The following is a 115,343-nucleotide window of genomic DNA, read 5'->3' as shown; positions in this document are numbered from 1 at the left end:
GACAAATCCACTCATTGCTTTTCTCCAATACGCTTAAGCAGCCGGTCTTCACATTTTTGCTTCTCGCCTTGCTCTATCCACTCCAAAATTTGAGGATCCAGAAGCTCTGCCAATAGCTGCTTTTTCTCATCCCCAGTAAACTTTTCTAAGATCCGCTGACGGGCTTCCTTTAAAAAAGATACATACTGCGCATAATGCTCTCCATATTCCTCTGCTAATTCTGACTTCACTTTGCGGGTCAGACCGGGGCTTGCGCCAGATGTTGATACGGTCAAAACGAATTCACCGCGTCGGACAACTGCGGGATTAATGAAATCAATACGGCCCTTTGCATCTGCACGGCTGAGCAGCTGCCAATGCTGTGCGGCTTCTTCCACTGCATTGTTTACTTCTTCGTCGTTTGTTACAGCAAAGATCAGGGCCGCGTCATCTAAATCAGCCGGTTCGAACGATTTTTCTTTCCATGTCACAAGTCCTTCATGGATATACTGCTCTAATTTTTCAGTAACCACCGGGCTGATCACAGTTACTTGGGCTTTTGTCGGCAGCAGGGCTTCAGCCTTCTGGCGTGCCACATGTCCGCCACCGACAATAACCACCTTTTTATAATCAAGATTCATTAATAACGGAAAATAATTCATGTTCTGCCTCCAAACAAGCTGCCAGCCAATTTTTCACAAGCTGCGGATTCGATGCAAAGTGAAAGTGTGTATAGCCGGCTACAAGATTATCAGTTAAATAGCCTTCCTTCTGAGAGCGGAAGCGGCCCTTGCTGAAATAGGCCGGTGAAGGATGATTCCCTTCATATGCCGAGTAATGGAATTCATGCCCTTTTGCCTGCTCTCCTTCATTCATCAGGAAGTTGCCCGGAACACCTGTAATTTCCCGATACCCGAGTGCAGCCAATTTATCCTGCATCCTGACCCGGCCCGGAATCACACCGATCATCGGGAATGCCTGTCCTTTTCGATCCACAATTTCTTCTGTTAAATACATAAAGCCGCCGCATTCTGCCAATGTCGGCACTCCCCGCTCCAGCGCGGCCTTTATAGATAGCTTAGCTGCCTCATTTTTAGCCAATGCTTCAGCAAACTCTTCCGGGAAGCCGCCGCCGATGTAAAGCCCCTGCGCTATTTCAGGAACTTCCTCGTTGTCCAGCGGAGAGAAGAAATGCAATGCGGCACCATGGGCCCGCAGCAATTCTAAGTTTTCTTCATAGTAAAAATTAAAGGCCGCATCTCTGGCAACCGCAATATGTACTTCCTGTCTTTCCGGCTGTGCATCAAAAATGGAAGAGGAGACCTCCCATACCTTGGCTTTCATTAGTTTCAGAAGCTGATCAATATCCACTGTTTCTTCAATCGCTTCTGCCAGACTTTCAAAATAGGAATCTAAATCACCGCGTTCTATGGCCGGCACCAGCCCTAAATGACGGCTTGGCATCTCGGCTACAGCTCCTTTTGGGAGATAGCCAATGACAGGAATTCCGCATTCTTGTTCAATCGCTGATTTGACAATATCAAAATGGCTTTTGCTTCCTAATTGATTGGCAAGGACTCCAACGATATGGGAACTTTCATCCAGCATTTGAAAACCTTTGACAATCGCCGCCGCACTTCTTGCCATACTTGCCGCATTGACAATTAAAATGACGGGACTTTTTGTAATCCCGCTAATATGGGCAGCAGAACCTTCATTGGATAATGGTGATTTTCCGTCATAAAAGCCCATCACTCCCTCAATCACCGATACGTCTGTATCGCGGCTCGCTCTTGCGACAATGGCACGCACGGTATCATGGGACATCATGAAACTATCAATATTTCGGGAAGGGCGTTTGGTGACAGCTGTATGATACGCAGGGTCAATGTAATCAGGGCCGCATTTAAAGCCCTGTACGGTTAACCCGCGCTTCATCAGCGCACGCATAATGCCGATAGTGAAGGTTGTTTTTCCGACACCGCTTCCTGTTCCGGCCAGAACAAATCGATTCATCCTCTTCCCTCCTCAAAATTGATGCGTGCAATACTGATGGTCACATTGCCGCTTTTCTTCTTCTCCAGCAGCAATTCCTTCGCATTCGCATACCTCATGGCCGCCGGCTCACTGACTCCATACGCGCCCGTATATTTAAAGACGGTGTCCGACGGATTTTGCATCAGAATCTCATTCAGCTCTTCAGGTGTGTATGTAACAAACGGCCAGTTATATTTAGCTGTTAATTCCAGCAATCCTGCCTCGTCTTTTTTCAGATTAATAGATGCAATCGCTTTGACGCTTTTTTTGCTCAAACCTAGCTCCGCCAATGTTTCATCAATTACTCCTTCAATCTCTGCCAATGATGTGCCTCGATTGCAGCCAATACCAAGAACTATTGATTTTGGACGGTACAGGACCCCGTTCTCAAGCATCGCCTCTTCATACGGTACTAGAATGCGATCTGTAATAAGCAGTGCTGCTTGCGGCTTTGCCTTGATGGCTTCCTCTATTGATGGATAAATTTTTAGATTGTCCGGCATTTCCCTGTCATACGTCCACCAATTCTTTTCCCCGGTTTCCTGCACGATCGCCACATGCTCTTCATTGACAACCGATGCACTGACAGGTGTTAATTTTTCTTCGCTATCCCACATCCACCCAAATTGGGCGCCAAATAAATCGACCGGAATTGTTTTTTGAACATCTGATGCGGTGGTCACAACAGGCGCCGCCCCAATCGCATGGGCAAATTCATGTGTTAATGCATTGGCACCGCCAATATGGCCGGATAATACGCTGACGACATACTGGCCTTTATCATCAACCACCAGCACGGCTGGGTCCTTCTTTTTATCGATCAAAAGCGGGGCAATCATGCGGACAACAGCACCGAGGGAAATGATGCAGATAATCCCTTTATACTGCTGGAACAATGCGGGCAATAATAGGCGGACCGTTCCATCAAATAATTGAATCTGCCGAGCTTCCTCATCGCCCTGTTCGAATTTTTTCATATAATATAGATCTGCATATGGAAATTTTTCCGCATAGCTTCTTGCATGCGCCACCCCATGCTTTGTAATGGCAACAAGGGCATAGGGTTTGCGCTTTTCGATTACCGGGATTTCACCTTCGCGCAAACTAATCATTCGCCGTCACACCTTTGCGGAAGCCATGTGTGAACGTTTTGTCATATAGCTTCGAGCGGTATTCTTTCTCATGGATATGCGGGTCCAATGCCCAGCCTGCCAGAATCATCGCATGCTTGCGGATGCCGTTGACACGCATCGCTTCGTCCAGCTCAGACAATGTGGTGCGGACAATTTTTTGATCCGGCCATGAAGCACGCTGCACTACCGCCACCGGTGTATTGTCTGCCCAACCGGCTGCCTGCAGTTCTTTTGTGATTTTCTTTGTTAAGGTCGCACTTAGAAACATCGCGATGGTACAGTGATGGCTGGCCAATGCCTGTAATTTTTCACGCTCCGGCACTGGTGTCCGCCCTTCAGCCCTTGTTAATATAAGGGTTTGCGTTAAATCCGGAATGGTCAGCTCTGCCCCGACTGCTGCTGCGGAGGCAAAAACAGAACTGACGCCAGGTACAACTTCACAGCTGATATCGTGCTGCTTCAATAGTGCCACCTGCTCCATCGTTGCCCCGTACATGGCCGGGTCGCCTGTATGTAAACGTACAACCGTTTTGCCTGCATGGACTCGTTCAACAATGCAATCCACCATTTCTTCAAGATGCATCCCGGCTGTGCGGATAATCTCTGCCGACTCCTTGGCTTCCGCCACTAATGTCTCGCTGACAAGAGAGTCGGTATACATGACAACATCAGCCTTATTTAATAGCTTTAAGCCTTTTACCGTAATTAAATCGGGATCTCCAGGACCTGCCCCGATAATCCAAATTTTCTTCATTTGCGCACCACCATACATGACAAGTAATTTAATTCTGCACCCCGGAGCTCATGGACATTCCATATGACCTCTTCGTCAGATGTAACTTTTGTTACAACATGTGTTTTGTCCAATAAATCCATTTCCTCCAGCAGATTCAGCATTTCATCCAATACCTTCGCTACTTTAATGAAGACAATCGCATCATGAGTTTCAATCACCCGCCGCATTTCCTCCATATTCTCGGTTGCCGGAATCATCGCGACATGGTCATCGCCATCAGCCAGGGCAATTCCTAACCGATTAACAGAACCATTAAAGGACGAGATGCCAGCTACCGTTTCAATCGGAACATCAGGATGCATTGCCTGCATCAGCTTCATTAAATGGATAAATGTGCTGAACAGCATCGGATCCCCTTCCGTCACGAATGCGACATCTTTTCCCTGAGACAAAAAGCCATATATGGCTTCAGCGGATTTTGTCCACTCAGCCCTTAGTGTATCTTCATCTTTTGTCATTGGAAAAACCAAACCGAGCATCTCTTTTTCTTCGGGATTTATATACATGTCTACAATGCGATGTGCGTAGGATTTACTGCCTCTTAATTTTTTGGGATAAGCAATGACCGGGCTTTCCTGCAATTTGCGGAATGCTTTTACCGTGATTAACTCCGGATCTCCCGGCCCGACTCCTAATCCATACAAAGTTCCAATTCTCATTTAGTTCTTTCCTTTCTTTGCAGTCACAATAAAAATGGGATTTAACGGTACGAAGCGCGTTAAATGCAGGATTGGCTTGCTTTTTGAAATCTGCGCCTGCAATACGGATACTTCGCAGCCCAGATTTTTCAAATGCTGCATCGCTTCAGCGAGATTTTCGATTGTGGCAATATTCATAACGAGCCGGCCGTTTGGCTTCAGCCGTGAATGGCATGTCTGTAATAAAAGCTCCATATTGCCGCCGTTGCCTCCAATGAAAATCGCATGCGGATCAGGAAATTCATCCAGCTTCTCAGGCGCCTTTCCAAGGACGGCCGTGAAATCTGTCCGGTGTTTTAATTGATTTTCCAGGCAGTTTTCCAGATCGCCCTCATTCTTTTCAATCGCATACACGGCACCTTCCCGGGCTATTTTAGCCGCTTCAATCGCAACGGAGCCTGTGCAGGTACCAATATCCCAGACGATGCTGTTTTCCTTTAACTCCAGCTCTTGGATACAAAGAGTCCTGATCTCCCTTTTCGTAATCAAGCCTTTATCCGGTTTTCTCTGCACGAACTTATCATCCGGAATTCCCAGTGAGGCGCGCTCCACTGCCTCACGCTGCTTTAAAATCACTACATTCAATGGAAAAAAAGACGATTGTTCCATTTCGTCCAAGGTGAGAAACTGGCAGCGCTCCTCGTCTCCCTGCAGATTCTCAGCAACAAAGGTATCATACTCCGTCATGCCGAACTTCTTTAAATACTTCGCAATGGCCTGCGGAGTATTTTTTTCGTCTGTTAAAATAGCAATCTTTTTCCGCCCGTCGATTCTTTGGGCAAAGCCTTTAATTGAACGGCCGTGCAGGCTGACAATATACGCATCCTGCCAGCTCTCCTGCATTTTTGAAAAAGCGAGCTGAACAGAGCTTGTGTAAGGATAAATCTCCAATGGAAGCTTTCTCGCCAATACACCGCCAAGCCCATAAAACAGCGGATCACCTGATACCAAAATAACCGTATTGCGTGTTTCCTGCTGCAGGTCAGCCGTTAATGCCGACAAGCCGCCTTTGATTACTTTTTTTTCTCCAGTAAATTCCGGGAAAAATTGCAAATGGCGTTCCCCGCCAACCAGGACTTCACATTCATGAATCCAGTCTATGTATGGGGGGAGCAATCCTTCCGCGCCATTATCCCCGATACCAATCATCTTCATCCAATTTGTCAATATTCTCAGCCTTTCCTAGACAGCTTCCGTTCATGGCATACAGAGTTGTCGACACTTTGACGTTTGCGTTCATATGATTCAGTGCATAATAGCAGCAGTTTCGGCAAAGGGCTTCAAAAAATTCTTCGTTTCCCTGAAGCATTTCACCAACCTGTGAAGCCGTATTTGCCTGTAAAATGTCCTGCTGAATTTCCTCATTGACTTCCACTTTATTGGCCATACCTGCTAAAAACTCGAAACTGACTGGGGCACTTTTCGAGTGCACCATCATAACTCCCTGTGCAACCTTTGAGAATTTCCCCATCATCCCTACAAGAGAGACTTTAGGAATCTTCTTCCTTGCAATATTCTTCAAAGTAAAACCGACAAAGTCGCCCATTTCGATAAAGGCTTCTTCCGGCAAATGCGGATACTGCTTCATGGCAAATTTTTCACTGCGGCCGCCTGTGGTAATGACTAAATGCTCACAACCTGCTTCTTTTGCGACATTGATCGCCTGAGCGATACTCGCCATATAGGCGGAACTGGAAAATGGCACCACCGTTCCCCGTGTTCCTAAAATCGAGATACCTCCAATAATCCCTAATCGGCCATTCAATGTTTTTTCTGCAATTTCTACACCGTCAGGAACCGAAATGACTACTTCAATGCCCCGATTTACTTTATATTTATCCATTGCTTCCTGGACGACACCATGGATCATTTTACGCGGCACAGGGTTGATCGCTGCCTGCCCTACCGCTACTGGCAGCCCTGCTTTTGTGACTCTTCCCACACCGATCCCGCCATCTAAATGGATGCCTTCTTTTTTTGCATATGTGACCGTACTTTGAATTCGTGCCTGATGTGTGGCGTCCGGGTCGTCCCCTGCATCCTTGATCGTTTCGCACATGACCCGTCCATCTGACCGATCAAAAGCCGTCACTTTAAAAGTGGCATACTGGCCAACCGGCAGATAAATCGTTACTTCATTGGGCACCTCTCCGGTCACAAGCGCCTGCAGTGCTGCCTTTGTCATGGCTGCGGCACAGGCACCTGTCGTATAGCCGTGCCGCATTTGGGAAGGATCTTTTTTATTTCGCTGCTTTTGCCCGTTCATCCGCCATAATCGAAATGGCATTCAGCGCAGCGACCGTCACTGTACTGCCACCCTTTCTCCCTGCATTCGTTATAAATGGGATTCCTTCAAGCACGGCCAGCTCGGCTTTGGACTCTGCCGCTGATACAAAGCCGACTGGCATGCCAATAATCAAGTCAGGTTTGGCGAGCCCTTCTTTCACTAAACGAATCAATTCCAGGAGCGCTGTTGGCGCATTGCCGATGGCATAGATTCCTCCTTCATGCAGACTCGTTGCTTTTTGCATGGAAATGATCGCACGTGTTGTTCCCTGGGCCTTTGCTTCTTTAGAAACATCTTCATCCGCAATATAACAATGCAGGTCCCCGCCATGCTTTTGGAATCGCTTGCGTCCTGACCCGCTTTCAATCATCTGTACATCTGCCACGACATGACGGCCAGCTAAAATCGATTGAATCCCTGCTTCAATGGCATCTGAAGTAAAAATCATGCTGCGCCCCAGCTCGAAATCAGCCGAGGCATGGATGACGCGCCTAACCACCAGCCACTGCTCATCTGTAAATGGATGCTCGCCCATCTCCTCTTTAATAATCGCGAAGCTGTGGTCATAAATTTTATCCGGATCTACCGTTAATGGTACAAATGTGGTATTAAAGTTCATGTTTGCCATGTGTAAAGTCCTCCCAATTTTTGAGTCACTTCTTCAAAAGAAGTGCAGAAGTTTTCATATACAAGCGGCGGCCGCTTAATCAAAATAACAGGAATCCCCAATTCCAGGGCAGCGGTCATTTTTTCATCCACCGATCCCACTTTGCCGCTTTCTTTTGTAATCATCAGGGTCACTTCATACTGCTCATAAAGAGCTTTGTTTAATGATTCGGAAAAAGGTCCCTGGATCGCAATAATGTCCTTTTGTTTAACGCCAAGCTTTTGGCATTTTTCCATGTTTCCCATGTTTGGAAGCATCCTGCAAACAAGCCGGATCTCATCCCGCATCAGATATTTTGTGAAGATTTCGAGCGTTTTGCTGCCGGTTGTCAGCATGATTGTCCCTTTATGCGATTGAGCCAATTTTGCTGCTTCCTCATAGCTTTCAGCTTCAGTGATGAGCGGTGAGGCAAACTGTTCATTTGGCCTTTCGTAACGTATGTAAGGAATGCTGCAAGCTTTAGCTGCTGACATGGCCGTTTTTGATGCTTCTTCCGCATAGGGATGACTGGCATCAATTACAGTGGTCATCTCCTGCATCTGAATTAATTCAATCATGTCATTTTCAGACAGCCGCCCCACTTTATAAGAAATGCCTTCAGCTTTCAAGCTGTCCGCTGCCGATTCTGTAACAACGGTTGCCAATAAAGGAAAACCTTGATTTTTCAATTGAATGGCTAATGCTCTCGCATCACTTGTGCCTGCTAAAAATAAAATCATGAGATCCTCCTAATCCCCGCATGGAGCCGGCTCTACTTCGATCCTGGAGCTCATATCCTGATAGGTAAAATACTGAATTTTTTTCACGCGCTTAAAATATTTAAAAAGCCGTTCATTTGGATGCGCATTTTCCTTGTATTCTTCGATAATCTCCTTTAATAACGGCACCAGCTGATCGGGCTCAATTCCCTCTGCCACCGGCTGGGCAGCATGGGCGGTCCGGCCAACCGGCTTTGCCCCGATAAATAAATCAAACTTCTTCTTTCGGTAAACAATGCCGATATCATCAAATACGGCCCGATAACAGGCCATACCGCAGCCATTAAAGCCAATATGCAGTTCCTTTGGAAGCTTTAAGCCTCCGAGTTCAGCTGCAATTTCCTCTGCATACGGAATGGATTCTGCCTTCTCCCCGTAGCAAAAATCGCACGCTTTTACATTTAGCACATCACCCACCGGCATGACTGTCAGATCGTGCTGTTTGAGTTTTTCCACAATCGACTGTGGCCGCCCGGTTGGAATCTTGATTAAGAATCGGTGATCCGGTGTATATTCCATGGTGCCTTTCTCGCCAACAGCCTCTGCCAGTACACGCATTTGGTCAGCTGTAATAAATTTATTGGCTACACCAGGCGAAACCGCAAATTCAAAAATATCTTCGATTGGCTGCTGCACCAAATGTGTTTGGTCAATCTCCGATTTCGTCACCATCGATAATGCCTTAAAAGCCATATCCAGTGAGCTGTCTGCTTGTTTTTTGCTTTCAATCTGCTCGTAGCCGGCTTGGGCTTCCCCGGTTTCCTGATTTAATGCCCATGGCTCCGCTTCCTTTTTTAAACGCTGATGCGGCTTTAAGGTTTGCTTCTCTTCCCCAAGCGTGTACTTGCGCTGATAGCCTCTCGGCGTAATGATCTTGTTGTCATAAAAGAAAGTGGAGGAATTCCCGATCACAACTGTTGTCAGCATGCCTATATCGTGATCAAGCATTTCCGCCAGTGTCGTCAGAATGACATTCTGATTTTCACGGTAAGCACTTTTCACCAGCCCCACTGGTGTATCAGGAGAACGATATTTTAATAGAATCCTTTGTGCCTCGACAATCTGGCGTGTCCTTCTGCCGCTTTTCGGGTTATATAAAGCAATGACAAAATCCGCCATCCCGGCTGCTTCAATGCGCTTTTCGATCACCGTCCAGGGTGTTAAATGATCGCTCAGACTGATGGTGCAGGAGTCATGCATGACAGGTGCACCCAGTAAGCTCGCACATGAATTAATTGCAGAGATGCCAGGAACAATTTCCACTTCGATTCCTTCTTCTTCCTTCCAGCCCATTTCGATCAGCACTTCATACACTAGGCCGGCCATGCCGTATACACCCGAATCACCGCTCGAAATCACGGAAACAATTTGGCCGGCTTCCGCCCGTTTCACTGCATCCTGCGCACGGGATACCTCTTCAGTCATCCCTGTGCTGACAATGGAACTTGCTGTTAAGAATGGCATGATCAGATCAACGTATGTTTTGTAGCCAATAATGCAATCACTCTGCTGCAGCGCATCCACAGCCCGTTTGGTTATATGCTCACGATCGCCCGGACCAAAGCCGACAACAAAGATTTTTCCCTTCTTCATAGACTAGCCTCCAATTAAGAAATGCACATGCGCCTTGCCTGCTGCCGTACTGCTCGAGCAGGAACTCTGCGCCAGACCATTCTCAAAGTTCAATGCTTCTTGCCAAATAAAAAATGCCTGCACTCCTTTTCAAAGGAATACAGGCATATGAAATGACAGTATAAAAATTAGCATACTGAAACTCAAAAACAATTGATCATAATTGTCCCGCCTATACTTCTCCCTCCGAAAAGCAAGTGTCGTTTAAATAAGCAGGTTTCCTGACTTAAGCTTCTTCTTACTCTTACACCTTCCCGATTTCTCAGTGGCATTGTAATTTCATCAGCTCTTACAGTAGCGGGGGCTGTACCAGACTTTCACTGGTTTCCCTTTTACCTCACCAATAGTGAGCACTTATTCAAATTGATATATTAATTTTTTACTAATATAACATATAATGACCAAATTTGACATATTATTTTTTTCTTAATTTTTTAAATGCTATGTTAATGCCTTTGACTTTTAGATATAGGAATTGGTAAAAAGAACTTATATCTGCTATTCAGGAGTTAATTTTTGCTGGGATATAATTCACAAAGTTAGACCAAATAGATGTTGTTTAATTTATTTAAAATGACCGATTGTCCCTTTGACATTATTAAAATCATGCCGTTTATACTGGACCATAGATACAATGCCAAGAATTGGTCCAACCGCTAAACAGGCAAAGACCCATTCCCAGCCAACTAACCTCTGAATAATAGGGATTAAATTTATAGAAAATATAGTAATCAGGAAACCAATGCACATTTGAAAAGTCAGGGCTGTTCCTACATACTCAACTTCTGCAACTTCTGAAACTGCGGCAGAAAACTGTGCAGAATCAGCGATGACAGACATTCCCCAAATGATAGAAAGGAGTAGAGTTAACCAAATATATTGACCAAAAGTAATGCCAATCAAGATACAGCAAATGGCACTGATACACATAGAAATAATCGTTAGATTTGCTCTTCCAATTTTATCTGAGACTAGCCCGCCTGCTACACAGCCAATCCCCCCTGCAATTCCGATAATAATAAAAGAGGACAATGCAATGAACCAGGGAGGAATCCCTGGAGAATAGCTTGTAAAACTAGCAGTCAAAAAGATAGGAATCCACGTCCACATCGCATACAATTCCCACATATGCCCAAAATAACCGTAGTTCGCAAGCATTACTGGTTTATTCGAAACTACCTTTTTTATTAATTTAAAAGAGAAAGGTAGTTTTTTCGTTGTTACTGGAGCATCTGTTAAAACCCAATTGACAATTACAGCTGCCAGGAGAGCCAATATTGAACTGCAAATAATCACTAATTGCCAATTTAAAGAAGAAGAGAATATAACAATAAAATGTGGCAAAGAGGACCCTAGAGTTAAGGCGGCTATTAAGATACCAACAGCAAGCCCGCGTTTTTTCGGAAACCATTGAGATAATATTTTAACAGCTGTCGGGTATACACCAGCGAGTGATACACCGGTTAATATCCTAAGCATAATACCGAAAAAAGCCTGATCTGCCAATAAAAGCAAGGCATTCAATAGCGCACCCAGAAACGCTGAAACGGCAAGAACCTTTCGGGGATTAAAACGATCTGCTAACCCAAAATATGAACTAACTAATGCACCCATTACAAAGCCAATTGGGACAGAAGCAGACAGCCATGCTTCTGAGCTGGAGCTAAGATTCCATACTTGAATCAGTTCAGGGGCTATAACAGAAGCACTAAACCACAAGCTTAATGCGCATAATTCAGCTAATCCAATCCATCCTAACGCTCTCCATGAACCTGGAATCATAATATCCCTCCCTTAAAATAACGCGTAATATTATAATTATTCAGAATATAACAGTCTGTTCTCCCATAAAATAGATTTATTTTCTAGAATATCAGATTAACTACCATTCTTTCCACATCATCTTCTTTTTCGTCTTTATTCATCCAGATTAACTACCATTCTTTGCACATCATCTCCTTTTTCGTCGATATTCATCCAGATTAACTACCATTCTTTCCACACTATCCTCTTTTTCGTCGATATTCATCCAGATTAACTACCATTCTTTCCACACTATCCTCTTTTTCGTCGGTATTCATCCAGACTAACTACCATTCTTTGCACATCATCTTCTTTTTCGTCGGTATTCATCCATTCAAGATAAAGAATATTAAGGTTTTTGGTTTTTTATAAGATTAAGATAAAGCAGTAAAAAAACCGGACTGCCAAATGGCCATCCGGTTAATCCAGGTTTATAGTCACACCGAAAAATACAAATGTCTGCGATTGCTCTCATGCACCTATTTCATTATTTGAACTAACTTTATCAGTTTTCCGATTTTTGAAGTAATAGAATAGATAGCTGACAAGCAGGAATCCTATTCCGATAAGCAGTCCTGCCAGCTGAGTTGGGTCAAAGGCCAGGAATACCAGGATAGAGACACAGAATATAATACAAATCAGCGGGATGATTGGGTAGAATGGAACTTTGTATTTTAGATCCTCTGCCTTTCCGCCTGCTTGTATATACTTACGCCGGAACATGAATTGAGAGAGAGCGATTCCCATCCATGAGATGGTGACAGAAATACCAGCAATGGACATTAATAACACAAACACGGTTTCAGCTGCAAATACGCTTGTGAGTAATGATAAAAGGGAAAAAATCATGGTGAATACTAGAGCTGTGAAAGGAACCTTTCGTTTTGAGAGTTTTCCAAAAACTCCAGGTGCCATTCCATCATGGGCCATCGCCCAAAGTAAGCGGGTCGAAGCATAAATACAAGAGTTTCCTACTGATAAAATAGCTGTTAAGATAACAAAATTCATGATATCAGGGGCAAATGGAATTCCAGCCAGGTCCATTAAGGTTACAAACGGGCTTTCTAATATCCCGAGCTCCTGTGTTGGAAAAATGGCGGATAATATAATAATAGAAGCAATATAAAAAATGATGATTCTAAAAAGGACATTTCGAATCGCACGAGGAATATTCTTTTGAGGCTCCTCGCTTTCACCGGCCGCAATTCCGATTAATTCTGATCCCTGATAGGAAAAGATGACATTCATCATCGTTACAAACACGATGGCAATTCCAGCAGGGAAAAGGCCTTTAGGAGCTAAATGTTCCATGTATGGCGCCGGCCTGTCCGCCAGTGGTATAATGCCCAGGATGGCACTGAAGCCAATAATAATAAAGAAGATCACAGCTACCACTTTAATACCGGAAAACCAATATTCCGCTTCAGCAAAGCCTCTTGTTGTTAAGGCATTCAGTGCGAACAAAAGAAGGATGAATATGGCACACCACACCCATACGGAGATATCCGGAAACCAGCGTTTCATCAAAATTCCGGCAGCCGTAAATTCTACTCCAGCTGTTGTGGCTGAACCAATGAAATACATCCAGCCTAACGAGAAACCAGCCGAAGGACTAATGAATTTACTGGCATAAGTCTGGAACGATCCCGTAACAGGCATGTACACAGCAAGCTCCCCCAGGCAAACCATGACAAGATACAAAATGACTCCACCGAATAAATACCCGATTAAAGCCCCTCCTGCCCCCGCTTGATTGATCGTGTAGCCGGCGTTTAAAAACAGTCCAGTTCCTATTACTCCACCCAAAGATAACATAAATAAATGACGGCGCTTCATAGACCGGTTTAATTGATTCTTCTGACCCTCTTGCTCAACCATCTAGATCACATCCCTTAATTAAATTGGCATCAGGCACATTTGGCTTGCGCGAATTGTCCACGTTGAATGGACAAGATCACCATTTTGTCAACTAGCTGCGCCTGACACCATTAGGTCCTTTTTTGCCAGCATTTTGACCATCCCTTCAACAAGGGCAGGTACTTCTTCGAAGGCGCTTTTGATGTGGAGGCGTTCGGTTCGTTTGTGAGCGTCTTTTCCGAATGGGCCTACGTTTAGTACCGGTGCCTGAAGCTGTGTCATTTCATCGAATGGAATGCTGTAGCTGCTGCCCCAAACCGGCGTGTTTTCTTTAAATACGATCCAGCCGTCACCTGTATCCTGATAATTGACATAGCTTAAATCGCTAATTCCATTAAAATAATGAACTTGGTTAACAGGGAGTCCAAACTTTTCAAAGCCTTTTTGTTTTACATATTCAATGCATTCTGTGACCAGCTCATCCTCAGAGGAATTGACTGCCGGATAATAAGGCGGTGCATAAAGCAGAATAATTGCAGGTGTCAGCTCCTGACACTGAATGATTAAGGCATCAGCAATTCGGATAGATTTCTCCCGGTCATCCCATTCCGCTTTTTTCTGTACCAAGTCTTTGATGCCCGCAACAAAATCTGCACCAAATTTTCGAACGGCATGCTTTTCCAGTTCTTCATAACGCAGCACCCGCACTTCTCCGATGGGAGATACATTCCGTTCACTGCAGATTTCTTTATAGGCTTCGTTGCAGGCGTGAGCGGCATTTAGCGCTACCTTTTCGAATATATCCATGATTTCCCCGGCATTCCGTTTCATTAAAAATACATTGTACAAAGCCGCTGAACGATAAGGTGTTTGTGCGGAATACTCCAGACGAAGATCCTTTTGCTGCAGTGTCACCGGAAGCGGGGTTTGCTCTCCCATTTCCGTTTCCTGCAGTGTTAAATTCCACTCCATTCTTTGTGTTAGAAATGAGGCAATATAAGGGGCTGTAATGCCGCTAAGCGGTTCCCCCACATGCGTTTCTTTTCCATAAAAAAGAGCGGCAGGCATGATTTTGCCAATAGAGCCTGAATACACATAATAGTTCCTGTCACCCGGTTCCTGCGTAAATACCGGTTCCCCGTTCAAGAAAAGCTTATAGGTGAGCTGATGTTTTTCCTTCAATTCTAAAAGTTTCTGAACCGCTGCACGCATACCGGAAGAGTTAACTTCTTCATCCGGAACCGTCAGCAGAATAAGATTAATAGGCCAATGTTCAACAGCAGCTTTTTCTAATAATCCCATATGCATGACAAGCCCCATTTTCATATCCATCGTGCCCCTGCCAAATAAGAACTCTCCCGAGAGAAGATCCTGCCTGGCTTCTTCCGGCAGCTCATCTGCCCTGGAGTGAAGCAATTTCGTCAATTCCTCCGGGAGATGCGCGTACTCCTGAAGATCACCATATTCTTCGGTATTTACTGTATCAAAATGGCTGATTAACACGATCGTTTCCGTGGCATCAGGGTGTTTATATAAAGCGGATACAAACCGACGGCCAAAATCGGCATCATGGAGCCCCAAGTGATCAGGATTCTCCCGAAAATAGGTTAACTCCTTGAGCTTCGCTGTCACTTTAAAAGGAAATTTACGCTCTCCATCCGTAAGTGTCATACTTTTCCAGCTTACTACTTCGCACAATAACCTGCGCAATGCATCTGGGGTTCCCCACCTTAGCTGTGTCATAACTAAACGCTCCTTCTATGCAAAATAAAACGACCCTTTTTCAACTAGTATTAAAAACGAAGTGACAAACAGCTTAATCCCCCATCAAGTTTACGGAACTCAGATGTATCAAGTTCAATCGTCTGGAAGCCGGCTTCATTAATTTTTTGCTTTGTTTGCGGGTATCCGGACGGGATGATGATATAGTCATTGACGCGAATACAGTTTGCTGCATATTCCTCTTCCGGAGGAACAACAATTTTTTGATAGGAATTAAAATCCGGGTGGTCTACAAATTCTCCAGCAACGACAATCGTTTGATTGCCTATATATGCTATTCCGGTTTTCAGGTGGAAGAATTTTTGTAATGGAACGATGGTTGCATTATAGCCTTCGGATTCTAAAATTTGCTTAAGCTGTTCGGCGCCTCCCTGGTTTGTCCGGGCAGAGATCCCAATGTAAAAATGATCTTCGATTTGTAAAATATCGCCGCCATCAAGTGTGCCAGGCGCTTTAATATAGTAGATCTTATCAAAGAAGGATTTGATTGCCGGCTCTATTTCGTGAATTTCGCCATTTCTTTTTTCCGCACCAGGGTTAGAAATAATTGCAAAATCTGCAGTTAAAACAGCTGTATCTTCTACAAAGGTAGAGTCCGGAAATTGATCATTGCTTTGAAGGACAGTTACTTCTGTACCGCATGCTTTAAGTGCTTCAATATAGGCATCATGCTGCTCTAATGCTTTTTCTAAAATAGGTATTCCAAGGTCAGAAGTTGTTAATCCATTGATAAAAGTTGAGCCGGGTCTTTTTACAATTGTGTTATGAAACATTTTTGCAGCTTGTGCTGATTTTGTTGCTGATTCTCTTAACATGTGTTATTCCTCCATCATTTTTCTGATTTGTAAGCTTCGGTTAAATACGTTCTACTGGGCATGTGAGGCATGTTGGTCCTCCAGTGCCTAAATAAGAAATTTCATTACCTTCGTATTCATAGACGGTCGCCCCTGCATCCAATAGTCCCTGTTTGGTTTGAGGATTTCCGGAAACCATGACACAAATGCGCGGTGCAACAGCCAGCACATTACAGCCGAGCCGCCGGTATTCATCGTCCGGTACTTCAACCAGATGGAAACCGCGTTTCAGAAGCATCTGTCTTAGAAATACGGGCATAAGCCGTGAATACACCACAGCAAGATTTTCATCTACGATGCTTATAAAAGACATAAGGTGAAGACATTCCTCTTCTCCCTGATCATGCGGGAGCGGGACAACTATACATTCATCAACTATCTCTTTTGTCATTTCTTTCATTTGGCGAATCGCCTCATCGTTTGTTCGATAACCGCGTCCAATTAATAAAGTGCGGTCATCCAGCCAAACAAGATCTCCCCCGTCAGCTACAGCATCACCAGTTAATTCTCCCAGAATCGGGATATTTTTTTCCTGTAAAAATTCTTTATAAATTTCTGCTTCAGGCTGGCGTAATTTTTTCCCTGATTTTAAAATCATTGCGCCTTTTTTCGTAAATTTAACGGGATCATGGGCATAAAGCGAATCCAGCCCCGCCTTTTCTGAAACCGGCAGAAATTTAATATGGCCGACATGCTTCTTGATTATGGATAGAAACTGTTCGTATTCCTGCTGGGCTTTCAAATAATCCGGCTCGCTGATATAGTTAAACTTTTTCCACTCACTTCTTAAATGCTCCTGACTGATAAAGGCTTCTTTTGGATGCTTTAATATGACAGTTTTTAGCTTTTTGTACATTGAAGTCACCAATTGGCTTAACCTCCTTTTTCCACATATCGGAATAGGTTTCCTCTGACAGGAAAACTTATAATATGATATTATAGTGATAGATTCTTCATGTCAATATATTTTGAATTTACTGACTAATTTATTTCAATACACTTATGTAAATTAAAAGGAATGGAAGGATAAAAGATGCAGACAATCGATCGCGCCATGCAGGTAATCAAGGTTTTGTCTAAAAATGATACAAGAATGTGGATTTCCATTACAGATTTATCAAAGGAATGCGACTTGCCTGTCAGCACACTTCATCGCCTCCTGCAATCCATGAAGCAGCACGGGCTTATTCAGCAGGACCCAGATTTGAAATTGTATTCCATGGGTAACACCTGGTTAGAATATGGACTTAAAATGTATGACACCTTTGATTTTGTTGGACTGATTCGCCCAGAGATGGAAAAATTAATGCATGAGGTGGAGGAGAGTGTGTATTTCAGCAAGCCTATTGGATTAGAATCACTTGTAGTTGAAAGAATTGATTGTCTCAACAATCCGATTCGAATCAATGATCAGCTGGGGATTCGTATCCCGCTGAATATTGGGGCAGCCAACAAAGTGCTGTTAGCTAATATGCCAAACTCCGAGTCTGTTAAAGTTATTAATTCCTTAGTGCCATCTGAGGAAAGAGATTCGTTTATAAAACTATTGAGCAAAGTTAGAAGGCAGGGCTATGGGGAGAGTCATGGCGAACAAACGCCTGGAACCTCATCTGTCGCTGCGCCTATTTTCGATCACGCCAATGAACTCCTGGGAGCCATAAGCATCGGATATGTTAATTTCAATATCACAGAAGAAAGACAAAACTGCTTAATTGAAAAAGTAATCGAGTACGGTATGCGAATCTGCAATAAATTAGGCAGTAAAAACTGAGGTAATTAAAAAAGAGTGCATTTTAACAACAAGGATTAGGAAGAAAATTGTCCTTAAGTCTAAATAACAATAAAAAAAACGCAAGGTTAAAAATTGCCTTGCGTTTGAAATGTATATTAACCAGCAAATTAGTTACCTGTTCAACCCAAAAACACTTAAGAAAACCATTACATAGATTCAGACTTTAAATAGTTAGAAATGAAAAAATGCATCCTTCACACTGTACCTTTCTAGTCTCTTGCATATATACTAGTATCCGTTCTGCTATTAAATCCTTTCTCTTTAGAATTCCTTCTAACTCGTACCCTAACTTTTACCTCCCTTCAATTAGTAATCTATATACCATTCCATTGTATAAATAGTTTTTGATGCTACACGAAATGCTCCTTCATATCCTTTTTCCGTTTTACTTACCCTGGTCTTATGCATTTTTTGTAAAAAAGTATGGAAAAATATTTATTGTGTCTTCATTAACCTTTGTAATGAAGTTTAATCCTGATCAGACAGTTTGGCTAAAAAATTTAATATTAATAAGTAATTGAGGTGACAGTACATGCCAATGATAAATATGAACAGTGCCAACCTGTATTATACTGTAAAAGGAAGCGGAACTCCGATTGTTTTTATCCACCCGCCTGTATTGACTTCAGTGAACTTCCAATATCAATTAGAAGAACTCTCAAAAAATTTTCAGATAATTACTTTTGATATACGCGGACACGGAAAAAGCCCATATTCCCCAGAACCAATAACCTATCCACTGATTATTGAGGATATCATTCGACTATTGGACCACCTTAATATAAATAAAGCATTTTTATGCGGATATTCTACGGGCGGTTCTATTGTTTTAGAATTCATGCTGACGTTTCCTGAAAGAGCTTTGGGGGGAATTTCAATTGGGGCAATGCCCGATGTAAATGACGATTACTTGAGAAAGAAGATTTCTTTAGGAATCAAGCTTTCAAGCAAAGGGGCTATTAACTTATTAGCCTGGTCCATCTCCTGGAATAATTCAAATAATATCAAGCTTTTTAAAAATATGTTTTCAGAAGCAAAAAAAGGGGATTACCGCAACATTGAGCAATATTACCGCTATAGTCTAAAATACAATTGTGTCAATCAGCTTAATGAGATTAAATTGCCTACCTTATTGGTTTATGGTAAGAAGGATAAGCCCTTTCATTCCTATGCAAAGCAATTGCATGAGAAATTGCCACAAAACGAATTATACTTTATCGAGAATGTTGACCACCGTATCCCGACCAAGGCTGCAAAAGAACTTAACCGGCTAATTTTTCAATTTGTAAACGCAAAATGACAGGTAGCTATAGATACCTGTCACCATTAACTATTTATTGTTAAATATCTCGGGCTTCTCTTTATTTGGCTATCTTTTCATGAGCACGTTCAATAATTACTTCACCTTCCCCACATCTGAATATTCCTCATTTCAGCAGATAATTCAATAAGCGCTTTGCTGCTGCAGCATGCTGGGAAAAAAGTGTTTTAAAAATGCCTCTTAGTTGAACAAAAATGGCCCCTAGTTTTTCAACTCCCTCAATAAAAGAAGTGAAAACGGCTACCCCGGTTGTAGAGTATGTAACGTGAGACAGACACCATATATAAATATCTAGTTTCAAAACCAGATTAATTTCTACCCGTTTATGCAAAAGCAACATTTTCTTTTGGATGAATATGGTAAACTGTTATTAAAGGAGGATGGCATGAAGAAGTTTGCTTCTACCTTAATAATAGTTGCTGTGCTATTTGTATTTGATTTGAATGTAAAAAAAGATGATGTTCCCATTGACGAGGAAGATAAGAGCAGCCAGATCATGTCTGTTCTAGATTTAGTGAATGATGAATTTGGTTTATTTGGCTATTCAGTAAGTCATGAAGAATCAATTATTTATATTTTTATGGATGCAGCAAAGAGTGAAAAAGAACTAATGGAATATCTAACAAAGCAAGTTGCTAAAGAAGATCTGGCGCAATATAGTTATGACATCGAAAAAAAACCTCTGGAGGAAGTAGAGGCAGAGAATAACTTAGTTAATATAGAAACTGTTCTATTTGAATATATAGAAAGAAAAAAATATAAAGATATTCAAAAAGTAATTAGTTTTATCGATCCAGAACCAACTGTACAAATTGATATAGCAGAAACGAGTGAAAGATCTATTGAGGAATTTGAAACTGAACTAAAAAATTTTTTAGCCTCTTATGATACCAATACTCCTAAAAATTTTAAATTTAGGATACAAATTGAAAAGGCAGATAATGTGAATATCCTTCTTTCTATACAGAAACAATAGCCCTTTTAGCTGCCGCAAGCCAAAATCCCTTTAGGGAAAATCTCTAACAAAGCCATACTTTAAGCACCGAATGCTGCCCTTCTAGTTGAACAAAGTGTGCCGCCTTGTTATACACCATTCATTGTTAAATAGTATCCATAAACTAAATGATGTTCTAACTTCAGGAAGAAAACCTTCTGTTAATTATGCAGCAAATCCACGGGAGAACATACCTATTGTAAGAATTAGAACTTTTTCATGTAACTTCTTCCCGCTTTTAAAAGTTAACTATTGATACAAATTGTTCTTTCTTTTTATGTTGTTATTTATCTATTTGTTTTCGGCTTCTAATTTGGGAACTAATCTGTTTAACAAGAGCAAATTTATAAGTGTTAATCCTGCAATAATGAGATAAATATAATGCCAGTCTATATACGCAGCAGTTAGAGTCCCAATAGGCACCCCAAATGCTAGGGATATAGTAAAACCTGTAGTAACTTTGGCCATCGCTTTACCTTTTTTGCCAGGACTTCAGGTTGCACATTAAGCTTTTTTAATGCTAATTCACTTGAATAAAAAAAGCTGCCACAACGACAGCCCTGATCTTCAACTCTTGCACATTTTACGTGAAGTAATTTACTATACATGCAGAACAAACACTCTGCACATTTTATTCAAGTAATATTGCCTCATCCCCAACACTTACCTCACCACATTGTTCAACCTTTGCCCAAACACCAAACATTGCAGCATGATTAGTTACCAAGGTTTTCAATATTCGAGCATCCTGTTTTAGTTCCTCTTGAGGATTGTTGACCATAATGCACCTTTGAAGTGGGGCAACAATTTTCAGAGTAACACTTTTTCCTATTTGAATTTGTCGATCCACCCATTCATCCTCAAGACAACCTGTTGCTTCTGTTTCGATTAACAAGTTTGCTCGGAATCGACGAGGGTCTACTATTTCTCCTAAATCCTTACTTAACATTTTTAACGCAGAGGTTGTGATGATACTTATTGGCCCTTCATCGAAATGTGATATTGACTCTTCCTTTGCCAATGTTACTGGAAACCCTAACAACTCACTTAATGCTTTGTTTATCCCATCCTGATTACCTCGATATTCTGTTCCATCGGGCATAGTTAATAGAGGAGTGTTCCCCTCATATCTTGCTTTATAGTTAAATAAACTTTCCATCTGTTGAAAGCGTCGTGTAGTCTTACCACTGCCAAATTTTCCATTCTCATTTTTTATTGCCCATAAACGGTCTCCAAGTATGCCTCGGCTATCAACTAGGGCAGAGGATAAAGACTCCCCCAAAATTGATTTCACAGGAAACCTATTGATTTCTTTGACTCTTCCTATACGATCTTTCTTTTGATTCAAAGTTTATCCCCCCCATATTTGACCAAACTGCACGTTTGTACAATTAACTCTCATAAGTGACCATTTTCTATATAATTAATGAACTCGTCATTTTTCAAAACAAAATGGGTGTTCAATTCTTTTAATCGTTCAACCTCTTGCTGAAGGTTTTCTACCCATAAACAGAAATGAACAAGTCCTTCACTATTCCTCCACAATCTGGCCCTTAACATAAAGAAAAAGCACAATTCCTGCTTTAGAATCGCGCCTTTAAGGAAGATCGTTTTCCTGCTGTACTGGCAGCCACACTCACACCTGAAGTTAAACCTGTAGTATTTCTGCAGCAAAACCATCCGTTTTTTTCTGTCATCTCTTTTTCTAATAGAATTTACACGGCTGAATCGAAAAAGAGGTTGGCATAGGAAATAGAAGCCTTGCCTATCTTTTCTATTATTCTCCCTTATTGTAAATCCATTTTTCTTTTAATCGGCCAAATTCTCCATTGAGCTCCATCTCCTCCATCCATAGATTGACCCAGTTCTGAAATACCGCATCCCCGCGATGCATAAGGTAGCCTTTCTGGCTTTTCGTGAACGTATTGTCCGTCAGAGCCGCATACAGCCTGGAATCCTGGCTTGCGTAGTAGATGGCCTCAATGCTGTCGGTAATCATCACGTCTACTTTTCCCTCAGCAACCATGTTAGGAATATCCAGATTGTTTTCGATTACGACAACCTTCGCCTGTGTAATGTTGGCATCCACGAATTTTTGGTTGGTTCCCCCCGGGTTAACTCCGATGGTGACATCTGGCTGGTCAATTGCTTCCAAGCTTGTATATTTCTCTTTATCTTCCTGTCGGATTAAAGGAGCCTTTCCGTCATTAATATAAGGATGTGTTAAGTGTGCTGTTTTTTGCCGATCGGTATTGCGGCTTATCCCGCCAACCGCTAAATCAAACTTATTTTTATGGAGGTCCTCCATTAAGGTTGGCCAGGAAGTTTTAACGAAAGTGATCTTGACCCCAAGGTCTGCTGCCATTAATTTAGCCGCTTCGATATCATAGCCTTCAAACTCTTTTGTTTTCGGATTAAAGTACGTATATGGCTTATAGTCACCAGTTGTACCTACCCGAATCACACCTTTCTTTAAAATACGGTCGAGTCTTGAGCTAATGACGAATGTATTGGCCTTTTTATCTACATACCCTCCTGCAGCCTCGGCCACCTGTTTCACTGATACATAAGGTTTTTCATTTACAGTAACCGTGCTTAACGTCTTTCCGTTTAACTCAAGCTGCTCGGTTTGGCTGTCGGCAAGCGACAGGCTTGTCCCTCCGGTAATCAATAATGCAACAAGTGCAAACACGATGAGTACTTTTTTTTGCAAACTGTTTCCCTCCTATTCAATTGGTTATGTCTATTATCTTTAGGAAGGTACATAAAGTAAATTTATTTTCTGAATTTTCGATAAAACAGTTCGTTTATACGAGGAAAATAGCCCCTATATTTCTTAAACACAAGAACGTTGAAGCCATTGATCCTTTCTTGTGGGTATCATGCTTATGTATTGAGGTCTCGTTCTTCGTTAGGTTAATCGTATTGAGGCCTTGCCGCGAAATTCCCAAGTTATTACGCTGGTCATTATTGTCTCCTGCGACAATTCTCGCAGTGGCCAGACCTGGATTTTCAGCAAGCTTTCGCTTCAACGATGGGACATCACCAGAATGGATCGCCTTGACATCTTCGGCGGCCAGCTCCTCATCTTCAAAAATAAAGTCCATGTCTAACTCCCCTCGCAAATAATAATATTAAACAGGATTGCTGGCTCTTAACATAAAGAAGGAGCACAATTTTTTTGCTGCAGAATTGCGCTCCTTTTCTGGTATAATCACAAAACGCTAACATTCAAAAAGAAAATATACATAATCCGTAGGTACGCCTCGTTCACCTTGCTGATGCAGCATCGCTGTCACATTTCCGCGATGGTAGGTTCCATGATTCACTACATGGTGAATGAGATCGGCAAGTATGAACTCACAGCGACCATATTTAGGGTGCTCTGTAATGATGATACGTTCTGGATCCTGATTCTCTGCAAAAAAATGGTAAAATTCATTTGAAAGCGAATCATAGAACACTTTAAGTTCATCTATAGACGCTCTTGATGCTTCTGTTTTTCGACGATCAACTTCCCTAACAGTATCGTGGAAGCTGCTTCCTTTCATCGTCTCCAACCAAGTAATGTCTGTTGCATATAGGTGAATCAGCACCTCTGATATCGATGAAAAAACACTATTAACTGTCTCGTTATAAATCCTATCAGGCAGCTGTTTCAAGTGCTGGATCAATTTTTGGTTAGCCCAGACGTGGTAATCGTACATTTTCTTTGCGCGATTATTTTCCATTAGCTCACTCCACCCTCTTCTTAAAATTGAAAATAGTTTTAGAACGATCAGAAAAAATTTAATTTGTTTTCTTTTGATCCGCTTGCTTCCAAATCTACATTACACAATATTCTATATATCCTGATTGAATCCACATTATAACGCCTGAGCAGGAAGTGTCATTTTTTTCACCGCTCCTGGAATCAGTGGCGTATTCAATTGGCTGATCCAGATACCCCAGTCTTAGGTGAGGCCCAGCTCAAGAGGGCACAATTCCAAACCAAGATGATTCGCCCTATTAAAAATCTGAGTCGAAGTAGCCCCTTCTGGCAAGCCTAGGTCACGTACAGATAGATCAACGGTCTTCAAAGTAAACGGCATATTTATTGCACTATGTAGGTTTTCCCGTTAGCAGATTTATTTTGATTTATATGAAATAGAACATGTTTATTTAAAGGACTGTCTTTCTTAACTTTCGGGTGATTGAATGTTTTAATAAAATTCATTCCGATTTTAATCATTACGTTTTTCGAAGGCTTATTAACATCGGCAGTAAAACTAAAAACATCTCTAAAACCCAATTCGTTAAATCCATATTGTAAACAGGCTGACGCTCCCTCAGATGCGTATCCTTTTCCCCAAGCCTCTTTTTTCAGTCGCCAGCCAATTTCTATACACGGTGTAAAATCAGCTTTAAATGTTGCTCTATGAAATCCTATAAATCCTATAAACTCTTTATTTTCCTTTACTTCCACGGCATATAATCCAAATCCGCATTCTTTAAATTCATATACAATTGATTTATAGAACACATTTGTTTCTTCGGCTGATAAGGTTTTAGGAAAATACTTCATAACCTTTTCATCTGCATTTAGTCGACTAAATGGCTCTATGTCTTCTTCCTCCCAGTCGCGTAATTGCAATCTCGATGTTTCTAAATATATCATTATACACCTCCCGAAAGTTTAATTGGTTTAGTTTATTAAATTAGTTGAACTATGCATTAAGAAACTTTTGTTCCAGTTCACACTTCTGACGCAAGTGATGGCGAAAATGCATTCCTACAAGATCGAACCACTCTCTCGCGTTCAGCCAGCCAAAACCTTCATGTTTAATTTTATAATTGAGATTTATAGTATCTACTTTAGATTCCCATTGTCTCAGCCTCTGCATTATCAGATCTAGCCTATTCGTAAGGTCTTCTTTACTATCTGAATTGCTTGGCGGGGTATTTAGTTCGTCCGGTAATTTGATTTTAATTGGCGGGAAATCTCCAATTTTATATAAATGCTCACCAAACTCCGTTTTCCCGAGCTTTTGCTCTTCCTTTGATGCCGCACATGTTTCCACATTGTCAAGATACTCCATAGCAACAAGAATCACATGGTCGTACATTTGACCAATGGACCAAACCCCTTCAGCTGTTATATATCTTAGTTGATCAAGTGAATAGTTTTGCAAATCGTGTTTGTATGTTTCAATTAGTTTTAAATTACTCATTTAATCACTCCTTTACCGCTGTGCTGCCATTAATGTTTTGAAAAAAAGCTTCATAAGCTTTTCGGGGATTCGCAAACCATTCTGCAACTTCATCTGCAATCTTTTGATTTTCTGCGCCCGCTAACAGGATTTGAACAACATGCTGAGGCAATGCCTGAGTCATGGCATTTGTCCATTCTGTTACTTCTTTTACAACTGTTTTTGTTCGATCCCAATATGTCTCGCCAATTCGGATGTCCCAGATTGAATTTTTATATTGAATCAACGTTTCGTACAACTGTTCAGCACAAAAAGAAGAAAGATTACATCCCTGACCAGTAATTGGGTCATTAAGAAAAACACTATCTCCACAACCAATTACTATTTTATTTTTAAAGATTACGTATGGTTTTCTAATTACAGGTTTAATGGCAACATTTAGGAAGGCTTTATCATCGGAAAGAGCAAAGATATCTTGCTGGATACGTTCGTGGATGTCTTGGAAATATTTTTGTGTAATATTTTTCATTTGATTTGTAAATTCTTTTACGTCCTTTATTTCTTTAAATACATCTAACTCTCCGCCTGGAACTGCCATAATGAACAATATGGTAACTGGCCCTTGTTCTGTCATTGCAGGAATCTCAAACATTTCACCTGTCTCAGGCAGAACGGTTACGCTTATACCTGGAGGATCATTTGGCTTTATCCCCAAAAAATAACCAACGATACATTTTCGTTGAGGCACTTGGATAGGAGAAAGCTGCTTTTCAATAGGAAATGGAAAGAGAGGGCCCGATTTTCCAGAACAATCAATCGTTAAATCAAACTCATCTGCCAAACTTTCTATCTGATCTTTATTTACTCTTAAAAGTCGAAAAGAGACACCCTGGTTTTCAAGATCCTTCAAACAGTGTGAAAAGCAGAAACGCTGGTCAACGGATAATGCTGGTTCTTTCAGCTTGCCAACAAATAGTTTTTGATTACCGATCGTCATGTGAATACTTTTAAGAAGAGTTTTATCCTCCCATTTTGGCATTTTAAAGCGATTTTCTCGGGTTCTCGTTGAACCAAAATGTACTTGGGTAGACATAATTCGTCCATTTCGGATCTTTTCCGAAGAATTTGAGTGAATAACAGTCACATCAAATTCTTCTTTCAGAGAATAAGCCAGCTGTAAACCTGCTGTGCCGCTGCCTATAATACAAATTTTCTTCCTCAAGGTTCTCTCCCCTTTGTTATCAGGTAGCCGCGAAGATATTATAATAACATTGGTAATTTTCCGCCTTTTCAGTCTAAAGAATACACATGGTGATGTAAATACGACGATTTATTTATTTTCCATATTATTGATGTCTAAGCAAGTCAAACGATCCCTTTTCCATAATCAGGGCCTATTCACAAGGAAAGAGCATATTTCTTGCTCCTGATTGGCCCCAGATTATGGAATAACTCATTACAATAATGCTGATCTAAAAATTAAAAAAGAGCACTTCCTGTTCAAGGTAAGTGCCTGTTTCTTTCATATCTATAATTGAGAATTCTGCACATGATTCTGGTTGAACAAAGCCATTTATTCCCACATATATCCATCTGGGTCTTTTAAAAAAACCTGGATACCGTGATCACCGTTTCACTTTGTAAAACTGATGATGAAGCTGGCGAACTTGTTCCGCGAGCTCAGGAACAGGACCGTCAATTGTAGTATCACGAATGACTTCGTGGATCCGAAGGCTGCGAACGCGCGATGCAGCAACCCCCATCTCTTCCAGCCATTGACCTAGCTGTACAGAGGAACTTGCAAAAACGATCCGACCTAATCCAACCCATCCATGGGCCGCAGCACACATAGGGCAATGTTCGCCTGAGGTATATACTGTCGCCTTGCTTCTTTCTTCAGCTGACATGTTCTCGGCTGCCCAACGCGCCAGCGCAAATTCCGGATGTTGGGTATGGTCACCATTTGCAACATGGTTGTGGTCTTCTGCAAGAACCTCACCGCTGGCTGAGACAAGGACGGAGCCAAATGGCTCGTCGCCTTTTTCCAGAGCAATCCTTGCAAGTTCAATACAGCGTCGTAAATGCTTCAAGTCTGTTTCATTTAACATGACTGAATCCTCCTTGTATGCAGCGCAACTCTCCAGTTTTTTAATGTGAATATATGCTCCTGAATGGAAAAGAAGAGCACCCGTCATATTTGTGAGGGGGGCATTAGTCCTTATTCCATTTAAAAGTACACGACACTAATCCATTTCATAATAGCTCATCTCAGCAAGCATTTTCTTTTTAGCGAGAGCCCATGCCTTTTCGTTTTGCTCTGATTTGATATAATACCGAAAAAGCTTAACTTCAAAGTGCTGGATTAGATCCTCGTTTCCGGACTGAATGAAATATGGAAGCACCTTATTTTCAACATAGCCATAATAGGAATCTTCCTCCCCGTTCAGTAATAAAACATGCAGATGAAAAAATAAGTAACTTTGGTCGTTTCGTTTTTGGGCGAGGTGCAAACCTTTTTTTGCATCGGATAATAGGTCTTCTTTCGATTTTAAGTTTCCCTTATAACAAATGTCTATGTATAAATCTAACATGGTTAGATATAAGAAATCTTCTTCTTTCAGTAAGGTCAACCCTTCATCAAAATACTCTTTTGCCTCTCGGAAATGTTTTCTTCTAAACAGCTCTTGTCCAAGATTAAAATAGAGTTTAGTTAACCTATCTGCAGATTGAATCTTTTTTGCAGATTGGATTAATTTATCATAATAGCTGCGGGTCTCTTTTAGGCTAAATTGCGATTTGGCGTTTAATTGAAGGATAATAAGCGACTCTGTATCGAGTATGCGTGTGAAATTTAATGTTTCTTGAAAATAGCGCAAAGCTTTTTGAGCATAATAGTAAGCTAAAGTGTTGTCATGAACTGCATGATAGGAAATAGCCAGGTGGTAGTAATATTCTTCGCTCGAATAACTGGAATCAATTTTCTTTAGGACTTCAATTGAATCCTTGTAGTTTCCGATACTAAAATAACAGATTCCCTGGACATGTTTATATAGATTGCTCTCATAAGGTGAAAGGCTGATGTCCAGTTTCTTGATCTTTTGCATCACTTTATGACATTTTTCATTTTCATAAAGAATGAGATAATGACGGGCTAAAAGCAGTGAGTAGTGTACTTGAAAGTCGGGAAAATCCTTTAATAGATTAGCGTCAAGTTCTGCTTTTTTTACTTTCATGTTTTCGGTATCTAACATAACAATAGCATTTTTCCATTCTTCTAATGTTTCTTTAAACCTATTGAAATCCCTTACTTCGTCTTGAAAATTTTTGTTTAATTTTTTAGAAAGAAGTGTAATAATTTCCCCAGAATATTCTGTTATGCCTCGCTCAATTTTACTTAAATGAGTGACAGAACAAACCCCTCTTGAAAGCTGTTCCTGTGTGTATCCTTGTTTTTCTCTGTAGTATTTTAGAATTTTCCCTTCGATCATTTTTTCTCCCCCCTACTGATAGTATAAATAACGAACATAAAGGATGGAATAGTTTATAAGAGGATGAAGAAAGATGGTTATTAAGATCCTTATAATTCTTATAAAGAAAGTAGAGAGACTGAAAAATCAATCAAGTATTCGTCTCGATTTGCTTTCTCAATATTGCACCTAACAAAACAATAGTTTATTGTTGTATCCAGTAATATGGTTTATCAACTTAAACCATTAAACTGATAATGGAGGTATTTTACTCTAATGAATAAACAGGACCAGCTAAATATAATCAAAGAGGATTTTATTAACTGTCAAAAGGTACTAATGGCAATTGGTGATGAAACACGTCAATCGATCTTGTTAGTTCTAATGGGGACGGATTGTCAAACAGGATTACGTGTGGGTGAAATAACAGAACAAACACATCTTTCTCGACCAGCTGTGTCCCATCATCTTAAGGTTTTACGAGACGCAGGTGTTATTTTAATGCGTAAGGAAGGGACAAAAAACTTTTATTATATTAATGTACGTACAGAATTAGGTTTGTTAAGAACGCTTGTGTTGGATATTGATAAGTTCATGAAGAACTTTTATTGAATTGATGGAATTTATTTGGAGGTATAGGCTATGAGAGCAATGGTCATTGATAGGTATGGGAAGGTTCCAATGCGTTTGGCAGAAATACCCGCACCTGAAATTGGTGAATATGAGGTACTCGCAGAAATTCATGCAGCAAGCATCAATCCTGTTGATTTTAAGATACGCGATGGGAAAGTGAAAATGTTAATAAAATATAAAATGCCACTTATCTTAGGGAATGACTTTTCTGGTGTCATTGCAAAGGTTGGCGCAAAAGTGACTCGTTTTAAAGCTGGTGACGAAATTTATGCACGACCACGTAAGAGTAAAATCGGTACTTTTGCTGAATATATCGCTATTCATGAAGATGACATCGCCTTAAAGCCAAAAAATTTAAGCTTTGAAGAAGCAGCATCGATCCCGCTGGTTGGGTTAACCTCCTATCAGGCACTGACAGACATTTTGCAATTACAAAGGGGACAAAAGATTTTAATTCAAGCTGGCGCTGGTGGTGTAGGTACATTTGCTATTCAACTGGCCAAATTAATGGGCGCCACTGTTGCAACGACTGCAAGTGCTGCTGGTGCAGATTTAGTGAAATCTCTTGGTGCAGATGAAATAATAAATTACAAGACAGAAAAGTTTGAAAAGATATTGAAAAACTATGATGCCGTCTTTGATACACTTGGGGGCGAGATACTCGAAAAATCATTCGAAGTGATAAAGAGCGGAGGAAAAATTGTTTCCGTTTCAGGATTACCGAATGCCCGTTTTGGTAAAGAATATGGTTCCGGTTTTTTTAAAACGCTGTTGTTTTCAGCAGCAAGTCATAAACTTACTGCGCTTGAAAAAAAACATAATGTTGAATATACGTTTTTGTTTATGAAGCCAAGTGGAGAGCAATTACGTATAATCGCAAACCTTATCGAGAATGGTAAAATTAAACCTATAATTGATAGAGTTTTTCCTTTTGAAGATGCTCAAAAAGCGATGGAATATGCGGAGTCAGGAAGGGCGAAAGGAAAAATAATTGTAAAAATCAGATAGTTGGAAAGCGAATTTCCTTTTTTCTTTATAATGACAGTGTAAAAGCTTATTGGCACATGCTATTATTGCTTGTGTAAATAAGCTCTTACACTGGATATTTTCACTTTTAAAAAACAAAACGACTTTCCAGGATCTAGCTTAAAAGTTGTTATTGAAATAGATTGATAAACTATTTGCTGGTAATTCAAAGAAAAAAAGAGCTGCCAATAATACACTAAAAAAGCTAATCGATTAACGCGGATTAGCTTTTTTTACTGATTGGCATTTCCCTTTTTGAAATATTTACATCCTTTTATACAGGGACCTCTAAAGCAGGTAAGTCCTCTTCCAATTCCTCCCTTTTCGATTCCAGCCAGGAAGGCAGCATAAGCCTGCTGCCAAGTTCCTTTAGTGGTTCGTCAACCGTAAATCCTGGAGGGTCTGTGGCGATTTCGAACAAAATGCCGCCTTCTTCATGAAAGTAAAGTGCTTTGAAGTAATTGCGGTCGAGAATTTCAGTTGGATAATAGCCCTTCTCCTGAAGAAGGTTTCTCCACCTCATATGATCCTCTTCATCTTTCGCTCTCCAGGCAATATGATGAACTGTACCTGCCCCCATCAATCCGCGAACAGAAGGGGTAAGTTTTATATCGATCGTATTTCCGAGTTCGGCTTCTGATTTAAATCTTAAGAATCCCTCTTCCTGGCCTAGGCATTCAAGCCCTAATATATTTTCAAGCACTTCAGCCGTTTTATTTGGCTTTGCCGAAATCAGGGTTGCACCTCCAAATCCTTTAATAGCGGCTTCTGGAGGAACGTCTTTCAAAGCCCATGTGTTCAATGGCCCCTCAGACCGCTCAACCAGCTCGATTTCAAGGCCGTCCGGATCCTGGAATTGCAGGTAGGTTTCACCGTAGCGAACCGTTTGTATAAACTTAACGCCAAATTTACTCAGCCGTTTTTTCCAAAATTCAACTGAATGTTCAGGGATCACATAACTGGTCACCCCGACCTGGCCCGTTCCAATCCGTCCTTTTAGCTGCTTCTCCCACGGGAAGAAGGTCATAACCGTCCCAGGATCACCATTTTCATTTCCGAAATACAGATGATAGACTTCCGGCCGGTCAAAATTAATCGTTTTCTTTACCAGCCTAAGTCCCAGTACCCCTGCATAAAAGTCGATATTTCGCTGGGCATCGTTAACCATTGCCGTAATATGATGGATACCTGAAGTGATTTGCAAAATCATTCCCTCCACTTCTTTAAGAGTGACTTAATTCTACTTTGGTCTCTCGATGGAAAACATCTCGCCAACCTTTGCATAATTAATGCCCGCCAAACGGCTCACTGCAGCGAGTCCTCTTGGATCAATTCTTCCTTTTTCATAGATGTTTTCATCAATATGAAATTGAACAACTTTTCCAATGATTAGATCACAGCCAGGAGTATCCGTCCCCCCTAATGAAAGCGATTGTTCCAGGATACACTCCATACGGATTTTCGCTTCCATCACTCCAGGCACTGAAATTTTCGTACTTTCAGCTGGAGTTAATTGTGCTAATTCTATTTCACTTTGATCAGGAGGAAGAGCTGCTGCTGTCTTATTTATTGTTTCTACATTCTCCTCATCGACAATATGAACAACAAATTCCTTTGTGCTGATAATATTTCTGGCCGTATCCTTCTGTGTTCCTGCATTTCTTTGAATCGCCAAGGAAATCATTGGGGGATTTGATGTTACGATATTGAAATAACTGAATGGTGCCCCATTCAACACGCCTTCATTTGATATAGTGGTTACAAAAGCAATAGGCCTTGGTATGATGCTTCCTATTAAAAATTTATAATTTTCTCTTTCTCTATTGTCCGCTGGGTCAATTGAAAGCATAGCGGGTCATCACCTCTTTTAAATTTAATCCAATTCCCTGACTGTAAACGGAAGCAGAACACTTTCTATCTTATCCCGTTGCGGCTCATATTGTTCAGGCAGCATTAATTTCCCGCCCATTGTCTCCTGGGATTCATCACGGGCAAACCCCGGAGGATCAGTAGCAATCTCAAATAATATTTCCCCATGCTCCCTAAAATAGATCGCATTAAAGTAGTTTCGATCCCGAACTGGTGTAACCCCATATCCATTATCGGCAACATATTTTTGCCAATCTAATTGGTCCTGATCGTCAATAGCCCTCCAGGCAATATGATGGACGGTTCCCACACCCATTCGCCCCCGTCCAATTGGAGTTAATTTAAGATCGATGATGTTTCCAATATCAGCAGAAGAACGATATCGGATAAAATCTCCTTCCTGACCTAAAACTTCAAGTCCCATAATGTTTTCCAGCAGCTCAGCCGTCTTCTCTGGCTGAGCTGATAAGAGAGTTGCTCCACCGAAGCCTTTTATAGCTGCTTCAGGGGTAACCTCCCCGTAAGTCCAGGAATTTAGTTCCCCTTCTTCTCTTTCAACAATCTCCAAATGAAGTCCATGAGGATCATCAAATTCCAAATATCGCTCTCCGAACCGTTCCATTTTAGTAAAAGGCACCTTGAATTTTTCAAGCCTTTCTTCCCAAAACTTCATGGCACCTGCCGGAACGACATACGAAGTGACTCCAACCTGGCCATCGCCAATAACCCCTTGACGGGCACCTGCCCAAGGAAAGAAAGTAATGATTGTTCCTGGCTTGCCGCCCTCATTTCCAAAGTAAAGGTGATAGGTGCCTGGATCATCAAAATTGACCGTTTGCTTGACTAAACGCAATCCTAACACTCCAGCATAAAAATCTACATTCTCCTGAGGATGGCCAACAATTGCAGTTATATGATGAATCCCCATTGTTTTTTTACCCATATCTTCCACACTCCTTTTAAACTTGGATTTTAATTATATTCTGTAATTAGGACATGCCCTGCTATCAATTCAGTTAATCAATTTATATACAAGCTGGAAAGGAACAAAAATTGTCGAAAGCTTTATTTGAGGTATTTCTAATTCGGGATAGTTTAGAATAAAAATATATCCAATGCATATCGTCCAGGGCCAATTAATGCGATACCAATGGCAACAGAGATTAACGTTAAGTTATATTCATATCCATTAGATGTTGCCCATAAACCATTTGGACCATGCACCTTAACGATAGCCATGATCATAGTTCCTGCAATCATTAGTGCTGCGAGAGGAGTTAAAAATCCTAATGCAAACAAGATTCCCCCTATAAGTTCTGCTAATCCTGCAAAAAGAGCCATCATTACTCCCGGCTTCATCCCAATGGAATCAAACCAGCCTCCGGTTCCCTTTAATCCATGACCCCCAAACCATCCAAACAATTTTTGAGCTCCGTGACCAATGAATAATACGCCAATTACCAGCCTAATAATTAATAAACCTAAGTCCATCATTTTTATTTCCTCCTAATTTTAATTATCTTGAATTCGAGATATTATATAAAAAAATATTTGATTTTCTTCCCTTATGCCTCAGTTCCTCTGCATTTAATAATCTAACCGTAAATTAATGTTTTTTGTGGTTCCCTTTGTAACTGCTGCGCGCTTTCTGGATAATATATGATTTACCAAATGGGCTTAACTTTATGTCTTGCCTGGGCTCTCTTTAATTTTTCAGGAGTTACATCATCTCCTATTGGATCAACGATGGTTGTGTTTAATAGCAGCTCTTCCATTGATCCGCGAAATTCTTGAATATATTGACTGCGCAAATTGATTATTTCTGCATTTTCAATTTGTGTTAAGCCTTCCTTCTTTCTTTTTGCTGCGAGTTCATTAATTCTTTTTAGAATCTCATGCATAAGACTTACTCCTTTCAATTAATAATCGAAAGATATCTTGAAACCAAATATCTTGAATTAAAGATAATATATTTTATTAAATATGTCAACACTCTTCTCTTGTTTATTCAGATGGAAATTTATCATCTTTGCGATATTTTGCGTGTATTTTAATTTAATCTAACGCACTCTTCAATGAGTGCTGATTTTTATCCCCTCATTTAATGCACATTTTAGGCGAACACTATGAACTTCCATGGTTCCCCGCCTTCCTGATTTGCGCACAATTCCTTCTGCATTAAATTCATTTAAAAGTGCTGTCACTGTTTCACGGATACTGCCCATCATCGATGCTAATTCTTGATGAGTTATGTAAATATTAAGTGCAACCCATTCTTCCGCACTGCCGCTTGACAATTTATCCCCAAACTTCTCTGTAAGTTTATTTAGCAGGAATAAAAGCCGTTTCCTTGTACTGCTATATGCCATATACTCCAGTAACTCTTCGACTTCCTTCAGACGGCTGGAAATTATTTCAAGAAGCTTTAAAGAAATACTTGGATTTTCACGTATTATTTTTTCAAACTGAACTCTATCTATTCTACAAATAACAGAATCCTCCCATGCCTCAGCATATAAATTTTCAGAACCGGTTGTAAAAGTACCAATCTCTCCAAACACATGCCCCGTTTCTAAAATATCAACTGTAAGCTCTTTGCCGCTTTCAGTTAATCTATACAAACGAACTTGACCCGATTTGATTAAATACAATAACTTTTGATCCATATGAGGAGAACAAAAAACGGTACCTTTCTCCACAACTTTCATAGGTGTGGCCGGTTCATATTTCTTTAATTCCTCCAAGTCCAGATCCTCAAAAATCTGTATTCTCGATAAATACTTAATTTTATCCATATGGCCCTCCCCAAATTCTGCCGAATGTAGTCCAGACTACATACTCACTAAACTAACAAGCCTAGAATGTATATATAGCAGCTACGTCTATTATACAAAAGGAGGAAACTGTGTGGATGTTGTAACTATGATCATTCAAATTATTTTAATTTTTATTTTCGCCATATCCGTTTCAATGAAAGCAGCACGTACCAAGTCAATGGTTAAGCACTGGGGAGAATATCGCTACCCCCTATGGTTCATGCAATTAATTGCTTTCCTGGAAATATTGAGCGCAGGCGGATTGATCATAGGATTTTGGCTTCCTGAATTTATCTTGCTTTCAGGATCCCTCATTACTATTCTTATGCTAGGTGCCCTGCACGCTCACTTCTTTAGAGCTAGACATAGACCAATTATGGGATTAAATGCCTTAACCATGCTTATTTTAGCTATTGTAATCACCTTTTTTCAAATTAATAAGTAGTCAAAAATAACCCAGTTTACATTGTCCGGTATCCAGTTTGAAGACTTGAGAACTTAGCACATACCGTTACCATTCCGGGAAGCCTGCTATCCCAAAAATCCATTCTTATAAAACTCCAAACACCGCTGCCCCCTTCTAATTCAAGACGGGGGTCATAAACCTTTAAAAGGAATTTGTGGGGATAATCCTAATGTTCTTTTATAACCCTATAAGCAGAGGCATAGAAACTCCGCCAAAACTGCTGATCAGTCTTAGGCTACTTTTTAGTGGCGGTTACATTCTTGCGGTTCAACTCAAGCTTTTGCTGCATTTTCGGCACCATGTATTTATTTCTGCAAAGGTTATCTTCTGTAAATTCACTCCGGAAAGGATTGAGGTAAAGATAAATCACCACTTGTCTATATACAAGTTAGTTCAGTGAGATTATCTTACTAACTAATTAGTAAGTTGAAACTACCCTCAGGAACACGGACAATTTTAATTAAAATTAACTATATGGGAAAACTGTAACCATTATTACTTTAGGAGTGATTACTGTGAATGCTTTATTGGCATTGAGTCCGTTTATAGATAAATTTCTATTGTGGTTTTTACCGTTACCACTAGTATTGGGAGTCCTTTATGGTATGTTAAAATTAGTCTTTCGGAAGTCACTGTGACCTATCATATAGAAGCCTTATCAAATAGTTATTAATAAGAGCAAATTTCAATATTGCATTCATCCTAGCTCCCTCAATAAAAACCCCCTAGCGCTGTCCAAATATATCCTTTTGAATTAATATTACCACCCTTTAAATTATTTCCCTGCAGGTAAATAACTATGAATTTCTATGAATAGACAAGCAATACGGCGTATTCTCTAATGCAGCCTGTATTGGCAATTTTTTAGAAGGCTCCTCGTTAATAGAATACAAGAATAGTTCGTTGACATTTGGTATTGTTAATCTTATACTACTATATGACTTGAATAATAAAACCTATTTAGGACGTGGATTTTTCTAGAGTAAGCTCTATTTTCGCCACACAACTGTCATCTGACAATTGTGTGGCTTTTTTATGTGAAGAAAGGGGTAGAATAAATGAAAACTTGGCAATATGCACTAATGGTTTTTTTAGGTGGATGCTGCTATGGGGTGTTGTCTACATTTGTTAAGCTTGCTTATTCAGCAGGTTATTCGGTGACAGAGGTAACTGGTGGCCAATATCTATTTGGGGCATTCCTTACCTGGGTGCTGGTTCTGTTTACAAAAAAGGAAAAAACAACTTTAAATCAAATTCTCAAACTACTATTATCCGGAATTCCGTTTGGTTTGACTGGTGTGTTTTATTATCAAGCGCTGCAGACGCTAAACGCTTCACTAGCAATCATTTTTTTATTTCAATTTGTATGGATTGGTACGCTTTTCGAGTGGGTCTTTAATAAGAAAAAACCATCGAAAGGGAAGATCACCTCTATTGGTATTCTGATTATCGGCTCGATCCTATCTGCCGGCTCAATTACAAAGAGTGAAGCTGCTCTATCTTTTCAAGGGTCTGCGTGGGGACTGCTTTCGGCTTTGACGTTTACTACTTTTATATTTCTCAGCAGTTCTGTCGGAAAAGATACTCCCCCTGTCCTGAAAAGTGCTTTTTTATCTACCGGTGGATTAATTGTCGTACTTTTAGTATATCCGCCAATGTTCCTATTTGATTTGCCTGTCTTAATGGGGGTAGCACCGTATGGCTTATTACTCGGCTTGTTTGGTGTTGCTTTACCGCCACTTTTATTTTCAATTGGAATGCCCCATATCGGACCCGGGCTTGGCACGATCTTAACTGCTTCGGAGCTTCCAGTAGCTGTAACATTATCTGCCCTTATCTTAGCTGAATTTGTAAGTTTTTCACAATGGCTGGGAGTTGTCATCATATTAATTGGGATAGCAGCCGGCAATTTAAAACCAAAAGATAAAATAGAATCCCTGTCTATACAAACCAAATCCGCTTCGTGATGGGCAGCACCAGCAAGAAGTCTTGTTGGTACTGCCTTGGTTTTATCTTTAGAAAATCCTAGGCTAGACGACCTAGGGGTCCCCTATTCCTTCAGACCTTTCTTTTTTTTATTGCCTCCATTCATAAATTTTCCAAAAACCGGCGACAATAAGCGTAATGCCGAAGATAAACAAATGTGCACTTTGGGCTTACCTTATTAGCCACTTTAATTGATGAAAATATGATCCAGATGGTATTCTCCCATATCTTCTGGAAGGACGAATTCCAAGAATCGCGGACATTAAACAGCTTGTACCTGCTGTAGATGTGCAGATTTGTGATAACCCTTCATTAATCAAACAAAAAGTTTTAAATGGTTACTTCATGCTGACGATTGAGCCAGAACTTAAGCATCTATATCCACAGATATGAAAGATGTATTTAACAGGCTTCCATTACAAATGCAATCCAAGAGGCCGCTCTTTTTGTAAACTAAAAATCCTATCCCCTTTAGCAAGAAAAAAACACAAGAGACAAAGGAATTGAATAACGCGGGAGCAAGAACCCAGTTTTACAGCAGCCAGTTACCAACCGTGAAACGGAGGTGAATCAGATACAGGAGCAGCCAATACCAGACAGATTGAAGATATCCCCATTTCTAGTTTTTTATTTAATTATGTCCATGCAAATTGGCATTGGGGTTCTTGGCTATCAGAGAGTCATCGCAAAGGATGCAGGCTATGATGCCTGGATTTCCATCCTGCTTGCCGGGGGATGCATACATGTCATCATTTGGATGATTTATAAAATTTCCGAAACGGTTGATGGAGATTTTGTGACAGCCCATAAGTACCTTACAGGCAATTTGATCGGCAAGGCAATCAGCTTCCTTTTCATAGGCTACTTTTTTTTGTACGTCTTAGCTATAGTACGAACATTTATCGAGGTCATTCAAGTGTGGATGTTTCCGGAGCTTAGCACATTCTGGTTCTCCTTTGGATTCATGATTCTTTGTACTTATATCATTTTTGGAGGATTCAGAACGGTAGTCGGTACGGCCTTTTTCGGCCTGGTATTGCCGGCTTATCTCCTTCTGACATTTGGCTGGGCCATTAAGTTCTCAAATTTCTATAATCTCCTCCCTATTTGGGATCATTCAGTTAAGGAACTTCTCATCGGTTCCTACAATATGTCGCTTACCTTCATCGGTTTTGAGATTATTCCGTTCTTTTATCCTTTTATAAAAGAACCAAAGAAATCCAAAAAGTGGGCTCACCTTGCTGTTTTCACCACTACCTTGATATATACGATTTTAGCAGTCATTACGTTTGCCTATTATTCGGAAGATCTGCTTGCTAAACAGGTCTGGCCCACTTTGACCATGTGGAAAATTGTTGAAATGCCTTTTGTGGAACGTTTCGAATATATCGGAATTGCAAACTGGAACTTAATTATGCTTCCGAATGTGTGTATTGCCATTTGGATTTGTTCGAGACTTATCAAAAGAATCTTTAATATTAGACAAAAAATCGGAGTTTTTTTTATAGTGGGTGCTTTATTATTATTGATTAACTTTATTAATACGCGCGAAGAGATTAGTCAGCTTAATGAATATTTTGGGAAAGCAGGGTTTGCCTTTACATTCATTTATATCCCCTTGCTCTTTGCCGCCATCATGATTGCCAAGAGGGTAAAAAAGAAGGTAAAAAAGAAATGAAAAGGCTTATCTTAATATGTATGGTTCTGCTGCTTGCCGGATGTATTTTCTTTTGGCTTTAACCGGCAAGCATAATAAATCGCTGAATATATTTGTATTCGCTTAAGCACCTTACTTTTGCAAATATATTTAGTTATTTCGAAATAACAATAGATATTCTTAACTTTATACTTGTGCGTCAGGAAATTTATCCGAAACAAGATTCAAAATGATGTTATGCTCAAGAAGTGCTTTTAAACCACACAGAACAATCGTAAAGCCGCCAGTTGAATCTATCACTTGATTAATTATTTCATCTGGATTTCCTTTAAAACCTGCGTTAATAATGGTGACAAAAGTTCCTTCCGTACGGGGTGTAAAAATCCACTCCACCGTAGTATCATCATCAAATTTGATGAGAATTCTATTGTTTTGTTCCAATTCTATTACGTCAAGTTCAGCAGAAACTCCATACATCTCCCAATCCCAGCGGAGTCGTTTTCCCTTTTCTAATCTTCCGCTGCTTTTGGTAAACCAGAATTTAGTAGTAATCGAAGGATCAATAAAAGCATCGAATACCTCCTTAACAGGTTTTCTGATAAGCATTTCTACTTTTGAAATGGATGCTTCTTTTAGGTTCGTCATTATGTATACTCCTTTCCAATTGTTCAAATATAAAAAAGTTTACCCAATCAAATCTCAATTTACAAGAAATCTTAAATAGGGGTAATGTTGATATGTTGACATGAGATAAACGAGTCATAAAAAAACGGCCTTGACATTTTCTCAAAGCCGTTTTTCTCCTATACCGTATGTACTAACCTTGATGTCCTTTAGTATAAATTTGAAAGGTTACATCAAATTTATCTTTAATGACCCCGTAAGCAGGACTAAAACTTGTTTCGGATATCGGCATTAGAACTTGTCCGCCATCCTGTAAGGCTTCAGAAACTTGTCGCGCTTTGTCTGCATGGTCAAACGTAATACAAATGGTCACCAGGTTTCCCTCTTGAGCTGGCTGACCTGGGAATGTATCTGAAAACATAATAGCTGACTCTCCAACCCTTATCGTACCGTGTGCTACAAGGTCCTTTGCATCCTCTGGTAAAGGAAAATTCGGGTCAGCAGGCATTTCACCAAAAGTGATCACTCCTAAATTTTCGGCACCAAATACCTTTTCGTAAAATCCAATCGCTTCTCTTGCATTTCCGTTCAGCTGTAAATAAGGTATAAATTGCATGACTTCCGCTCCTCTAATTTTATTGGATATGCACTCCAAATATTATTATAACCAACAAGCTCGTGAATCACACTAAAATTCTGATAATTATAATTATTTAGCGCCGTATACTCACAAGTCTTGTTTCAAATAGGCCGAACAAAAAATTTACTAAGCGAATCTGAATAATTCCACACGCTTTTCTTCTTCTAGTTCAACCAAAACCTTTATCATTTTTTGTGCTACAATGAAGATAAAAATTTTTTGAACCAAAGAAAGAATTAGACTCTAAGCGTCTTAATCCTTTAATCTCAGACATTTACTGTTTTTGAGGCTCCCATAAAAAGCAGTTTGATGACCATGATAATGATAGTAAGTATAATTGATGATCAGCTTTTTCTTCTAGTGTAATTGAAGGAGCGTGGGCGGAAAACATGTACACTGTTCTTACCTATTTTGTTTCCCTTTTTGTCATTGTAATATCAGTATTTACTACACTTTTTATCAAAAATGAACTAGAGCGAATGTTCCGGGAAAAAAATAAAATGATCCCTTTTCATATATGTAATGTGCTTCTCACCTTAATGGTTTCTTTTGCAGCACATGCTGTATTGACGATTTATATCATTGGAGATAAATTCAATTGGTTACGGCAATTGGTAATTCTCATATTCATTATCTTACCAATTTATATTTTAGGGCACTTGGCATTCGAAAAATATAAATCTGTGTATAAAAAATACATACCCGCTGAAAGCGGGAAGATTTTAGTACTTAATGAAAAGTACTTAAAGAAGAAAAAGTGGCCTTCTAAGTTCAAAAATTATAATGACTTTTCTAAGGAAAAATAAGTTAAGGAATTTTAAAAATAGGAGTCTTCATTCAGTTAAGCAAACTTAAGGAACTTTTTTGGTATTTATTTATGCAGGGATTGGAGCATTTAAAATGAAGAATGAGCATTATTGGGTTTCAAAGCTTGGATTAACTCCTCATCCAGAAGGAGGATATTATAAAAGAACGTTTCAATCAGAGGAATGTACTTCTGATCAAGAATTATCTGTGAATTTTGCAGGAACACGTAATCTCTATACAAGCATTTATTTTTTATTAACGTCCAACGATGTGTCCCACTTTCATCGATTGAAATCAGATGAATTATGGTATTTTCACGCTGGAAGTCCATTAACCATACACATCATCAATGAAAATGGTGAATATGAAGAAATTAAATTAGGAATAAACCTTGATAATGGAGAAGTACCTCAAGCTTTAGTGCCGAAAAATTCAATCTTTGGTTCGTCTGTTATGGAGGCAGATACATTCTCACTAGTAGGCTGCATGGTTTCTCCAGGCTTTGATTTTCAGGATTTTGAACTGTTCACACAAGCAGACCTTATATCCAAATACCCTCAATATAAGGAAATTATTTTAAAATTAGCATATGAAAAGATTCCTGAATAGAGAAATTTGTTTTCTTCCGGTTTACTGCTGCTTGTCTTAATCGGCCATGCTTCCCATCCTTATCAAGACAAGCTAACCAATTATTCTCGAAAATCACCATATTTACATAAAAAAAGAGGGGTATCTCCCCTATTTTTAGTTTTCTTATTTGAGATCTTTTTCGTTATCCTCGTTTAAATCATTTCTAAGGATATTCAAATCCTGCATTGCTTATAGGAATTTAAATTTGCTTCTCTTCAAACTTTAAAAGGGCAAATGGCTCTTTTGACCGAGCTCTATTTCAAGAAGTTTCTTATAAAACTTTCTCACCTTACCATGCAGAATGACTGAATTTGTCCGAATTATATGAGCATATTTTCCGAACCAAGAGAACACTTACTAAAGAAAAAGGACGCTTTCTATACTCAGGAAAAGCGCCCGCTTACTGAATTAGTATAAAGGATCTTAAAAGTCTCTAACGAAATGTTAGTTGCTGAATAGGCGGATTAAAAAACCATTTTCTTCAGCATGAGGCATAAAAAAGGTGATTCCATAACTTGAGGCTACAGCCATAATTACTGTCCAAAGGAATAAACTGGTCAGCATCCAGCCGGTTACCCTCTTTCTTGTCGAACCAAAGCTCATTCCCATAAAAGCGGAAATATGAGATCCAACGAAAAAAGGGCCAATAATAGCTAAGCCAGGTAAGCCATACTTATCAAAAAGTGCCCGTGCGCGTTTGCCTTTTTTCGACTCTTCCATACCTGCAGCTTCAGCTTGCGTCGCCGCAACTTCTTCCACATGCATAATATCTTGCATACGTTTTTTTTGTTTTCGCTTTCTCATCCATTTCTTCACTTGATCCACAAAAACAATTAGCAGAACCACTGTCAGAGCATTCCCTAAAAAGGCAAATATCGCTGTCAGTACTGGAGATAGACCTCCGATGATAGCCAATGGAATCACAGCAACAAGTTCAAATAACGGAATCGCTGCCAGAAGAAATACAAATAGATACGATAAAAGCATATCCTTCATCCTCCCCTTTATTCATATAGTTTTTTTACTTCCGACCAAAAAATAAAATACTGCCCAATGCCAAGTACAGTCAAAGCGATGACAGGGAGCAACTCGACTTCTCTAAACAGGGCAACCGCAACAATGGCTGCCGGAATGGCAAAGTAGTAGTAAATATATACTTTTCGACAAGCCCGATACGTAATATATTGATGCCCTTCATCTTCTTCTTTGAGCTCATAAGGGATGAAGGTAAGAATACGAATCTTCCGGTCTGGGTATTTACGGTTAAAACAAACCATTGTTCCGAAATAGATGATGACAAAAATAGCATAAGCAATAAAAATAATAGTCGTCATGTCATTCCGCTGCTCCAATACGATACTCACCGAATAAATTACCGCAAGCCCAATAAGAAACACACTCATTGTAAAAGGTGAACGCAAAAACCTTTCCATGTTCACTCATCCTCTCCTTCTATCCAAAACACTTCCTCTAAATTGACACGTAATGCTTTAGCAATTTTCAATGCTAACAGCACAGACGGAGCATAGTCACCTTTTTCAATCATGCCAATGGTTTGGCGAGTGGCTCCAACCAATTTACCTAAATCAGATTGAGTAAAATTATGCCTCGCTCTTAATTCCTTCACTTTATTTCTCAGCATATTTAACATCCCCTATTACCGTTTCCTGCTTCTTCATTGTAAAGAATACTTAACATTAGGTCAAGAATATTTGTCATTTTGCCAAGAATTCATACCATTTAACTTAGTTGCTCATAATCCAAAGCCTGTGGTTATGATAGATTCTCAAAAAATTGAGGACTTAAATGTGATTTTCGATGCTATTTGCTTCGTGGATTCTCGACAACATTTTCATTAATCTCCTTTAACCAAACGAAATGATCCATGAAAAGCAAAAAAAAAGAACCTCCAAATTTGTAATGGAAGCCCTCTTGCTCATGATTGTGTTTAAAGTTTCTGTGGAATATAAGGTTTTTAATTCGATGACTTCGCCAACTTGCAACTGTCGGTACATGTTTTCATCAATTATTTATTGAGGCTTATCTAAATATAGGCAGCAAACTGATTAAAGATGTTCGACATGTGATAAGGGATTATTTTTGCTTCTCACCTATTGGTAATTAAACAATAAATTAACGATCCTATTCTTATGCTATTTCTTTTACTGCCTTCGATGCTTCTATCACTTCTGTGCCGGTCCAACTATCGGTAAAGGTTCTCTTTCCTTTTGAAAGAAGGAACATGATCCCATCCATACATAGATAGATTATGTAAATAAAAATAGGTAAATAGAGGTTCTTGTAGTCCATGTCATTTGCTATATGATAAGCAAATAAGAATATAAATAGACCTGCTATTCCGTTTCTTATAAACCACCATATAAACAATTTAAATTTATTGCTATTTTTTACTATTAAACCGTTAAATCTGTAGCCCCATGGTAAGGTCATTTGGAAATTAGATCCTAGTGATGTGATCATAAACACCAAAACACCCAACAGCAGTATGCCATTCATTATTCGAGTCAGCAATGGATTCCATGTATCTCCGTCACTTGCAACGAAAGGCAAAAAGAGTAAAGCGATGATTGCTGCAATAATAAAAGTTAGGATTGAAAGAATTATAGGGATAATGATTGAAAGAAATAAATCAATTACATACCCAAGTAGCCGTTTTCTTATCTTCACTTTTTCACCTCCCTTTCATATTTTACGATAAGACTCTTTTAAATAAAAAACTTTTCTTTTGTTATTCAACAATATGGCCCGATTGTTGGACAATAGTCAAGACGATTATCCCATTCACCCTTAGATTCTTAACGTTAATTATGATATAGAAAAAAGTGCCTAACCCCTTATATACCAAGAGATTAGACACATTTAAAACAGGTTTATAAAAGCGTTAATTCGCATTATGCGAACATTCGTTCCTTCTAACTCTGAAGCAGAAATAGTCATCGGTTGATCAATCATCTTCAAATAATTTTTCTCCTCGGTGGAGGCGCATGGCAATTTGTGCTGTATGCGGCATTTCTCTAGCAGTTGGGGTATTGCCTGCCAGATAACGTGTTAATGCGAGGATCAATGTTTCCTGAGCATATCCAGCGTTGGTTCTTACCAACTCCTTTATTTTGGCTGTCAGGGGACGTATTCTTATTCAACAAAACCAGCTAATAGGAGTCAAGAACTTCTTATTAAAAATTTTTTTCTTCCGTGTTATACTTTGGAAGGCACGCCAAATAACCCTCCAAATACCTTTTGGAAGGTTTTTCATTAGCTGCTTTTTCTTGTTGATTAAGCCATATCTAGGAACTGCTCATTCCTTTTTAGGATTGCATAAATCCAGTGTAAAAGCTTGTTTACACAAGCTATCATCGCTACTTTTGAAGGCTTTCCTTCATTTCGTTTCCGATCATAATACTCTTTTAGCTTCTTGTTCCTTGAGCTTCTTATACCGCATAATACGGCCATATATAAAGCGTGCCGTAATCGGCTTGAACCTCGTTTGGTAATATGATTTATCGTAGCGGTGAACTTACCTGATGAATGGACACTTGGATCTATTCCTGCGTAAGCCACAAGTTTTTTAGGGTGATTAAACCGGTCAATTTCCCCGATTTCAGAAATAATCGTTGCCGCGATTTTTTCTCCTATACCGGGAATTGATTGGATTATCTTACATTCTTCAATTTCTTCTGCCAGGACATCTATCTGCCTCTCCAAGCTTGATAGGTGTTCTTGGTATTGAAGAAGCATATTGATATACATATCCAAACTGAACAACTGGCTTTCATAAACACCTTGTTGGAATGGATTCCGCTTAGCTGAAGCCATTAATTTGTGTGCCTTCTCCCTCATCCAACTTGGGGATCGTTTAATACGCATTTCCTTAATTCGTGCCAAAATCTTTGCTTCTCCTGCCATCAGTACATCTTCGGATGTTGGAAACTCCTTTAATATTTTAAGAGAAACTTTCGAAAATAAATCCCCGAAGACTCCCCTGTATTCAGGAAATATCTGATCAAGAAGAGTATGAAACTGAAGTTTTGCCTGGATGTAAAGGTTCGTAACGGTTTCGTATTGCCTTGACAATGTTCTCAGGTTTAGAAGTCTCAGTCCTCTTTTCTTATATGGCTCAAATTCTTCCTTGTAGTAAAGAACACAAAGGTGATATGCATCAACTGCATCAGTCTTTACCTTTCTAAGGCTTGTTTTCTTAGCTTGATAAGAAATGATGGGATTTACCAAGATTTATAGATACTGACATCCCTCAAGACATTGAATAATCGGTGTATGGTAATGTCCTGTAGATTCAAGAATAACTGCTGGCCTAACCCCAGTATGTCCCTCTATCTCTCTCAAAAAAGAAATAAGCGAATCTAAATCCTCCTTGGTATGCTTTTTACACTGAAACTTTTCCCGAACGGCTTGTCTTTATCTAAAAAGGCTTGAACCTCACTTTCTCCTTTGGCTACATCTAGGCCAATGACTGGATTCATTAATATCTCTCCCTTAGTTTTACTCACCAGTAACCCCTATACCTTCCTGTAGTTCCATAGCTTCGCTTGTTATACGAGATCATTTGTCCCAACCAGCCTCAAACATCATTCTACAAGTAGGGGGCGAACAGTTTAGTTGACGAGATCTAACTCCCACGCACCCGTACGTTCTACCCTGGCTACTGAAATAATAGGTCCTATAAAAAAAAGAGCAACCAGTAAAAACTGGTTAACTCTATAATACGAAAGCACCCATTACTTTAAGTACAGGATTTCACAATCATTTTTTACACCCTCGTACATGCAAAAAGACGCCTTCTTATTTAAGAAAAGCGCCCGACTGTTGAACAATGAAATATGCGAAAGATCGCTCTGCAAATACGTTCAAATTTATTTGACTAACACACCCGTTCTGCCATCCATAAGCAGGAAAACACCCGCTTCACCATAGAGAATGAAAAGGGCTTCACACCGTCAATACTGCTTCTGCGGCTGGGCGTGGAAGTCACTGAATTATGGTTCTTTAGGACCAATCAACGCCACCCCAAGAGGATTGCAGCTTTCGCAAGAGAACAATTTGGCCGATATGATACGTATCGTGCATCATGATATTACTGAGTAAACGCTCAATAGAGTACCTGTTAGCTGCATACGGAGCTTTTAACTTTTCATCGTCAAGGTCCGCAATGACCGTCTTTAATTTATTCATAACTTCATTAAGACGCTCTACTGTCTGGGCCCACCCAATTTCGTCTTCTGGATCCCCCGGATTTCCAAAGGTTTCTTCATTGTCTTCTGCCTTATGCGGATTCTGTGTGCCCTTAATTCGATGGATTACGTCTTCATTCCAAAATATCAAGTGGTTGACAATCTGCCAAATCGAATTGCTGATTCCCGAACTTGTCCATGCTGCCTCAGCTGCGATGACTCCATGAAGTGCCTGATCCATGGATGCAAACCAATCATTCTCATGGCAATGCATGTCGAGCTGTTCTAAAAGCATTTTGGTTACAACCTGCATACAACCAATCTCCTCACTGTTTAGTGTAATCTTTCAAAGTTAAAAGACATGAAATAATTTGACTATAGTATAAATTCCTCTATTGGGTACATTGGATCTTCAAAACTCACAAACTTTCCCGTTATTGAACAGTTAACGGACGATGCTTTATTAAAACATTGCCTCCTCATAAAATTATCTATTTGGAAATGAGATATTTTTCTTTGAAGATTGGACTAAGCTCACTCCATACATCAAATTTATTACCATCTAAATCATAAAAAACAAAATTTCTTCCTGTGTGTCCTCTATCCTCAATCTCTCCAACTCTAATTTCACTTTGCTTAAAGTCTTTATGAATTGCTTCTAAGGCATTTAATCCATTTACTTCGAATGTTAACGAAAAACGCTCATTTCCGTAAATATCGAAGAAATTAGAGCTTTGGTTTTCATTAGACTTCACAAGAAAAATGCTTTGATTAGCAAAGTTTAAAATTGCTTTATCTTGATCTTTGTAGCTTAACTCTGTTCCTAATTTATTTACATACCAATCAGATGAAAGGTCTACATTAGTTACTGGTATATATGTTGTACCAACTCTTAATAATTTCTCGCCCATTTTTTATCTCCTCCCAAATTCCGAAATATTCTAAATTTAATCATTCAACAAAAAATCCTTACTTCCTGCATTAAGTAAGGATTTTATACTGATTTATGCAACTGTTATTCAGCTAACTTCTCAATCGTTAAATAAGAAAGAAACCCAGGGCTGCCATTATGAACAGCACGAAGAGTTATTAATTTCAATTTTGACTGGTTGGGGTGTGCAACAGGATGAATCAGTCTTCATTGACTCCACATCAGCTTTAGTATAGAAAAATTCCCATTCGTTTCCGTCAGGATCCGTCACCCAAAATTTATCCTGCGTTGCATAGCAGCAAGTAACATCCATTTCTTCACGGGCAAAGAAACCGAGTTTCTCTAATCGTTCTTTGTGCAGGAAAACTTCTTCCCGATTCTCGACCTGAAAACCAAAATGCCCCACCTGGTTTCCTGAAACCTCATCCTTTAAATTCAAGGTGAAATTAAGACCTGGATCTTCCAATAAAAACTTTGCATAATCATCTTTTACTTTCACTGGTTCAGTATTAAATACCTTTGTGTAGAATTCAATTGATTGATTTAAGTCCGTTACATTAATTCCTACATGTACCTTCATACTAACCCCTCCTCTAGGTCCTTATGATTTTTTATATTAGCAGCAAGAGGACTGTTGTTCATCAGATGTGCTGCAGCAGGAAGGCTGTACCTTCGAAGTTCCGCAGCAGTGGTCTTCCTGTGTCGTTGCCTCCTTGATTTCATTATCACAGCAGCCAGATGACTTAGAAGATTTGCCAGTAAACTTGTTAACAATTTTCATCTTTAACAGCTCCCTTATTTAGTTTTAACTATAAATCAATTTTTTTTGATTTATAATTAAAGTATATTAGCAATTATTTCTAAATGCAACCGATTTATCAAAATAATTTGATTAATTATTTTTAAGTGGTTTTTATCAATGGATTCAAACCTAATTAATGAAAGTCCCCACCTTGAATTAAAATTAACATTATGATAATTATCTATTTTGCATATTAATCAAATTATTTTGATTTTACCGATTGACATATGAAAATTTTGGATATATGATTAACTCATCAAGAATTTTTGATTAAAGAAAGAGTGGTTGCAATGAAATCAGAAATGACAAATCAAAATCAATCGACAGACCAGCTTTTTGATCATTATGAGGGAAAGTTTAAAGCCATCGCAGATAAAAAACGGCTTCAAATTATGAATATACTAACCCAGAATGGCTCCATGTGCGTGTGTGATCTCGCTCCACTAATGGAAATGAGCCAATCCAAACTGTCCTATCATTTAAAGATCTTACTGGATGCCAATATCATAAAAAAAGAAACAAAAGGCACCTGGAGTTTTTACGAGCTGAATCAAAAAGAATTAAATCACTTATTATCCTCAGAGTTATGCTGCTTGTTTAAACCTACTTGCTGCTAAATTTTTTTAAAGTATATATCAATTTTTTTTGATTAATAAGGAGGAGTTAAAGATGGATTATTACAATTATGAATTGATCATTAAAACAAAACAGCAGGAAATTGAAAGAATGTCTAATGAGGCATGGAAATTTGCAAACTCAAACGGAGAATCCTTTTTTAGAAAACTTGGCACAAAATTCTCTTCAGTAAAAGAAGTCTCGGAACAAAGCAAACAAAATCAATGTGTTTGCATTTGCGAATGCTAGGATGAATAAGCAAAATGGACTAATTTAAGGATAAAAAAGTAAAGGAGCTGGTTTTTCACCAAGCTTCTTTACTACAACTCACAGCAGTATCTAATAAAACGTGTTAATGGCCAGAAATGCCTGAGCTTCACATTCCTCTTTGGCCACATCCATGCCAACTACTGGATTCAATGATTGTCTCTCCCTTAGTTATACTTGCCAATTATATAATTCGAGTGAATTTTTAGGTGGAAAGAAGCTATTTAGTTATGTGTGTGCTTTTCCCTACATCAAGTTATTACTAACGAACATCCCTAAAAGCCAACCAACGAGTCCGCTTATTAACCCTAAAACAATCATTGCTGACCCTTGCTTATCCCCCTGGTAATCTCGCCTTATTACAACTCCTATGGATATCGGAAAAAACAAGAGCATAGGCGGAATTAAATTAAAAAATAATAAAACAACAGATAACCACCCGATTGTTAGGAGTATAGCTTTACCATTTTTTTGTTCATCTTTCATCAACATACCTTATTTCACATCCTGAATTTTACATTTATACCGAATTCTATCGTATAGAGAACTTAATAATTATAGTTCTTTGTTTACTTTACTACCTTCTGGAATTAAGAAGTTTTTAATATCCGTTCTTTATTTGCTTCCAAATGACTGATAATTTCTTGAATTTGAGGATCATAGCTGCGAATGGTTTCTTCATTCGATGTGAAATTTTTCTGAACAAATTCTTTCCATTCCATTTCAAGCTGCTCTACTTTTTTCCCATAGATCTTATCTATTTCATCAGTCAAATTGGGGCGATCATATATTTTCAAAAACTCTTCAATACCATATTGATTAATAAGATAGTTTGAGAATGAAGCAGATTCTATATACCCCAGCCACCTTAAAGAATAGGAGTCTTTATTTAATTTTGAATGGGTGAAAATTTGATCCTTACTCAGCAGCGTTTCCAGAGGAATACTGATTTCTTGGGTCATTAAATATTTCATAATGTCGTGAACATCTCCCTGATAATTGGGAAACACTCCTCTATCCGAATAGAAATCCTGCATAAAGATTGCAAGACCTTCCAGTGTGGCATGCCCTTCAGTAGAGCCAAAAAAAACATGGGTAAGTTCGTGAATAAGAGGATAATTTCCTTCTTTTACCCAGTAAAGATGGATGGTGTTACCGTTCGTATAGCTTACCTTCTTATCATCATACAGGTGTAAATATATTATAGAAGGAGAAGACATCGGTGCATTTTCTTTTTGAAGAGCATTGTAAAAACTCAGAGTTTTCTCTTTAATTTGCTTTATGGTAGCTTCAGAAAAACTGCCATTATTGAAAATATTTATTTCAATTTCCCCATCTTCCGTTTTAAATTTGTGAAAATCATTCTCTTGTGAAGAAAGTTCTTTATCGGATACTGGTGAATCTGTTTTATGGCCGCTGCAGCCAGCAAGAACTAACAATATCAAAAATACAAAAGAACCAAGTGTAATATACCTGCTCAACATTCTCCCACCTTCTTTAGAAAAAATAGTTATATGAAATTTCAATCCTAATAATCCCTTATGTAAAATTCTTTTGTAAATATTTAAACGTACCCTCCTTATTACTAATTTTACGATTTAACTATTAATTGGTTTCAATATTCCCATAATTCAATGTATTCTTTACCTGCATCCTGCCTTTTTACCTGCCCCTTGAGTACATTCCTTCGTAAAGAAGAAAAAGCCGATTATCCTACTTAGTAAAAGGAAAATCGGCTTTTTCTTAATAAAATAAATCTTATTGTAAAACTTGATAATCGCCTTGGCGAGCCTGGCCGGAGGCAGCCTTTTTGATAATCTGGGCATTCTGAACAGCCTATTTCTTGGCCATGCAAATTAGTCATCTTCAAATAATTTTTCTCCTCGGTGGAGGCGCATGGCAATTTGTGCTGTATGCGGCATTTCTCTAGCAGTTGGGGCATGGCCTGCCAGATAACGTGTTAATGCGAGGATCAATGTTTCCTGTGCATATCCAGCAAACTCGGAATCCTCTTTTTCCCAATGATCATGTTCGACCATTGCTGCTTCATACATTTGAAATGAATGAAACTCTGCATCTTCTCTTAGTAAAGCATGCCCGAGCGTATTGAAGAGTTCACTTTTATCACCGCCGCGTGCCAGGTAATTTACTACCCATCTTGCTGATTCTGCAACCTGTTGTTGTTGATTCATCATCTCCAATAATTCTGAAGGATTCTGCGGTTCAGTTTCCACATCCTTTGGTTGCGGTCTTCTTGCAGACGGTGTATTGAGAAAACGATCAAGATACACACTCATTGCACCATGGAAAACAGCTCGGGTCAATTCAGGTGTAGTAGAGCGGCGTAACGATTCATGTACCGCATGTGCATGTGTAAAAGTATGAAGTACAGTAATCCAATCCCTGAAATCATTTTGTACATGGAAACGGGAAATCCGATCAGCAGCCGCTAAAGCTACGAGCTTGGCCAAACGGGAAGGTCTGACTCCGCTTTTAAGTGCATCCAACATCATATTTACCGTTTTTATAGGGTCATCTGATAAAATTTGTTCAACCAATACTGCTTCATCGATATCAGCGCTGGTTCTTGATGAGACATTAGCAAGGATATCAGGTAATTTCGGGAACGCCTCCATTAATGGTTTGACCAAGTTCACAGGTGATTGCCAGCTATGGGATTCTTCACTGCGGGATATATCACCGATACCAGGTAACAATGATGACAATACATAAGGTTGATGCTCAAAACCGATCTGATTTAAAATCTCGAATGCTTTATTATGAAAATCAAGGGTATGACCTGTATTTACATAAAAATGATCGGTGACCGCTGTCATCATTATGTCAGCAAGCTGCTCGTTCGAGAATCCCAATTCTATCGCGGTCAATAGCACCCGCTCAGCTCCCTGTGAATCCCGCACCTCCACACAATGACGATACCATTCTGATAATTGTTCGAATGTTTGGGCATTCTTTTCATTTGATACAGGAAGAGATCCAAGTAAAAAACGTGTTCCCATTCCGGAACTTTCCCGTGCAACGTGAACCAGGCCTTGGAACAGCGCTAAAACCTGCCCGGTTTTATCCAATTTGGGCAATACATTTGTCATGGCTGTTAAAATCGTTAATCCCGATCCCCATCCACTCCTCCGATGTGTTGTTCCGAATACGACGCCAATTTTTGCAATCTCAGTCACTGGAAAACTAGCTTCCATCAATCCGACAACCGATTTGGCGATGACAAGACTAATATTTTGCTCAAGGCCGTCACGTAATCGCTGCCTCAATTTTTCGATTGTCACCTTATTAAAAGGAACCGGGTGAACCCAAACCTCATCTTCCTTAATCTCGACAGGATAAGTAGGAACATCATCTGCCCATGGATCCAAGGTTCCTCCGCTTTTTAAATCAAAGCGGGCATGATGCCAGTGACACGTCAAAATCCCATCACATAGGCTTCCTGTATGGAGGGGAAAGCCCATATGCGGACATCGGTTATCCACCGCATAGACTTGTTTTTCGTAAACAAATACGGCAATTGCATGACTTCCACCTTTAATTACCTTTGCACCTTCAGCTTCAAGCGTCTTTATTGAACCTGCATAAATCAATTCTGACAATGGTATCACTCTCCCTAATGAATTCATAGAGGATTTACAATAATTGTTGTCTTTTAGTTTATATTATTGATGGAATACAGGAATCCTTCATAGGTGTGGACTTTTTTCATCCAAAAGTCTGAGAATCGACCCAAAGACAAAGGTCTAACTTCGGTATGCACTCGCTTCCAATGGCCATTCATATACTGATACTCTTATGAATCTGAATCGCTTCCATGTTATTCAGCTGTTCCCTGCTTAGAGGAAGGGATAAAGTTTTTTATTGCCTCCTCTCACACCAACTATGACTGGTAACCTTCAATTCTGAATTTATTACACAGATTTTAAGTAATTGTGTTATCTGTTATGTTCTTAAAGTTACCTGCCCCGTTAGCCCGTTTGCTAAAGAAGAGAATTACTTTACTTCTATGGCAAATGCATAATTAGCATCTCCATTAGATGTGTTCTCTTTCTTTTCATCCATCCACCATGCGCCATATGAATAGTAATAAATCCCTTTTTGTGCAGGCGCTGTGAAATGATTGTTCCTTATTTTAACTTCCGATTCTTCAGAGCTGCTTATTTGCAGAACATGAATTTTATTTGGTTTTGGTTCATATTCCATAATAAAAGCTACACTTTCACCAGGACTTACTTCAATTGGTTCACTGCCTTCCAAAAGCTCGATTGGTCCAGCTTTATCCACACATTCCGCTTGACCTTTCGACGACCAGCAATAAGTTCCAAGTATAGTTTCGAATCTTTCGTTATCCACCTCTATAAAGGCTTTAGGTGGCTCAGGCTCTTCTTGAGTCACACCATTATTTGTACACCCAGTGATGATTAAACCCAAGAAAGCTATAGTAAGGTACACTTTCTTCATGATTGTCTCCTCCTAAAAAAGAATGCACCAATATCTGAGCAGGCATCTGTTTATCTATTTAGACGATGTTCGTTATGTATTGTTGCATCCAAAACGAATGAATATATAAAAACGCAAACAAAAAGGGCAATTATCCTTTTGAGGACCAATGCCCAATTATTATTATATGATTGTTTTGTTGAACAAACCTGCCCTTTCGTATTATAAGGTCAACTAGAAATGAAAATATTTCTGGTTGACCATTTTTTATATCGATATATGATCTAACGGCTCCGTTAACCAGAAAAAGTAAAGTGGGGACATAATAAAATAAAAATTATATAAAATTTTGAGCCGCTCTTATTGGGAAAAATAGCCATTAATAATATAACCAATTTTCCACATCCTATTTAAATAACAAATATTTGGAGGTATTATCATGGCACAATTAAAAGATATCATGACATCAAATGTTGTTACAGTGAACGAAACACAGAGCGTACAAGAAGCTGCGGCATTAATGAGCCAATATAATATCGGAGCTATCCCTGTAGTAAATAACAGCAAGCAAATAGTTGGGATTGTAACAGATCGTGATATTACCCTTCGTACGACTGCTCAAGGAGAAAATCCTCATACACCGGTCTCTCAAGTTATGACTGCACAGCAAATCGTACAAGGGACACCTGATATGGATGTTCATCAAGCATCAAATTTAATGGCACAGCAGCAAATTCGCCGATTGCCGGTAGTTGAAAATGGACAAATAGTGGGGATGGTAGCTTTAGGGGATTTAGCCGTACAAAATCAATATGCAAACGAAGCAGAACAGGCGTTGCAAAGCATTTCAACTCCTTCTGCACCACAAGAATAGTAAGGAGTTCCTTTGATTTTACGAAATAATATAGCACAGACCTACACTAGGTCTGTGCTATTAGGTTATATTCAAAACAAAACAAAGAAACTGAGAACTTCCGATAACAGCCGACATCTTCGTTAAGCTCAGGACCGAGTCATCTTCCCCTTTAAATGAGGAGAAATTATTAACATCTACTTGTAATATATTGTTTTTATCTACTTCCAGACGTGAATTTCCGTAAATAATTACCTTTTATCTATAAGTATTCTGAATCCTCAATTAACGGGAGTATAATACATCGCTTCCTCTGCCTTTCCGTCTTGAAAAATTAAAAGCGGTGTACCATTTGAAATTTTTATCCACCCTGATTAACCTTTATAACTGATATATCCAGTTTCAACTAGTTCTTTAAGTCCCATAAACATTAAGTTCCAACCATGTTCAGACTGATCATGATACTCGCCTAGAACCCTTTCAAGATCTGCTTTTGTCCAGCTTTCTTCTGGAGCAACGTGGATGAGCTGGGTAAAAGTCATTTCACAACCTGTAGGAATTTCTTTTATCTCAACAGTAATTATGTCTTCTAACTCACTAAATTGAGGCATCTTAAAAGTAAATACCAATTTTTTTGGAGGATCAATTTCAAGATACTCTCCTACTGCTCGGTAGTCATTTCCCCCTCTATGGTCCACGATCTCCCAACCCCCTCCTACTTTGGGTTCATTTTGTGTGACCTTGTTCGTCCCTTCTAACGTAAATAACCACTTTTTCATCATTAAGGGATTCAACCATGCGTCAAAAACTCTTTCAGGTTTTACATTAAATTCTCTTTTCATTGTTAAAGTTTTAGTTGAGATGTTATTCATAGAATTCTCCTTACTTTGGTTTAGTGTTCTTTCTTTTTGGCTTTCAATAACTCACTTTCCAGAAAATCAAAACGATTGCTCCAATATTTTTCATAAAAATGAAGCCATTCCTTTGCTTCAGATAAGGATTCAGTATTTAAGCGACAAATGTGAGTTCTTCCATTTACACTCCTTTCTACTAAATTTGCTCCCTCAAGAACCTTAATATGCTTTGAAATCCCAGCAAGGGACATATCAAAAGGCTCTGCTAATTCAGAAACTGTCCTTTCTTTTTGCGCCATCATCTGAACCATTTCTCTTCTTGTTGAATCAGCTAAAGCATGAAATACTTTATTTAAATTATCATTATTATGGTTAACCATGTAGTTAAATATAGCAGATATAATATTCACATTCAACCATTTGGTTAAATATAAAACCTTTCAACTTATTTTTTCTCCTAAAGATAAATTTTATTTTGGCATTTCCATAATATAGCCCGATTGTTGAATAATAGTTAAGACGATTCCTTCACTAACCCTTTAATGAATAAAAAAGGCAGCATCAAAAGGGAACTTTGCTCATCGGTTGCAGCTAAATTAAAGGATGCATTAGATTGTTTTTAAAATACTTGTAATCCCCATAAAGATAACAGAGAGAGAAAGAAATACTAAAAAGCGTTAATTCATAAAACAAGCGTTAATCCTTCTTAACGTTAAATATGATATAATTAAAAAAACGCCCAATCCCTTATATACCAATAGTGTGGACACTTTTTCAACAAGGTTTATGAATACGTTAATTTGTATTATACGAACATTTATTCCTTATTTTACATCCATTGATATAGCATAATTCACTTTTTTTACGTTTCCCTTTTGGGATTGTTATTATGCGTCCCGGTCAATTAATATCCTCTTTTTTCATGACAACTAACTCTATAAGGAACACCGCCCTGGCATAATGTCATAATGAGTAAATTGTCCCTTTTGAGAGTAGGTTGTACTCTAGAAACGCCAAAGGAATGTCTCAATTTTGAAGACATTCTTTTTCTAACTAGAAATATTTAGTTCCCATAATAAATAAAAGCACTCGTTCGTAATATAAGGTTAGCCAGATATATCTGGTTGACCTTTTTATTTATGGTCTTAATATTACGGTAGTCGGGGTAGAACGTCGCACCCGTGGGTTAAATCCCGTCAGCTAAACTGTTCACCCCCTACTTGTATAAACATGTTTCAGGCTGGTTAAGGACAACGATCCCGTTTAACAAGCGAACCTATGACATTACAAGAAGCCTTAGGGGATACCGACAATTGTTGTTACAAAGGAGGAGATATGATTATGAATCCAGTCATTGGTCTGGATGTTTCAAAAGGCGAGAGTCAGGTTCAAGCATTTTTAGATAAAGGCAAACCGTATCGTAAGAGCTTTAGTTTCAAACACAATACTGATGGTTTAGGTAGTTTATTAGAGTTCCTTCATGAAGTAGAGACTTCAGCTGGTGGTCATCAGCCAACGGTGGTTTTAGAATCAACAGGACACTACCATTTTCCTGTAATTCAATAAGAGCAAAGTTATGTTTATATTGTTGTCAATCCTCTTATCTCCCATCGAGCCAAAAGTTCGAGTTTAAGGAAGGTAAAAACAGATGCAATTGATTCTTTTCACCTTTGCGAACTGTTTTATAAAGAAGAGTTAGAGCCTTATAAAAAAAGAGGAATTCAACTATTAAATCTTCGTAATCTAACAAGACAACAAGAAAGTATTGCCGAAGTATCAGGACAGACTAAAATACAGCTTCATACCCTTTTGGATCAGGTATTTCCTGAATATAGAGGAGTTTTGGAAGTTTATATTCCAAAGTCTCATTGCTTACATTATTAGAATTTCCTACTTTAGAAGTAGTGTTAAGTGTGAGTGAAAGAGAAATAACAGAGAAAATAGCTTCGCTATGTATGAGTCGTTTAGATGCATGGGCAAATGAAAAGGCTAAAAAATTAAGGGAAGCAGCACTTCGTAATCCGTTTCAAAGTAACCTCTACCAGAGTAATGTTTTTAATCTAGAGTTATTAGTCAAGATCGTTCTTCAATACCAAGAGCATCTATCTAAGATTGCAGGTGAAATAGATGCCCTCGCTAAAGAAATTGAAGAATATCATATACTCCAGTCTATCCCTGGAATTGGTGAGAAAATCGCCGCCACGATTATTTCCGAAATTGGTGAGATAGATCGGTTCAATGATGCCAAAAAACTCGTTGCATTCGCTGGAGTAGATCCAAGTGTTTTCTCTTCTGGTAAGTTTACCGCATCTGTAAATCGAATTACCAAACGAGGTTCTAGCAGGCTTCGACATGCCTTGTATATGGCAGTTCAAAGTGGTATTCGTGATGCTCGTAAAAAGAAAACGACTGATGAAATCATCGCACGCAATAAAAGATTAAGAGAGTTTTACGATAAAAAACGTGAAGAAGGAAAACCCTTCAGAGTAGCAGTTATTGCATGTGTTAATAAGCTCTTACATTGGATTTTTGCCTTACTAAAAAGCAGAACTATTTTCCAAGATACAGTTTAAAAACTATATCTAACTAAATACAACAAAACCTTCCAAATGAAAAAGGAAGGTTATTTGGCATGAACATTTTTAGTATATCATGACGTTATTATTCTTTTTATTGAAAAATGTTGACAAACTATTAGCTGGTTTTGTTGAAGATCATTTATCAAATCTTATTAAAGTAAAGCCCCCCATAATTAATTTACGAATTACCTTCGTCAATTGGTACATAATTTTTATTACACTAGGTACCCTATAGTTGTTAAAAAAATTATTACTATAAATATTATTGGAGGATGTTTAATGAACTCAAAGAATTCAGAACAATTACCATATCACTCATGGACTCAAGACGATCCATTACCAGAACAAACTCTTGAGGGTTTTTCTCCTGAATACAGTATAGAATCATACTCTGTTGTTCCACTCACTGATCCTAACACTAAAACTACTGTCTGGCTACATTCTTCTGCTCGGAAGCGATGGAATTTATTTAAACAAGAAAATTGGTCAAAAGCATGGACAACAAAATCGAAAGATGGAAATGACTATGTTGATGTTTCTGAATTGACTACATGGTTATATTCATACATTGAAGATGGTAATAACACAAAACATAAAACTATTTATAATGGACACTATGTAGAACAAGGCCCATATGTCCAAGATCACTTCCCTTGGCCAGGTTTTACTCCTCATGAACTATGTCACCGTGCATGGTGTAAAGGTCCTAGAATAGAAACAAATCAGCAATGCTTTTAGTGTCTTTTCATCTTAAACAATACTGCCCCGCTAGTTGAGTAAGATAAGATAAAACCAAAACGTTGCGAACAGAATCATATCAAAAAAGACCAAACATATTTTATATATAATATGTTTGGTCTTTTTATTTACATACGTTTAAAGGTTGTTACCCTAAGATAAGATATCCCAAGTTTATTGTTATTGAGTGGTTGATCTTTTTAAATCAAAATCCTCGTTAGTTAAAAATAACTTTTCACCATATAAAATCTGATGATACGACCATTAACTTCAATTGTTCCTGTACAGACATTCATTCGCAAATTGTTATAAATCGACCAAAGAGGAAAATGTTCCTTCGTTCATATATTTATCTCACTATACATTTTCCATTTCTATTTTCTTTATCGATCAAAAAGAGAATGTTATTAAAAAGTTTAATTAGTATCCAAAACAATTCCGTTTAAACCTCGTGAATTTACAGTGCCAACTGATCCTGGTGGAACTAAATTAATAGTTATTCGCAATCTATATATATACGTCCCCGGTGGTGGACTATCAATCCAACTTATAGAACAACTCCCTATCCATGAGTCTTGTTCATTGTTTGAAGTCCACGATTCTTCGTTAAAAGCTAGCATATCCAGCCCTACAGCTTCACGAAATAATGTTAATGTCACACCACCGGAATTAAGACCTTCCGTTAGGTTATTACCTCCACCAGAAACAAACCCATTTATTTGAACTGTCTGATTTTCTAATACAGTAACAATAACTTCGCGATCTTCTGTAAAATCTAGTGGACTCTGTTTGTTGATCAGAAGTAACTATAATAATTCCTGATGGTCCTTGTTCTCCTTGTGGTCCTATTGGCCCTCGTTGCCCTCGTTGCCCAGGAGGACAGACGCACCTTTGCTTTGGTGGTTTGGGAATGGGTGTGAGTGGACAACATCCTTGAAAACCTTTTTTATTATTAGCCATAAAATCACCTCAAAATTTTAAAATGTTCTTATTGTTCTTATATAAGGTATGTTGGGTGACTTTGGATGTTTAGACGAAAGTGTTATTCGTACTATTATTCATCTATTCCGCCTTTAATGCTTAATACTTCTATCTTAATTAATGTGAATGTCTATATGCTAAATAAACGTGTACCAGTGAATTGATTATACCCCTCATCTGCCAAGACACTTAAAACAGTTGTACTTACCTCTAGAAAAACTTCAACACGATCCCCTGCTAATAATTGAAAATTTGTACATACAGCAGGGTTTAATATTGTCAATCCTCCTGAAACTGTTTCAGTTAATTTGATTTCCCTTTCAGAAATCTCACCTTGGTTTACTATAATGTGTAAAGTCCCTGTTGAGTCTGAATCTTGTATGACTAATCCAATGCTTGCACAGTAGGAATACACTCCATTTTCCTGAGCTATGAATTTTGATGTTGCTTGATCATATTCATTATTTGTATCAAATTGCTCAATAGGATATAAAAGCTTGGTCAGAACACCTGGAGGAATTTCTTGTGGTGTTACAGTTGTTGCTTTAAATACTGATTCTATTGCTCCTGACCCTGGAGGTCCTTGTTCTCCTTGCGGTCCTCTTGGTCCTCTTGGCCCTGGAGGACAGATACACTTTTGCTTAGGTGGTTTTGGAATGGGAGTAAGTGGACAACACCCCTGAAAACGTTGATTATTATTAGACATTTAATCACCTCATATTATTTTTACCTAAATAAATAATATGTTGTTTTTTTAGGTGTGGTGTGGACAAACATCCTATTTGTGTTTTCATCTAAATACTGAACTTCAAACCATTTATGTCCTAGTATTATCGTACTGCTACACAATAAATATGTTGATTTTTATAGCTAATCGGTGAACCCCGATTAGATTTTCCCAATCCTTTGGAGTTACCTTTTACTAATATAAATCAAAGTAAATTCTATTCCATAGATTCGAAATGGTGTTGATTTATTGCGGAGAGGGAAATCTTGCAGCTTCAAAATGTGTTCCTGATTGAGTGGGATCAGAAGTCAATGGTTGATCAGTAATTATTCCAACAAGCACGTTATCAGTAGCCTGCAATTGAGTAACAGTACAAACATTTATAATACCAAAATTTGTTGTTCCTCCTACAAAACTAACTTTATTTTGTGCTATATCAGTACCATCAACATTAATTACAATAAATACATCTTGATTCACAGCTGGGTTATCCAGAATAAACGCAACACTAGCGCAAATAGAGTAAACCCCATCCTGATTTGGCGTAAAGAAAACAGGGGGATTGTATTCATTATTTAAGTCAAATACTTCAATAGGATATTGAACAGTTTCAAAAATGCCACTACCAACAAAATCTTGTGACTCATTTACTGTAGCTCTAAACGCTGATTGTGGTACTGTTGGTCCCGGTTCTCCCTGAGGTCCTTGTTCACCTTGTGGTCCAGGAGCTCCTCTTTGTCCTCTTGGTCCTGGAGGACAAATACATCTTTGCTTTGGTGGTTTAGGAATAGGTGTAAGTGGACAACACCCTTGAAAACGTTGGTTATTATTTGACAAATAGATCACCTCATAATTTTAATCTTATAAAAGTATATGTGGGTATTATTTTAGAGGATTGAACACTAATCACAGAATATTCGAACTGTAAATTGTCTCAAAAGTCTTATCGTTGTTAAATCCTTCATTTTTTACACTTCAACAAGCTTAACGTTGTAAATCCACATTTTCTGGATGCTACCCCTTCTTGTAGTTTACCTTGTACATTTAGTTTATAAGGTGGACTGTGAACGATGCATTGCTATAGGCTGAAAAAGCATCCACGTCCAACGCTAAAACTCGTAATCTATCACCTGCTTCTAACGATACTTGAATTGTTTTACCAATAACATCCCTTCGTATGATTTCTGTCTCACTTTCTATGAGCTGGGTATAACGGATTATAGTTTCAGGAATTGTTGTGGTTTCATTCTCTTGTACAGCAAGAGTTATATTCGATACACTTCTGTATATTATTACCAAATCAAAGGTTATTTCATATACACCTGATTTTAATACCGTAATAGTATCTGTAACAGGATCGGGAGTAGTACCTTTTGAAGGTCCATCAATATCAAAATCTATAGGACCTATAAACACACGTTCTAAATTTGGATCCTGATATAATGAACCAAACGCAGGTGTTATTCCTATTCCAGGTTCTCCTTGTGGCCCACGTTGCCCTCGTGGCCCAGGAGGACAGACGCATCTTTGCTTTGGTGGTTTGGGAATGGGTGTAAGTGGACAACATCCTTGAAAACCTTTTTTATTATTAACCATAAAATCACCTCAAAATTTTATAATGTTCTTATATAAAGTATGTTGGGTGACTTTGGATGTTTGGACGAAAGTGTTATTCGTACTATTATGCACCTATTCCGCCTTCGCCATTAATGCAGCAGTTTGTATCTAATACGCATATCAGTTTATGTCTCTTTTTCAACAACCCCCCCACTTTAGTTGAACAAAAAAGCCGCCTGGTTTGGCAACTGGATCTTAAAGTAAAGCACCCTATAGCATTCCTGTAGATCGCTAAATTTGAGTTTTGATAAAAACAGGGCTCCTCAGTAAGATATGAGTATGACACGACTCTAACTCACCCGTAGGAGGAACCCTTACTATGAAGTTTAAAAATGCAGGACAAACAAAATCAACTAATCGAAAGAATTTCTGATAAGCATCTTGTCGTTGGAGTAGATATTGCCCAACAATTCCATGTAGCCAGGGCTGTCAATTTTCGTGGAATTGTTGTAGGAAATCCAATCACTTTTGAAAACAACGAAGGCGGTTTCTCGGCCCTATTAAACTGGATTAATAATCTTAAAAGATTACATAAATTAGAGGTATCCATTATCGGAATGAAACCTACAGGCCATTATTGGATTAACTTTTCAAAATGGCTCATAAAGCGAAATATTGAGGTAGTAACAGTTAATCCACATTTGGTTAAAAGGAATAAAGAAAATCGTGATAATACGCAATCAAAGAGTGATAAGAAAGATGCCTTGGTCATAGGCGATATGGTGAAGAATGGTTACTACTCCTTTATGAGACATGCTTCTGAACCGTTTGAAAAACTCAGGGTTCTCATGTCTAACCGGGATGTTGTTGTTAAAGGCTTGTAAGCTCTATTAATCAATTAAATCGCTGGGTGGACATGGTTTTTCCCGAAATCAGGCAAGTCTTTAAAGACATTACCGCAAAAAGGGCAATCGCTACACTACGGCTTTTTCCAACCCCAATGGAACTGGGTTCCATGAAGCCAGAAGAGATCGTTGCCGGTTGGAAATCATTCATGAAAAGGCAGCCTGGGTTAAAGAAAGCCTATTTACTCATAATTTAGCCAGAAAATCTGTCGGTATAAGGCAAGCCATTGATGCCTATAAATTTCATCTAGAACAATTACTCGAATAGTATGACTAAACAGAGTCGAGCTAACATTCAAGAAGGAACTTCTTAAAATCCCTTTCGCAGATAAACTGCTTAAAATCAAGGGAATTAGTGATATTTCTTTAGCCGGTATTTTAGGGGAAGCGCATATTTTCTTCGTACTGAGACATACAACATATTGGTTGTTTTATCCATAATTGAGTAATTGATGATTTTTATCTTGTAATTGTTACAATTTGTTGGACAACCACACAAGCTAAATTAAAAAGTAAAAATATACTAATCTAGATATATCAAAGGGGGTGAATTTTATAGCTTGTCATCGCTGTTTGAGTACTATCTGCTGTTGCCCTGCTGTTCCAATCCAAGGTCCTAGAGGTCCTCAAGGGCTTCGTGGACTACAAGGAATACGAGGTCCTAGAGGGTTTAGTGGGCCTCAAGGAATACCAGGACCTCAAGGTGAGCCAGGAACTCCAGGAACTCCAGGCATCCCAGGTATTGGTGCTATCATTCCGTACGCATCCGGTGTTACTTCGTCACTCATTACTGTTCTTGGTGGTCTCACAAATACAGGTAGCGTTATAGGGTTTGGAAGTTCTGCAAGCGGAATTGATGTTGCTGGAGGATCACTAGATCTAACAGGTGCAGGTGGAGGACTTCTTAACTTTTCCTTTTCGGTTCCCCGTGATGGAGTAATTACTTCGATAGCTGCTTACTTCAGCACTACAGCGGCATTAAATCTCTTAACATCAACTCTAACGGTTACAGCTCAACTGTATCAATCAACAGCACCAAACAACATCTTTAGCCCAATTCCAGGTGCAGTAGTCACTTTAGCCCCATCTCTTACAGGTGTTGTTAATGTTGGTACTACTCTCAATGACATTACTACCGGATTAAATATACCAGTAACAGAACAAACTCGTATATTAATGGTATTTTCTGTAGCAGTCACGGGTGGTCCTGATATAGCTACGACAGTTGTAGGCTACGCAAGTGCTGGTGTCGCAATCAGCTAATTGAAAAATAAAAAAATAAAGGAGAAACATTTGAAAAAGTTAATTATAAATCACTCCTATATGTTAGAATGCTGAATAAATCTAGATGGGCTTTGGCTCATCTTTTTTAATAATAAAAAATAGGCTTAATCCAATCTGGATTAACTCCCTCGTTACAAACCATTTAGTGACGTGGGTGCTTTACCCTACATTAAGCTATTACTTACTAACATCCCTAAAAGCCAACCAACGATTCCACTTAATATACCAAAAATAATCATTGCTGTTCCTTGCTTATCCCGCTGGTAATCTCGCCTTATTACAACTCCAATGCATATAGGGAAAAATAAAAACATAGGTGGCATTAAGTTAAAAGTTAATAACGTCACAGATAACCACCCCATTATTAGGAGTATTCTCTTACCACCTTTTTGTTCATCTTCCATCAACACACCTCATTCAAATCCCTAAATTTTACATTTATATCTCGTTCTATCATAAAGAGAGCTGGAAAATTAATTATTCTTGTTTAACAAACCTGCCCCTATGCATAATAAGAAAAAGCTGCCTGATTAGCAGCTGATCTTGAACATAAGAATCCGTTAGCTTAACAACAAATTATATTTTCGAACCTATTCGCATTGTTGTAAAAAAGGCAAGCATAGAATTGTGTTTGCCTTTTATGGAATTCATAACACTTACTAAATTGGTAAATAATATCCAAGAGGTGATATTGTGGATGAAAACAAATTAAGACTAACATCTTCCGAGATAGGCACATTATGGGGAGAGTATGTGAACGGCACAATGACAGATGTCGTAAATCGATATATGATCTCTATTATTGAAGACGAGGCAATAAAAGCGATTTTTAAGGATGCTATTAAGACGTTCGGAAAACAAAAACAACAGATTGTAGCATTTATGGAGAACGAGGGATTTCCAATTCCAATTGGTTTTAATGATTCTGACCTCTTTAAAGGTAAACCGAGATTGTTCACGGATATATTTTGCCTAAATTATTTACATATCATGGCATTACATGGCTTGCTAGGACACAGTACTGCATTAGGTGTTTCTGTTAGAAAAGACTTAAGGGATTTTTATGATTCATGTGATAACGATGCGAAAAAGATGTATCATAAGACAATTGAATTATTGCTTGAGAAAGGAAATTTTCAAAGAGACCCTTTATTTTATCCAGCTAAAAACCCTGAATATGTTACTGGCAAGGATTTCACTGATGGCTTTTTCGGAAAGGGTAGAAAATTAGCAGCGACAGAAATCATTAGTATTTCTTTCAACCTTAAAAAAAGCATTATGGCTAAAACCCTTTCTATCGCATTTAGTCAAGTCGCTCAAACAAAAGAGGTAAGAAAGTTTTTAACCGATACCGAGAAAACATCTGATGGTCAAATAAAATCATTTTCAAAAATCATGCAAGCGGATAACTTACCGGTTCCAAAATCTTGGGAAACAGAAGTTACAACATCAACGGACTCTCCTTTCTCCGATAAGTTAATGTTGTATCATATTGGATTCTTGTTTCAAGCTGCACAAAACTATCATGGGGCAGGTTTAGCATCAGCCATGCGAACAGACCTTGTGACCGCTTATGAGAGTACAATTCTAAAAAACCTTATTGTAACAAAGAAATGGTTTAATATTATGGTACAGAATAAATGGTTAGAACAACCACCACTCGCACCTAATAGAAAAGAAATAGCAAAAGAAGTGTAGAAAAACAATTTGGGGTTTATTGAGTGAATAAAAGCATATTTGAAAAAATAATTTGGAGCATTGCACTTCCTGGAATCGGTCAGTATTTAAACGGAAAATATTTTAAAGGCACAGTATTTTTGGTACTTTAATTTCTGATTAATATACAATCCAATTTTAATCAGGTCGTACTCCTAAGTTTTCATGGAGAAATTAGTGATGCCATAAATCACGCGGAGTATCAATGGTTGATGTTTTATCCATGTTTATACTTTTTTTCTATGTGGGATGCCGTGAGAGATGCAGGCGGAGGGAAAGACCCTTATTCCTTTTTCCCGTATGTATTCACTGCGTTTTTTGTGACTGTTGGTGTGATTTTTTCAACAAACTTAAAGATACTTGGAGAATTATTTGGGCCTATCTGGCTCCCGATATTGTTTGTTATTCCTGGAGTAATAATCGGAAGTATTATTAGAAAAGTCATAATTAACATTTATTGAAGCCATCCTCTATTTTATTTAAGAGGATGGCTTTTAATGCTGAATAGACAGCAGAGTTTATTCAACTAACCTCCCTCAATAAATGAAGCGTACACACCCGGTTACTCCTGATTTCTTAGATTTTCATAGCTATTTACCTGCCGGTAAATGGATTAAAGTTGGAGGATAGTCACTGAAAAGGATATATTTGGACACATCGAGAAAAATGAGCTACATCCCACTAACCAATCTATTACAGAAATTGGTGGAGTAGTAAGAATATGGCCGCACTGGTAGATGTCCACATATCTCATGGAGGTCAACCCTCTCATGCCTCACAGAGTCTTCGCTCTCAAATTCCTTCGTCCAACCTTTCCATGAGGTGGATGTCGGCAATGCTGCCCCACAGGGTCCATGCCCGTAATTTAGTTGCTTTGCCGACTAATCCGTGCTTCAAATGTCTCCAAAACTATAAGCCAAGACCTATTTCTATTCTAAACGAAACCAGAATTAAGCGGCCAGTTCTGCCTTCTTTGATCCTGCCAATTGAGGGATATCTTTTAACATCTTTTCTTCACTAAATTCAAATTGCTTTTTACTTATAATAAAGAAAATACGAATCAATTTATTACACAAAGCGATAAGGGACTGCATCTTCTTTAGCGGGTTGTCTGACCGTTGTGTAAAGTAAGCATGCAGGGCCTTAAAAGCTGAATTTTTGGCAACGAGAATCATGCAAACCCTAAACAACAGAGCCCTTAGCTTCTTCCGTCCTCTCTTGGAGATGGTGGTTTTTCCCTTATGCTTTCCAGATTTCCCTTCAGACTCAAGCCAGCCAGCTTAATAATTTGTCGGGGGTGAGTGTACTCACGTAGGTCACCCACTTCCGCAAAGAAACCAGCGACTGTATCTTCCAACACCCTTGATCGCTAACATTTGGGCTACTCCTGGAATTTCATCAAGCAGGTAATCTATTTTTCCGTCCAATTCTTCGAATTCCTTCTGAATTAAATCATATTTAGCCAGAAGAGTTTTCAGCTCCATTTTTGCCATCTCAGAGCCTTGGCGAAGTCCGATGGACTGACTCGCTGCTTGCTTTAATTCCCGAATCTTATTAGCACCTACACCTATTTTTACGGATTTTCTTAAATGGATAAGCAATTCATCTTCTGTGAAATTGGCTATTTCATGCGGTAGAGCATAAAGCCGTAAGAATTGTAATGCCGCCTTGCCCTCCCACTTCTTAAAGACCTTAAGAAATTCCGGAAAATACCGGTCAATCCAGTTATGCACCTGGCCCTGGACCGTTTGAAGGTCCTCGGTTAAAAGATCGCGTATTTTCTTTGCCACACGGAGTTCGGCATAAACACCTTGCGGTATGGTAGGTTCGGCGTATCTTCCGTCCTTGACCAGTTGGGCAATGACCTTGGCATCTTTTACATCATTTTTAGTTGGAGAATTATCATCAAGTTCCTTGCTTTTCTTTACGTGCAAGGGATTTACAGCTACAAACTTAATCTCGTTCTCTTTTAAAATATGAGCCAGGTTAAACCAATAATGCCCTGTTGGTTCCATACCGACAATCACTTTCTCCATACTACGTGCTTTCTTCGTTTCCGAAATCCAATGAAGAAAATGCTCAAAACCTTCTTTTGTATTTTCAAAATAACAAGGGGTTCCAAACTCCATTCCCCTGAAATCCTGGGCACGTGCCACATGCTTGAATTTCGCAATATCCACCCCTATAATCAGGGTGTAAGGAGTAATTTGAGCAATCTTCTTATTCTGGTTATAATTCATTAAAGCCTCCTTGTATTTGAGTAATGTCCTTTTCGCTTGCCGGCTTCAGGACTCTCTCATTCTACCAAGAGGTTATTTTTTAGTTCAAACTCCATTTTCCTTCATTACAGGAATGCTGCCCCGTTTGTTAAATAAGAAAAAGCCACCTGGTTTGGCAGCTGATTCTGAAAATAAGTACAGGCTACTTGAATAAGAATTTTTAAATCATTTAAACAGATATGATTCAACCCTTTCGTCACCTGATAACATATCTTTTATTTTGAATTGATTATTTTTCACCTCATTCTCTCCAATAATTATCACGTAAGGGATCTTCTCTTTGTTTGCTTTATCAAGAGCCTTGCCTAACTTCTTGTTGCTCATTTCATATTCAACTTTATAGCCTTTATTTCTTAAATAATTTGCTACCAATAAGGATTCTTTTTGAGTGCCTAGTGGAACTATATAATAATCTATATTCGGATTCTCTCTTAATTCCTTATCAGATGTACTCATAGCCGTATAAATTACATCTAAGCCGAATGATATTCCTACTGTTGAGAAGTTTTCAGTTGTACCTATCAACCCACCGATTGCATTATCGTATCTTCCGCCACTTCCAATACTTGATTTTATAGATTGGTCAGATAAGAATATCTCATAAATAGTACCTGTGTAGATCTCTAAACCTCTTGCTAAGAATGGATTAAAAATGCACTGTTTATTAATACTTAGAAAATCTAGATAGGATGCCAGCTCTTTTAATTCATTTAAACCTTGCCTTACCTCTTCATTTTGTTCGGAAAAAGACTCAAAATAGCTGAGAGTTGAATTCCTTTCATCAGTTAAAAACTGTTTAATTAACATTATCGTTGAATTTGATAATCCTTGATCATTAAGTTCGGAAATAACAGCTCCTAATCCAACTTTTTCAAGCTTATCTAGAATTAATACTACATTATTAATTTTTTGAAATTCAGTACCAAATACATCAAGCATTCCAGTGAGTAATTTTCGATTGTTGTATTGGATCGATACCTTTAAATTAAGCTTTCTAAATGCGTCCAATGCCATAACCATTAATTCAGCTTCGGCTATTTGTGAATCTACACCTACAATATCAACATCACATTGTGTAAATTCTCGAAACCTTCCTGTTTTAATTGGTCCATCTCTAAATACTTTACCAATTTCATATCGCTTAAAAGGCATCTTAAGCGTCGGGTTCATCGCAACAACTTTTGCAAACGGTATAGTGAGATCATATCGTAAAGCTAAATCTCTTTCACCTCTATCAGTTAATGTATACATTTCTTCTAAAATTTCAGCTCCACCACCGTATTTAGAAGCAAGTAGTTCCGTGTAATTTAATATGGGGGTTTCCAATGGTTTACATCCGTATTGGATGAATACGTCTTCTAATGTTCTTCTAATGTCTCTTCTAATAACTTCAGCATTCGGTAAGTAATCTTGCGTACCCTTTACATTTTGATAATCCATTTTCTTCATTTTCATTACCTCCAAAGTTTTAAAAAAAAATAAAAAACCGCACTTGATTTAAGTGTTTAACTTAATCAAATACGGTTTAATGATAAATAGCCTTCCTATTTCCGATTTTTATAAATCGAATAGCAAGGCTACAAGATATGATGATGTAGTTGTGAGAACGAGATAGTTATCTTCTTTATTGAACGCATATATACTCACTCCTAATTTCCATTAAATGTATCATAATGAAATTTAAATTTCAAGAATCTTTTTTCAAATAATGCTGCCTCGGTAGTAGAAAAAAAGCTACATTAATAAAAAAAGAAAGCTTTACAATTAAGTAAGCTTTCAAAGGTGCTTTAATTCACCAAGATAAGATTTAAGTTGTTGCAGACTATGTGTACTATAAATCACCTTTTCTTGTTTTAATACATAATAGGTTGGAAGCTTTTTAAGATTAAGTTCAGGATATGCTCTTTTTAAATAATCTAATTCCCCAGATATAATTCCGGCCCTAATATGTCCTAAGTATAACCACCTGCATCAGAGATAACCTATATTATGGAGGTGCTAACCATGGGTAGAAAATTTGAAAAAAACCTTATAAAATTGCTTTATTTCTTTGGTATTAGTTCCTTTATTTACTTAATTAAAAAACCTCTTGCAAAGGACTGGCTCCTTGTTTTCTTTATAAAAAGTTATTATGCATCATTGGTAGATCAACTAGTTGTAAATAAAGGTTACGTTAAATATCCCACCCGATTTCCAAAACAAGTTAAAACAAGTTTGGTTTTTGATTACATTCTTTTCCCAATTTCATGTGTTTTTTATAATCAACTGACTAAGGATTCTCGCATCCTTCATTGCCTTTTAAAAGTTCTGTATTTCAGTGTACCGTTGACTATTACTGAGCTATGGTTAGAAAAAAATACACAGCTTGTTAAATATAAAAAGGGATGGAATTGGAAAACCACTTTCTATTCGCTTTCTTTTTCCTTCTTATTGGTCAGATTTTCAATGTCTGTTATAAGGAGTCTCTTCAATAATAAATACGATTTTTCTTAAGAAGGAGGTTCTAATCAACAAGAGAGTAAAAAGGATAGGGCATTTCTTCTTCCTTTCGTATTTAAAGTTCAACCAGATATTTCTGGTTGAACATTTTTTTAGATACAAGAAAAAAGACCGCCGCAACAATCATCCTCAGCCATCACATTAAATGAATTTCCCCCACTGTATGAATATTCCAACCGTTAATTTTAAAAAACATTAAAGAATGTTTCCCTCCTATTTTGGAACAATACAATTGATTGTACTTAAGAATAAGGAGGTTAATTTGATGGATAATCAAAAATTAGCTGATCATGAGTCATTGGATCTACATGAAGTTATAAATTTTAAAACCCTTTGCTTAGCAAAATCAAAACTTATGCAAGGACTGGTATTTGATAATGATTTAAGAGCATTAATGCAAAAAGATGTTGAACAATCCATTCAAGCGCTTGGAGAATTACAGGCAGTTTATCAACGCGCACCTTTTGAATCTCCTGTTCCTCAAAACCGGCCAACACCAATAGTAAATTGAAAAGGAGGCAAATTCATTGAATAATGACTATTTAGACCCTATAAACTCGCTACACGTACCAGAGCTAGCAGATACCACATTTGCGATGGATTTACTTCTTCGTGCCAAAGAAGGTGTCCGCAATATTGCTGTAGCATTAACGGAGTCCGCATCACCTGATGTCAGAAACCTCTTACGAAAACAGTTAATGCAAGGGATTGCCATGCACCAAGAAATTACAGAACTAATGATTAATAAAAAATGGTTCCATCCTTACGAACTAAGTGAACAGTATAAACTAGATCAACTCTCTGCCAACAATACATTGATGATTGGCAAAATGAATCTATTTCCCGTTGAGAGCAATAGAAAAGGTATGTTTGACCGGACACCTGATGATCACTAACACTGGAGGCTGTATAGCATGAAGGCAGTAACGTATCAAGGTATTAAAAATGTTGTAGTTAAAGACGTCCCAGATCCAAAGATTGAAAAACCAGATGACATGATTATTAAAGTAACGAGTACAGCTATATGTGGGTCTGATTTACATTTAATCCATGGAATGATTCCAAATATGCAGGAAGACTATATTATCGGTCATGAACCGATGGGAATTGTTGAAGAGGTGGGACCAAATGTTACGAAAGTAAAAAAAGGGGATCGTGTTATTATTCCTTTTAACATTGCCTGCGGGGAATGCATTTATTGTAAAAACCATTTGGAAAGCCAATGTGATAATTCTAATGATAATGGTGATATGGGTGCGTATTTCGGATACTCGGGAACGACTGGCGGTTATCCAGGCGGGCAAGCTGAATATTTACGTGTTCCCTTTGCCAATTTCACTCACTTTAAGATTCCAGAAACCTGTGAAGAACCAGATGAAAAATTATCCGTTATCGCAGACGCTATGACCACTGGTTTTTGGAGTGTTGACAATGCAGGCGTAAAGGCCGGAGATACAGTTATTGTATTTGGCTGCGGTCCAGTTGGTCTTTTTGCTCAAAAATTTTGTTGGTTAAAAGGTGCAAAGCGTGTGATTGCAGTAGATTATGTCGATTATCGTTTGCAACACTCCAAACGGACCAACAAAGTTGAAATTGTAAATTTCGAACACTTTGAAAATGTGGGAATGCATTTGAAAGAAATGACGAAGGGTGGCGCTGATGTTGTCATTGATGCAGTTGGTATGGACGGAAAAATGACTGATATGGAGTTCCTTGCGAGCGGAATGAAGCTTCAAGGGGGAGCATTAAGTGCGTTTATAATGGCTTCACAAGCAGTGCGTAAAGGCGGGACAATTCAAGTTACGGGCGTTTACGGCGGCAGATATAATGGTTTCCCTCTTGGAGATATTATGCAGCGAAATATCAATATCCGCTCCGGTCAAGCTCCTGTCATCCACTATATGCCATACATGTTCGAATTGGTAACAACTGGTAAGATTGATCCGAGCGATGTAGTAAGTCATGTCCTTCCTCTTAGTGAAGCAAAACATGGCTATGAGATTTTTGACACAAAAATGGACGAATGTATTAAAGTCGTGTTGAAACCTTAAGGAAGGAGGTATGAAAAAATGAACTACGCCTTGCATGAAGTTCTTGAGGTCCATGAGATGGCTGCATTTAAGACTAATTGTCTGACTAAGTCCAAAACGATGAAAGCGTTAGTTACAGATCAGCAATTAAAAGATATTATGCAGCAAGACATTGATGTATCTACGAGACAATTACAAGAATATGCTTCTATCCTTACAAACGCTAAGCAGTAAATTAGGAGGTGAATGAACATGAATCCAATCATTGAAACTTTAACTGGCATGGACGCACTATCAGATCAAGTGGTTGCAATGGATTTATTGATTGCAGCTAAGAGTGGCGTTAGAAATTATGCCATGGCAGTAACAGAATCAGGAACGCCCGAAATTAAAGAAATGCTCACTCGCCATTTAGTGGAAGCTCTTGATATGCATGAACATATATCCGCATATATGGAGGAAAAAGGATGGTACCATGCTTGGGATACAAACGAACAAATCAGTTTGGATTTAAATAATATAAATACAGCATTGAACTTACCAACAATATAAAAAATTTCCAGGAGCAGTTTAAAATTCACCAAATTAAACTGTTCCTAGTAAACCATTTTGAGTTTATTTCGCAGAAGTAAATAAAATTAATACTTCTTGCTTACTCATGTTTGTTTTACACTATATAATGTAAACAATTAATTGACAATTCTTATTATGAAATGGTCGGAGCAGGAAATTCATCAATTTTCATACGAAGTAAACTATAAGGTTTCTGTCGCAGGTCTTTTCCATAATGAAATCTAGGCTGCCGATGTAATTGGTTCACAATGAGATACAAATATTGATCCGCACCAATTGAAAAAGTATCCGGCCACAAAATTCTCGGATCATGTGCGATAGTTTCCATTATTCCATTTGGCAATATTTTACGGATACTGTTGTTTTCATAATCTCCAGCATAAACAGTTCCCTTTGCATCGGTGATCATTCCATCAGACGCACCTTTTTCTCCCCAATACTCCACATGATAAGGTAAATCCATGTCTGGTATATTTCTGTCTCTCAGGGCTTCTGTTGGAATCGAGAACAGATGACGGCTTGTTAGTGGACAAAAAAATAATACCTTCCCATCGGGAGAAATCGCAATACCGTCAGACGCCAATCTAAAAGGAGAAGTTCCGCTATCTTTATTTCGATTCATCAACACTTTTCCTTCTACTTTCGGTATAAAATAGGGATCAGGTGAAGTTGAAGTTGCTCCATTTAACCGTCTAAACGCGTTTCCGTTTTCTAAATCTACGACGATAATAGCTCCTGGTCCTTTGGAAGAAGAATCCGTTATATAGGCATAACCCGCGTTTCCAACACGAAAATCAAATCGGACGTCATTCAGGTAAGTTGTTGGCAGGACTACGTCCTCTGTAAAAGTATATACTCTTCTAATTGTATTGGTTTTTAAATCAACAGCGACTAATTTTGCACCACCTTTAATTGGTTCAGAAAAATTTGGTGCCGCTGTATCCAATACCCAAAGCGTTCCCCATCCATCCGCAACTACACTTTGGACACTGATGAAAGTCATTGTGATATTCCCTGGGTTAACCAAATTTGTTTGTAAGTTAGGATAAGGCTGCAATTCATCCTCAATAATTTCGGCAACCGTAAATTTAACATCGTCTCCCCATTTCGGAAAACAAATGAAAATGCGACCAGTTTCCGAAATACTAACACCTGTAGGCATAGCCCCATAAAATGTATGAACTAGTTCTAACTTACCGAAATATTTTTCAATAGGCAGCATATGTTTCATGTTATCCTCCTCAGCCATTAAAACGGGATATCACCTATATATGATTTATTTTTTTTCAAGTGCATGTTTTTTTAAAAAATTTCCTATACTCAAGCTGATGGAATTGATTGTTTAAAATTTAAAAAGTCTTGTCAAGCGGAACTTCATATGCTTTCAGAGCAAATGACAAGTTTAAGAAATTCAGGTATCTAACAGCAAAATCATCAGGGTTCCCAGCTTCGCATTAAAGTATATTTTTTTTTACAAATCTTAATAAAATATGTAAGATAATGCTGATTCAAAAAAAACAATAAAGGTCTTAAAATTGTACCATGGCCATTTAGAAAGCCATTTTTTGTTTAGTCACTTTGATGATTTAACATTACCTCCTTTTAAACGTTAATAGGTTGGTCGCCTAAAAATACCATTCCTATTCAAAATTTCTCATTTACACAAAGAAACAGACCAATTCAGTTGCGAATTGGACTGCTTCTTTGTGTGCTAATTTAAGTTTTAAACTCAAAAACCGAACCGGTCTCTTAATTTTTGTTTTTTGTTGTTCCTTTGTTTATTAAATGGCATTTTGATGACAGGTTAAAAATTAAAATCCCAATATACCCTTTATTGGATACTTTTTACGATTTGGGACAACCCTTCGCCGAGTGGTGCAGCCGGACGGCCAAGTAGTTTTTCAAAATCGCTGCTCTCGATTTCAAGTGTGCCCTCTCGAATATCTTTCTGGATACCAACTAGAAAAGGAATGAGGAATTCTGGAACGCCAGCACCCTTTATTACCTCAGCATAGGAAGCACCATCATCAACCTGGTGAACTGGTACTTCCTTACCCAATACAGCGCCAAGTGCAGAGGCAAACTCTTCCTGTGTAAATAACTTACCAGAGAGCTCATAGATAGTGTTTTCATGCCCGTTACCAGCTAATACTGCTGCTGCCGCCTCTGCGTAATCCTGTTGCAGTGCCCAGCCAACTTTACCAGTTCCTGCAGAAGTCACCCATGGTGCTCCTGCCAGTACACCTTCAATGCTTGAACTTTCATTCTCCAAGTACCAATTGTTACGCAAGAAAGAATAAGGAATTCCTGTTTTCAAAATAGCTTCTTCCGTTGCCTTATGTGTTGGAGCAAGCATGTTCTTACTTTCCCTGGCGTTTACAATGCTAGTATATACAATAAATTTAACACCGGCACGCTCTGCTGCAGAAACCGCATTTGTGTGCTGACGAATTCTTGTTTCATTGTCTCCATCCGCAGAAATAATCAATAAGCGATCGATTCCTTTAAAAGCCGTATCTAAAGTTTCTGGACTGTCAAAATCCCCCTGGCGAACTTCTACTCCTCGAGTTTTTATTCCTTCTGCCTTCTCCGGATTCCGAACACTAACTGCAAGTTGATTTGCTGGAACAGTTTTCAACAATGCATCAACAATTTTGGTGCCCAATTTCCCTGTAGCTCCAGTTACTAACAATCTCATCTTCCATTCCTCCCAATAAAATTGTTTATCGTTACATCCTTCAGTTACATACATTTAAATTAAATGTAACCACATCAGTTACATGTAATCATAATAATTACATTTTAAGATTTTGTCAATAACTATAAATGGTCATTTTTTAAGGTATAATATTAAGGGTGTAACCACATTTATTACAAGAAAAAATTTATCCTTATGAAGATGCAAGAAAGGTGATGAATAAATGTCCATTAGCAGCCGATTCGCTGTAGGCGTTCATATATTATCTCTTATAGAGTTTAATAAAGACGGTGTAAGTTCATCTGAATATTTAGCAGAAAGTGTAAACACAAATCCAGCACTTATCAGGAAAATTATTGGAATGCTAAAGAAAGCAGGGTTAGTAGAGGTACATCCTGGTATTCCGGGAACTAAGCTTGCAAGGAATTTATCTGACATTACTCTGCTAGATGTATATAAGGCAGTTAATGTCGTACAGGATAATGAGTTGTTTAATGTTCATGAAAGTCCAAATCCTAAATGTCCTGTAGGAAGAAACATTCAAAATACGATTATTCCTATATTGTCTGCTGCACAATTAGCGATGGAAAAGGTCTTAGAAAATGTAACCATCGAGTATGTAGTTAAGGATATGCTTGAAAAAGAAAAAATAAATTAACAACTAGTCATAGTTTAATAAAGGTATGTCATTACAATTGGCATTTACAATCTAATAGATATGTTTTGTCAGCCTTTTACAAGGCAAACAAAGAAAAAGGGGCAATGCTATATCACATTGCCCCTTTCTATATTGTGGTGCTATTTGCCTCAATTTATATAGTCAAGTTTTAATTATTTGACTCTTTCTTAGGGTTTAACCCTGCAGTCTCCATATAGTTTTTACCCCATTTATACATAGCATCAAGAATCGGCATCAAGCTTCTCCCCTGTTCAGTAAGGGTATATTCCACTTTTGGAGGAACAACCGGGTACACTTTCCGATCTACTATCAAGTCTTCTTCCAGTTCACGCAATTGGTTCACAAGCATCCTTTGCGTGATTCCTGGCATGAGAGCCTTCAATTCACCAAATCGCTTGGTTCCTTCTTTCCCTAGATGCCATAAAATCAGCATTTTCCACTTACCACCGATAACTGATAGCGTCAATTCCTTTTCACAGTTAAAGATCTTATCCTGCATTCGTGACATTTCACTCACCTCTATCGTTATTATACCCCATAGTATACTTTTTAGCACTATGTAAAATAAAAGTGCGTACTTCCACTAAAATGTTATAGGTTGTATACTTGCAATTGTTCAGCGATTGGGAACATCATCGATCCCGGCTGCTGGTACAGATAATACTCCAAAAGGATAATATTCCTGAAGAGGATCTATTTAATTTTGTAGACAGTATAACTGTACGAAAAATCCGAATAAAATTAATAGGAGTGAACATATATGGAATTACAATTAGCTTTAGATTTAGTCAATATTCCAGAAGCAATTGAGCTTGTTAAAGAAGTGGGGGAACATATCGATATCGTAGAAATCGGTACCCCAGTCGTAATCAATGAGGGTCTCCATGCAGTAAAGGCAGTAAAAGAAGCATTCCCTAATTTAAAGGTTTTAGCAGACCTGAAAATCATGGACGCTGCTGGTTATGAAGTAATGAAAGCCTCTGAAGCAGGTGCTGATATTATTACGATTCTAGGCACAGCCGAAGATATGTCTATTCAAGGTGCTGTAGAAGAATCGAAAAAACAAGGCAAAAAAATCCTTGTTGACATGATTGCTGTAAAAGATTTAGCTGGCCGCGCTAAAGAAGTCGATGCAATGGGTGTAGACTATATTTGTGTCCACACCGGCTACGACCTTCAAGCAGTAGGAAAAAACTCTTTTGAAGATCTGCAAACGATTAAAAGTGTTGTAAAAAATGCAAAAACTGCAATCGCAGGCGGCATTAAATTAGAAACACTTCCAGAAGTCATTAAAGTAAATCCAGACCTTGTCATTGTTGGCGGCGGTATTACAGGTCAAGCTGATAAAAAAGCTGCAGCAGCAACAATGCAAGAAATGATCAAAAAAGGGTAAGGTCAAGCATGCATACGTCGCAATATTTAGCTAAGATCTTAAAAGAGTTAATCAGAACAACTGACCACATTCCGGATGAAGAAGCTGAGAAATTGGTTCATGGGATTCTTGAAGCAAAAAAAGTGTTTGTAGCTGGCGCAGGTAGATCTGGATTTGTGGCCAAGTCATTTGCGATGCGAATGATGCATATGGGCATAGATGCTTATGTACCAGGTGAAACGGTGACCCCTAACTTTGAAAAAGATGACATCTTGATCATCGCTTCAGGTTCAGGAGAAACGAAAAGCCTTGTTTCCATGGCAGAGAAAGCAAAAAGTATAGGTGGAACGATTGCTGCCGTAACGATTTTCCCCGAATCCACAATCGGAAAAATAGCGGATATAAAGGTTAAGTTACCTGGTTCACCTAAGGATCAATCGGAAGGTGATTATAAAACCATTCAGCCTATGGGCTCATTATTCGAGCAAACTCTTTTACTATTCTGCGATGCTGTCATTCTGAGGTTTATGGAGAAAAAGGGCTTGGATACGAATAAGATGTATGGCAAACACGCCAATTTAGAATAAAACGTTGTTTGTCTATGAAAGACCGCAAACTATCTATGCAAGATTGCGGTCTTTCTATTTTAATTTGTATAAAAACCTTGTTCATTGGAGTGAAAAAAATGAATTCATTAAATGGCAAAACTGCTTAGTTTCTGGTGGAGGCAGAGGTATTGGACGAGCTACTGCTATCGCCTTAGCAAAAGAAGGAGTTAATGGTGTTTTAATCGAATCAACTAGTTGAAGTCCATTTGTAAGGGGCTTTCTTTTCAATAAAGTTCGAAAGCCAAATGTTAGCAGCAAAAACAACCAAATAAGTGATATAGGATAAATACAATTTCCAGCCTGTATATGTAAAAACTTGAAACTTTACTGCAATCCATTCTAGAGCAATCGCTACCCCAGCCCAAAAAATAATATAAATAGATACTTTAGACCTTTTGGTTTTTTATATTGATAGAAGTTTACGACAAAGTAAGAAAGAGTAGGATAAGTTACAAAGTGCAATAATACATCAAATAATTCATGCTTTTTATGATCAATCGTAAAGTATAATTCATATGGTTTTACACCAAGGGTAATATCAGCTAACAAAGCAAGAAAAACATTAAATGTCCAAATAATTGTGATGGTAGCAGCACGCAATCGTCTAGGTAATATAAACATGAGGGACCAAGTAAGTATTGTGGAAAAGATAATAAACATTTCATTTGAATCAAATTTCTCAGGAAGAGGTAACATCATGACGTATTCACCTCTTTGTCTCTATAAATAAGTTTTTCTAAATAAAATGAGTAAATAGCCAATAATATAATAATCAGAGTGTATCTCAAATATGAATAAAATACATTCCAATTTACCCATTCCAAATATCCAATATGAACGAAAAATATTTCAATTAAAATGAGTGCTGTTAAGAAGATGAAGAAATGAATAAGTTTACTGAAAATAGTTCTTTTAGAGAACAAAATATAAATAACCCATAAAAGTAACGCTGGCTTGAGTGACAACTCAGGAATTTTTTGTGTCCAAAAAATTAACTGACTTGGATCTTGCTTTGTAAGTTCTAAATTTAAATTAATGATTAGACCTGTATTTGTAATAAGAATATTGGAGAAAAAATAACAGCCCAAGATGTTAGTGACGTTCATTTTCTTCATCAAGATGTATAAGGAAGTAAAGGATAATATTGCTAAAATAAGAAAAAGCCACAATGTTTTCATAATAGCCACCATTTTTATTTTCAACTACATTATTTTGTACATAAAATGTCAAAAAAATACTGCATCTAAAAAAAACAAACAGTAAACGGAAAGCTGAATTCTTATTTGTTATTCGTTATACTAGCTAATAGGATGTCAACTTTTGAGGAATAGAAAATCTTATGCATGATGATATTTATGCCTCCCACGAACTTTCTCGCTTCACTCGGCGGAAAGCCTTTGTAACATCCAAAGGTCTCTAAATCTCCCTCTCGATTAAAGTCACCTCAGTTTAAAAATTAATCCGTTATTCCTATGTACAAGTGAAATACTGCTTACCTCCATCGCCTTTCATAATAAATCAGTTTCCCATAACCCAAGCTGGCCATTTGCTGGGATACGTTCATTCAAGATCTTCATGTCTTGAACTTCCCAAGCATATCCTCCCACAGTAAAGTCTCCAAAAAAATAATCATTTCCTGATACGATTTGTCCATTTTCCAGGACTGCTGATGTCTGATTTTTTTCAATTATCTTCAGACAATTTTCAAGCCGGCCTACAGCAATGATCATTCCGGTTGGAAGGGTCTCTTCTGTATATCCATGCTTACCGAGCAGCGAACGGATGGCCACATGCCTGCAGACAGCCTTATCTATTTTTTTACTTGTATGAATGGCCAGCGGCCCGCGATAATTTGTTTTCCATGACCTTGTTTCAAATTCAATCTCTCGAAGGACAAAAAGACTTGCCCAAGGCTGAATCATAGATAATACCTTCATTCTCCCGGCCACCAATCTATAAGTTCCCTTTGTTTTATCGTGTCCGTAGAGAAGAATATTATTAGCAAAAAGGTTTAATTTCCCACGGTAAGCAGTAATCTTCCGGAAAAATAAAAATTGAGGGGGTTACTACTAAAAAGTACATTGAAACCTGTACGGCGGAAGCGACTTATTTTTCCCAAACTCATTCTTACTTTATTTGCTAATAAAGCCCATCCAAATAATTCATTATCTTAAAAACCTGGAATGGTTAGTGATCAGGAAAATCCCGACCACTAATTTAACCTTTATTTAGAAATAAATCACTTCCAAAATTCCTCTGAATATAAAAAAGCTGACCCTGTAAGTGTTCATAAGAACCTATGGGTCAGCCTGAATTATTGATGAATCGATTGGATGATTATATTTACTAAACCTTCCGCATCTTTTAGTTCTACAGTCGTTAATTAGATGCGACAGAAGGTTTTTAACCGGCACTCCATGCACCATTTTCATAAAAGGTTTTAGGAACAGTTTTATTTGTCAATGTTAAACTGTTCCTAAAAATTTTTTATAGATTAGGTAAGTTAAATGTTGTATGAATTTAGTACGGTTCACATAAAAGTTCTAAGCGAAAGGTTCCCTTCCGCTATTAACGGACTATAGTTGGACCAACTAATGCTTCTGGTTTTTCCCCCAATGCCAACTTGCTAATATTAGCATAGCTAAGCTGTTTATACGTTTTGAGTAACTGTTGTAAATCAAGGAATTTTTTATCTGTTTTTAAATTTTCGATTTCCCGATAATAGACAGACAATACATAATCATCTTTTGACGTCGAATTGAATTTACCTGGGTCTTCATCCATAATTAATGCGCCCATATATTGATATCCAAACTGCAATTGACGAGTCAGTTTAATGATATTTATAAATTTTCTATAAATAGATGGTTTTGCGTCTTTTAATTTACCGATAGCCATTTGCGCATTTTTCAATTGGTCGTAACTCGATGTTGTCAGCATAATATCTCTCCTTTTTGATTCGTATTAGTCCCATGGTTTATCCAGTGAAAGTTTGGACACGAGTTCTTTATTTTTTTGTCTTTTTAGCTTGCGAACTCTTTCACGTTCTTTTCCCGTTTCATAGAGAAATTTTTCTTCATCTGTTTCTGGAATAACAGTTGGCACTTCTATCGGTCTTTTATCTTGATCTAGAGGTACAAAAGTTAAGAATGCAGTAGCTGCGATTCTACGGTTTCCAGTTTCAAGATTTTCGGCAATTACTTTACAGAAAATCTCCATTGACTTTTTACCTGTGTAGCTGACAAATGATTCTATACAGACCGAATCACTTTGTCGAATCGGTTCGAGAAAATTAACTGAATCGGTCGATGCAGTAACACATTCCTTTACCCGTGAATGCCTGCGAGCGGAAAGCGTCGCACAAGCATCCATCTTCTTCATTAGAACTCCACCAAATAATGTATGATAGTTGTTCAAATCATTAATGAGTACTTGATCCGTTTGAACAACACGCGTTTCTTTAACTTTTTTAGCTTCCATGAATTACTACCACCCTATATAAATTACATTGAAGCGTTCGCCTCATTTGCATTAGCTTTTTCACAAGGACAATTATAATATGACTATTGTGGAAAGATACAATGCCAATCCCATATACAATTCATAACAAAACAGTATGTAAGCGCTCTTTAGCCTATACAATTAAAAAACCTCCCCTCTTAAACAAGGGGAAGCCTTCTAATTTTTGACTTATTCTAGATTATGAATCATGGTTATGATTAGCTGTCGACAGCTTTACTTTGGCAAATCGGATAAATTCTTTCGCAACCTGTGATAAGTATGCATCTTTTTTCCAGATCATCGCTAGATTCCATTCGATTGTCGGATTGGTTACGGTTATAGTCCGAAAATCACTTGCTAGTTCTAAACATGTATTCTCAGGCAGCAATGTAATACCTATATTGTAAGCAACTAATTCTTGAATAAAATCTAATTGTGATGTTTCCGAAATAATTATCGGTTGAAAACCAGCTTCTCTGCAAGCAGTGGTGACAAGGTTTCTTAACTCAAAATCCCGGTTGAACATAATAAAGCTCTCTTCTTTAAGTTCTTCCAATAACACTTCCTGTTTCCCGGCAAGACGATGAGACGCGGGTACAACTAGTTTCAATTCCTCATTAACAAACATATAATAGTCGAAATCATCAATTTTATCTGGAAGAACGACAACCCCAAAATCTAGCAAGCCATTGATAACCTTCTCTTCAATCGGCTTAGATCCATGCTCCTCCAATTGAAATGTAACCTCTGGATATTTTTCATGAAACGAAGCAATCAGTTGTGAGAAGAAAATGGAATTGGTAATCGCAGGGAGCCCAATACGGACATGGCTCTTTTTCAGCATGAACATCTTACCAAGTTCCGCATCCAATAGCTGCAACTGCTTTTCAATTATTAATGCATGTTTTTTTAGAATAAATCCTGCATCTGTTAATATCAGCTTTTTTCTTGTACGAATAAATAGCTGTGTACCAAGTTCAACCTCTAATGATTTGATAATTCTACTGAGGGCAGGCTGCGTAATGAACAGATTTTCAGCTGCATTAGTGAAATTGCAAGTACGTGTAACTTCAATAAAACACTCCAAATGTTTAATTTCCAATTTTATCAAACACCTTATATACTTTTTTAAAGATAATTTATTCTACCACAGTTTTTACTTTGGCAACCTCGCTTGTGATTAATCAAAAAAGCAAATCAATATTTTTTAAAAAGCCTCATTTACTTATGGAATGGTTCTCCACGATTAATATTAAACTAGTCAAAGCCCTTAACTTCTTACAGCCTCTTTCGTAATTTCCTTCAGGCTCAAGCCGGCCAGCTAAAAGATTTGACGGGAGTGAGTGGAGTCCACTTTGGACACCCACTTCCGCAAAGAAACCAGCGACAGTATCTCTTCCAACACCTTGACAGTTAACATTTGAGCTACACCCGGGATTTCATCAAGCAGGGAATCTTCTTGTACGTTCAATTCTATCGAATTCCGTCTGGATCTAATCATATTTACACAGAAGAGTTTTCAGCTCCATTTTTGCCATCTCGGAGCCTTGGCGGATTCCGATGAGCTGACTCGCTGCTTGCTTAACTCCAAATCTTATTGGCACCTACACTTCATTTTGCCGTTTTTCTTAAATGGATAAGTAAATCTGCTATTTCATGTGGTAATGCATAAAGCTGTAAGAATTGTAATGCAGCCTTGCCCTCCCACTTCTTAAAGACCTTCAAGAATTCCGGAAAATTCCGGTCAATCCAGTTGTGCATCTGTCCCTGAACCGTTTTTAGGTCCTCTGTTAAAGATCGCCAATTTTCTTTGCCACAAGGAGTTCGGCATAAACACCTTGCGGTTGTAGGTCCGGCGTATCTTCCGTCCTTGACCAGTTGGGCAAGGCCCTTGGAACCTTTTACATCATTCTTAGTTGGAGAATTATCATCCAGCTTCTTGCTTTTCAAGTTAGAGGTACTCGCCCTAAATAGGAAACGAGCACTTTTTTAACTAATATTATCGTTTTGAAGTAGTCTTACATATTTCATGGGATACTTCCTCAAAAGCTCTCACTCTGCAAAAGCAACCATCCTATGTGCATTTTTTCTGTGCTATTTGCACAGCTTACAATCTAGCCACAAAAAGAAACCCGGTTCCTCCTCATGAAGGAATCGGGTTTCTCCAATCGAATTATTTATCTTTGTTCCATTCCCTTGTGTGGGAGATAGTGCCTTTTAAAGTAATTAAGGATTACACCGCGCTCTCAAATTTCTCTTTTCCTTCATCCGCTTTAATTTTAGTTTTAAAGGTATCAAAATCCCCTTTTTCAATGATTAACGAAACGATAACTCCACCAATAAGAGCCCAGAAAGGGGAACTTATACTAAAGAAAGAGACTCCAGACATCGCAATAACTAATGAAAAAAATGCACCAATTTGAAATTTCCTCTCAGAAAAGGATGCTTGAAGGGAACTTACCAGTACTCCGATCATTGCTAGTCCCGCAACAGTTGAAATCAACGCACCTGGTAAGGCAGTCACAAATGGGACAGCTAAACCTGCAATTAAGCCAAAGCCTCCAAATATTACTGCATTTACAATAACAGAGGCATAGCGCCCTTCCTTATTTTCTCCAGATTCTCGAGATGAACAGATCGCTGTCATCGGTCCTGCAATATTAGCATTATGTCCGCCGAATAGAGATGTAACTATCCCGCCTATTCCGCTCCAGATCGTCATTGAATTAATAGGGGCTTTATATCCCTCTGCCATCAAGACGCCTATGGCTTGAGCATTCTCCGCCCCAATCACCAATAGGGTCAAGGGTATTGAAACTGATATGATTGATTCAAAACTGAATGTCGGCAGTAATACTTGCGGCAGTGTAAATCCTGCTTCCATACTGGACGATTGAAACTCTCCCATTATCGCTGCCAAAATTCCACCAGCGACAAAGGACATTAAAATAGGAGGCACTTTTTTTATATAACGTGAAGAAAATAAATAAACCAAAATGGCTGTCCCCACTATTAGAGGAGTCCCTTCAAGAGATGTAATCATTCCAGTGCCAAATTTGATCATTGCCCCTACTATCATCGCCATAACAATCGGTACTGGGATCCATTTCATTATTTTCCCTATTAGCCCTGAAATCCCCAGAATAAATACGAGAATACCGGAAACTAAATAGGCTCCTGAAATTTCACTAAGGGAGTAATTCTGCAGGGCACCTGCGACTAAAACAGCCCCTGGAATGGACCAGGCTCCCGCAATAGGTTGACGATACTTTAATGCCAAATAAACCCCAATCAAGCTTCCGAGAAAATAAACTGCAAACAGCCAAGAAATAGTCTGCTCAATTGATAATCCGCCATCAGCAGCACCGCCAATGATAATTAAAGCTGGTCCGGTACATCCAAAAATCGCCGCAAGTGTTCCAGCACTAAAGGTGTTAATATTTAAATACCTGGGCAGCATTCTCAAACTTTCACCCATTGAGTATTTCATATATACCCTCCATTTCCCTATTCAACATTCCCATTTATCTAGTAAAAAGGATTATATTCCTTTGAAACTGGGTTTCACCTTATTTCCAAACGACTGTACACCTTCATTAAAATCTTCAGTAGATCGCAGCATTCCATATGCAAATCCTTCAATCTCCATCCCTACACTTAAAGGCGCATCCTGGGAACTATTTATGACCTTTTTTAACACTTTTAATGTCATTGGTGATAGTCTGACAAGATCTTTAACCAATTTATTTACCTCTACTTCTAAATTCTCCTGACTTGTCACAGTTGTTAACAAGCCCCATTGATGTGCTTCGTGTGCTGGTATCCGTCTTCCCCTCATGACCATATCCTTTGCACGGCCGACTCCGGCAATTTTTGCAATCCGCTGTGACCCGCCGCTGCCAGGAATCATGCCAAGATTGATCTCGGGTAATGCCAACTGCGTGGTTTCTGATGCCACTCGAAAATCACATGCCATTGCGATTTCAAGACCTACCCCAAATGTATACCCCTGCAATTGGGCAATAACTGGTTTGGGAGAACGCTCTGGCGCAGCAACATTTACATGCAATTCTGAAAGTACAGATGGATGCTGCTCCATGAATTCTGCAATATTCCCGCCCGAACTGAAGGCTTTTTCACCCGCTCCCTTTATCACAATCACCCTTACATCCTCATCATTATTTAATTCAGTGAAAATTTGATTAAGATGTGAGCGCGCAATAAAACTTAGCGTGTTCATTTTTTCTGGCCGATCTAATGTAATAGTGGCTGTCTTTGCTTCAATGTTCTTGTCTACTAAAATATGATCCCATTGATAAGTACCTTTGTTATTAATTGTTGTCATTAACCTACACTCTCCTCTTTTTGTATTATGGATGAATAATTTTCTTTTAATTTTCTCCTTAATATCTTCCCGACAGGGCTTTTAGGTATCTCTTTTATAAAACAGTAATCCCTGGGCCGCTTAAAGTTTGCCAGGCTGCCAGATTCCCTGCAATAGTTATCCAGCTCTGCAGTTGAAATAGTTGGGCTTTTACTAACTATAAATGCGACAACCTTCTCTCCAAAACGTTCATCAGGTAAACCGACAACTGCAGCCTCTAATACTTCCGGATGTGAAGACAATACATCTTCAACCTCAAGAGGGTGAATGTTTTCTCCACCAGAAATGATCATGTCATCCACGCGGCCAACAACATAAAGATCGCCATCTTCATCCAGAACACCCATATCTCCTGTGAAATACCAGCCGTTTCTGATCGATTTGATGTTTGCATCAGGTCGTTTCCAATAGCCCTTAAATGCTTCTAATGAGTCAATATTTACAATAATTTCTCCTGGAGTTCCATGCGGTACAATATCAGCAGGTCCTGAACTTCCTTCAGGGTCAGGTTCAACTATTTTTAGTTGCTGATGGAAACCTGCTTTGCCCGCACAGCCTGGCTTTTTATCTAAATAGTTGCAAATGCTGAAAGTATATACCTCTGTACTGCCATAGTGATTTACGAAAACATCAGGCTTTAATTTCCTAAAGCAGTCTTCTGTTAACTCAGTTGTCATGGATGCTCCAGCGTATCCTATTTTCCGAACATTCCGTAAATTATACCTATTAAAATCTTTATGATTTAACAGATCATGAATAATGGTAGGAACTAAATAAACGCAGCTAATCTTTTCATCTTCCATTACTTTTAACATTTTCATTGTATTATTATCAGGAATCATGACCATTTTCCCATTGATAAATGCCATTGATAATAGCGAGCGCATCCCCATCGTGTGATAGAGCGGCATGACACCCAGAGTGCTTTCATGGAGTACATATTGGTTTTGAATAATGTGTGCGATAGCCGCGCTATATTCATTCTTGTGGCTTCTGGGAACACCTTTTGGTTTCCCTGTAGTTCCTGAAGTGTATAACATTAAGCAAATATCATCCATGTCGATATTGGGGTGATGAAACGTTTCTTGGTTATGATTTAATAGCTCTTTATAGGTAATTTCTGCACCTTCCGCACCTAAAACGCTTATAAAAAGAGGCTTACTTGCATATGATGCGTTTAATGCAGCATCCTGGCTGCTTGGTTCAAAAATAACCGCTTTCGCATCAGCATTATTTACACAAAATGCCACTTCATCTGTTGAAAGACGAAAATTTATTGGTGTAAAAATGGCACCGATTTTTTGAACAGCCCAATAAATAGCGACCATCTCCAAGCGGTTCTTAAGAATAATAACAACACGATCTCCTTTTTCGATCCCCAGCTTCTGCAATGAATATGCAAGTTTATTAATTTCTAATTGAAATTCCTTATAGGATAACCGTCTATCATCCTGAACGATGGCTGTTTTATCAGGAAATCGATTCACTGTGAAATCAAACAGCTTTCCAAGATCCACTAATTGTCACCTTCTTTAAATTTATTTGTCCCACATGCTCTTTCAATAGCTTCAATAATTCCTGTGTACCCAGTACAGCGGCAAAGATGGCCGGATAACATCTCTTTAATCTCTTGTTTTGTGGGTTCTTCGCCACTATTCAGCATTTCTAATGAGGACATTAAAATCCCCGGTGTACAAAAGCCGCATTGGAGTCCATGGCACTCCGTAAATGTCTGCTGCAAAACATGCTGTTCTCCATTCTCTGTTAAACCCTCGATTGTTTGTATATATGATCCATTTGCCTGAACTGCAAACATTAAACAGCTTCGTACGGCTGCACCATTATAAAGCACCGTGCAGGAACCGCAAACACCATGTTCACAGCCAACATGTGTACCTGTAAGACCCAGATCTTCTCTTATAAAATCACTTAATAGTTTTCTAGGCTCAGCTTCTGCTTCCACCTCCCTTCCATTAATTGATAAAGAAACGTTCATTTTCTGTTCAATGGAGAGATTCGACATGTTACACCCCCTTTCCTAAAGCTCGGTTAAATGCTTTTATCAATGCTTTTCTTGTTAGAACTTTAGCCATATGGACTCTATACTCTTTTGAAGCATGTAAATCCCCATCAGGATCAGCATCCATCACAGCCAGCTCTACGGCTTTTTCAAGTGTATCCTCTGTTAGACTTTTTCCAGCCAAATATTCCATTGCTTCTTCTGCCAAAAGGGGAATTGCATCCACCCCTCCTAAGACAAGTCTCACTTTATCTATTTTTCCAATTTCATCAACTGATAGAATGCAAGCAACAGCTGCTAAGGCAAAGTCACCATGTCTCCTGCTAAATTCCTCAAAGGCATACCCATTATGTTCAGATAAGGGAACATGAATTTCAGTTAATATTTCCTCCGGCATCACCTCTGTTGTTAAATAGGTAATAAAAAAATCATTTATACTTATTTTCCTAGTCCCATCTATACTTTGGATAACGATTTCAGCATCCAGTGCTAAAAAGCAAAGGGGCAGCTCTGCGCTTGGATCTGCATGGGCAACACTTCCTCCAACAGTTCCTCTATTTCTCGTTTGGACATGACCAATATATGGAGTGGCTTCCGAGAGTATAGGAACATGGATTTTAACGGCATCTGACTGTTCAAGTTCCCTTTGCTTTGTAAGAGCACCAATTTTCAGAACCCCTTCTTCTACCCTGACTCCGTTTAACTCATTGATTTGGTTAATGTCAATGAGACACTCCGGTTCGGACATCCTCATATTTAAGATGGGAATAAAACTTTGCCCGCCAGCGATGATTTTCCCTGTATCTCCATATTCCTCTAATAGTTTCACTGCTTCCTCTATAGTTGAAGGACTGCAATAAGTAAATGTTGCTGGTTTCATACAATCGTCCTCCTTCCTAGTCAGCAATATTTACTTTATCCAGCTCTCTTTTAATCTTTTTAAAAAAGTCTTTAATAATCAGTTTAGCTACTCCACCTAACATACGCTGGCCAATTGAAGCGACTTTTCCACCTACAGCAGCCTCATAAGTGTACCTAAGCTCTGTATTTTCATCGTCCACCGAAACCAAATGAATGGCTGCTTCGGCATCTACAAACCCTGGTGCCCCTTCACCATGAACAATTAACTTATAGGAATGAGGGGGCTCCAGGTCCGTAAGACGAATGGTTGCATCATATTTCCCTTTAACTGCAGCAACCCCAACAGATAAGTCCGCCACATACACATTGGTTTCTTGTTTATATAGTTCTTTGCATCCCATAATGCAGTTTTTTAATACTTCCGGATCTAATAAACTCGAGAATACTTTATCTAGATTTCCGTTAAGCTGAATATTTCCTTCACCATTCATGACAATTCCTCCTTAAGTTAGATTTGTATCGTTTTCTTATTATTAATTTTTGACCAAATCCGATCTGGAGATAAAGGAAGTTGATCAATTGATATATTAAATGGTTTTAACGCATCTGTAACCGCATTTGCGATGACAACCGGTGCACTCATTGTATTTCCTTCTCCTAACCCTTTAGCTCCAAGAGGGGTTAGGGGGGAAGGTGTTTCAATATGCTTTATGGTCACATTTGGGATTTCTGTAGCTGTAGGACATAAGTAGTCCATAAAACTTCCAGTCAGGAACTGCCCCCTTTCGTCATAGGCAAGTTCTTCATAAAGTGCGGCTCCTAGTCCATGAGCTAAACCACCCATTATTTGACCTTCCACAATATTTGGATTTAATAGTTTCCCAGCGTCATGGATCGTTGTATAGTCAAGAATCTTCACTTCACCGGTATCAATGTCCACTTCCACTTGAACAGCGTCAAAAACAAATCCATAGGTGACGGATCCATTAACAAGATCCAATTCATTTGGGGACTCAGCTGCAGATAATGTATAAAATGCAGATTCATGGATACCTGGTTCAATACCAGCGGGAAGGCCTTGTGGATTCCAATGTGCCAAACCTACTAATCTCTTAATGGAGATACTCTTAGTAGGATTTTTTTCTGCAATTACCTTCCCTTCTGCCATGACCAATTCGTCCACTGTTGTATCTAATTGGCTTTTGGCGATTTCTAACAGTTTCAATCTTACTTTTTGCGCTGCTTGATAAACGGCACTTGACCCGATAGGGGCAAACCTGCTGGAGTAACTACCTGATGCTACTGACCATGGGCTTGTTAACGTATCCAATTCAGCAATGACCCGGATAGAAGCAGGATCAACACCTAGAACGTCGGCAACGATTTGGGAAGTAACTGTTTCATGGCCCTGCCCAGTTGGTACCGTACTGATCCGGACTGTGATTCCACCCATTGGATCTATCGATACCGTTGCACCTTCAGAACAGCCTGATTTCGGCAATGATTTTGCTCTCTCTTCCGGCGTCAAAGCAATGGTCACATAACCCATATTCGAACCGGAAGGCTCAACGATGCAAGCAAACCCTAACCCCAGATATTTCCCTTGTTTCCAGGCTGCTTTTTGTTTCTCTTTAAAGCTATCGTAATCAATCGATTCAAGCGCAAGGTGCAATGCCTTATGATAATCCCCGCTATCGTATATCCCGCCTGAAGCTGTATGATAGGGAAATTCTTCTTTCGTAATTAAATTTTTCTTTATGACTTCAATCACATCCAGATCCAATTCAGCTGAAATGATTTGCATCATTCTTTCCAGCGGAAAATAGTGCTGGGGACCGCCATAGCCTCTTATGAGCCCTGTTGGACTTTTATTCGTAACGACTGCAATCGCTTCCATTTTAACGTTTTGAATTCGATAAGCTCCAGTTGAATTTGAGTGTGTTCTATATAAACAAGCAGGTTCGGGCGCACGTATATATCCGCCAACACTATCCGCATATTTCATTTTCAAACCAAGAATGGTTCCATCTTTTTTTACCGCTGCATCAATCCACGTTACACGATCTGTACCACTGGAACTCGCCATAAGGTGTTCTTGTCTGTCTTCCGTCCATTTAACGGGTACACCCAATATTCTTGACACTACTCCCATTAAGACCATGTATGGAAATACACCTGACTTGATCCCGTAGCTTCCGCCAATATCCTTTGGCGTAATAATCCTCAGTCTGTTGCTCGGCACCTTTAGTGCAGCAGTCATGACGGAATGAAGTGTGAAAGGTCCATGAAAGTTTGACCAAATGGTATACGCACCTTCACTTTTTGTATAATTCGCGATTACTCCGTAATTTTCCACAGGAGTTGCACTAACCTTTGGAAAAGTGAACTTTTTACTTATTATATAATCGGCACTTTTAAATGAATCCTCGACATTGCCGTATTGGAATACACGATGATTAACTATATTCGTACCTGCTTCGTCATGAAGAACGGCTGACTCAGACGAAAGAGCATCTTCAATTTGGACCACAGGATTCAGCGGTTCGTACTCGACTTTTATCTTTGCGAGAGCATCTTCTGCAATATAACGATCTTTAGCCACAACAACTGCAACAGCTTCTCCCACAAACCGGACCTTATCTACTGCAATGGGGTAGTATATTATTGGTGCCTTTACGCCGACTGGAAAAGGATTGGTTAAAGCTTTTACATGTTCTCCAACAACTACTCCAATTACACCTGGTGTTTTTGCCGCTTCTTCTAAAAAAATCGCTTTAATACGGGCATGTGCATGGGGGCTTCTAAGAATCGCAGCATTGTGGATATTTGGCAATGGAGAAAGATCATCAATGAATGTTCCTTCTCCGGACACTAACCTGGCATCCTCTATTCGTTTCACAGGCTTACCTATATAGGTCAATTTCATTCCTCCTTTTTAATAGTCTCCTATAATCTTCAATAGTATCGATGTCCTCCGGAGCTTCTTCATCCTCATAATAAATGTGCGCCTTTTCTTTATTAGCACTAATTAGTAATTTTGCTCCTTGATCTCCCTTTAGGTTCAAGAGTTCATTGAAATACAATTGGCCAAATAAAATGGGGTGCCTGATTTTTCCTCTATATGAAGTTATAATTAAGGGATTTTTTGATATGAGATACTCTGTAATTACTTCGTTCATTACTTTTACTTTTATTTCGGGCTGATCAGCTAGTGTTATCAACAAAGCTTCACACGCAGGAGACAAGCTTTCAATTGCTGCAGCAAGGGAACTGCTAATTCCAAGTTTCGGACAAGGATTCCATACAATAGATACTGGCAAATCTCGGATTTCACTTTCCAATTCAGGAAAATCCCTATTCAATACAACCATCGTTTTACTGGCCATGTTAGCCGATATTTTATTCACGGTATATCTTAGGATTGTTTCATCTTCAAACTTTTTAAGTAACTTATGAGTTCCTTTCATCCTGGTAGAATGACCAGCCGCTAAGACAATGTTCCAGATTTCCATCTTCAACTATTGAACCAATTCTTTTAATCTTTCATATGAAGCGGGATTTGGAGTATGAATTGAATCCTTTTTCCATTTAAGCGATTGGCTGCTCGTTTTATTTTTGTGGGCCATAATTTCTGCTGCGATACTCAGTGCTATTTCCTCAGGTGTCTCAGAGCCTATATCAAGACCTATAGGTGAATATATTTTTTCAGCAGCTTTTGCAGGTATCATGAACCCTTGTGCTTGAAGATCCTTTTTAAGATTATTGAACCTTCTCTTCGGACCCAATAGGCCTATATAGCTAAGATTCTGCTGGAGCAATCCCTTCAAATAAACAAGGTCTTGTTCATAATGGTGAGTCATGATGATTGCATAAGAATTTTCACTCGCATTTAAATCTTCCGGAAACTCTCCCTGCGGCACTAAGTTCAATTCATCTGCGTAAGGAAAGTTATCCTTATTTAAATATCCTGGACGATGATCCACTATTGTTACTCTCCAATGTAAAAACTTTAATTGATCTATTAACGAAGATGCATCTGGTCCTGCTCCGAAAATGATGATATGAGGCATCGGTGTAATCGTTTCCAAAAATATAGTTACGGTTTCCTTTTTTCCATCCACCTCAATTGAATAATTTTCTAGAATCCCGCTTGACATAATCTTAAATAAGGGCAACTCAATATTTTCTAGAATAGTTCCTGGAAGAAGCGCATTATGATTACTTGATTTAATGACTGTACAGACTGGATATGGTTCCTTACTTAGAGATTGCTGTTTTAATACTTTGAATTGCTTTACAGCTGATTTTCTATTATTTACAGGATCTATAAGCGAAAGCAAAACTGTTATCACGCCATTACACCCAACACCTAACCCCCATGGCACATTATGATCATTTCTTAGGTCATAAATAATCTGTTTTGGTTCACCTGTCTCAAATACATCCCTTGCATGTTCAAGCAAGTCTTGCTCAATGCACCCACCGCTAAGTACACCATAAGCACTTCCATCTGAGAAAATGAGGCTTTTTGCCCCAACTTGGCGATAGGAAGAACCCTTTTTATCAATGATAGTTGCTAGGATTGCTTTTTCATTATTTCGAATGCATCTCTTAAGTTCATTTATAATCAAAGCTCCTTCGCTCCTTTGAATGTGTTAATTGAATTATATGAACATTCGTAATTTTGAGGTTTTAATATATTTGCAAATGATCTTTTAAAATATTATTAAAAAAGGATAAATCCCGAAATGGGACTTATCCTTATATTAATTATCCTTTATTTAATTTATAAAAAGACTTCTATATTCAGATGGTGTACAGCGTTCGCTTTTTTTAAAGGTCGTTGCAAAATACCCAGAACTAGTAAAGCCTATTTGATGGGCTATTACCTCAATAGGTAAAGAGGTCATTTTGAGCAATGACTTCGATTGCTCTATTCTATATGCAGTTAAATACTCGATAAAGGTTACACCCATTTCTTCCTTGAATAAACGGCTAAAATGGGAAGGGCTTAAATAGACTGAATCCGCAACCTGATTTAGTGTAATAGGGTTTTTAAAATGACTCTGAATATATTGAATAGATGATTCAATTGGATGGGCAAGATCGACACTTGCGGTATCTTCCCGCTTTCCTGTAAAACGGTTTGTCTCCGTCGATAGACTATGGACAATTATTCGCTCAAAAGCCTGTTTGATTTCACTTCTTGACACCGGTTTTAGCAAAAATGCTGAAAACCCTAGATTAATAGCACTTTGGACATATTCAAATATTTTTAGCTGAGTATAGATTATTACAGAAATTTCCGGATCCCACCGCTTTGCTTCTTTTCCCAGTTCGAAACCATTGTTGCCCGGCAATGAGATCTCAACTATAAGGATGGAAGGCTTTAGCTGTTTAAGCATTAACAGTCCTTTTTCATATGTTTCTGCTTCATGTACAGAAAAATAATGATATTCACTGGAAGTTATAAACTCACGAAGGACATAACGGCTTTCGTATTCATCATCTACAATTAGCATATTGGGCATTTCAAGCCTCCTGCCTATTTCATGTTTAAAATATTGCTTTTATGATAAAAATTTGAAAGTCCAATCTATCTTTAATAACTTGATTTAATTTTTTTACGCATTATTTTTCCTACAGCCGTTTTTGGAAAAGATGCTTGAAAGATATATTTTCTTGGCCGTTTATAGTTTGATAATTTAGGGTGTCTTTTGCAAAATAAATCCAATTCATTAACGGTCAAAGATGGATCACTTGGAACGATATATGCAACCACCACTTGTCCCCAGCGTTCATCATCTTCCCCAACCACAACAGCTTCCTGAACCTTCTCATGTTCTAATAGTACAGATTCGACCTCTATAGGATATATATTATCTCCAGCGTGAAGAATCATTTCATCTAGGCGTCCTATCACAAACATATCTCCATCTTCATCTTTGTATCCTAAATCCCCTGTATAAAACCAATTTTGAATCACACTTCTTTTCGTATGATCCGGTTTATTCCAATACCCTTTAAACGATTCAGGGGAGCCGATATGAACAATAATTTCACCTATTTCTCCATCCTTAACGGTGTCAGCAGGTGTCTTGGATCGGCTGATATCAGGTTCTATAATCCTTAAATTTTGATGGATGCCTGGCTTCCCAACACATCCAGGCTTTTCCGAAATATGATCACAATAGGAATAGGTGTAAATTTCTGTACTACCATAGTGGTTAATAAAATACTTGGGACGGAAAACTTCCATACATAAGCCAATTAATTTGCTTGTCATAGGAGCTCCTGCATACACAATAGTACGCAATTCATTAAAATTCGATTTATTCGCTTCAGACAATGTTGCCATATCATGATACATATTAGGGAGCAGATATAGACTATTTATGTTTTCTTGTTCTATTAATTGAATAGCCTCATAAGAGTCGAAATCCCGAAGAATGATGAAGGTACCATTTAACAGCACCATACTAAGCAGGGAGCGCAATCCCATTGTGTGATACAGGGGTACTACCCCTAATGTGGAATCATGCCACTCATAATGACATTGGAAGATATGGGCAAAAGCAGCTGCATATTCATTTTGATGTGAACGTGGAACACCCTTTGGATTACCTGTTGTACCAGAGGTATATAATATGACGGCTAAATCATTTTCATTAATTTGATTGGGATTAAAGTCGTAAGATTCTTGTTTTTTTAGTTCCTCATAATTAATATCCCCGCCATTTCCATCTATATTTATAAATACTGGCCTTTCCATGAACCTTTTTTTGTTAATTAAATACTCAGTCGAAACATCGTAGATAACAAATTTCGACTCTAAATCACTTAAACAATAATGAACGATTTCTTGGGATTGTCTAACATTTATTCCTGCAAATATAGCACCAAGTTTTTGAATGGCCCAGAATATAACCACTGTTTCAAAACGGTTTTTCAAAAGCACAGCTATTCGGTCATTTTTATTAACACCGAGTCTGTGTAAGGAAGAGGCTACACTGTTAACCTCTAAACCCAGCTGCCTGTATGTATACCTTCTATCCCCGTCTATAATGGCAACCTTTTGAGGATGTCTTTCAATAGAATATTCAAATACTGTTCGAAGATCCAAAAAGAGATTCCTCCTTTAAAGTGCTTAACTACATAAAAATTCGCTAAAATGTGGGGAAACCCTTCTGACAAAGCAATATAGAAATATACACGAGTTATAAAGAAGCAAATATTATCTAAACAATACTTCCACAACTTATATCTATTAATAGATTTAGTGATACTATTTGCAGATTGAATATTGTATAAGAAGAACTAATGAAGACAAAGATAAATATTTAAATCAATAGGTTAGTACGAAAAGATGGATTATCGAGGGTGTTCATAATCATCACTGGGCAGGCAAAAGTTATAAGAAATGCTAACTTAATTATATTTTTTGATATACCGTATTCTATAAGGATATTTCACGATTATTAAAAGGTACGTGCGACAATTTTTAGGAGTAGAATCAGGTAATTATGAAAAAGCTATTCAACTCAAAGCTGCCGCAAACCGACATCCGTTTGAAAAGACTTTGTATCAGCGTCAAATTATTGAGTCTTGGTATGTATATAACCATCATTCTTCAATACAAAGAACACCTATCCAAGTTAGAGTCAGAGATAGATGCCCTCGCAAAAGAAGTTGAAGAATATAATATTATCAAATCTATCTCAGGTATCTGAGAAAAGATCTCTGCAACGATCATTTCAGAAATTGGGGAAATAGAGTAAGTTTAGGTAAGTTTACAGCCACCCAAAACCGAATCACGAAAAGAGGATCTAGTAGGCTTTGTCACGCCTTATATATTGCTGTTCGTTGTGCGATTCGTGACTGTCGTAAGAGCAAAACAAGCGATGAGATTATTCCTCGAAATAAGAAATTACGAGAGTTCTATGATAAAAAAAGTGAAGAAGGAAAACCTTTTAAAGTAGCTGTTATTGCTTGTGTAAATAAGCTCTTACACTGGATATTTGCCCTTTTAAAAAACAAAACGACTTTCCAAGATATAGATTGGAGCCTAAATTAAAGAAAATAGTACAAAACCTACCAAAAATATATGCAGATGGCGTTTACTTCAGTTTTCGAGAAGAAGGATTTATATCTAGAGGACGCCTCATAAATAGAAACGATGCCAAATCAAATCTGATCTTAGATAAATAGCGTGCTGCATTGCGCGCTATTCTTCATCGTTTTCAACACCTAAAAATTATAAAAACTAATTCTAACCAAGCCCTTGTCTTTAGTTTCCAAATAGATCATATATTGACTTCATCAAGCCTCAATCTCGAATTGCCAATTGTTCCTCCCATCCTAAATAGTCAAGACGATTTTTTTCACCCTTTAGTGAATAAAAAAAATCCACATCAAAAGGGAACTTTGATTATCGGTTGCACCTACAAGCGTAATTCATAAATAAGCGTTAATCCTTCTAGGATTAACGCCATGTTAATTCATAAATTTTCAGCAAAACTTGCCTTCTGTATGTTAAATATCGTTATTTGATCTCGTTCAAATGTTCTTCCAGACGATTCCAAGTATCTGTAATGCCCTGCAGCATACCCATTTCCATTACGGATTGGAGCGCCTCTGCGGATACATATTCTCCACGGTTAATTAATTTTGTTTTGCCGTCGACATCCACAAATTCCAGAGTCACTTCTGTAGATGGCATTTCCTCATTAATAGTCCCTTCAGCATCGGAAAAGTAGTCAGTATAGCTGATGCTCTCCGGCTCGCTAATTTCTTTGTATATCCCCTTGCCCCAGGATTCCATGCCATAGAATTGGCCCTGATTCCGGTCAACACACTTCATGCAATAATGCCATACTCCACCAGGTCTGAAGTCAACGCTGCAAACTGGGAGCTCCCAGCCTCTCGGCCCCCACCAATGTTTCAGGTGTTCCGGCTCTTTAAACATTTTAAAGACAAGCTCGCGCGGTGCATCGAATACGCGCTCCAATACCAGCACTCGTTCATCTTCAACTCTTGAAAGCATTGCATTATTTGACATTGTTACTCCTCCATTAGAAGCTGTATTTTTAAAACCGTCTGTAACTCAAGAGACAGATCTTGTTGAGCTTACTCCATTTTTATGTCATCAATTCAAAGGTTTTTTGCCCTGCAATACGTTAAGGTAATCATCCAGCCTATCCATCCTGCCTTCCCATAATCGACGATAGGAATCAAGCCACCTATCCAGTTCTTGAAACGGTTCAGGCCTGATTTTATAAATCCTGCGGTTGGCGATCGGCTGAACCTCCACAAGGCCAGCGTCACAAAGAACGCGAAGATGCTTGGAAGTTTGGGGCTGGTTCAACTCAAGTTTTTTTGCGATATCCCCCACCGGAAGCGCTCCTTCCAGCAGCAGGTCAATGATATCCAGGCGGTTGGGCTCAGCCAGTGCACTGAAAATTTGCCCGTTCATGTTGAATCATCTCCCAGTGTGATTGTGTTCACTTTTCCCATTTCAATAGTAGATCCCACCCCCGCTTCCTTATTGTAACTTTCCTTAAGAATAATATACACCATTAGGAATATTCCTGTAAAGGAATATTATAAAAAATTTTAAAAATAGGCTATATGGACCCGCCTTCTTCATCAGCAAAAAACAATCAGAAAAGCAGGATTATAGTCTTGAATATTTCTTCCTGGAATAGTATGAATAGACATCTTAAATGGTATTCATGTGTTATCTGAATAATTAGGAGGGATTCTTTCTGAAAGCAATCGTGTATCAAAAATATGGTTCTCCAGAAAATCTTAGATTGACCGATATAGAAACACCGGTACCCAAGGATCAAGAGGTACTCGTCAAGGTTCACGCATCGTCTGTGAATTATGGAAACCTTGTCCTTTTAAAAGGAAAACCTTTCCTGGCACGCTTTGCCTACGGTCTTCTAAAACCAAAGCACACGATACCAGGTGGTGACATTGCAGGACAAGTGGAAGCAGTGGGCAAAGAAGTCACACAGTTTCATCCAGGCGATAAAGTGTTCGGAGATCTCTCCGGCTGCGGGTGGGGCAGTTTTGCTGAATATGTATCTGTCCCTGAAAAGGCCCTTGCTTTAAAACCAGCTAATATTTCCTTTGAGGAAGCAGCCGCAGTACCTATGGCGGGAGTCACGGCACTACAGGCCCTAAGGGATAAAGGAAATATTCAGGCAGGCCAGAAGGTCTTGATTTATGGGGCCTCAGGCGGTGTGGGAACTTTCGCCGTACAAATTGCCAAATCATTTGGTGCAGAGATTACCGGCTTATGCAGTACAAGAAATTTAGACATTTTACATACGCTTGGAGCGGACCATGCCATCGATTATAAAAAGGAGGATTTCACCAAAAGGACAGAGAAATATGACCTGATTCTGGCTGTTAACGGCTATCAGCCGATTTCTGTTTATAAGCGGGCTTTAAGATCTAATGGAACTTATGTGCTTGCCGGAGGTTCAGGAGCACAATTTACACAGGCAATGGTCCTGGGTCCGTGGATTTCTTTAACAGGAAATAAAAAAATGGGCAGCATGCTGCAGAGGCAAAACCAGAAAGACCTGATTTATATGAAAGAACTTATTGAAGCAGGCAGAGTAAAGCCAGTCATTGATCGATCTTTTAAATTAGGTGAAGTGGATAAAGCTTTCAAATACTTTGAAGAAGGTCACGCTCAAGGAAAAGTGATCATTAAAATTTCAGATGCTTATTAACGGATAAATCCATTTAAAATATTGCATTTTACAATTTTCATGATTTCAACCAAACAAGGATGTAACTGAAATAAGAAGAGTACAAATTAAAACCATACGATACAAATACAATTCATCCTTTTTTCCAAAAAAATATTCTACAGAAATAAGAAGAATTGGCATAATCCTCAACCTCCTCCAATCCCCTTATATTCAAGCTTTGGGGAAATTCTTTAAAAGCGAAAAACAGCTGCCCACTCTTATATCCATTCCTGCTTTATCTGCCTTGTATGCAACAATTAAATCTATATACTTTTCAATAACATTCACGCTAATAATATTCATTAATATAACCAAAATAAATATACCCTGGATAAAAGGAATGTTCAAAACGAGAAGGCTCCTAACAATCTACAGGCAGAGCGTTTGACCTTGGCAGCCATGTGGATTTTTAGGCTTCTTTTTGTTTATCAGCTAAAAGAATCTGCTTACAAAATGGTTATTGAGGGGCTTGTTATGTTATGCAAACATCGTTTGTTGTCTTTTTCATCATCGTTAGCTTATTGTTTGGTGCCTGGAAACGGCTGAATGAATTTTATCCCACCTTATTATTTTGGATTATAGGCGACCTGCTATATGCTTCGCTGCTTCATGACTTCAGGGTTTGGGAATTCCGTCCTGTATGGATTGATCACTATATACTTCCCACACACACCATTATTGCAACAGCCATAGCATTTCTAATCTATCCATCTGTTATTGTGGTGTACTTGGGAAGATTTCCTAAAACCATTTTCAGAAGAATAGGCTGGGTTGTTTTCTGGGCTCTGATTTTCGAGGGTATCGAATTAATTGCTTATTTTAATAAAAGCATCATTCATCAGTATGGATGGACACTTGCCTATTCCTTTCTTTTTAACCTTGTGACTTTTTCCTTGCTGCCCATCCATAAATGGAAGCCATGGGCTGCCTGGGTGTTAGCCTTTATAAGCATTCTTCTTTTATGGATAATCTTCGATCCCCCGCTTCCTCACTAAATGAATCCGGCCCGCTGCCCCGGACACATAGGTCGCGGGTCCGGATTAAAAGGATGGCGGAGTCACAGAGAAAAGGATAGCAGCTTTTCCATCAAAATTATTTTCCCACTTATGCTTCATATAAGCTGGTATTTTGACACTGTCACCCGCTTCTAATATGTATTCAGCTTCATCCAGGTACACCTTGATTTTCCCTTCCAATACATAAGCAACCTCTTCCCCTTTATGCTCCAAAAGCTTCTCCGATGAGGAGGTTCCTGGTGGGATATTCATGATCGCGGTTGCCAGTGTTCCGGTAAAATCAGGCGACAATAATTCATAGGAAATGTTTTCAACCACCATATGTTTACGTTCATTGACTCGCACGACTAAATCCTCCGTATTCGTCTCTTCGAGTAAAAAACTGAAGGTCGGAACATCAAGAGCTTTGGCTAAAACCTTCAGGGTTTGAATGGAAGGATTCGCGATCCCCCGTTCAATCTGGCTTAACATGGAAGGTGTAATGTCAGCTATTCTGGCTAATTCTCTGCTGCTATAGCCCTTCTCCTTCCTGAATTTCTCCACTTTTTTGCCAATATCTATATTTTCCATAACCCCGCTCCTCAATTTTTTAAAATATTTGAACAAAAAATCCTCATCGTATGTTAAATTATATTTAACATCTGTTAAATTGTATTTTAACACATTAGCAGGGAGTGAAGAAAATGAATGATTTCTTTACGTTTTTGGTTCTTTCATTGTTTGTGGTAATGAGTCCAGGGATCGATACAGCCCTTATTACCAAAAGGACGATTGCAGACGGAAGGACAGATGGCTATAAAATGGGACTTGGGATTACAGCCGGCTCTTTATTGCATACCTTTGCGGCTGCTTTTGGACTATCAGCCATCTTAATGCAATCTGCTGCTGCATTTGAAATCATTAAATATGCAGGGGCTGTTTATTTGATTTATCTCGGGTTATCTTCATTCATCTCGATGAAAAGGAAGAAAGATGCTGGCATTGAAACTGAGGTTAATTCCGATATGAAAAAGTCTGCTTTTAAACAGGGACTCCTTTCAAATGTTCTCAATCCCAAGGTTGCGATGTTCTTCCTAACCTTTCTGCCGCAATTTGTGAAGACAGGCGAAAATGCATCACAGCAGCTGATCATCATGGGAATTATTTACACACTGCTGAGCATAACCTGGTTTTTCATTTATGTCTATTTTATCAATTACATGCGGGAATGGCTTATGTCCCCAAAAGTTCAAAGGTTTATGGATAAAGCAACAGGGCTTGTTCTAATTGGATTTGGATTAAAGTTAGCGCTGGATAAACAGCATTAAATTGTAAAAAACATTGGATAAGCCCAATGTTTTTTTTACTCTCACGCTTAAGCACCCCAGAAAAAAAGTGGACCACATACAGATGAACCTTCATATTAGAGAGGAGAAGGTAATGGAGAAAGAGCAGCAATGCTTCGGCAATCAATGATAAATTCTCTTTCTGCCGGAACAGCTCCCGGCTGCTGGGAGAAGGTAAATATTGCGCAGCACGAATCTTCTTTAAATCGGACAAAAGAAAACTCAGTAGCCTGAGGGCTTTGACCAGGACCTAAAGCTAAAAATTCCGCAGTACCTTTCAGCATAATCAAAAACTCCTGCCCTTCTCTCGCATTCCTTAGAATACTGCAGGCACATCCCTCACAAGCCAATGGCAGCAGTTCACACCACCAGCATTTTCCTAAACCAAACATACTATCACCTCCTATATAACCATCATATTTCTGAAAATTTATTTGGACAGACCATAGTCCCGATGTTATAAAAATGAATACATTGCCCACCTGAGCCTGGATTTCAAATGGAAGTGTTTGGCCTGCACATCTGCTTATCCAAGCAGTACCAGATTTATTGACAAAAAAACTGAAAAGAAGCAGTTGATTATTGTCACGTCCATACTGTATGATACATAGTATAAACCATATAGTGTATGTCATATAGTATATCAAGCGAGGTGAGTAAATGAGTACGCTGCTGAATTCGTTAACAACAGAGCTTCGGAGAGGAACACTGACACTGGCGGTTCTGAGCCAGCTGCGGACACCGCAATACGGGTATTCGCTGGTTCAGTTATTGGAGGACTCCGGCATAAATATTGATCAGAGCACGTTATATCCCTTGCTGCGGCGTCTGGAAAAACAGGAGCTGGTGACCAGCAGCTGGGATCATACTGAGAGCAGGCCACGTAAGTATTATGTATTGAGTGATCTGGGACTGGAGACTTTTCTGAAATTAAGAGAGGAATGGATCAACAATTCCAAACAGCTATTCGGGCTGTTGAAAGGGGATGAGGAAGATGAATTTAATTGAGGTATATATACAGGAAGTGACCAGGAGGCTGCCTGAAAAGAGTCGTGCGGACATCGCACTCGAGCTGCAGTCAACGATTGGGGATATGCTTCCGGATGATTACAATGAGGAGGATGTTAAGGAGGTCCTCGGTAAATTGGGAAGCCCTGCCGCTTTAGCAGCCGGATACCGGGATCAGCCGATGCATCTCATCGGGCCGCGCTATTTTGATGTTTATGTGTCATTATTAAAAATGATCCTGCCGATTGCCGCAGCCATTTCATTGATTTCCGTTGCTGCCGAGTTTATTTTTGAATTTAACCGCGATGATACCATCATCAATGCGGTGCTCGGTTTCATGGGCTATGGAATCTGGAGACTGATTGAAGTGGCGGTTCAGGTATTCTTCTGGCTGACGATTGTGTTCGCGGTTATTGAGAGGTTGGATAAAGGAAAAGAGCAGCATCCGTTGTCGCCAAGCTTAAAACCGTGGACTCCGGAAGATTTGAAAAGCATCACGTATATTCCGAAGAAGAAAGCCATTTCCAAGTTTGAGGTTTTTGGAAGCTTAATGTGGACTGCCATTTGGGCAACCCTGTACTTTTATGCAGACCGGCTAATGGGAATCTATAGAGGCGGCGGTGAAGGACTGGAGTTCCAGATTGCCGCAGTAAACCAGGAGGTTCTGCTCGGATACTGGCCAATTGTTGTGGTCATCATTGCGCTCGAAGTGGGATTGGCACTCTACAAATTAATCATTGGCCAATGGACGAAAAGGATGGCGATCTTCAACACCGTCCTTGAATTGTTTGCTACCATCGTGTTCATCTTCATTTTACTGAACCCGAATTTGCTCCAGCCTGAATTCACAGCATACATGACTGATTTATTCTCAATCTCAGCCGCACAATTTAAAAACTGGCTGCTTGGCGGCATCATGATTGTATTTATCTTTTATGCTGGAATGAGTATCTTTGATGGGATACGCAAATCAAGAATTCAATAATGTGAAGTCCACAATCAAAATGCCTGTTCTCAAAAATATTGAGAACAGGCATTATTGAATAGATTATAGAATTTTAACATTACCAGAAGAATATGAGTCTGGCTCGCTGCTAATCTCGGTAAAGTGATCAGGTGCCACTCTTGCTTTGATTTTCATGGCAATGATATAAACAAGTGCTGAAGCAATTATGGACTGTACAGCTGGGAGGCCAAAAGAATGTACATATTGAGTATAATAGCCGACAAAAGTTCCGGCTGCTAATGCAATGGTAGCCATCCAATTCCATCCTTTATTATCGGTCCATTGCTGTTTTCTGATAAAAAAGAAATCTGCCATCATAACACCGCCAATGGCTGGATAAATTAAAGCCGTCATATAAAGAAAATCCATAAAATAATCGAGTATGCCTGCTAAAGCAATGACAATGGAAATGATCGTACCAGCCAAAGTCAGCAAGGCTCTCCCTTTATTCGAGTTAACATTCAGCATATTAGCCAATGCCAGACCCATACTATAGTTATTTACCAATTGACTGGTCCAAGTGGCTAACCATAAGATAAGGAATCCCCATACCGGAAATCCTAAGTTCATCATGACATTTACAATATCCGCATCGCCAACCCCTATGGACATGATGGCGCCTACATAGAATAGCGGAAAACCAACGGCAATTATGCCCAAGGGAATTAGTACGTTGTCTTTTACTGCAGGCTTCGCATAGCGTGTATAATCTGAGGCAATGACCCATTGTGAAACATTTATGCCAATTACTAAACTGACGGCAGCAAGAAAAGTCATTTGTGGTTCAGGGTTCCAGGATGCTATCTTTTCCCAGCCGATATTTTTTAAAGCATAGAAAATGCCGCCTGCAATTAATAATAATCCAGCAGGGACAGCTAAATAATCTGTCCACTTCATGGAGGAGTATCCAATAATGGATGGAAGGGCAAATAGAAGGCCGGCAATGATGGTTACAATGGCCCAAAGGAACCACTCAGTCTGATAATCTATTCCAAACATCGCTGCTATGGCATTTCCTGCCACAGCTGTCTGGAGTGCCCACCACCCCATTGAAACGATAAATATAGTCAATCCTACAATAAATCGTGCCTGATTGGACCCAAAGCTTGTTCTGGCAATTACTGACGATGAGCGGCCAGTTTTTGCACCGATGTATCCTGCAAGGGCATTACCGATCCATTGGAAAATAAACAAAGCTGCTGCCAGGATCCAGAATAGCTTCCCGAGACCAAAGCTTGCTGTCAATGTTGCACCAACCATTAAAACTGGAATTGTAAATTCAAGTCCCCCAAAAATGATGGCAGGTGATATCCAGTGCTGCCTTTCATTTATAGGCACAGAAGCAAGAGCTTCATCTTTTCCTCCGCTTTTTCTTAAAGACACATCCTCCATCCCTGTCCAACTCCTTATGATTTTATATCGGAATATTCTGTAAAATTTCCTTATAATAAAGACCTTGCCCATGCAAGGTCTTTATGGGGAAAATGGTTAACCAACCAATACCCACACAATTTCACAATCTTCATCACTGTCATTATAGGCAATATGTTCTTGCCCTGCAGGAATAAAGGTTGCATCTCCGCTTGAAACCCGATAGGTTCTTCCCTTCGTTTCTGTTACAATTGAACCTTTTACTATAATCGAATATTCATTTTCTTTATGATTCGAAACTCCTGTTAAAGGGACTCTCTTTCCTGGAGGAATGACAACCGTTCCAACTTTCAAGTCTCCAGCTAATGCTTTTTGTGAGAATACTGTTTTAAGAGGAACTGCGGCATTTGAATCAATCTGGATATTCTCTATATTTAATACGTCCACTTTATTCACCTCTTGTCTGACGTTCTTCTGTTAAACCTTCGACAGCATATGTTTTCTCGTTTACTTTTACCCCAAAGTCCGCTTCTGCCTGCGATGCAGTGATATAGCCATTTTTCACATCTTTGGCTACTTTTTCTGCAGGGCGCTTGAAAGGTTCTCCGTATCCGCCGCCTGTGGCAGTGACTAATTTTACGACATCACCTTTATTCAGCGGGTACCTGGGATAGATCCCAAATGGGCCATCGGCTTCACCATTTGCTTTTTCAATATAAACCTTGTTAGCTGATCCGTCATTCCCGTCATTCATTCCCCAAGGAACAAATTTATTCCGTCCAAAAGTTACAGAAACCATTTGGTTGTCGGTTAGGGCTTTATAAGAGCGAATGACACCAGAACCGCCAATATACTCTCCTGCTCCGGCTCCATCTGTATGCAAGCTGTACTCATCAACCATAATGCCATACCTTGTTTCAGCTACTTCAACTGGAACATTATACGTTTCGCCATCTCCAATGCAGAATTGTCCTCTTGCACCATCCTGACCTTCAGATGCGCCCCAGCCGCCAACAGAAGGCTCAACAATTAAAAATGGTTCATCTGTATCCTGATGCAATCCTGATAATACGACCGAACAAACAGATAACAGGTGGCCAGCATTAAGCCTATGTGGAATTACTGGAGCAAGAGCTTTCCATATCAAGTCCGCTCCTGCAAGCATGCTTTCCCAATAGATTGAAACAGGAGCAGGCCGTTCTGCTGAAAGAACTGAGCCCTTATCTGTAATAACCTCCAGTGGACGGAACACTCCATCGTTCGCATCTTGAGAAGGATTCGTAATGGCGAGGAAAATAGTCCGTACAGCTGAGACAAGTGCAGTATAAGAACAGTTTACAGGTCCTGGAACCTGAGGATGGCTGCCCCTAAAATCAGCAACAAATTTGTCATCAGAGATGGTTACTTTAACTTTGATCTTGAATGGCCCATTTCCAAAGCCATCATCATCAATAAATCCTTCTGCATGAAAAGTGCCCTTTGGCAGTTTGGTTAATTCCTGACGCGCAAGCTGTTCGCCGTGGTCAAGGAGATAATCTACTGATGATAAAAATAATGGCTTCCCATGCTTTTCACATAATTCCTTAACCCGTTTTTCACCTGTTTTAAGGGCTGCAACCTGAGCCCACATATCTCCCAGCGACAATTCCGGGAATCGGACATTCGCTTCAATGATATCGACAATAGCCTGATTGATTTCGCCTTCATTGAAAAGCTTTACACTTGGAAATTGCAAGCCTTCCTGAAATATATCTGTAGCATCGTTGCTGAAGGAACCTGGATCTTTTCCTCCCACCTCAGTCCAATGGGCCTTATTGGCAGAGAAAGCAACAATTTCTCCTTTATAAAATATCGGCATCACCAGTCCCACATCCGAAAGATGGGAACCGCCTCCGCCATATGAATCATTAATGATGATAATATCGCCCTCTTTTAGCTTTCCATCCCCGAATTTCTTGAGTGTTTGCTTTACCATATCTGAAAGCATCCCAATAAATCCTGTAACACCATTCCCTTGTGTCAAAAGCTGGCCCTTCGCATCGGTAAGACCGCTCGCATAATCCAGGACTTCATAAATAATAGGGCTCATTGATGTTTTGGCAAGGGCAATAAACATCTCATCTCCGATGGCAACAAGTGAATCTTTCACAATCTCAAGTGTAAATGGATCTACTTTACTGCGAACAATTTGCGTCATTTATTCCACCCCTGTTTCAATGATTAGATTTCCGTACTCATCTACAGTCAAGGACTGACCTGGATAAATAACCGTAGAAGCAGACTGTTCCTCTACAATGGCTGGCCCGGAAATTTGCATGCCTTTCCCAAATAAACTCCGGTAATATACTTTTGTTTCAACCCAGCCTTCCTCTTCAAAATAGACCGGCCGTGTTTCTTTGTATGCTTCTTGTATGTCGCTGCTTATAGAACTAATTTTTTTCATCTGAGGTTTTAGTACTTTCCCAAAAGCTGTTAAATGCAGATTTACAATTTCTGCTGGTGTACCTTCAAGCTTAAAGGTATAGTGCTGTTCATGAAGATCGCCAAAGCGCTTAACTACTTCTGAGAGGGTTTCCTTAGACCATTTCCCATTTGGAACAGGAACCTTTACAGTATGCTCCTGCCCAAGATATCGAATATCTGCAAATCTCGTAAATAACACCTTTTCTTCCGAAACGCCCTCTTCCTGATATTGGTTAAGTGCTTGTGCTTCAATTGAATTCCATTCGTTATTCAACTCAGCAGGATCGAGTTCATTTATTCTTCTGATATATGTCTGGATGTAGTCATGCCTTAAGTCAGTCATGAGCATTCCCCATGCAGAGAACACGGAAGAGGCGACTGGAACAATCACTTTTTTCACACCCAGCTCTTTAGCCAATGCAGGTGCATGCATCGATCCGCCTCCGCCAAAAGCGACCAATGAAAATTCACGGGGATTATGACCTTTTCTTACTGAAATAAGCTTCAATGCATTCAGCATATTGGAGTTTGCAATTCGAATAATCCCTAATGCAGCTTCTTCAACCGTCATTTCAAAATGATCAGCAACCTTCTCTTTAATGGCCGCCTTTACTTTCTCCAAATCTACTTCATAATCGAAATTCTCCGGAGAAAGCCTGCCAGTGAGCAAGTTGGCATCTGTGGTTGTTGGTTCTGTTCCGCCTTGACCATACGCCACAGGACCAGGCAGCGCGCCTGCAGATTGCGGACCAACCTTTAAAGAACCAGCTCCATCGATCCATGCGATTGAACCCCCGCCGTTGCCGATTTCAACGATATCAACAACAGGTACTTTTATTGGATAACCAGCACTCCGCTCATTTTTTTCAATAAAGTAATCCGTTGAAACCTTTACCTCCCCCTGATTAATCAGAGAACATTTCGCTGTAGTCCCGCCAATATCAAAAGCAATGATATTTTTCTCATTCAAGATTTCACCAAGAACTGCAGCACCATAAATCCCGGCTACAGGGCCGGACTCTACCATATTAATAGGGGTTTGTTTTGCACTATTAAAGGTTGTTGTACCGCCGTTTGACTGCATAATGTAATTCTGGCTGTCAGTCTTGTTTTCTACTAATTTATTATGCAGACGGTTTACATAGGTAGCCGCAATCGGCTTAACATATGAATTAAGAACCGTAGTGCTGGTCCGTTCATATTCCCGCCATTCCTTTGTCACTTCATAGGATGCTGTAACGGCTGCTTCAGGCCATAGCTTTTTTATTAATTCCACTGTCTCAATTTCATGAACTGGATTAACATAAGAGTGTAGGTAGGCGACAGCAATAGCTTCTACTTTTTGTTCCTTGAAATAGTTAATAACAGCCGTTAACTGCTCCTTGTTTAACGGAGAAAGTACCTCACCTTTATAATTCAGGCGCTCCTCTACTTCCTGGCGTAAATAGCGCTCAACAAAAGGCACCGGCTTTTCGTATCGTACATTAAATAGATCCGGACGGTTTCCTCTTGCAATTTCAAGCACATCACGGAAACCTTTGGTTGTAATTAAACCTGTCCTGACCCCTTTGCGTTCTGTAAGAGCATTGATAATTACCGTGGTACCATGGATAAAAGTCTTGATGGCTGTCTGATCGATTTCACTTTTCTCAATAACATCGATCACTCCCTTTTCAAAATTGGGAGGTGTGGTATGGCTTTTAGCAACCCCAATTTCACCTTCATCATTGACATAAACCAGGTCAGTAAATGTCCCGCCAATATCTGTAGCTACACGCATGATACTCCACCTTTCGTTAAATAAGATATTTATAATCAGCCAATTAAAAAATAACTGGCGTCAAAACACAAAGTAATCTTGATTCTTCATTTATGGGATTTTCCATCGTGTGCGGGTAAGTGGATGGAAAGTGAATGGAATCACCTTCCCTGACAACATATTCCTTCTCATCTACATGAAAAATAACAAATCCCTTTAATACGTAATAATATTCCTCACCTGGGTGGCCAAATTGCTGTATCTGTTTTTGGTTCGGGGCTAATGTAACCAAGAGCGGTTCAAGGTTTCTGCCTGGAAATTCACCATTTACTCGAACATAAGTAAACTCCGAGCCCTTGATATTAAACGGCTTATGTTCACTGGCCTTTACCATAAAATTCTGATTTGGTTTCTCATCTTCGAAAAACTCAGAAATCTTAACATTAAGTGCATCCGCTATTTTCTTTAAAGAGGTAATAGCTAATGAAGTTGCCCCTCTCTCTACTTGAGAAAGGAAGCTGATTGACAAATCAGTGCGTTCACTTAATTCCTTTAGGGTATAACCATGCTGAAGTCTTAAATCTTTAATTTTCTTATAAATTTCTTCCATAATGAACTCCTTTGAAGCAGAACTGAAAAATTATAGTGTAGATGTAATTTATTTTAGTAATACTGTAATTAATCGTATAATATCATAAAATATTTTAAATTAAAAGAAAATTTAAAATAAATAAATGGCTTTTAGAAATGAACACCTGCTCTTTGCATCCTGAAAGCTAAAGCTAAGAATAAAAAAATCCGGCTTTCATATATGAAAACCGGAATAAATTAACTTTAATATGAAGCCCTCATTGTTGAACAAGCTGCATTACCCTCTGGTACTTTCTGTTTCCGGGCTTACTGATACATCTTCTCTTTGCCTGCTGGCTTTGGACCATTGCCAGCAAAAGATGAATATGAGTATAATGTCAATCGCGTCCCCGCCATAATACATGATCATCCCTCCATTTTCAGCCTGAGAAGCTGATACACCAGCAGGCGGATGAGCATAAATGTACTTTGAAAGGATCCCATGCCCTGCCAAAGCAAAAACGAATACAAGTGCACGGTACAGAAAAGGAATCCGGTGAGGGATCGGATCAAAATAAATCATTGACACTGTAAATAAATATCCTGCCAGGAATACATGGAAATGAACAATGAGATGAATAAGAATGCTCTCGTGCATAAGCGAGTAAAGAGAGGTTGTATATAATAACCAAAGCCCTCCTATATTAAGGAAGGATGCCATAATGGGATGGGTAAACATCCGCGAAATCCAGCTCTTCAGAACCCTTAAAAGCCTTCTTGCTAAAGGAACACTTAGAGTTCGCAGCAAAAGCGTCATGGGCGACGCAAGTGTCATGAGCAACGGAGCAAGCATGCCTAAGAACAAATGACTGAACATATGTGCCGAAAAATCTGAATGGGCACGGTCAGCAAGGGTACCTATTACGGCTGCGACAGCGAAAAAAACGCCAAAAATCCAGCAGACAGTCCGGTATACCGGCCATGGCCTGTGATTTCTGCTGGAGACGAAAACAGCAAGGATGTATATAAATAAACTCAGCACAAACGGCAATGCCGCGAGTAATTGAGGGATTAGATCAGGTGCAGGAGTTCCGTCAATATGATGAATATGATTATTGTTCATATGGGACAGCCTTTTCAGGTTGCTGTTTCTTGTTTGTACGAATAACAAGGATAAGACCGATTATGATCATGAATACAGCTATTGCATTCCATATAAGATCGTAGATAAATACATTCTCTACATATCGAATTTGATGTATCCGCATTAATTTGTGCTGGATGGTACCATCATATAACTGGAAACCTCCCGCACCAAGCAGCTTCCCACCCCACCACCTCTTCAAGCACAATGCATTTCGCCGGCGAAGATCGGCAAAAATAAACAAACCTCCAATTGTCGCAAACCAACTGAAAGCATGAAAAAGCCCGTCGGAGATAAGTCCAATATCCGTAGTGGATTTGTCATAAAAATGATGCCAGCGCAGCAGCTGATGAAAAATTGTCTCATCTATAAAGGCAGCAAACCCAATGCCAAACAGCACACCAGACCACAGATTGCGGGCTGAGCTGGCAGGATGGTTTGATTTAGCTGAACGATTATGTTCAATAGTCATAACCTTATTCCTCCATTCGTATCCTGACGATATCCCGAGTACACCCATCATTCTATCCAGAATGAGCAAACATTACTCGAATTCATCACCTTCAAAGAGCTATCTGTTTGATAATAAATACCCCCTTTTAAAGTGAAATATCGAACTGTCAGGATTTTGTTATAAATTGAAATAATCTTTTTCCTCCTTCAGACTTATTTCCTTATTGGAATCCAAACAAAAGAATAACAGCAGAACATTTTTTCTATGGAGTGACTCATTTTAAATAAGATGACTCTTAAGATTTAAATTACCTAACCAATTCGTACACAGCTCATTTTTTAATTCTAAACTGTTTAAATTTTTAGAAAATAATGCTATAATTAAAAAAAAACAAAACATAGTTTTATATATAAAACACAAAAGTGTTTTTTATATAAATATTTCTAGGAGGGATTACATGTTTATCAAGAAAAGTGGAGCTGTGCTCCTATTAGTTTTAGCCTTATTTTTAGCAGGATGTTCTGGTGGCGGAAACGCTCCGGCAACAAACGAAGCCGGGAAGAAATTGACCGAGATTACTTTTTCTGAACCAGCTAGAATTCTCTCTTTGGCACCTTTTTATGTAGCAGTTGAAAAAGGCTTTTTGAAAGAAGAAGGAATTAAAGCTGAAATTGCCTCTGGTGGCGGTGGTTCACAAGTTATTGCTTCTGTTTTATCAGGACAAGCTCAATTTGCCATCTCTGGACCCAGAAGTATGTTTGTACCATTGGAAAAAGGTGAAGATCTTGTAGCAATTCAATCTTTAAATTCAGCGCTCACCTTTGAAATTGCCCTATCTAATGAATACATAGAAGAAAAGAAAATAAATATGGATGCTCCCCTTAAAGACCGTGTTGCTGCATTAGAAGGTGCAAGCATCGGAACAAATGTAGTAGGCGATTCAGGGGACATTTATACGAGATATTTAATGCAATTACATGGCATTGATCCATCGTCAGTTAAAATGGTCAAATTAGCCGGCACTGGACCTAAAATTGGCGGTATGAAGGAAGGCGTTGTTTCAGGCGGGATCAGTTCACCTCCATTTGCCGCACAAGTCAAGAATGAAGGTGTAGGAGAACTAGTGATTAAAGCGAGTGAAGAGCCCACATATGCGAACATGGTTTGGGAAGTTGTATTTGCAGATCGGGAATATCTTGAAGAAAACCCTGACATAGCAGCTAAAGTAGTGCGGGCTATTGGAAAAGGAATCGAGTTTACCCGTGAAAATCCAAAGGATGCTGCAGAGTCCATAGCTTCCTATTTCGAAGGAACTGACCTTAAGGTTTTGGAAAATTCATTAATAGACTTAAAAGATACCTTCCAGGGTTATGGAGAAATGACTAAAGAATCTTGGGATAATGCTCAAGTTCCTTTGGTTGAATTTGGAGATTTAACTGGAATTACCAAGGAACAGAATACAGAACCTGGGGGTATTTGGACAAACGAATATATAGAGGAAGCATTTCCTAAATAATTCTTAATGAAAAGTGGTGAATATAGTGAGCGGAGCAGCGATTGGACAGGGTTATAAACTATCATCAAATGATCTTGACGTAACTTATGTGAACAATAAAACGGGTGCAGAAGTCATTGCGCTTCAAGATATTAATTTGAATATTAAGGAAGGCGAATTTATTTGTATCGTTGGACCCAGTGGATGTGGTAAAACAACCTTTTTAAATACAGTGGCCGGTCTAATAAAACCAAGCAGAGGTTCCATTTTACTCGATGAAAAAAAAATAAATGGACCGGGCATTGATCGATCTGTTGTCTTTCAAACTCCAAGTCTCTTTCCTTGGCGTACTGTTATTCAGAACGTGCTATATGGCGTGGAGATTCAAAAACGAGTGTCCAGGGAAACTAAGATAAAGGCAAAAGAGTATATTGAGATGGTTGGGCTGAAAGGATTCGAAAATCATTATCCTCATGAGTTATCTGGAGGTATGCAGCAGCGTGTCAATCTTGCAAGAGCATTGACAGTAGAGCCTTCTCTTTTATTACTGGATGAACCATTCTCTGCGCTTGATGCTCAAACACGGGAATTTATGCAGAAAGAGTTACTTCGAATTTGGAATGAAACTAAGAAAACAAGCTTGTTTATTACCCACCAAATAGATGAAGCCGTATATTTGGCAGATCGGGTATTCGTATTTGGAGCAAGACCAGGCAGAGTTGTCGATATAGTGGATGTTACAATTCCAAGACCACGGGATTTAAATATAAAACGCGATCCTGAAT

At 38.8% G+C, this 115,343-nt stretch carries 116 protein-coding genes, 8 pseudogenes and 1 riboswitch (2 of these 125 cut by a window edge); of the genes and pseudogenes, 37 read left to right on the top strand and 87 right to left on the bottom strand.

Annotated elements, in window-relative coordinates; all coding sequences use genetic code 11:
• From cobA to JI665_RS22350, 16 genes are all read right to left on the bottom strand, one after another.
• A protein-coding gene (gene cobA, locus JI665_RS22425; protein ID WP_206844340.1) for a uroporphyrinogen-III C-methyltransferase crosses the window boundary here: on the bottom strand, positions 1–15 show its start. It extends 747 nt beyond the left edge of the window; 15 of the gene's 762 nt are visible here — the first part of the coding sequence; the start codon lies at positions 13–15; the stop codon falls past the left edge of the window.
• Positions 12–641 (bottom strand): precorrin-2 dehydrogenase/sirohydrochlorin ferrochelatase family protein, encoded by a 630-nt coding sequence (locus JI665_RS22420; RefSeq protein ID WP_206844338.1) that lies wholly within the window; start codon positions 639–641, stop codon positions 12–14. The genes cobA and JI665_RS22420 overlap by 4 nt, the downstream gene beginning before the upstream one ends.
• Positions 610–1,995 (bottom strand): cobyrinate a,c-diamide synthase, encoded by a 1,386-nt coding sequence (locus tag JI665_RS22415; RefSeq protein ID WP_206844336.1) that lies wholly within the window; start codon positions 1,993–1,995, stop codon positions 610–612. The genes JI665_RS22420 and JI665_RS22415 overlap by 32 nt, the downstream gene beginning before the upstream one ends.
• Entirely contained in the window at positions 1,992–3,128 is a 1,137-nt protein-coding gene (locus JI665_RS22410) for a cobalt-precorrin 5A hydrolase (protein ID WP_206844334.1), read from the bottom strand. Before JI665_RS22410 ends, JI665_RS22415 begins: the two co-directional genes overlap by 4 nt.
• Entirely contained in the window at positions 3,121–3,903 is a 783-nt protein-coding gene (gene cobM, locus JI665_RS22405) for a precorrin-4 C(11)-methyltransferase (RefSeq protein ID WP_206844332.1), read from the bottom strand. Before cobM ends, JI665_RS22410 begins: the two co-directional genes overlap by 8 nt.
• Positions 3,900–4,604 carry a precorrin-2 C(20)-methyltransferase gene (cobI, locus tag JI665_RS22400; protein ID WP_206844331.1) on the bottom strand — a complete coding sequence of 235 codons (705 nt, stop codon included), beginning with the start codon at positions 4,602–4,604 and terminating at the stop codon, positions 3,900–3,902. The genes cobM and cobI overlap by 4 nt, the downstream gene beginning before the upstream one ends.
• Positions 4,605–5,798, bottom strand: a complete 1,194-nt coding sequence (gene cbiE / locus JI665_RS22395; RefSeq protein WP_206844565.1) for a precorrin-6y C5,15-methyltransferase (decarboxylating) subunit CbiE — start codon at positions 5,796–5,798, stop codon at positions 4,605–4,607.
• Entirely contained in the window at positions 5,773–6,909 is a 1,137-nt protein-coding gene (locus JI665_RS22390) for a cobalt-precorrin-5B (C(1))-methyltransferase (protein ID WP_206844563.1), read from the bottom strand. The genes cbiE and JI665_RS22390 overlap by 26 nt, the downstream gene beginning before the upstream one ends.
• Complete coding sequence (locus JI665_RS22385) at positions 6,884–7,558, bottom strand: precorrin-8X methylmutase (protein ID WP_197216011.1); 675 nt, start codon at positions 7,556–7,558, stop codon at positions 6,884–6,886. Before JI665_RS22385 ends, JI665_RS22390 begins: the two co-directional genes overlap by 26 nt.
• Positions 7,546–8,316 carry a precorrin-6A reductase gene (gene cobK, locus JI665_RS22380; RefSeq protein ID WP_206844328.1) on the bottom strand — a complete coding sequence of 257 codons (771 nt, stop codon included), beginning with the start codon at positions 8,314–8,316 and terminating at the stop codon, positions 7,546–7,548. Before cobK ends, JI665_RS22385 begins: the two co-directional genes overlap by 13 nt.
• Before the next feature lie 9 nt (positions 8,317–8,325).
• The gene (gene cobJ / locus JI665_RS22375) at positions 8,326–9,948 is read right to left on the bottom strand and encodes a precorrin-3B C(17)-methyltransferase (protein WP_206844326.1); all 1,623 of its coding nucleotides are present in this window, start codon (positions 9,946–9,948) and stop codon (positions 8,326–8,328) included.
• A 233-nt stretch (positions 9,949–10,181) separates the two neighbouring features.
• A riboswitch (cobalamin riboswitch) is annotated at positions 10,182–10,360 on the bottom strand.
• A 191-nt stretch (positions 10,361–10,551) separates the two neighbouring features.
• Entirely contained in the window at positions 10,552–11,769 is a 1,218-nt protein-coding gene (locus JI665_RS22370; RefSeq protein ID WP_206844323.1) for an MFS transporter, read from the bottom strand.
• A gap of 492 nt (positions 11,770–12,261) precedes the next feature.
• A complete protein-coding gene (locus JI665_RS22365) occupies positions 12,262–13,668 on the bottom strand; it encodes an amino acid permease (RefSeq protein WP_206844322.1) in 1,407 nt (468 codons plus the stop codon).
• Positions 13,669–13,755: 87 nt separating this feature from the next.
• A complete protein-coding gene (locus JI665_RS22360; RefSeq protein WP_206844319.1) occupies positions 13,756–15,390 on the bottom strand; it encodes a M20 family metallopeptidase in 1,635 nt (544 codons plus the stop codon).
• Positions 15,391–15,440: 50 nt separating this feature from the next.
• Positions 15,441–16,244 carry a dimethylarginine dimethylaminohydrolase family protein gene (locus JI665_RS22355; RefSeq protein WP_206844315.1) on the bottom strand — a complete coding sequence of 268 codons (804 nt, stop codon included), beginning with the start codon at positions 16,242–16,244 and terminating at the stop codon, positions 15,441–15,443.
• Between the two features lie 40 nt (positions 16,245–16,284).
• On the bottom strand, positions 16,285–17,139 hold the full coding sequence (locus tag JI665_RS22350; protein WP_206844562.1) for a dimethylarginine dimethylaminohydrolase family protein: 855 nt from the start codon (positions 17,137–17,139) through the stop codon (positions 16,285–16,287).
• A gap of 177 nt (positions 17,140–17,316) precedes the next feature.
• On the opposite strand from JI665_RS22350, the gene JI665_RS22345 reads away from it, so the two are divergent.
• The 3 genes from JI665_RS22345 to JI665_RS22335 all read left to right on the top strand — a co-directional run bounded on the left by JI665_RS22345 (position 17,317) and on the right by JI665_RS22335 (position 20,372).
• On the top strand, positions 17,317–18,054 hold the full coding sequence (locus JI665_RS22345; protein ID WP_197205412.1) for an IclR family transcriptional regulator: 738 nt from the start codon (positions 17,317–17,319) through the stop codon (positions 18,052–18,054).
• Between the two features lie 553 nt (positions 18,055–18,607).
• Complete coding sequence (locus JI665_RS22340) at positions 18,608–19,375, top strand: alpha/beta fold hydrolase (protein ID WP_206844311.1); 768 nt, start codon at positions 18,608–18,610, stop codon at positions 19,373–19,375.
• A 406-nt stretch (positions 19,376–19,781) separates the two neighbouring features.
• Positions 19,782–20,372: a hypothetical protein gene (locus JI665_RS22335; protein ID WP_206844309.1), complete on the top strand. Its 591-nt coding sequence runs from the start codon at positions 19,782–19,784 to the stop codon at positions 20,370–20,372.
• Positions 20,373–20,681: 309 nt separating this feature from the next.
• On the opposite strand, the pseudogene JI665_RS22330 reads toward JI665_RS22335, so the two are convergent.
• The 10 genes and pseudogenes from JI665_RS22330 to JI665_RS22285 all read right to left on the bottom strand — a co-directional run.
• Positions 20,682–20,867 (bottom strand): annotated as a pseudogene (locus tag JI665_RS22330) (MFS transporter); the annotation flags it as partial.
• Between the two features lie 154 nt (positions 20,868–21,021).
• Positions 21,022–21,738 carry an MOSC domain-containing protein gene (locus JI665_RS22325; protein WP_206844306.1) on the bottom strand — a complete coding sequence of 239 codons (717 nt, stop codon included), beginning with the start codon at positions 21,736–21,738 and terminating at the stop codon, positions 21,022–21,024.
• A gap of 429 nt (positions 21,739–22,167) precedes the next feature.
• The gene (locus JI665_RS22320; RefSeq protein WP_244671286.1) at positions 22,168–23,103 is read right to left on the bottom strand and encodes a transporter substrate-binding domain-containing protein; all 936 of its coding nucleotides are present in this window, start codon (positions 23,101–23,103) and stop codon (positions 22,168–22,170) included.
• Positions 23,104–23,197: 94 nt separating this feature from the next.
• Positions 23,198–23,497 carry a hypothetical protein gene (locus tag JI665_RS22315; protein ID WP_206844302.1) on the bottom strand — a complete coding sequence of 100 codons (300 nt, stop codon included), beginning with the start codon at positions 23,495–23,497 and terminating at the stop codon, positions 23,198–23,200.
• A gap of 117 nt (positions 23,498–23,614) precedes the next feature.
• Positions 23,615–24,121, bottom strand: a complete 507-nt coding sequence (locus tag JI665_RS22310) for a DinB family protein (protein WP_206844300.1) — start codon at positions 24,119–24,121, stop codon at positions 23,615–23,617.
• A gap of 362 nt (positions 24,122–24,483) precedes the next feature.
• On the bottom strand, positions 24,484–25,047 hold the full coding sequence (locus JI665_RS22305; protein WP_206844296.1) for a GNAT family N-acetyltransferase: 564 nt from the start codon (positions 25,045–25,047) through the stop codon (positions 24,484–24,486).
• 49 nt (positions 25,048–25,096) lie between these two features.
• Positions 25,097–25,600: a DinB family protein gene (locus tag JI665_RS22300; RefSeq protein WP_206844293.1), complete on the bottom strand. Its 504-nt coding sequence runs from the start codon at positions 25,598–25,600 to the stop codon at positions 25,097–25,099.
• A gap of 4 nt (positions 25,601–25,604) precedes the next feature.
• Positions 25,605–26,801, bottom strand: a complete 1,197-nt coding sequence (locus JI665_RS22295; RefSeq protein WP_206844291.1) for a styrene monooxygenase/indole monooxygenase family protein — start codon at positions 26,799–26,801, stop codon at positions 25,605–25,607.
• A 403-nt stretch (positions 26,802–27,204) separates the two neighbouring features.
• Complete coding sequence (locus JI665_RS22290; RefSeq protein WP_206844289.1) at positions 27,205–27,687, bottom strand: nucleoside deaminase; 483 nt, start codon at positions 27,685–27,687, stop codon at positions 27,205–27,207.
• A gap of 135 nt (positions 27,688–27,822) precedes the next feature.
• Positions 27,823–29,067, bottom strand: a complete 1,245-nt coding sequence (locus tag JI665_RS22285) for a helix-turn-helix domain-containing protein (RefSeq protein ID WP_206844286.1) — start codon at positions 29,065–29,067, stop codon at positions 27,823–27,825.
• Between the two features lie 255 nt (positions 29,068–29,322).
• Between JI665_RS22285 and JI665_RS22280 the strand changes: the two genes are divergently transcribed.
• Positions 29,323–29,658 carry an ArsR/SmtB family transcription factor gene (locus JI665_RS22280; RefSeq protein WP_206844283.1) on the top strand — a complete coding sequence of 112 codons (336 nt, stop codon included), beginning with the start codon at positions 29,323–29,325 and terminating at the stop codon, positions 29,656–29,658.
• A 30-nt stretch (positions 29,659–29,688) separates the two neighbouring features.
• The gene (locus tag JI665_RS22275; protein ID WP_206844279.1) at positions 29,689–30,687 is read left to right on the top strand and encodes an NADP-dependent oxidoreductase; all 999 of its coding nucleotides are present in this window, start codon (positions 29,689–29,691) and stop codon (positions 30,685–30,687) included.
• 292 nt (positions 30,688–30,979) lie between these two features.
• Here JI665_RS22275 and JI665_RS22270 read toward each other — a convergent pair whose 3' ends face one another.
• The 6 genes from JI665_RS22270 to JI665_RS22245 form a co-directional block, all read right to left on the bottom strand.
• Positions 30,980–31,915 (bottom strand): ring-cleaving dioxygenase, encoded by a 936-nt coding sequence (locus tag JI665_RS22270; RefSeq protein ID WP_206844275.1) that lies wholly within the window; start codon positions 31,913–31,915, stop codon positions 30,980–30,982.
• A gap of 30 nt (positions 31,916–31,945) precedes the next feature.
• Complete coding sequence (locus JI665_RS22265) at positions 31,946–32,554, bottom strand: flavin reductase family protein (protein WP_206844272.1); 609 nt, start codon at positions 32,552–32,554, stop codon at positions 31,946–31,948.
• A 24-nt stretch (positions 32,555–32,578) separates the two neighbouring features.
• Positions 32,579–33,517, bottom strand: a complete 939-nt coding sequence (locus tag JI665_RS22260) for a ring-cleaving dioxygenase (protein WP_206844269.1) — start codon at positions 33,515–33,517, stop codon at positions 32,579–32,581.
• A gap of 152 nt (positions 33,518–33,669) precedes the next feature.
• Positions 33,670–34,068 carry a DoxX family protein gene (locus JI665_RS22255; RefSeq protein WP_206844266.1) on the bottom strand — a complete coding sequence of 133 codons (399 nt, stop codon included), beginning with the start codon at positions 34,066–34,068 and terminating at the stop codon, positions 33,670–33,672.
• A 170-nt stretch (positions 34,069–34,238) separates the two neighbouring features.
• The gene (locus JI665_RS22250; RefSeq protein WP_206844263.1) at positions 34,239–34,475 is read right to left on the bottom strand and encodes a DUF896 domain-containing protein; all 237 of its coding nucleotides are present in this window, start codon (positions 34,473–34,475) and stop codon (positions 34,239–34,241) included.
• Between the two features lie 171 nt (positions 34,476–34,646).
• Positions 34,647–35,369 (bottom strand): Crp/Fnr family transcriptional regulator, encoded by a 723-nt coding sequence (locus tag JI665_RS22245; RefSeq protein ID WP_206844260.1) that lies wholly within the window; start codon positions 35,367–35,369, stop codon positions 34,647–34,649.
• A 112-nt stretch (positions 35,370–35,481) separates the two neighbouring features.
• On the opposite strand from JI665_RS22245, the gene JI665_RS22240 reads away from it, so the two are divergent.
• The 3 genes from JI665_RS22240 to JI665_RS22230 all read left to right on the top strand — a co-directional run bounded on the left by JI665_RS22240 (position 35,482) and on the right by JI665_RS22230 (position 39,520).
• Positions 35,482–35,835 (top strand): DoxX family protein, encoded by a 354-nt coding sequence (locus tag JI665_RS22240; protein WP_206844257.1) that lies wholly within the window; start codon positions 35,482–35,484, stop codon positions 35,833–35,835.
• Positions 35,836–36,914: 1,079 nt separating this feature from the next.
• Positions 36,915–37,823 carry an EamA family transporter gene (locus JI665_RS22235; protein WP_206844254.1) on the top strand — a complete coding sequence of 303 codons (909 nt, stop codon included), beginning with the start codon at positions 36,915–36,917 and terminating at the stop codon, positions 37,821–37,823.
• Positions 37,824–38,416: 593 nt separating this feature from the next.
• The gene (locus JI665_RS22230) at positions 38,417–39,520 is read left to right on the top strand and encodes a GerAB/ArcD/ProY family transporter (protein WP_206844558.1); all 1,104 of its coding nucleotides are present in this window, start codon (positions 38,417–38,419) and stop codon (positions 39,518–39,520) included.
• 165 nt (positions 39,521–39,685) lie between these two features.
• Here the strand turns inward: JI665_RS22230 and JI665_RS22225 are convergent, their stop codons facing one another.
• Both JI665_RS22225 and JI665_RS22220 read right to left on the bottom strand, forming a co-directional pair.
• On the bottom strand, positions 39,686–40,144 hold the full coding sequence (locus JI665_RS22225) for an SRPBCC family protein (RefSeq protein WP_206844251.1): 459 nt from the start codon (positions 40,142–40,144) through the stop codon (positions 39,686–39,688).
• Between the two features lie 172 nt (positions 40,145–40,316).
• Positions 40,317–40,739, bottom strand: a complete 423-nt coding sequence (locus JI665_RS22220) for a VOC family protein (RefSeq protein ID WP_206844249.1) — start codon at positions 40,737–40,739, stop codon at positions 40,317–40,319.
• A 413-nt stretch (positions 40,740–41,152) separates the two neighbouring features.
• Between JI665_RS22220 and JI665_RS22215 the strand changes: the two genes are divergently transcribed.
• Complete coding sequence (locus JI665_RS22215) at positions 41,153–41,569, top strand: hypothetical protein (protein ID WP_206844246.1); 417 nt, start codon at positions 41,153–41,155, stop codon at positions 41,567–41,569.
• A 94-nt stretch (positions 41,570–41,663) separates the two neighbouring features.
• Positions 41,664–42,179, top strand: coding sequence for a cupin domain-containing protein (locus tag JI665_RS22210; RefSeq protein WP_206844243.1), 516 nt, complete (start codon positions 41,664–41,666; stop codon positions 42,177–42,179).
• A gap of 465 nt (positions 42,180–42,644) precedes the next feature.
• On the opposite strand, the gene JI665_RS22205 is transcribed toward JI665_RS22210, so the two are convergent.
• From JI665_RS22205 to JI665_RS22165, 9 genes and pseudogenes are all read right to left on the bottom strand, one after another.
• Positions 42,645–43,187 (bottom strand): small multi-drug export protein, encoded by a 543-nt coding sequence (locus tag JI665_RS22205; RefSeq protein ID WP_244671285.1) that lies wholly within the window; start codon positions 43,185–43,187, stop codon positions 42,645–42,647.
• A 17-nt stretch (positions 43,188–43,204) separates the two neighbouring features.
• Positions 43,205–43,633: a hypothetical protein gene (locus JI665_RS22200; RefSeq protein ID WP_206844240.1), complete on the bottom strand. Its 429-nt coding sequence runs from the start codon at positions 43,631–43,633 to the stop codon at positions 43,205–43,207.
• Positions 43,634–43,635: 2 nt separating this feature from the next.
• Entirely contained in the window at positions 43,636–43,842 is a 207-nt protein-coding gene (locus JI665_RS22195; RefSeq protein ID WP_206844237.1) for a helix-turn-helix transcriptional regulator, read from the bottom strand.
• 506 nt (positions 43,843–44,348) lie between these two features.
• A complete protein-coding gene (locus JI665_RS22190; RefSeq protein ID WP_206844235.1) occupies positions 44,349–44,888 on the bottom strand; it encodes a hypothetical protein in 540 nt (179 codons plus the stop codon).
• A 606-nt stretch (positions 44,889–45,494) separates the two neighbouring features.
• Positions 45,495–46,699 (bottom strand): annotated as a pseudogene (locus JI665_RS22185) (IS110 family transposase).
• Between the two features lie 523 nt (positions 46,700–47,222).
• Positions 47,223–47,720: a DinB family protein gene (locus JI665_RS22180; protein ID WP_206844233.1), complete on the bottom strand. Its 498-nt coding sequence runs from the start codon at positions 47,718–47,720 to the stop codon at positions 47,223–47,225.
• 178 nt (positions 47,721–47,898) lie between these two features.
• On the bottom strand, positions 47,899–48,318 hold the full coding sequence (locus tag JI665_RS22175) for a VOC family protein (protein ID WP_206844232.1): 420 nt from the start codon (positions 48,316–48,318) through the stop codon (positions 47,899–47,901).
• 156 nt (positions 48,319–48,474) lie between these two features.
• Positions 48,475–48,918: an ArsI/CadI family heavy metal resistance metalloenzyme gene (locus JI665_RS22170; protein WP_206844230.1), complete on the bottom strand. Its 444-nt coding sequence runs from the start codon at positions 48,916–48,918 to the stop codon at positions 48,475–48,477.
• Between the two features lie 36 nt (positions 48,919–48,954).
• Entirely contained in the window at positions 48,955–49,119 is a 165-nt protein-coding gene (locus tag JI665_RS22165; RefSeq protein WP_206844224.1) for a hypothetical protein, read from the bottom strand.
• 311 nt (positions 49,120–49,430) lie between these two features.
• On the opposite strand from JI665_RS22165, the gene JI665_RS22160 reads away from it, so the two are divergent.
• Positions 49,431–49,757: an ArsR/SmtB family transcription factor gene (locus tag JI665_RS22160; protein ID WP_206844221.1), complete on the top strand. Its 327-nt coding sequence runs from the start codon at positions 49,431–49,433 to the stop codon at positions 49,755–49,757.
• Between the two features lie 52 nt (positions 49,758–49,809).
• A complete protein-coding gene (locus tag JI665_RS22155) occupies positions 49,810–50,004 on the top strand; it encodes a hypothetical protein (RefSeq protein ID WP_206844218.1) in 195 nt (64 codons plus the stop codon).
• Between the two features lie 264 nt (positions 50,005–50,268).
• Here the strand turns inward: JI665_RS22155 and JI665_RS22150 are convergent, their stop codons facing one another.
• From JI665_RS22150 to JI665_RS22135, 4 genes are all read right to left on the bottom strand, one after another.
• Positions 50,269–50,514: a hypothetical protein gene (locus JI665_RS22150; protein WP_244671284.1), complete on the bottom strand. Its 246-nt coding sequence runs from the start codon at positions 50,512–50,514 to the stop codon at positions 50,269–50,271.
• Positions 50,515–50,612: 98 nt separating this feature from the next.
• Positions 50,613–51,506, bottom strand: a complete 894-nt coding sequence (locus tag JI665_RS22145) for a hypothetical protein (protein WP_244671283.1) — start codon at positions 51,504–51,506, stop codon at positions 50,613–50,615.
• Between the two features lie 372 nt (positions 51,507–51,878).
• A complete protein-coding gene (locus JI665_RS22140) occupies positions 51,879–53,642 on the bottom strand; it encodes a Rieske (2Fe-2S) protein (protein WP_206844215.1) in 1,764 nt (587 codons plus the stop codon).
• A gap of 394 nt (positions 53,643–54,036) precedes the next feature.
• Positions 54,037–54,504 (bottom strand): hypothetical protein, encoded by a 468-nt coding sequence (locus tag JI665_RS22135; RefSeq protein ID WP_206844213.1) that lies wholly within the window; start codon positions 54,502–54,504, stop codon positions 54,037–54,039.
• Between the two features lie 418 nt (positions 54,505–54,922).
• On the opposite strand from JI665_RS22135, the gene JI665_RS22130 reads away from it, so the two are divergent.
• On the top strand, positions 54,923–55,357 hold the full coding sequence (locus JI665_RS22130; RefSeq protein WP_206844211.1) for a CBS domain-containing protein: 435 nt from the start codon (positions 54,923–54,925) through the stop codon (positions 55,355–55,357).
• Between the two features lie 353 nt (positions 55,358–55,710).
• Here the strand turns inward: JI665_RS22130 and JI665_RS22125 are convergent, their stop codons facing one another.
• Both JI665_RS22125 and JI665_RS22120 read right to left on the bottom strand, forming a co-directional pair.
• The gene (locus JI665_RS22125; RefSeq protein WP_206844209.1) at positions 55,711–56,208 is read right to left on the bottom strand and encodes an SRPBCC family protein; all 498 of its coding nucleotides are present in this window, start codon (positions 56,206–56,208) and stop codon (positions 55,711–55,713) included.
• A 20-nt stretch (positions 56,209–56,228) separates the two neighbouring features.
• Complete coding sequence (locus JI665_RS22120) at positions 56,229–56,600, bottom strand: metalloregulator ArsR/SmtB family transcription factor (protein ID WP_312886283.1); 372 nt, start codon at positions 56,598–56,600, stop codon at positions 56,229–56,231.
• Between the two features lie 931 nt (positions 56,601–57,531).
• Between JI665_RS22120 and JI665_RS22115 the strand changes: the two are divergent.
• Positions 57,532–58,763: pseudogene (locus JI665_RS22115) on the top strand (IS110 family transposase).
• 285 nt (positions 58,764–59,048) lie between these two features.
• Positions 59,049–59,507, top strand: coding sequence for a hypothetical protein (locus JI665_RS22110; RefSeq protein WP_206844207.1), 459 nt, complete (start codon positions 59,049–59,051; stop codon positions 59,505–59,507).
• A gap of 1,111 nt (positions 59,508–60,618) precedes the next feature.
• On the opposite strand, the gene JI665_RS22105 is transcribed toward JI665_RS22110, so the two are convergent.
• From JI665_RS22105 to JI665_RS22095, 3 genes are all read right to left on the bottom strand, one after another.
• On the bottom strand, positions 60,619–61,194 hold the full coding sequence (locus tag JI665_RS22105; protein WP_206844204.1) for a hypothetical protein: 576 nt from the start codon (positions 61,192–61,194) through the stop codon (positions 60,619–60,621).
• Between the two features lie 267 nt (positions 61,195–61,461).
• Positions 61,462–62,052 (bottom strand): collagen-like triple helix repeat-containing protein, encoded by a 591-nt coding sequence (locus tag JI665_RS22100; protein WP_206844201.1) that lies wholly within the window; start codon positions 62,050–62,052, stop codon positions 61,462–61,464.
• A 207-nt stretch (positions 62,053–62,259) separates the two neighbouring features.
• On the bottom strand, positions 62,260–62,811 hold the full coding sequence (locus JI665_RS22095; RefSeq protein WP_206844198.1) for a hypothetical protein: 552 nt from the start codon (positions 62,809–62,811) through the stop codon (positions 62,260–62,262).
• 353 nt (positions 62,812–63,164) lie between these two features.
• On the opposite strand from JI665_RS22095, the pseudogene JI665_RS22090 reads away from it, so the two are divergent.
• Together JI665_RS22090 and JI665_RS22085 are read left to right on the top strand one after the other, a co-directional pair.
• Positions 63,165–64,067, top strand: a pseudogene (locus JI665_RS22090) (IS110 family transposase); the annotation flags it as partial.
• 183 nt (positions 64,068–64,250) lie between these two features.
• The gene (locus JI665_RS22085; RefSeq protein ID WP_211202672.1) at positions 64,251–64,940 is read left to right on the top strand and encodes an exosporium glycoprotein BclB-related protein; all 690 of its coding nucleotides are present in this window, start codon (positions 64,251–64,253) and stop codon (positions 64,938–64,940) included.
• Positions 64,941–65,125: 185 nt separating this feature from the next.
• Here JI665_RS22085 and JI665_RS22080 read toward each other — a convergent pair whose 3' ends face one another.
• Positions 65,126–65,365, bottom strand: a complete 240-nt coding sequence (locus JI665_RS22080) for a hypothetical protein (RefSeq protein WP_206844196.1) — start codon at positions 65,363–65,365, stop codon at positions 65,126–65,128.
• Between the two features lie 289 nt (positions 65,366–65,654).
• Between JI665_RS22080 and JI665_RS22075 the strand changes: the two genes are divergently transcribed.
• Both JI665_RS22075 and JI665_RS22070 read left to right on the top strand, forming a co-directional pair.
• Positions 65,655–66,659 (top strand): DUF3231 family protein, encoded by a 1,005-nt coding sequence (locus JI665_RS22075; protein WP_206844194.1) that lies wholly within the window; start codon positions 65,655–65,657, stop codon positions 66,657–66,659.
• A gap of 23 nt (positions 66,660–66,682) precedes the next feature.
• A pseudogene (locus tag JI665_RS22070) lies at positions 66,683–67,138 on the top strand (hypothetical protein).
• Positions 67,139–67,627: 489 nt separating this feature from the next.
• Here the strand turns inward: JI665_RS22070 and JI665_RS22065 are convergent.
• A pseudogene (locus tag JI665_RS22065) lies at positions 67,628–68,917 on the bottom strand (IS110 family transposase).
• Between the two features lie 204 nt (positions 68,918–69,121).
• Complete coding sequence (locus JI665_RS22060; RefSeq protein WP_206844192.1) at positions 69,122–70,405, bottom strand: histidine--tRNA ligase; 1,284 nt, start codon at positions 70,403–70,405, stop codon at positions 69,122–69,124.
• Positions 70,406–70,960: 555 nt separating this feature from the next.
• Here JI665_RS22060 and JI665_RS22055 point away from each other — a divergent pair.
• The 6 genes from JI665_RS22055 (at position 70,961) to JI665_RS22030 (ending at position 74,037) form a co-directional block, all read left to right on the top strand.
• Complete coding sequence (locus tag JI665_RS22055; RefSeq protein ID WP_206844190.1) at positions 70,961–71,449, top strand: CBO0543 family protein; 489 nt, start codon at positions 70,961–70,963, stop codon at positions 71,447–71,449.
• Positions 71,450–71,720: 271 nt separating this feature from the next.
• A complete protein-coding gene (locus tag JI665_RS22050) occupies positions 71,721–71,966 on the top strand; it encodes a spore gernimation protein GerQ (protein ID WP_206844188.1) in 246 nt (81 codons plus the stop codon).
• A 16-nt stretch (positions 71,967–71,982) separates the two neighbouring features.
• The gene (locus JI665_RS22045) at positions 71,983–72,351 is read left to right on the top strand and encodes a spore coat protein (RefSeq protein WP_197249641.1); all 369 of its coding nucleotides are present in this window, start codon (positions 71,983–71,985) and stop codon (positions 72,349–72,351) included.
• A gap of 18 nt (positions 72,352–72,369) precedes the next feature.
• Entirely contained in the window at positions 72,370–73,506 is a 1,137-nt protein-coding gene (locus JI665_RS22040) for a zinc-dependent alcohol dehydrogenase (RefSeq protein ID WP_206844186.1), read from the top strand.
• An 18-nt stretch (positions 73,507–73,524) separates the two neighbouring features.
• Positions 73,525–73,719 carry a hypothetical protein gene (locus tag JI665_RS22035; RefSeq protein WP_206844185.1) on the top strand — a complete coding sequence of 65 codons (195 nt, stop codon included), beginning with the start codon at positions 73,525–73,527 and terminating at the stop codon, positions 73,717–73,719.
• 18 nt (positions 73,720–73,737) lie between these two features.
• A complete protein-coding gene (locus tag JI665_RS22030) occupies positions 73,738–74,037 on the top strand; it encodes a spore coat protein (protein ID WP_206844184.1) in 300 nt (99 codons plus the stop codon).
• A 154-nt stretch (positions 74,038–74,191) separates the two neighbouring features.
• On the opposite strand, the gene JI665_RS22025 is transcribed toward JI665_RS22030, so the two are convergent.
• A complete protein-coding gene (locus JI665_RS22025; protein ID WP_206844182.1) occupies positions 74,192–75,289 on the bottom strand; it encodes an L-dopachrome tautomerase-related protein in 1,098 nt (365 codons plus the stop codon).
• 600 nt (positions 75,290–75,889) lie between these two features.
• Entirely contained in the window at positions 75,890–76,756 is an 867-nt protein-coding gene (locus JI665_RS22020) for an SDR family oxidoreductase (RefSeq protein WP_206844179.1), read from the bottom strand.
• 223 nt (positions 76,757–76,979) lie between these two features.
• On the opposite strand from JI665_RS22020, the gene JI665_RS22015 reads away from it, so the two are divergent.
• Entirely contained in the window at positions 76,980–77,414 is a 435-nt protein-coding gene (locus JI665_RS22015; protein WP_206844176.1) for an Rrf2 family transcriptional regulator, read from the top strand.
• A gap of 169 nt (positions 77,415–77,583) precedes the next feature.
• On the opposite strand, the gene JI665_RS22010 is transcribed toward JI665_RS22015, so the two are convergent.
• Positions 77,584–77,943, bottom strand: coding sequence for a winged helix-turn-helix transcriptional regulator (locus tag JI665_RS22010; RefSeq protein WP_206844173.1), 360 nt, complete (start codon positions 77,941–77,943; stop codon positions 77,584–77,586).
• 252 nt (positions 77,944–78,195) lie between these two features.
• Between JI665_RS22010 and hxlA the strand changes: the two genes are divergently transcribed.
• From hxlA to JI665_RS28730, 3 genes and pseudogenes are all read left to right on the top strand, one after another.
• Positions 78,196–78,828, top strand: coding sequence for a 3-hexulose-6-phosphate synthase (gene hxlA, locus JI665_RS22005; protein ID WP_206844170.1), 633 nt, complete (start codon positions 78,196–78,198; stop codon positions 78,826–78,828).
• Positions 78,829–78,836: 8 nt separating this feature from the next.
• Positions 78,837–79,394 (top strand): 6-phospho-3-hexuloisomerase, encoded by a 558-nt coding sequence (hxlB, locus tag JI665_RS22000; RefSeq protein WP_206844168.1) that lies wholly within the window; start codon positions 78,837–78,839, stop codon positions 79,392–79,394.
• Positions 79,395–79,500: 106 nt separating this feature from the next.
• Positions 79,501–79,611: pseudogene (locus JI665_RS28730) on the top strand (short chain dehydrogenase); the annotation flags it as partial.
• Between the two features lie 155 nt (positions 79,612–79,766).
• Here the strand turns inward: JI665_RS28730 and JI665_RS21995 are convergent.
• The 17 genes from JI665_RS21995 to JI665_RS21915 form a co-directional block, all read right to left on the bottom strand.
• Complete coding sequence (locus JI665_RS21995; protein ID WP_244671282.1) at positions 79,767–80,114, bottom strand: hypothetical protein; 348 nt, start codon at positions 80,112–80,114, stop codon at positions 79,767–79,769.
• Between the two features lie 809 nt (positions 80,115–80,923).
• Entirely contained in the window at positions 80,924–81,352 is a 429-nt protein-coding gene (locus tag JI665_RS21990; RefSeq protein WP_206844166.1) for a 2-oxoglutarate dehydrogenase E1, read from the bottom strand.
• Positions 81,353–81,983: 631 nt separating this feature from the next.
• Entirely contained in the window at positions 81,984–82,355 is a 372-nt protein-coding gene (locus JI665_RS21985; RefSeq protein WP_076258571.1) for a hypothetical protein, read from the bottom strand.
• Between the two features lie 24 nt (positions 82,356–82,379).
• Entirely contained in the window at positions 82,380–82,895 is a 516-nt protein-coding gene (locus JI665_RS21980) for an acyl-CoA thioesterase (RefSeq protein ID WP_163140467.1), read from the bottom strand.
• Positions 82,896–83,115: 220 nt separating this feature from the next.
• Entirely contained in the window at positions 83,116–84,018 is a 903-nt protein-coding gene (locus tag JI665_RS21975; RefSeq protein WP_206844164.1) for a LysR family transcriptional regulator, read from the bottom strand.
• Positions 84,019–84,527: 509 nt separating this feature from the next.
• Complete coding sequence (locus JI665_RS28725) at positions 84,528–84,866, bottom strand: hypothetical protein (RefSeq protein WP_244671281.1); 339 nt, start codon at positions 84,864–84,866, stop codon at positions 84,528–84,530.
• A gap of 283 nt (positions 84,867–85,149) precedes the next feature.
• Positions 85,150–86,406 carry a benzoate/H(+) symporter BenE family transporter gene (locus JI665_RS21965; protein WP_206844162.1) on the bottom strand — a complete coding sequence of 419 codons (1,257 nt, stop codon included), beginning with the start codon at positions 86,404–86,406 and terminating at the stop codon, positions 85,150–85,152.
• Positions 86,407–86,457: 51 nt separating this feature from the next.
• The gene (locus JI665_RS21960; RefSeq protein WP_206844160.1) at positions 86,458–87,261 is read right to left on the bottom strand and encodes an enoyl-CoA hydratase/isomerase family protein; all 804 of its coding nucleotides are present in this window, start codon (positions 87,259–87,261) and stop codon (positions 86,458–86,460) included.
• On the bottom strand, positions 87,261–88,817 hold the full coding sequence (locus JI665_RS21955; protein ID WP_206844158.1) for a class I adenylate-forming enzyme family protein: 1,557 nt from the start codon (positions 88,815–88,817) through the stop codon (positions 87,261–87,263). The genes JI665_RS21960 and JI665_RS21955 overlap by 1 nt, the downstream gene beginning before the upstream one ends.
• On the bottom strand, positions 88,817–89,323 hold the full coding sequence (locus JI665_RS21950) for a (2Fe-2S)-binding protein (protein WP_197249630.1): 507 nt from the start codon (positions 89,321–89,323) through the stop codon (positions 88,817–88,819). The genes JI665_RS21955 and JI665_RS21950 overlap by 1 nt, the downstream gene beginning before the upstream one ends.
• A 1-nt stretch (position 89,324) precedes the next feature.
• Positions 89,325–90,200 carry an FAD binding domain-containing protein gene (locus JI665_RS21945; protein WP_206844156.1) on the bottom strand — a complete coding sequence of 292 codons (876 nt, stop codon included), beginning with the start codon at positions 90,198–90,200 and terminating at the stop codon, positions 89,325–89,327.
• Between the two features lie 16 nt (positions 90,201–90,216).
• A complete protein-coding gene (locus JI665_RS21940) occupies positions 90,217–90,672 on the bottom strand; it encodes an SRPBCC family protein (protein ID WP_026584369.1) in 456 nt (151 codons plus the stop codon).
• 17 nt (positions 90,673–90,689) lie between these two features.
• Positions 90,690–93,101 carry a xanthine dehydrogenase family protein molybdopterin-binding subunit gene (locus JI665_RS21935; RefSeq protein ID WP_244671280.1) on the bottom strand — a complete coding sequence of 804 codons (2,412 nt, stop codon included), beginning with the start codon at positions 93,099–93,101 and terminating at the stop codon, positions 90,690–90,692.
• On the bottom strand, positions 93,085–93,693 hold the full coding sequence (locus JI665_RS21930) for a nucleotidyltransferase family protein (protein WP_244671293.1): 609 nt from the start codon (positions 93,691–93,693) through the stop codon (positions 93,085–93,087). The genes JI665_RS21935 and JI665_RS21930 overlap by 17 nt, the downstream gene beginning before the upstream one ends.
• Before the next feature lie 6 nt (positions 93,694–93,699).
• Positions 93,700–94,812 carry an XdhC family protein gene (locus tag JI665_RS21925; protein ID WP_206844147.1) on the bottom strand — a complete coding sequence of 371 codons (1,113 nt, stop codon included), beginning with the start codon at positions 94,810–94,812 and terminating at the stop codon, positions 93,700–93,702.
• A gap of 150 nt (positions 94,813–94,962) precedes the next feature.
• On the bottom strand, positions 94,963–95,712 hold the full coding sequence (locus tag JI665_RS21920) for a response regulator transcription factor (protein WP_206844144.1): 750 nt from the start codon (positions 95,710–95,712) through the stop codon (positions 94,963–94,965).
• A gap of 71 nt (positions 95,713–95,783) precedes the next feature.
• Positions 95,784–97,304, bottom strand: a complete 1,521-nt coding sequence (locus JI665_RS21915; RefSeq protein ID WP_206844140.1) for a class I adenylate-forming enzyme family protein — start codon at positions 97,302–97,304, stop codon at positions 95,784–95,786.
• A 402-nt stretch (positions 97,305–97,706) separates the two neighbouring features.
• On the opposite strand from JI665_RS21915, the pseudogene JI665_RS21910 reads away from it, so the two are divergent.
• Positions 97,707–98,255 (top strand): annotated as a pseudogene (locus tag JI665_RS21910) (IS110 family transposase); the annotation flags it as partial.
• Between the two features lie 468 nt (positions 98,256–98,723).
• On the opposite strand, the gene JI665_RS21905 reads toward JI665_RS21910, so the two are convergent.
• Both JI665_RS21905 and JI665_RS21900 read right to left on the bottom strand, forming a co-directional pair.
• On the bottom strand, positions 98,724–99,239 hold the full coding sequence (locus JI665_RS21905) for an SRPBCC domain-containing protein (RefSeq protein ID WP_019382113.1): 516 nt from the start codon (positions 99,237–99,239) through the stop codon (positions 98,724–98,726).
• 87 nt (positions 99,240–99,326) lie between these two features.
• Positions 99,327–99,653, bottom strand: coding sequence for an ArsR/SmtB family transcription factor (locus JI665_RS21900; RefSeq protein WP_048008571.1), 327 nt, complete (start codon positions 99,651–99,653; stop codon positions 99,327–99,329).
• 292 nt (positions 99,654–99,945) lie between these two features.
• Here JI665_RS21900 and JI665_RS21895 point away from each other — a divergent pair, with 292 nt between their 5' ends.
• The gene (locus JI665_RS21895; protein WP_206844545.1) at positions 99,946–100,926 is read left to right on the top strand and encodes an NAD(P)-dependent alcohol dehydrogenase; all 981 of its coding nucleotides are present in this window, start codon (positions 99,946–99,948) and stop codon (positions 100,924–100,926) included.
• 192 nt (positions 100,927–101,118) lie between these two features.
• Here the strand turns inward: JI665_RS21895 and JI665_RS21890 are convergent, their stop codons facing one another.
• Positions 101,119–101,295, bottom strand: a complete 177-nt coding sequence (locus JI665_RS21890) for a hypothetical protein (protein WP_206844137.1) — start codon at positions 101,293–101,295, stop codon at positions 101,119–101,121.
• A 131-nt stretch (positions 101,296–101,426) separates the two neighbouring features.
• Here JI665_RS21890 and JI665_RS21885 point away from each other — a divergent pair, with 131 nt between their 5' ends.
• Positions 101,427–101,942, top strand: a complete 516-nt coding sequence (locus tag JI665_RS21885; protein WP_206844134.1) for a CBO0543 family protein — start codon at positions 101,427–101,429, stop codon at positions 101,940–101,942.
• Positions 101,943–101,987: 45 nt separating this feature from the next.
• On the opposite strand, the gene JI665_RS21880 is transcribed toward JI665_RS21885, so the two are convergent.
• Positions 101,988–102,533: a cupin domain-containing protein gene (locus tag JI665_RS21880; protein WP_206844132.1), complete on the bottom strand. Its 546-nt coding sequence runs from the start codon at positions 102,531–102,533 to the stop codon at positions 101,988–101,990.
• Positions 102,534–102,646: 113 nt separating this feature from the next.
• On the opposite strand from JI665_RS21880, the gene JI665_RS21875 reads away from it, so the two are divergent.
• Positions 102,647–103,270: a LysE family translocator gene (locus JI665_RS21875; protein WP_206844130.1), complete on the top strand. Its 624-nt coding sequence runs from the start codon at positions 102,647–102,649 to the stop codon at positions 103,268–103,270.
• A 95-nt stretch (positions 103,271–103,365) separates the two neighbouring features.
• On the opposite strand, the gene JI665_RS21870 is transcribed toward JI665_RS21875, so the two are convergent.
• Positions 103,366–103,680, bottom strand: a complete 315-nt coding sequence (locus JI665_RS21870; RefSeq protein ID WP_206844127.1) for a hypothetical protein — start codon at positions 103,678–103,680, stop codon at positions 103,366–103,368.
• Between the two features lie 268 nt (positions 103,681–103,948).
• On the opposite strand from JI665_RS21870, the gene JI665_RS21865 reads away from it, so the two are divergent.
• Together JI665_RS21865 and JI665_RS21860 are read left to right on the top strand one after the other, a co-directional pair.
• Entirely contained in the window at positions 103,949–104,296 is a 348-nt protein-coding gene (locus JI665_RS21865; protein WP_206844125.1) for a PadR family transcriptional regulator, read from the top strand.
• A complete protein-coding gene (locus JI665_RS21860) occupies positions 104,283–105,281 on the top strand; it encodes an HAAS signaling domain-containing protein (RefSeq protein ID WP_206844122.1) in 999 nt (332 codons plus the stop codon). Before JI665_RS21865 ends, JI665_RS21860 begins: the two co-directional genes overlap by 14 nt.
• Positions 105,282–105,344: 63 nt before the next feature.
• Here JI665_RS21860 and JI665_RS21855 read toward each other — a convergent pair whose 3' ends face one another.
• The 7 genes from JI665_RS21855 to JI665_RS21825 form a co-directional block, all read right to left on the bottom strand.
• Positions 105,345–106,694 carry a purine-cytosine permease family protein gene (locus tag JI665_RS21855; protein WP_206844119.1) on the bottom strand — a complete coding sequence of 450 codons (1,350 nt, stop codon included), beginning with the start codon at positions 106,692–106,694 and terminating at the stop codon, positions 105,345–105,347.
• A gap of 96 nt (positions 106,695–106,790) precedes the next feature.
• Positions 106,791–107,120 (bottom strand): cupin domain-containing protein, encoded by a 330-nt coding sequence (locus JI665_RS21850; RefSeq protein ID WP_312886280.1) that lies wholly within the window; start codon positions 107,118–107,120, stop codon positions 106,791–106,793.
• A gap of 1 nt (position 107,121) precedes the next feature.
• Positions 107,122–108,870: a hydantoinase B/oxoprolinase family protein gene (locus tag JI665_RS21845; RefSeq protein ID WP_206844114.1), complete on the bottom strand. Its 1,749-nt coding sequence runs from the start codon at positions 108,868–108,870 to the stop codon at positions 107,122–107,124.
• Positions 108,871–110,916 carry a hydantoinase/oxoprolinase family protein gene (locus JI665_RS21840; RefSeq protein WP_206844111.1) on the bottom strand — a complete coding sequence of 682 codons (2,046 nt, stop codon included), beginning with the start codon at positions 110,914–110,916 and terminating at the stop codon, positions 108,871–108,873. It lies immediately after the preceding gene.
• A gap of 43 nt (positions 110,917–110,959) precedes the next feature.
• The gene (locus tag JI665_RS21835) at positions 110,960–111,505 is read right to left on the bottom strand and encodes a helix-turn-helix domain-containing protein (protein WP_206844108.1); all 546 of its coding nucleotides are present in this window, start codon (positions 111,503–111,505) and stop codon (positions 110,960–110,962) included.
• Between the two features lie 258 nt (positions 111,506–111,763).
• Positions 111,764–112,588, bottom strand: a complete 825-nt coding sequence (locus JI665_RS21830) for a cytochrome c oxidase assembly protein (protein ID WP_206844106.1) — start codon at positions 112,586–112,588, stop codon at positions 111,764–111,766.
• Positions 112,578–113,081, bottom strand: a complete 504-nt coding sequence (locus tag JI665_RS21825; protein WP_206844104.1) for a DUF2243 domain-containing protein — start codon at positions 113,079–113,081, stop codon at positions 112,578–112,580. Before JI665_RS21825 ends, JI665_RS21830 begins: the two co-directional genes overlap by 11 nt.
• A 439-nt stretch (positions 113,082–113,520) precedes the next feature.
• On the opposite strand from JI665_RS21825, the gene JI665_RS21820 reads away from it, so the two are divergent.
• Together JI665_RS21820 and JI665_RS21815 are read left to right on the top strand one after the other, a co-directional pair.
• Positions 113,521–114,579 (top strand): ABC transporter substrate-binding protein, encoded by a 1,059-nt coding sequence (locus JI665_RS21820; protein WP_206844101.1) that lies wholly within the window; start codon positions 113,521–113,523, stop codon positions 114,577–114,579.
• Between the two features lie 25 nt (positions 114,580–114,604).
• Positions 114,605–115,343, top strand: the 5' portion of a protein-coding gene (locus JI665_RS21815) for an ABC transporter ATP-binding protein (protein WP_206844099.1). 68 nt of this gene lie beyond the right edge of the window; the window shows 739 of its 807 coding nt (coding positions 1–739); its start codon is at positions 114,605–114,607; its stop codon lies beyond the right edge, outside the window.

This window comes from Bacillus sp. NTK034 (genome assembly GCF_017303275.1).
Taxonomy (GTDB): Bacteria; Bacillota; Bacilli; order Bacillales; family Cytobacillaceae; genus Cytobacillus.
The sequence above is the reverse complement of the archived record's forward strand: the minus strand, read 5'-3'. Positions and strand labels throughout refer to the sequence as shown.

What these genes read in the sequence shown, in the direction of transcription:
- JI665_RS21940 (WP_026584369.1), bottom strand. Translation starts at nt 90,672, where the DNA reads ATGAATGGTGAAGGAAATATTCAGCTTAACGGAAATCTAGATAAAGTA.
- JI665_RS22215 (WP_206844246.1), top strand. Translation starts at nt 41,153, where the DNA reads ATGTACACTGTTCTTACCTATTTTGTTTCCCTTTTTGTCATTGTAATA.
- JI665_RS22105 (WP_206844204.1), bottom strand. Translation starts at nt 61,194, where the DNA reads ATGTCTAATAATAATCAACGTTTTCAGGGGTGTTGTCCACTTACTCCC.
- JI665_RS22160 (WP_206844221.1), top strand. Translation starts at nt 49,431, where the DNA reads ATGAAATCAGAAATGACAAATCAAAATCAATCGACAGACCAGCTTTTT.
- JI665_RS21965 (WP_206844162.1), bottom strand. Translation starts at nt 86,406, where the DNA reads ATGAAATACTCAATGGGTGAAAGTTTGAGAATGCTGCCCAGGTATTTA.
- JI665_RS21830 (WP_206844106.1), bottom strand. Translation starts at nt 112,588, where the DNA reads ATGAACAATAATCATATTCATCATATTGACGGAACTCCTGCACCTGAT.
- JI665_RS22205 (WP_244671285.1), bottom strand. Translation starts at nt 43,187, where the DNA reads ATGCTTTTATCGTATCTATTTGTATTTCTTCTGGCAGCGATTCCGTTA.
- JI665_RS22285 (WP_206844286.1), bottom strand. Translation starts at nt 29,067, where the DNA reads ATGATCGAAGGGAAAATTCTAAAATACTACAGAGAAAAACAAGGATAC.
- JI665_RS22035 (WP_206844185.1), top strand. Translation starts at nt 73,525, where the DNA reads ATGAACTACGCCTTGCATGAAGTTCTTGAGGTCCATGAGATGGCTGCA.
- JI665_RS22335 (WP_206844309.1), top strand. Translation starts at nt 19,782, where the DNA reads ATGAAGAAGTTTGCTTCTACCTTAATAATAGTTGCTGTGCTATTTGTA.
- JI665_RS22220 (WP_206844249.1), bottom strand. Translation starts at nt 40,739, where the DNA reads ATGCAATTTATACCTTATTTACAGCTGAACGGAAATGCAAGAGAAGCG.
- JI665_RS21820 (WP_206844101.1), top strand. Translation starts at nt 113,521, where the DNA reads ATGTTTATCAAGAAAAGTGGAGCTGTGCTCCTATTAGTTTTAGCCTTA.
- JI665_RS22080 (WP_206844196.1), bottom strand. Translation starts at nt 65,365, where the DNA reads ATGGAAGATGAACAAAAAGGTGGTAAGAGAATACTCCTAATAATGGGG.
- JI665_RS22275 (WP_206844279.1), top strand. Translation starts at nt 29,689, where the DNA reads ATGAGAGCAATGGTCATTGATAGGTATGGGAAGGTTCCAATGCGTTTG.
- JI665_RS22130 (WP_206844211.1), top strand. Translation starts at nt 54,923, where the DNA reads ATGGCACAATTAAAAGATATCATGACATCAAATGTTGTTACAGTGAAC.
- JI665_RS21865 (WP_206844125.1), top strand. Translation starts at nt 103,949, where the DNA reads ATGAGTACGCTGCTGAATTCGTTAACAACAGAGCTTCGGAGAGGAACA.
- JI665_RS21945 (WP_206844156.1), bottom strand. Translation starts at nt 90,200, where the DNA reads ATGAAACCAGCAACATTTACTTATTGCAGTCCTTCAACTATAGAGGAA.
- JI665_RS22135 (WP_206844213.1), bottom strand. Translation starts at nt 54,504, where the DNA reads ATGAAGAAAGTGTACCTTACTATAGCTTTCTTGGGTTTAATCATCACT.
- JI665_RS22180 (WP_206844233.1), bottom strand. Translation starts at nt 47,720, where the DNA reads ATGCAGGTTGTAACCAAAATGCTTTTAGAACAGCTCGACATGCATTGC.
- JI665_RS22310 (WP_206844300.1), bottom strand. Translation starts at nt 24,121, where the DNA reads ATGGAAAATAATCGCGCAAAGAAAATGTACGATTACCACGTCTGGGCT.
- JI665_RS21885 (WP_206844134.1), top strand. Translation starts at nt 101,427, where the DNA reads ATGCAAACATCGTTTGTTGTCTTTTTCATCATCGTTAGCTTATTGTTT.
- JI665_RS22150 (WP_244671284.1), bottom strand. Translation starts at nt 50,514, where the DNA reads ATGTTGATGAAAGATGAACAAAAAAATGGTAAAGCTATACTCCTAACA.
- JI665_RS21920 (WP_206844144.1), bottom strand. Translation starts at nt 95,712, where the DNA reads ATGCCCAATATGCTAATTGTAGATGATGAATACGAAAGCCGTTATGTC.
- JI665_RS22345 (WP_197205412.1), top strand. Translation starts at nt 17,317, where the DNA reads ATGCAGACAATCGATCGCGCCATGCAGGTAATCAAGGTTTTGTCTAAA.
- JI665_RS22195 (WP_206844237.1), bottom strand. Translation starts at nt 43,842, where the DNA reads ATGCTGAGAAATAAAGTGAAGGAATTAAGAGCGAGGCATAATTTTACT.
- JI665_RS22095 (WP_206844198.1), bottom strand. Translation starts at nt 62,811, where the DNA reads ATGGTTAATAATAAAAAAGGTTTTCAAGGATGTTGTCCACTTACACCC.
- hxlB (WP_206844168.1), top strand. Translation starts at nt 78,837, where the DNA reads ATGCATACGTCGCAATATTTAGCTAAGATCTTAAAAGAGTTAATCAGA.
- JI665_RS22210 (WP_206844243.1), top strand. Translation starts at nt 41,664, where the DNA reads ATGAAGAATGAGCATTATTGGGTTTCAAAGCTTGGATTAACTCCTCAT.
- JI665_RS21905 (WP_019382113.1), bottom strand. Translation starts at nt 99,239, where the DNA reads ATGTCAAATAATGCAATGCTTTCAAGAGTTGAAGATGAACGAGTGCTG.
- JI665_RS21875 (WP_206844130.1), top strand. Translation starts at nt 102,647, where the DNA reads ATGAATGATTTCTTTACGTTTTTGGTTCTTTCATTGTTTGTGGTAATG.
- JI665_RS22165 (WP_206844224.1), bottom strand. Translation starts at nt 49,119, where the DNA reads ATGAAAATTGTTAACAAGTTTACTGGCAAATCTTCTAAGTCATCTGGC.
- JI665_RS22420 (WP_206844338.1), bottom strand. Translation starts at nt 641, where the DNA reads ATGAATTATTTTCCGTTATTAATGAATCTTGATTATAAAAAGGTGGTT.
- JI665_RS22290 (WP_206844289.1), bottom strand. Translation starts at nt 27,687, where the DNA reads ATGTTAAATGAAACAGACTTGAAGCATTTACGACGCTGTATTGAACTT.
- JI665_RS22235 (WP_206844254.1), top strand. Translation starts at nt 36,915, where the DNA reads ATGAAAACTTGGCAATATGCACTAATGGTTTTTTTAGGTGGATGCTGC.
- JI665_RS21825 (WP_206844104.1), bottom strand. Translation starts at nt 113,081, where the DNA reads ATGACTATTGAACATAATCGTTCAGCTAAATCAAACCATCCTGCCAGC.
- JI665_RS22050 (WP_206844188.1), top strand. Translation starts at nt 71,721, where the DNA reads ATGGATAATCAAAAATTAGCTGATCATGAGTCATTGGATCTACATGAA.
- cobK (WP_206844328.1), bottom strand. Translation starts at nt 8,316, where the DNA reads ATGATTTTATTTTTAGCAGGCACAAGTGATGCGAGAGCATTAGCCATT.
- JI665_RS22020 (WP_206844179.1), bottom strand. Translation starts at nt 76,756, where the DNA reads ATGAGATTGTTAGTAACTGGAGCTACAGGGAAATTGGGCACCAAAATT.
- JI665_RS21845 (WP_206844114.1), bottom strand. Translation starts at nt 108,870, where the DNA reads ATGACGCAAATTGTTCGCAGTAAAGTAGATCCATTTACACTTGAGATT.
- JI665_RS22300 (WP_206844293.1), bottom strand. Translation starts at nt 25,600, where the DNA reads ATGAGTAATTTAAAACTAATTGAAACATACAAACACGATTTGCAAAAC.
- JI665_RS22250 (WP_206844263.1), bottom strand. Translation starts at nt 34,475, where the DNA reads ATGCATGAGATTCTAAAAAGAATTAATGAACTCGCAGCAAAAAGAAAG.
- JI665_RS21930 (WP_244671293.1), bottom strand. Translation starts at nt 93,693, where the DNA reads ATGGAAATCTGGAACATTGTCTTAGCGGCTGGTCATTCTACCAGGATG.
- JI665_RS22415 (WP_206844336.1), bottom strand. Translation starts at nt 1,995, where the DNA reads ATGAATCGATTTGTTCTGGCCGGAACAGGAAGCGGTGTCGGAAAAACA.
- JI665_RS22355 (WP_206844315.1), bottom strand. Translation starts at nt 16,244, where the DNA reads ATGTTAAGAGAATCAGCAACAAAATCAGCACAAGCTGCAAAAATGTTT.
- JI665_RS22155 (WP_206844218.1), top strand. Translation starts at nt 49,810, where the DNA reads ATGGATTATTACAATTATGAATTGATCATTAAAACAAAACAGCAGGAA.
- JI665_RS21870 (WP_206844127.1), bottom strand. Translation starts at nt 103,680, where the DNA reads ATGTTTGGTTTAGGAAAATGCTGGTGGTGTGAACTGCTGCCATTGGCT.
- JI665_RS21880 (WP_206844132.1), bottom strand. Translation starts at nt 102,533, where the DNA reads ATGGAAAATATAGATATTGGCAAAAAAGTGGAGAAATTCAGGAAGGAG.
- JI665_RS21855 (WP_206844119.1), bottom strand. Translation starts at nt 106,694, where the DNA reads ATGGAGGATGTGTCTTTAAGAAAAAGCGGAGGAAAAGATGAAGCTCTT.
- JI665_RS22225 (WP_206844251.1), bottom strand. Translation starts at nt 40,144, where the DNA reads ATGACGAACCTAAAAGAAGCATCCATTTCAAAAGTAGAAATGCTTATC.
- JI665_RS22260 (WP_206844269.1), bottom strand. Translation starts at nt 33,517, where the DNA reads ATGGGTAAAAAAACAATGGGGATTCATCATATAACTGCAATTGTTGGC.
- JI665_RS21835 (WP_206844108.1), bottom strand. Translation starts at nt 111,505, where the DNA reads ATGGAAGAAATTTATAAGAAAATTAAAGATTTAAGACTTCAGCATGGT.
- cobM (WP_206844332.1), bottom strand. Translation starts at nt 3,903, where the DNA reads ATGAAGAAAATTTGGATTATCGGGGCAGGTCCTGGAGATCCCGATTTA.
- JI665_RS22350 (WP_206844562.1), bottom strand. Translation starts at nt 17,139, where the DNA reads ATGTACAAAAAGCTAAAAACTGTCATATTAAAGCATCCAAAAGAAGCC.
- JI665_RS22280 (WP_206844283.1), top strand. Translation starts at nt 29,323, where the DNA reads ATGAATAAACAGGACCAGCTAAATATAATCAAAGAGGATTTTATTAAC.
- hxlA (WP_206844170.1), top strand. Translation starts at nt 78,196, where the DNA reads ATGGAATTACAATTAGCTTTAGATTTAGTCAATATTCCAGAAGCAATT.
- JI665_RS21960 (WP_206844160.1), bottom strand. Translation starts at nt 87,261, where the DNA reads ATGACAACAATTAATAACAAAGGTACTTATCAATGGGATCATATTTTA.
- JI665_RS22360 (WP_206844319.1), bottom strand. Translation starts at nt 15,390, where the DNA reads ATGACACAGCTAAGGTGGGGAACCCCAGATGCATTGCGCAGGTTATTG.
- JI665_RS21985 (WP_076258571.1), bottom strand. Translation starts at nt 82,355, where the DNA reads ATGCTGACAACATCGAGTTACGACCAATTGAAAAATGCGCAAATGGCT.
- JI665_RS22200 (WP_206844240.1), bottom strand. Translation starts at nt 43,633, where the DNA reads ATGGAAAGGTTTTTGCGTTCACCTTTTACAATGAGTGTGTTTCTTATT.
- JI665_RS21860 (WP_206844122.1), top strand. Translation starts at nt 104,283, where the DNA reads ATGAATTTAATTGAGGTATATATACAGGAAGTGACCAGGAGGCTGCCT.
- JI665_RS21990 (WP_206844166.1), bottom strand. Translation starts at nt 81,352, where the DNA reads ATGAAGGTATTATCTATGATTCAGCCTTGGGCAAGTCTTTTTGTCCTT.
- JI665_RS22270 (WP_206844275.1), bottom strand. Translation starts at nt 31,915, where the DNA reads ATGATTTTGCAAATCACTTCAGGTATCCATCATATTACGGCAATGGTT.
- JI665_RS22245 (WP_206844260.1), bottom strand. Translation starts at nt 35,369, where the DNA reads ATGGATAAAATTAAGTATTTATCGAGAATACAGATTTTTGAGGATCTG.
- JI665_RS22030 (WP_206844184.1), top strand. Translation starts at nt 73,738, where the DNA reads ATGAATCCAATCATTGAAACTTTAACTGGCATGGACGCACTATCAGAT.
- JI665_RS22305 (WP_206844296.1), bottom strand. Translation starts at nt 25,047, where the DNA reads ATGATATATTTAGAAACATCGAGATTGCAATTACGCGACTGGGAGGAA.
- JI665_RS22385 (WP_197216011.1), bottom strand. Translation starts at nt 7,558, where the DNA reads ATGGCAAACATGAACTTTAATACCACATTTGTACCATTAACGGTAGAT.
- JI665_RS22365 (WP_206844322.1), bottom strand. Translation starts at nt 13,668, where the DNA reads ATGGTTGAGCAAGAGGGTCAGAAGAATCAATTAAACCGGTCTATGAAG.
- JI665_RS22170 (WP_206844230.1), bottom strand. Translation starts at nt 48,918, where the DNA reads ATGAAGGTACATGTAGGAATTAATGTAACGGACTTAAATCAATCAATT.
- JI665_RS22410 (WP_206844334.1), bottom strand. Translation starts at nt 3,128, where the DNA reads ATGATTAGTTTGCGCGAAGGTGAAATCCCGGTAATCGAAAAGCGCAAA.
- JI665_RS22265 (WP_206844272.1), bottom strand. Translation starts at nt 32,554, where the DNA reads ATGCTTTCAATTGACCCAGCGGACAATAGAGAAAGAGAAAATTATAAA.
- JI665_RS22060 (WP_206844192.1), bottom strand. Translation starts at nt 70,405, where the DNA reads ATGAAGAAAATGGATTATCAAAATGTAAAGGGTACGCAAGATTACTTA.
- JI665_RS22370 (WP_206844323.1), bottom strand. Translation starts at nt 11,769, where the DNA reads ATGATTCCAGGTTCATGGAGAGCGTTAGGATGGATTGGATTAGCTGAA.
- JI665_RS22110 (WP_206844207.1), top strand. Translation starts at nt 59,049, where the DNA reads ATGAACTCAAAGAATTCAGAACAATTACCATATCACTCATGGACTCAA.
- JI665_RS22315 (WP_206844302.1), bottom strand. Translation starts at nt 23,497, where the DNA reads ATGGACTTTATTTTTGAAGATGAGGAGCTGGCCGCCGAAGATGTCAAG.
- JI665_RS22125 (WP_206844209.1), bottom strand. Translation starts at nt 56,208, where the DNA reads ATGAATAACATCTCAACTAAAACTTTAACAATGAAAAGAGAATTTAAT.
- JI665_RS22255 (WP_206844266.1), bottom strand. Translation starts at nt 34,068, where the DNA reads ATGATGGACTTAGGTTTATTAATTATTAGGCTGGTAATTGGCGTATTA.
- JI665_RS22340 (WP_206844311.1), top strand. Translation starts at nt 18,608, where the DNA reads ATGCCAATGATAAATATGAACAGTGCCAACCTGTATTATACTGTAAAA.
- JI665_RS22390 (WP_206844563.1), bottom strand. Translation starts at nt 6,909, where the DNA reads ATGAACGGGCAAAAGCAGCGAAATAAAAAAGATCCTTCCCAAATGCGG.
- JI665_RS21995 (WP_244671282.1), bottom strand. Translation starts at nt 80,114, where the DNA reads ATGATGTTACCTCTTCCTGAGAAATTTGATTCAAATGAAATGTTTATT.
- JI665_RS21900 (WP_048008571.1), bottom strand. Translation starts at nt 99,653, where the DNA reads ATGAACGGGCAAATTTTCAGTGCACTGGCTGAGCCCAACCGCCTGGAT.
- JI665_RS22015 (WP_206844176.1), top strand. Translation starts at nt 76,980, where the DNA reads ATGTCCATTAGCAGCCGATTCGCTGTAGGCGTTCATATATTATCTCTT.
- JI665_RS21950 (WP_197249630.1), bottom strand. Translation starts at nt 89,323, where the DNA reads ATGTCGAATCTCTCCATTGAACAGAAAATGAACGTTTCTTTATCAATT.
- cbiE (WP_206844565.1), bottom strand. Translation starts at nt 5,798, where the DNA reads ATGAAGATGATTGGTATCGGGGATAATGGCGCGGAAGGATTGCTCCCC.
- JI665_RS21980 (WP_163140467.1), bottom strand. Translation starts at nt 82,895, where the DNA reads ATGGAAGCTAAAAAAGTTAAAGAAACGCGTGTTGTTCAAACGGATCAA.
- JI665_RS22145 (WP_244671283.1), bottom strand. Translation starts at nt 51,506, where the DNA reads ATGTTGAGCAGGTATATTACACTTGGTTCTTTTGTATTTTTGATATTG.
- JI665_RS22175 (WP_206844232.1), bottom strand. Translation starts at nt 48,318, where the DNA reads ATGGGCGAGAAATTATTAAGAGTTGGTACAACATATATACCAGTAACT.
- JI665_RS22010 (WP_206844173.1), bottom strand. Translation starts at nt 77,943, where the DNA reads ATGTCACGAATGCAGGATAAGATCTTTAACTGTGAAAAGGAATTGACG.
- cobI (WP_206844331.1), bottom strand. Translation starts at nt 4,604, where the DNA reads ATGAGAATTGGAACTTTGTATGGATTAGGAGTCGGGCCGGGAGATCCG.
- JI665_RS22025 (WP_206844182.1), bottom strand. Translation starts at nt 75,289, where the DNA reads ATGAAACATATGCTGCCTATTGAAAAATATTTCGGTAAGTTAGAACTA.
- cobJ (WP_206844326.1), bottom strand. Translation starts at nt 9,948, where the DNA reads ATGAAGAAGGGAAAAATCTTTGTTGTCGGCTTTGGTCCGGGCGATCGT.
- JI665_RS22040 (WP_206844186.1), top strand. Translation starts at nt 72,370, where the DNA reads ATGAAGGCAGTAACGTATCAAGGTATTAAAAATGTTGTAGTTAAAGAC.
- JI665_RS21840 (WP_206844111.1), bottom strand. Translation starts at nt 110,916, where the DNA reads ATGCGTGTAGCTACAGATATTGGCGGGACATTTACTGACCTGGTTTAT.
- JI665_RS22055 (WP_206844190.1), top strand. Translation starts at nt 70,961, where the DNA reads ATGGGTAGAAAATTTGAAAAAAACCTTATAAAATTGCTTTATTTCTTT.